Below are 115,343 nucleotides of genomic sequence, written 5' to 3'. Positions count from 1 at the left end.
GCGCTTCCAGCTCGCGCAGATCGTGCAGGAACATCACGCACAGGCGCTCTTCAGGTTCTGGCGGTGATTCACCGCGCGAGGTGGTGAGCCAGGTGCGCACATGCAGTCCGGTCGGGCTCTGCCCGGGGTGCAGCAGGTCCGCGTCGGCCGTGACGGGCTGGCCCCGGCGGAATGTGCGCTGCGCCAGCGATACCAGCGGCTCCCAGGCGGGGTTATTGTTCAGGGCAAAAGGAGGTTTCAGGGCGCCGGGGCCCCCCAGCAACAGCAATGCCGCAGGGTTGGCAATGCGCACCACATCCTGGTTGTCCAGCACCAGCACCCCGTCAGTGAGGTGCTCGATCACCAGCGCGTTCACCTGCGACTGCACTCGTGCTGCCATCTGGCTTTGCAGTGCCAGCTGCTGTTCGCGCGCCAGTCGCACGGACAGCTGGTGCACCAGGTAGGAGATGATGAAAAAGCCGGTGCCTGTGAGGGCGCTCTGGAGGTAGCGGGCTGCGTCATCCCCGCCGCTGAGCAGGCCCTGCCACCAGGCCCAGGCCAGCAGCAGCAAGGTGACACCCGCCGTCGTGCCGAGGGCCAGGGTCAGCGTGCCCAGCACCGCCGCCATCAGGATGGGCAGGCCGAACAGGGGGGTGTAATTCATGGTGCCGGCCTGCAGCAACTGCAAGGCGCACACTGCCGCCAGGTCCACTCCGATGAACGGGAGCCATCGGGCGCCCGCCGTGGGCGGTGGTGGGGCGCGGCCTGCCAGAGTGCGCTCGGCCAGGGTCGCGGCCAGGTAGGCCAGGCACACCGCCAGCACCGCCGGCTCCACAGCCAGGTTCATGAACTGGCCCAGGCCCTGCAAAAACAGCAGTGCCAGTGCCACCATCACGCGGCCTGTCAGGAACCCACGCCACAGGCGCACAAAAGGCGCATCGGCCGCGGCAGGGGCAAGGCCTGGCAGGAGATAGGGCATGGTGTCAGGCGCTGTGCTGGCGCCTGTGCTCGGCGCTGCAGTAGGCGTGATTGCCCAGCATCAGCGCCTCGGCGCGTGGCACATGCACGCCGCAGTGCTCGCAGGCCACCATGTCCTGCGGCAGAAGGGGAGCCCGGGGCGCTGCCCTGGTGGCGCCGGAGGTGGTGGGCCGGCGGCTGCGCCAGATGCCCACGGCCACCGCCAGAACAATCAGCAAGACGAGGTATTTCATGTGCTGCGGCCCAAGACCACCTCCATCACGAAGCGCGAACCCACATAGGCCAGCAGCAAAAGCCCGGCACCCGCATAAAGCATGCGCACGGCATTGCGTCCACGCCAGCCAAAGCGCGAGCGCCCCAGCAGCAGGGCGGCAAAGGTGATCCATGACAGGAGCGAGAAAACCGCCTTGTGGTCCCAGCGCCCGGCATGCCCGTAAAGCACTTCCCCAAACAGCCAGCCGGCCAGCAGGGTGGCCGACAAGAGGACAAAGCCGGCGGTCACGAAACGGAAGGTCAGCCGCTCCAGCGTGAGCAGCGGAATACCGTTCTGCGGGTCTTCGGCCTGGCGGATCTGGCGTTCGGCGCGCGTCATCAGCCAGGCGTGCACTACCGCTGCGGCAAAAAGCCCATAGCAGGCAATGCCCAGTGCGAGGTGCAGCGGCAGCCAGGCGGAAGCGGTCACATGCAGGGGCTGGCCAGGAAACAGCAGGGCCAGCAGGACCGCCACCGCGCCCAGCACCGCCAGCATCCAGCGCGCCCGCAATTGCGGAAAAAGCTGGTGTTCGACGGCATACACGGTGAGCACCAGCCATGCGGTCATCGACAGCGCGGGCGCAAAGCCGAAGCGGGGGGTGTCGCCCCACAGGCCCCACACCAGCACGGCGGCGTGCAGCACCCACGCCAGCAGCAGCGCATTGCGCGCGGCGGTGGCGCTCCGGCGCGAGAACGCAGCCGCCGGTACGGCATACGCGGCAGCGGCCGCCAGGGCCAATAGCCAGCTGACAGGGGAAGCACTGGGTAAAATCATGGGCACAGTTTAGCCTTTCGCCCCACCGCCAGCGCCCTGGCGGGCCCGCATACACAACGACAGCAAGGCTGGCGCGCGGGCAACACCGGAACTTCTCCTATGGCCTCCGCCCTTACCGACAAACTCACGCGCCTCGTCAAGGAGATGCGCGGCCAGGCCCGCATCACCGAATCCAACGTCACGGACATGCTGCGTGAAGTGCGCATGGCCTTGCTGGAGGCCGACGTGGCCCTGCCCGTGGTGCGCGATTTCATCGCCCGCGTCAAGGAAAAGGCCCTGGGCCAGGAGGTGCTGGGCTCGCTCAAGCCGGGGCAGACGCTGGTCAGCATCGTCAACCGCGAGCTGGCCGCCACCATGGGCGAGGGCGTGGCCGACATCAACCTGGCGGCCCAGCCACCCGCCGTCATCCTGATGGCGGGTCTGCAGGGCGCGGGCAAAACCACCACCACGGCCAAGCTGGCCAAGCACCTCATTGAAAAGCGCAAGAAAAAGGTGCTGACCGTGTCGGGCGACGTGTACCGCCCGGCGGCCATCGAGCAGCTCAAGACGGTGACCGCGCAGGCCGGTGCCGAGTGGTTCCCGAGCTCCTCCGCACAGAAGCCCCACGACATTGCCGTGGCCGCGCTGGACTATGCGAAGAAGCACTACTTCGACGTGCTGCTGGTCGATACGGCCGGCCGCCTAGCCATCGACGAGGCCCTGATGCAGGAAATCAAGGACCTGCATGCCACCCTGAATCCGGTTGAGACCCTGTTCGTGGTCGATGCCATGCAGGGCCAGGATGCCATCAATACGGCCAAGGCCTTCAAGGAGGCGCTGCCGCTCACCGGCATCATCCTGACCAAGCTCGACGGCGATTCGCGCGGCGGCGCGGCCCTGTCGGTGCGCCAGATCACCGGGGCGCCCATCAAGTTTGCCGGTGTGTCGGAAAAGATCGACGGCCTGGAAGTGTTCGACGCCGAGCGCCATGCCGGCCGCATCCTGGGCATGGGCGACATCGTGGCGCTGGTCGAGCAGGTCACTGCGGGTGTGGACATCGCAGCGGCGCAAAAGCTGGCGGCCAAGGTCAAGAGTGGCGACGGGTTCGACCTGAACGATTTTTTGTCGCAGATCCAGCAGATGAAGCAGATGGGCGGCCTCTCCAGCCTGATGGACAAGCTGCCGTCGCAACTCACGGCCAAGGCCGGCGCAGTGGACATGGACAAGGCCGAAAAAGACATCAAGCGCAAGGAAGGCATCATCCAGAGCATGACCCCGCTGGAGCGCCGCAAGCCCGAACTCATCAAGGCCACGCGCAAGAAACGCATTGCCAACGGCGCCGGCGTGCAGGTGCAGGAGGTCAACCGCCTGCTCAAGGAGTTCGAGCAGATGCAGGACATGATGAAGAAGATGAAGGGCGGCGGCCTGATGAAGATGATGAAGAAGATGGGGGGCATGAAGGGCATGGGTGGCATGCCCAAGATGCCATTCTGAGGTCTGGATATTCTTGGACTCTGGTGCTTGCAGCCATCAGCAACAAAGCAAAAAACCGGCGCAACGCCGGTTTTTTTGTCTGAATGCAGGGTTCATGCCCTCATATCAAGCGCCGATGGCGCTTGTCATTCCATGGTTCTGCAATAAAAACCACCTGCAACCCCATAAAACGGGCGCAAGGTGCTCGCTTTTTAAGCAGTCTCGTGGGTTAGCACATCGCCACGCAGCGTATAGGCCTTGGCTTCGGTGATGGTCACATCCACCATCTGGCCCACCAGGCGGGGCTGGCCTGCAAAGTTGACCACGCGGTTGCATTCGGTGCGGCCCATCAGCTCGCCCGCATCGCGCTTGGAGGCGCCCTCCACCAGAATGCGCTGCACCGTGCCCACGCGGCTTTCGCTGATGGACTTGATGTTGGCGTTGATCACGCCCTGCAGGTGCTGCAGGCGGCGCAGCTTCACGTCGTGCGGTGTGTCGTCGTGCAGGCCGGCGGCGGGCGTGCCGGGGCGCGGGCTGAAGATGAAGCTGAAGCTGTTGTCGAAGTGGATGTCGTCGATGAGCTTCATCATCTTGGCGAAGTCGTCTTCCGTCTCGCCGGGGAAGCCCACGATGAAGTCGCTGCTCATGGCCAGGTCGGGGCGGATGGCGCGCAGCTTGCGCACCGTGCTCTTGTATTCCATAGCTGTGTAGCCGCGCTTCATGGCCATCAGGATGCGGTCGCTGCCGTGCTGCACGGGCAGGTGCAGGTGGCTGGCGAGCTTGGGGATCTTGGCATAGGCCTCGATCAGCCGGGGCGTGAACTCGTTGGGGTGGCTGGTGGTGTAGCGGATGCGCTCGATGCCCGGGATGTCGGCCACGTATTCGAGCAGCAGCGCAAAGTCGGCCATCTCCGGCGTGCCGCCCATCTTGCCCAGGTAGGCGTTCACGTTCTGGCCCAGCAGGGTGATTTCCTTCACACCCTGGTCGGCCAGGCCTGCCACTTCCACCAGCACGTCGTCGAACGGGCGGCTCACCTCTTCGCCACGGGTGTAGGGCACCACGCAGTAGCTGCAGTATTTGCTGCAGCCTTCCATGATGGAGACAAAGGCGCTGGCGCCCTCGACCCGCGCGGGCGGCAGGTGGTCAAACTTTTCAATCTCGGGGAAGCTGATGTCCACCTGGGGCCGGTTCAGGCGATCGCGCTGGTTCAGCATGTCGGGCAGGCGGTGCAGGGTCTGGGGGCCGAACACCACATCCACGTAGGGGGCGCGCTTGATGATTTCTGCGCCTTCCTGGCTGGCCACGCAGCCGCCCACGCCAATGAGCACACCTTTCTCCTTGAGGTGCTTGATGCGCCCCAGGTCGCTGAACACCTTTTCCTGCGCCTTTTCGCGCACCGAACAGGTGTTGAACAGGATCAGGTCGGCCTCGTCCACGTTCTGGGTGGGCTCGTAACCCTGGGCCGCGCCCAGCACGTCGGCCATCTTGTCCGAGTCGTACTCGTTCATCTGGCAGCCGAAGGTTTTGATAAAGACTTTTTTGGACATGGCAATTTCACAAAAGGGAATGCACGCCACGGCGCGCAGGGACGCCATGGCGTGGACGGCGCACCACCGGGCGGCCGGTGGTCACGGTGGCTATTTCGGGTCCGAGTCGGCGCGGAAGTTGCGTTCGACGGTGTCGCTGCCCTTGCGGGGCTGGCTGGCCTCCGCCTTGGTGAGGATCCAGGCAGACAGCAGCATGCCCGTGCTGGGCTCGATGGTGTAGTTCACCTGGAAGCTCTGCCCCAGTACCGTGTGGGCCATGACCAGCGTGTTCTGGGGGCTCAGCAGCCGCATGCCCGGCGCCATGCGGATGGCGCGCCCGTTCAGGGTGGCGTCGGAGGTCCCATTGATCGTGAGATTGCCGCGCAGCGCAGCTTCAGGAAAGTTGCGCACCATGCCCATGCCCGCAGGCACCTGGGCCGTGGCAGGGGCCATGGCCAGCAGCCACGCAGCGCCCAGGGCGCCCGCGAGGGCGCGACCATGGCGGTATGACCTGACTGAGGTGGAAGGCGGATCGAAGCGGCAGCGGTTCATGGTGTGTATCCAGAGGCTGAATGGAAGAAGGAAGCTGATTCTAGGCGGCCACCCGTGTTCCGCGCGTACTCGGCAAAGAACCAGGCGCTGCACAGGGTCGGCGCAAAGACCGTATGCCATGGAAAAAGCCCGCAACAGATCACTGTTTGCGGGCTTTTGAATTGGTGGTGATAGGTGGATTTGAACCACCGACATCAGCATTATGAATGCTGCGCTCTAACCAACTGAGCTATATCACCGAAGATCGATATTATAGAACAAATTTACTGGTGGGTGAAGTTTGCCGTGCGTTTGTTCACGAAGGCATCCATGCCTTCCTTCTGGTCCTGGGTGGCAAACAAGGCATGGAACAGGCGGCGCTCGAACATCACACCGTCCGACAGCGAACCTTCGAAGGCCCGGTTCACCGACTCCTTGGCGGCCATCACCGCAATCTGCGAGAAGTTGGCAATGACCAGGGCCGCGCCCAGGGCTTCCTCCATCAGTTTGTCCAGGGCCACCACGCGGCTCACGAGGCCGGCGCGTTCTGCCTCCACGGCGTCCATCATGCGCCCGGTCAGGGCCATGTCCATGGCTTTGGACTTGCCTACCGCGCGTGGCAGGCGCTGCGTGCCGCCCGCGCCGGGAATCACGCCCAGCTTGATTTCGGGCTGGCCAAACCTGGCGTTGTCGGCGGCGATGATGAAGTCGCACATCATGGCCAGCTCGCAGCCGCCGCCCAGGGCAAAGCCGCTCACGGCCGCAATCACGGGTTTGCGGATGGCGCGGATTGCTTCCCAGTTGCGGGTGATGTAGTCGCCCTTGTAGGCGTCGGCAAAGCTGTACTTGGCCATGGCGCCAATGTCGGCGCCGGCGGCAAAGGCCTTTTCACTGCCCGTGAGGATGGTGCAGCCGATCTTTTCATCGGCATCAAAGGCCTTGAGCGCTGCGCCCAGCTCGTTCATGAGCTGGTCGTTCAGGGCATTGAGTTGCTTGGGGCGGTTGAGCGTGATGACGCCGACTTTGTCCGCTTCGGTGCGAACTTCAATGGTTTCGTAGGCCATGAAATCTCCTGGGTTGATGGGTTACTCAGACAACTCCGGGAACTATAACGAAGCTCGCCATCGGCCCATTTTTGCCTGGCAAGGGAGCGCGACCCCTCAGCCCAGCCAGCGTCCCAGTGCGGCGCTGTCGGTTGCGGTGAGGCTGATCGTGTCTGGCGTGGTGGCCGGTGCTTTTTTCCCACGCAGGCCGGCGGGCCCAGCCTTGGCAGATGCAGGGGCCGGCAGTGCCAGTGGCAGCTGCAGCAGGCGGCCATCGCGCGCCACCACGGCGGTGACCTGTGTCGCCGCACCCGCATAGAACGCCACATCTTCCAGCCGGGCGATGCGCCAGCCCTGGTCCTGCACCTCCAGGCCCAGCCATTCGTCGCCAGCGGCCAGGCCCGCCTTTTCTGCAGGCCCGCCACGCAGCACGGTCTTGACCTGCACGCTGTGGTTTTCCGTGACGCGCAGGCCCAGGCGTTGCGCCAGCTGGGGCTGTTCGGGCTTCAGCGCCACGCCGTGGGCAGCCAGCAGATCGGCGAGCGGCAGGTCGGCCGTGCCGTGCACCCACTGGTCGAGTTCCGGGTCCAAAGAGCGCCCGGCCAGCGTGGCCAGCGCGGTGCGCAGATCGGCCTCGGTCATGGGCCCCCCGGCGCAGCGCTGCCACAGGGCGCGCATCACATCGTCCAGCGTGGCCTTGCCTTCGCGGCGCAGCGTGAGGTCCAGGCACAGGGCGACCAGCGAGCCCTTGGTGTAGTAGCTCACGGTGGCGTTGGGGGTGTTTTCGTCCTGGCGGTAGTACTTGACCCAGGCGTCGAAGCTGGCCTGTGCCACCGTCTGCACGCTGCGGCCAGGCGTCTGCAGGACCTGGTTGGTGGCCTTGGCCAGCAGCTTGAGGTAGGTGGCATCGTCGATCAGGCCTGCCCGGCGCAGGAGCATGTCGTCGTAATAACTGGTGAAGCCCTCGAAGAACCACAGCAGCTGGGTGTAGTTCTCCTGGCTGTAGTCGTAGCGCGCAAACTCTGCCGGGCGCAGGCGCTTGACGTTCCAGGTGTGGAAATATTCGTGGCTGATGAGCCCGAGCAAGGTGGTGTAGCCCTCGCTGGCGCGTGCCTCGCCCGTGCGGGGCAGGTCGCGCCGGCCACAGATCAGGGCCGTGGAGTTGCGGTGTTCCAGGCCTCCGTAGCCGTCCTGCACGGCGTTGAGCATGAACAGGTAGCTCTTCATGGGCGGCTTGCCCTTGCCGTGCCAGAAGCGGATGGCGGTCTCGCAGATCTTCTGGGTGTCGGCCAGCAGGCGTTTGCCGTCGAACGACGGTGCGGCACCGGCCACCACGAAGCGGTGGGGCACACCACCGGCGGTGAAGCGTCCGCTCCAGAAGGTGCCCATTTCGACCGGGCAGTCCACCAGCTCGTCGTAGCCGCTGGCCACGTAAACGCCAAAGCCCTGCCTGTCGATGGTTTGCGGCGCGAGGCCCGTGGCCACGGACCAGTGGGTGGTGGCCGCATTGCTGGCGATGTCGAGCGCATGGAGCGCATCTTCCTGGCCGTGCACGCGTAGGCACAGGCTGGTGCCGTTGAAGAAGCCGCGTGCGGCATCCAGCCACGCCGTGCGCACCGAGGTGTCGTAGGCGCATACCTCGTAGGTCAGGACGAGGGGCCGGTCGGTGCGGCAGGTGGCTTGCCAGCGGTGCTTGTCGAGCTGGACCAGGGGCGCGGCGCGCCGGCCCTGTCGCGCATCGAGGCGCTGGAGATTCCTGGAGAATTCGCGCACCAGGTAGCTGCCCGGTATCCACACGGGGAGCGACAGCTCCTGCTGCGCCTGCGGCTGCGCCACGGTGAGCGTGACGGTGAACAGGCGGGCATGCAGGTCGGCGGCTTCCACGCGGTAATGAACGGGGGCCTGCATGGGGTGGGTGCGGGAGGTGGGCATGGGGGCGTCGCGGAAGGTGGGTGCCTGGCGTCGATGCGCGCGCCACCCGCTGGGGTCTCGGGGCTGGAGGGGCACAAGGGCGGCCCCTCGCGTGAACTCAGTTGCCGCTGGTGGCGCTGCCCGCCTCGGCCAGGCGCTTTTCCACATCCTGGGCGCTGATGGCTCCGGGAACGCGCGCACCGTTGGCAAAAATCAGCGTGGGGGTTCCGGTGATCTTGTACTTCTTGCCGAACGCGAGATTGCGTTGCAGGGCGCTGGTGTCGCAGCTGGCGGTGTTGGGTATCTTGTCGCGCAGCATCAGGTCATGCCAGGTGGCAGCCTTGTCTTTGGCGCACCAGATGTTGCGGGATTTTTCTGCCGAGTCGGGGCTCAGGATGGGGTAGAGAAACAGGTAGACCGTGATGTTGTCCACGTTCTGCAGATCCCGCTCGAAACGCTTGCAGTAGCCGCAGTTGGGGTCTTCGAACACCGCCAGCTTGCGTTTGCCATCGCCACGCACGATGGTGAAGGCGTCCTTCAGGGGCAGGGCCGCAAAATCCACTGCCGTGAGCTTGTTGATGCGGTCTTCGGTCAGGTTGCGGCGTGCCTTGGTGTCGATCAGCTCGCCCTGGATGACGTAGTTGCCCTTGGCGTCGGTATAGAAAAGGTCGGTACCGATGCGCACTTCGTACAGGCCTGGCATGGCCGTGGTGCGGACCTCGTCGATTTTTTCCATTTGGGGAATGCGTTCCGCCAGTGTTTTGCGGATGGTCGCTTCCTGGGCGGACGCTGTGAAACTCAGGGCGAAAGCGGCTGCGGCCAGCAGGGTGGGGATCAGTTGCATCGTGTTCTCGTTCGGTGTTGTCGCGGCGGCTGCACGCGCAGCCCCAGGTGTCAGTGGGTTCCCATGGCCTGGCGGGCCATCCATTCCTTCAGGGGGCCGCTGTGCTCGAAGCCCTTCATGCCCCAGTTGCGCAGTGCCTGCCAAGGCCCTTCGGTGCGCGCAAAAAGCTGCTGCAACCCGTCGGTGGCCAGCCCCATGGGCAGCATCGCTGCCTTGCGCTCGCGCTCGTAGCTGCGCAGCAAGCGCAGGTCGGCCACGCTGCGCCAGTAGTCGCGCCCATGCAGCACGCGGGCCAAGGCCTGCGCATCCGCCAGCCCCATATTCAGCCCCTGTCCTGCCAGTGGATGTACGTTGTGGGCCGCATCGCCGGCCAGCACCCAGCTGCGGGGCTGGCTGCCCTGGCCGGGCAATGCGCCGCACCAGCGGTTGGCATGCGCCTGCTGCAGGGGCCAGGCGGCCCGTTCGCCCTGCAATTGCAGCGTTCCCATTGCACCCTGGCTGGCGGTTTCGAGGCGTTGGGTGAATTCCTGCGGCGCCAGTGCCAGCAACTGGGGTGCCTGTTCCTTGAGGACAGACCACACCACCGCCACAGAGTTCCCCTGGGCGCCGTCCAGTGGCAAGAAAGCCAGGATGCCGTCCGGCAGAAACCACTGGCGGGCGATCTGTCCGTGGGGGCGCTCGCAGGTCAGCCGCGTGGCAATGGCGTGCTGCTCGTAGGCGGTGACCTCGAATGCCACACCAAACTCGCTGCGGGTGCGGCTGGCCCGGCCCTCGCACACCACGGTCAGGGTTGCGGGGACCGGCTCGGACACTACCTCGACCTGTGGCTGGTAGCGCACGGCTTCCGCCAGGCGGGCCTCCAGCGCCGGAACGTCCACGATCCAGGCCAGTGCCTCCACGCCCTGGGTCGCCGCGTCAAAGTGCACCGCGCCACCCTGGTCGCCAAATACCTGCATCTGCGCAATCGCCGTGGCATGGGCCGGATCGGGCCAGCTGCGCAGGGAATCGAGCAGCTGGCGCGATGCTGCATTCAGCGCGTAGGCCCGCACGTCGCCAGTGGGCGCCACCGAAGGAGAGGGCGCAGCCACCAGGGCGACGCGCAGCCTCTCGCGGGCCAGCAGCAAGGCCAGGGTGCGGCCCACCACGCCGGCGCCACGGATACAGATGTCAAAGGTTTTCGCCATGGGGGCATTGTAGGAGGGGGCCATGGGCCAGACGGCGCAGCACAATGGCCCATCCGGCCCTTGGTGCCGCCGACTGGAGCCTGCTCGCGTGACTTCTCTCCCTGAATCCGATCTCTCCGGCACGATCTCGCGCCTGTTCGTTTACCCGGTCAAATCCTGCGCGGGCATCGCGGTGCAGGAGGCCTTGCTCACCGAGACGGGCCTGGACCTGGACCGCGCCTGGATGGTGGTCGATGCGCAGGGCATGTTCCTGACCCAGCGCACCGTGCCCCGCATGGTGCTGGTTCATCCTCAGCTCAAGACCTTCGAACTGGTGCTGCGCGCTCCGGGCATGCTGGCGCTGCACCTGGCCCTGGATGCTGTGGATGGCCCCGCCACCGTCACGGTTTGGGACGACAGCGTGCCCGCCTGGGACATGGGCCCCGTGGCGGCCCAGTGGTTCAGCGATTTCCTGGGCCAACCCTGCCGTCTGGTGCGTTTCGACCCGGATCACCGCCGCCTGTCGGGCATGGACTGGACCCAGGGGGTGGAAGCGCCCAACCAGTTTGCCGATGCATTCCCTTTGCTGGTGACCAGCGAGGCATCGTTGGCCGAGCTCAATGCGCGGCTGGCGGTGGCCGGCGAGGCCAGCGTGGGCATGGAGCGCTTCCGGCCCAACGTGGTGCTGGCGGGGCTGGAGGCGCACGACGAAGACCGCGTGGACAGGGTGCGCGTGGCGGCGGAGCACGGCGAAGTGCATCTGCAGCCCGTCAAACCGTGCGCGCGCTGCCCCATACCCAACATCGATCCCGCCACCGCGCACAGCAGCCCGGCCGTGACCGACACCCTGCAGGCGTACCGGCAGGACGCGCGCATGGGCGGCGCCATCACCTTCGGCATGAATGCCATCGTGCGCCAGGGGGCGGGGCAGGTGCTGCGCGTGGGGCAGCGCGTTGCCGCAGATCTGCGCTTCGAATGAGTGGCGCAGGGTGTGCACAGGGTCTGTGCGCAGGGCTTGGCCCCAGGCCCGTAAAATCCGGGGTTTGTCTCCAGAACACCAGAAAGCCCTGCCATGAGCCTCCAATGCGGCATCGTGGGCCTGCCCAACGTCGGCAAGTCCACCCTCTTCAACGCGCTGACCAAGGCTGGCATCGCCGCCGAGAACTACCCCTTCTGCACCATCGAGCCCAATGTCGGCGTGGTGGAGGTGCCCGATCCGCGCCTGCAGCAGCTCGCCGAGATCATTCATCCTGAGCGCATCGTGCCGGCCATCGTCGAGTTTGTGGACATCGCCGGCCTGGTGGCAGGCGCCAGCCAGGGCGAGGGCCTGGGCAACCAGTTCCTGGCCCATATCCGTGAAACCGACGCCATCGTGAACGTGGTGCGCTGCTTCGAGGACGACAACGTGATCCACGTGGCGGGCCGCGTGGACCCGATCTCCGATATCGAAGTCATCCAGACCGAGCTGTGCCTGGCCGACCTGGGCACGGTCGAGAAAGCCCTCAACCGCTACACCAAGGCCGCCAAGTCGGGCAACGACAAGGACGCTGCCAAGCTGGTGGCGCTGCTCACGCGCATCCAGGCCGCACTCAACGAAGGCAAGCCCGCCCGCTCGGTCGAGATCACCAAGGAGGAGCAGCCCCTGCTCAAGTCCCTGTGCCTGATCACGGCCAAGCCCGCCATGTTCGTTGGCAATGTGAGTGAAGATGGTTTCGAGAACAACCCGTTCCTGGACCGCCTGAAGGAATACGCCGCCAGCCAGAACGCTCCCGTGGTGGCGATTTGCGCCAAGATGGAAGCCGAAATGGCTGAGATGAGCGACGAAGACCGCGACATGTTCCTGGCCGAAATGGGCCAGAGCGAGCCTGGTCTGGCCCGCCTGATCCGGGGTGCCTTCAAGCTGCTGGGTTTGCAGACCTATTTCACCGCCGGCGTGAAGGAGGTGCGCGCCTGGACCATCCACATCGGTGACACGGCACCGCAGGCCGCTGGCGTGATCCACGGCGACTTCGAGCGTGGCTTCATCCGTGCCCAAACCATCGCCTTTGACGATTTCATTGCCTACAAGGGCGAGCAAGGTGCCAAGGATGCAGGCAAGATGCGTGCAGAAGGCAAGGAATACGTAGTGAAAGACGGCGATGTGCTGAACTTCCTGTTCAACGTCTGACCTCGGTGCCTGGGGCCTCGCGGCCCTGTGCCACTTGCCCGTGTCCCTGCACTGCCTGGCGGTTGCAGGGATTTTTTATGGCGCCATGGGTGCGCCCATGCTGCCGGTCCCGCGCTTTTTTCGATCCTCGCCCATGACCCCAGGAATTGTCTATGCCGCCCTTGCCTATGTGGCCTGGGGCCTGTTTCCGCTGTATTTCCGGCAGGTGGCCCATGTGCCCGCGCTGGAGGTGGTGGTGCACCGCACCGTGTGGTCGCTGGTGTTCGTTTTCGCCGTGCTGGCCGTGCGCAGGCATTGGGGCTGGATGCGCGCCCTGTGGGGCCAGCCCAGGGTGCTGGGGGCGTTCGCGGTGTCGGCGCTGCTGCTGTCGGGCAACTGGCTCACCTATGTGTGGGCGGTGCAGAACCAGCATGTGGTGGATGCCAGCCTGGGCTATTTCATCCTGCCGCTGGTGAATGTGGCGCTGGGTTTTGTCTTCCTGCACGAACGGCCTCGCCCCGGGCAGTGGCTGGCCGTGGCGGTGGCGGCGGCCGGTGTGCTGTGGCTGGCGGTGCAGGCCGGGCGCGTGCCGTGGATTGCGCTGGTGCTGGCCCTGAGCTTTGGTTTTTATGGGCTGATGCGCAAGGTGGCCACGCTGGGCGCGCTGGAGGGCCTGGCGCTGGAGACGATGATGCTGGCGCCGGTGGCCGCGGCTGCGCTCGCCATCTGGTCTGCGCAGGGGCAGGGCGCGCTGGTGCAGGGGGATGTGCCCACCATGGCGTGGCTGCTGGTGGCCGGCCCCCTGACCGCTGTGCCGCTGCTGTTGTTTGCCGCGGGCGCGCGCCGGATTCCCCTGGCCACCATGGGCATCCTGCAGTACATCTCGCCGAGCCTGCAGTTTGCGCTGGGGGTCTGGCTGTTCAACGAGCCGTTCCAGCCGACGCGTCTGGTGGGTTTTGTGCTGATCTGGGCGGCCCTGCTGGTGTACAGCCTGGAAGGGGCTTGGACGCGCCGGGGCCGTGCCTCACCCTGAGCACGGAACCAAAGCATGGGATGGGCCCGAAATTCTGAATCGAATAAGCTTCTATCGCTTATGAAATAAGCGCTGGTAGCTGTTTTTTTCAGGAGTCAGGGTGCCGCCATCGCGGTGCTGTTGGCCATGGGCTGGTTGCGTGATGTTCGCTGTCCACAAGGCGGACCTGTGTGGCGGCTGCCGTTTTGTGCCCATCGCTTGACCCAGGGTGGTTGACACGCATCAAGCAGTGCCCACACTGTGCGGCATTGTCCTGATGCCCGGCGCGCAGCGCTGCCTTCCATGCCCGATGCCCTTGTCAATCCGCCCGTGGTGCCACCCGGTGCCGCCGTGGTGTTCCACGCGCGCAATCTGTGCAAGACCTACCAGACGGGGGAGGTGCAGGTGCGGGCGCTGCACGACGTCAATCTCGACATCGTGCGCGGCGAGTTCGTCGTGCTGCTGGGCGCCTCGGGCAGCGGCAAATCCACGCTGCTCAACATCCTGGGCGGGCTGGATGTGCCCACCAGCGGCGAGGTGCGGTTTGCCGACCACGCCCTGAGCGGCGCCAGCGAGAGCGAGCTCACCACCTACCGGCGCGAGCATGTGGGCTTCGTGTTCCAGTTCTACAACCTGATCCCCAGCCTGACGGTGCGCGAGAATGTGGCGCTGGTGACTGACATCGCACCGCACCCCATGCCCATCGACGAGGCCATTGCCCTCGTCGGGCTCACGCCGCGCCAGCACCACTTTCCGGCGCAGCTCTCGGGCGGCGAGCAGCAGCGCGTGGCCATTGCGCGCGCCATCGTCAAGCGCCCCGAGGTGCTGCTGTGCGACGAGCCCACCGGCGCGCTCGACTACCAGACCGGCAAGATGGTGCTGGAGGTGATCGCCCGCATCAACGCCGAGCTGGGCACCACGGCCGTGGTCATCACGCACAACGCCGCCATCGCCGCCATGGCCGACCGCGTGGTCTACCTGGTGGATGGCACCATTGCGCGCATCGATCGCAATGCGCACCGGCGCTCGCCTTCGGAGCTGTCGTGGTGAGGGCCCGGAAGCCGTCCCCACGCTCGCCCACTGTGTGTGCGTGGCACCCCCTCGGCGGCAACACAGCATGAAAGCCCTCGACCGCAAGCTGCTGCGCGACCTGCGCCGCATGTGGAGCCAGGCTCTCACCATTGCGCTGGTGGTGGCCAGCGGGCTGGGGGGCTTCATCACCACCTTGTCTGCGGTGGATTCGCTGGCGCTGGCGCGCGACCATTTCTATGCCCAGGGCCACTTTGCGGATGCGTTCGCCACCGTCAAGCGCGCGCCGCTGGCGCTGGCCGACGTGTTGCGCGGCGTGCCCGGCGTGGCCGATGTGCAGGTGACGGTGGAACAGGTGGTGCGCGTGGAGATCGCCGGACTGGTTGATCCCATCATCGGCCAGCTCATCGGCGTGGACCTGCGCCAGCCGCCGCGCATGAACCAGGTCACGGTGCGCAGTGGCCAGGCGCTGGCCCCGCCCGGCGCGGGGCAGGGCCGCAGCGACAGCACCATCGATGCGCTGGTGTCCGAAGGTTTTGCCCGCGTGCGCGGCCTGCGCCCGGGTGATGAGGTGACGGCGCTGGTCAATGGCAAGCGCCGCCAGCTGCGCATCGTGGGCACGGCGCTGTCGCCCGAATACATCTTCGCGGGCATGGCCGGCATGCCCGACCTGCGCGGCTTCGGTGTTTTCTGGGTGGACCGCGAGGCGCTGGCCGCCGCCTACGACATGCAGGGCGCCTTCAACCGCGTGGCCGTCAAGCTGGCGCCGCAGGCGTCGGAGCCCGCCGTGCTCGATGGCCTTTCGCGCCTGCTGGCGCCCTATGGTGGACGCGATGCCCGGGGCCGCGAGGACCAGGCATCGCACGCCATGCTCGACAACGAGATCAAGGAGCAGCGCGTGATGGGCACCCTGTTGCCTGCCATATTCCTGGCCGTTGCGGCCTTTTTGCTGCATGTGGTGCTCTCGCGCCTGGTGGCCACGCAGCGCGAGCAGATCGCCGCGCTCAAGGCGCTGGGCTATCCCAACAGCACCATTGCCGGGCACTACCTCCAGCTGGTGGGCGTGATCGTGGCGGTGGGGCTGGCGCTGGGCGTGGCCCTGGGCAACGGGCTGGGCACGATGCTGACGGGCCTGTATGCCGAGTTTTTTTTCTTCCCGGTGTTCGAGCACCGCATCGCGCCCTGGCTGATCCTGGTGGGCGCGGGTGTCACGGGCGGCACCGCGCTGCTGGGCACGCTCAGCGCCATCGGGGCCACCGTGCGCCTGGCCCCGGCCGAGGCCATGCGCCCGCCAGCCCCGGGCCAGTACCGCCGCACCACGCTGGAGCGCCTGGGGGTGCGGCGCATACCCGCCGGGCTGCGCATGATCCTGCGCAACATGGAGCGCAAGCCCCTGCGCACCACGCTCACCATCGGCGGCACGGCCGCTGCGGTGGCCATCGTGGTCATGGGCAATTTCTTTCGCGATGCCATCGACCACATCGTGGACACCACCTTCCACCTCGCGATGCGCAGCGATGTGAACGTCTGGATGACCGAACCGGTGGATGCGCTGGCCCGCCTGCAGCTGGCGCGCCTGCCGGGTGTGGCGGGCGTGGAGCCCGCCCGCAGCGTGGCGGTGCGCATGGCCTACGGCCACCGCAGCGAGCGGGTGGGGCTGCAGGGCGTGGCCCCGGACGCACAGCTGTTACGCATCGTCGATGTGGCGGGCCGCCAGAGCCCCGTGCCCGATGCCGGACTGCTGCTCACCGACCGCCTGGCCGACAAGCTGGGCGTGCGCGTGGGCGATACGGTGCAGGTGGAGGTGCTCGAAGGTCGCCAGCGCACGCTGTATGTGCCCGTGCAGGCCACCGTGCGCGAGATGATGGGACTCAACGCCTATGTGCAGCGCGACACCCTCAACCGCTGGCTGCAGGAAGGCGACGTGGCCTCGCAGTTCAATGTGGCGCTGGAACCCGGCTCCGAAGCGCGTTTCCTGGAGGCCACCAAGGCCCTGCCGCGCGTGGCGGGCGCCTTCAGCAAGGCCACGCTGCTGCGCAACATGCAGGACGTGAGCGCGCGCAATGTGCGCATCATGAGCACCATCCTCACGCTGTTCGCGGCCGTGATCGCCGTGGGCGTGGTCTACAACAATGCGCGCATTGCCCTGGCCGAACGCACCTGGGAGCTGGCCAGCCTGCGCGTGCTGGGTTTCACGCGCGGCGAGGTGTCGGCCTTGCTGCTGGGCGAGCTGGCGATCGGCATTGCGCTGGCGCTGCCGCTGGGCATGGCCATGGGCTGGGGGCTGGTGCACCTGCTGGTGGAACTGCTCAAGAACGACCAGTTCCTGTTTCCGGTGGTCATCAGTGCGCGCACCTATGCCTGGGCAGGGCTGTGCGTGGTGGCGGCGGGGGCGGCCAGCGCCCTGGTGGTGCGCCGGCAGATCGACCGGCTGGACATGGTGGGCGCGCTCAAGACGCGGGAATGACGCAGGCAACCAACAATACAGGCAAGGGAAGACGGCAATGCAGAAGAAAACGGTGATCTGGGGTGGCGGGGTGCTGGTGGTGCTGGGCGCCCTGCTGGCCTGGGCGTTTGTCCCCCGGCCGCTGCCGGTGGAGACGGCGGCCGTGGTGCGGGGCCGCTTCGAGGCCGGTGTCGATGAGGACGCGAAAACCCGCCTGCATGACCGCTACAGCATCTCGGCCCCGCTGGCCGGTCGGCTGGCGCGCATTGCCCTGCGCGAGGGCGATGCCGTGCGGGCGGGCGACGTGGTGGCGCGCATCACCCCCGGCCTGCCGGCACTGCTGGATGAGCGCAGCCTGCGCGAACAGCAGGCCCGCGTGACGGCCGGCCAGGCCGGTGTGCAGCGCGCCGCCGCGCGCATTGAGCGCAGCCGCGTGGCGCTGGAGCAGGCACGCCATGACCTGCGCCGCAGCGAGCAGCTGGCGCAGCAGGGCTTTGTGGCCCCCGCGCGGCTGGATACCGAACGCCTGGCGGTGCAGGCGGCCGAGAAAGATGCCGACGCCGCGGTGCAGGACCAGCAGGTGGCCCGCGCCGATCTGGCCCAGGCCCGTGCGGCGCTCGACGTGGTGCAGCGGCCCGGCGGCACGCAGGTGGGCAAGGCCTTCGAGGTGCAGACCCCTGTGGCCGGCCGCGTGCTGCGCGTGGCCCAGTCCAGCGAAGGCATTGTGGGGCTGGGCACGGTGCTCATCGAGGTGGGCGACACCGCGCAGCTCGAAGTGGTGGCGCCACTGCTGTCCACCGATGCGCTGCAGGTGCGCGCGGGCAGCCCCGTGCGCATCGAGCGCTGGGGCGGCCCGGGCGTGTTGCAGGGGCGCGTGCGCAGCGTGGAGCCGGCGGCGTTCACCAAGGTATCGGCGCTGGGGGTGGAGGAGCAGCGGGTCAACGTGCTCATCGACCTGACCAGCCCCCCCGCGCAGTGGGCCGCGCTGGGCGACGGCTACCGCGTGGTGGCGCGCGTGCTCACGCGCCAGGCCGAAGACGTCTTGCTGGTGCCGCTGAGCGCGCTGTTCCCCTGGCAGGACGCACAGGCTGCTGCCAGCGCGGCGGCGCCCACGGGTGACGCGCCGGGCATGGCCGTGTTCGTGGTGCGTGAGGGGCGCGCGCGCCGCCTGCCGGTGCTGCTGGAGGCCCGTGGCAGCACGCACGCCTGGGTCAAGGAGGGGCTGCAAGCCGGTGATCAGGTCGTGGTATACCCGCCAGCCACGCTGACCGATAGCGCGCGCGTCGCCATCCGTGCGCCCTGATGATTGCAGAGGCCGCTGGACGCGTGCCTATCGCGGGCGATTCAACCCGCCTCTGGCTCAGCGCCCGCGCATCCATGGGCGCCGGCTTCCGTTCCCACCCGTTCCTATCCGTTCTTTCGTATGCATCCGGCATGGCCTACGCCACCCTGGCCTACATCGCCGGGGGCTTTTTTCGCTGCATTTCCAGCTCCTCAAGGCCGTGTCGCCGGTGGAGATCATTGCGCACCGCACGCTGTGGTTGCTGGCGTTCCTGGCTGCGGCCGCTGGCGTGGCAGCCGCGCGTGCTGGGGGGCGCTGTCGGCGGCGCTGCCGTGCTACACCGCCGATTGCCTGTGGCGCCAGCGCATGGCGAGGCCTGTTGCCTGAAGAAAATGCGTGGTTAGGCACCTGTCTCAGTGCGTCGGCGTCTGCGCCTGACTCCCTCCCCCTCTGGGGGGGGGTTGGGGTGGGGCCAGAGGTGCAGATGCACATCAAGCGCGAGTCCTTTGCCAGCAGCTCCCATCCCTGCCTTCCCCCAGAGGGGGAAGGGGTCTGAGACATGTCGCTAATCAGGGGAAAATGCCACGTAACGCCCGTTGAACGGGCGCTGGCAGCTATCAAATTGGCATCATGTGCGCAGAAACGGTAGCGGCACGTCCGCAGGTATCGGGCATGCGTAGGGCTTGCCCTGGCGGCGCTCCAGCAGCTCTGCCTTGGCCTGGGCGATGAGTTCGGGGCGCTGCACCAGCTCGATGGCCGTGGCCGTGAGCACGCGCGCTGCGCGCACCATGCCGGCGTGGGCCAGGGCGGACTGGCCCTGCGACACCATCTGCCACGAGTGCATGGGCGTGCCGAAGGCGTAGCAGGCCACCCAGGCCTGGACCGTGGGCGTGATCCAGCTCACGTCGGCCACGTCGGTGGAGCCGAACAGGATGTCGTCAACGGTGGGGTCGTAGGGCGCCACGCCCTCGAACACTGCGGGCACCTGGCCGCGCAGCACGCTGGCCAGCGGGCGGCTGACGGCGTTGATGTCGTTCTCGCTCAGCGTGGCCTGGAATTGCCCGGCCTGGCCCTGCTCGCCGGTGCCCACCGTCAGTGCGCCCTCGGCCAGCAGCTTGGCGTAGAGCACCTCGTTGAGCGTGCGGTTCTGCAGCAGGTTGGAGCAGGCCTTGTCGAACACAATCTCGACCCGGCAGCCGGTCATCAGCGCGGCGCCGTGGGCCACGTTCTGCACGCGCTCGTAGAGCTCGGCGGCCTCGTGGTTGCGTGCCGCGCGGATCAGGTACAGCACCTCGGCGCGCGCCTGCACCACGTTGGGCGACAGGCCGCCCGAATCGGTGATGGCGTAGTGCACGCGCGCGTCGGACGGCATGTGCTCGCGCAGGTAGTTGGCGCCCACGTTCATGAGTTCGACCGCGTCGAGCGCGCTGCGCCCCAGGTGCGGCGAATGGGCCGCGTGTGAGGCCTTGCCCTGGAAGATGAACTTGGCCTGTATGTTGGCCAGCGTGGTCTGGCTGAACACGCCGGTGAAGCTGCCCGGGTGCCAGGTCAGGGCCGCGTCCACGTCGTCGAACACGCCAGCACGCGCCATGAAGGTCTTGCCCGAGCCGCCTTCCTCGGCCGGGCAGCCGTAGTAGCGCACGCGCGCCTGGCCGCCGCTGGCCTGCAGGTGCGCCTGCAGCGCGATAGCCGCGAAATGTGCCGAGGTGCCCAGCAGGTGGTGGCCGCAGCCGTGGCCCGCCAGGCCGGGACTGTCCACCGAGGGCGTGCACACCAGGGCGCCGCTTTGCTGGTTCAGGCCCGACAGCGCGTCGTATTCGCCCAGGAAGGCGATCACCGGGCCGGTATCACCCCATTCAGCCATGAAGGCCGTGGGGATCCCGGCCACATCGCGTGTGATGCGAAAGCCCGACCCGGCCAGCGCATCCATGTGCAGCTGGGCCGATGCCGTCTCGGCGTAGCGCAGCTCGGCCAGCGACCAGATCCGGTCGGCCAGCGCCGTCATGCGCGGCGTCTCGCGCGTGAAGAATTCCTGCAGTTGTTCCATGCCGTGCCCCACTTATTCGGGCTTGACCCCGGCCTTGTCCAGCAGCGCTTTGTTGCGCTGCGACTCCCGGGCGACCTGGGCCGGGAACTGGCTTTGGTCCATGCTGGAGGCGTTGGCGCCCACGGTTTTGAGGCGCTTCTGCACCTCGGGCAGGAGGGTGGCCTTCACGGCGGCCTCCTGCAGGCGCTTGATGATGGGCGCGGGCGTGTTCTTGGGCACGACGATGCCGAACCAGCTGATGCCCAGCTGGTTCAGGCCGTCGTAGCCCAGTTCCTTGAAGGTGGGCACGTTGAGCAGTTCGGGTGCGCGGCGTTCGGAGGCTTGCACGAAGGGGATCAGCTTGCCGCTCTTGATGTGCACCATGGCCGAGGGCAGCTGGTCGGGCATGAGCTGCACCATGCCCGCCAGCGCGTCGTTCAGGGCCGGGCCGGAGCCGCGGTAGGGAACGATCTGGATGTCGGTCTTGAGCGTCTCGTTGAACGAGGCCAGCATCAGGTGGCCCAGCGTGCCCAGGCCCGGCACGGCGCCGCTGATCTTGCCCGGCTCGGCCTTGGCTTTGGCCACGAAGGCCTCGAAGGTGGTCACGCCCAGGCTGGGGTGCACCATGTAGACGGCGGGCATGGTGACCAGGTTGGCCACGGGCGCGAGCTTGGCCGGTAGGCCCTCGGCGCGCGTGTACAGGTGTGGGTTGATGGTCATGGTGCTGACCGTGGCCATGCCGACGGTATAGCCGTCGGGGGCGGCCTGGGCCACGGCCTCGGTGCCGATCACGCCGCCCGCACCGGCCTTGTTGTCCACCACGACGGCCTGGCCCAGGGTGCTGCGCATGCCATCGGCCACGATACGGGCCACGATGTCGGTGGAGCCGCCGGCGGCAAACGGCACGACCAGCTTGATGGGCTTGTTCGGGTAGTTGTCGCTGCCCTGGGCCCGGGCTTGGGGCAGGGCGGAGCAGACGGCCAGGGCGGCGATGGCCAGGGTCTTCAGGCTCAGGCGGTGCGTGGGCATGGTGTGCATGGAATGTCTCCTTGGGAATGGCCGCCCTGTAGGGCGGTGCTGTGGATGGGGTTGGTGCACTCCACTGTAGAAAAAAAGCGCCGATCCGGGTGGTGTATTTTTCCTGTTGATATAAGTAAAACCAATGGATTCATACTTGTAGCCATGATCAATAAAAGAATTGGATCCAGCAAGCCATGAACAAACCCGATAGCTTGCCCGAGAGCCGGCAGCTCTATTCGCGCCTGATGCGGCATGTGCGCCTGCGTCAGTTGCAGCTGCTGCTGGCGCTGCAGCACAGTGGCTCGGTGGTGAAGGCCGCGCAGCACATGGACATGAGCCAGTCCGCAGCCACGCAGGCTCTGGCCGAGCTCGAACGCGTGCTGGACCTGCGCCTGTTCGAGCGCCACGCGCGCGGCATGCGTGCCACGCAGGCGGGCCAGGCATTGATCGATGCGACGCACGGCGTGATGAGCGAGCTGGAGGATGCTGCCGAGACACTGGCCGCCATCCGCCTGGGCGCCAGCGCCGCGCTGCGCCTGGGGGCGATACCGGCGGCGGCGCACACCATTCTGGCGCCGTTGCTGGCACGCTTTTATGCGCAGCGGCCCCTGGTGCATGTGGACGTGCAGGAGGGCGAGGGTGCGCGGCTGCTGCCGCTGCTGATTGCCGGCGCGCTGGATGCGGTGTTCTGCCGCCAGCCGGCGCTGCTGCCCGAAAGCCATGCCTTCGAGCCCCTGCTGGCCGACGAGGCGGTGTTCATCGCCGCGCCCACCCACCCCCTGGCCAGCGCCCGGCAGGTGCGATTGGTGCAGCTGGCCGATGCGCGCTGGGTGCTACCCACGTCCAGCATTGCCGTGCGTGACATCTTTGAGCGCGTGGTGCTGGCGCAGCTGCCCCAGGCGCAATGGTTTCACATATCCACCGTGTCGCTGCCGGTGCTGCAGGGGCTGCTGGCCCAGCCCGGGGCCGTGACCGTGGTGCCACGCAGCATCATGCCGGCACTGCACCATGCCGGGTCATTGGCCGGGGTCTGCATGCTGGACATGGCCTTGACACGCGAGGCGCTGGCGCTTGCGCCCCTGGGGGTGGTGTACCGCCGCGAGGCCAAGTCGGCGCTGCTGCGGGAAATGCTGGCGTTGTGGTGCGCGCCGTAGTGCGCGCCACCAGCTCATGGCTCCGTCCGGGGTGTTGCCTGCCGGGCCTCCAGGATGGCTGGCCAGAACAGTTCTGGGTTGAGCTTGATGAGGCCGAACACGGCCGCCGCGTGCAGCTGCGCGCGCTCTGATGGCCTGTTTATGATCTTTCCTTGCGTACCCCCATGGAAAAACAGGCCCTGAAAGCGTTGCCCATGTCCCTGCAAGACGATTACGCGAGCGCAGAACAACGCCTGCATGCGTTGCGGCAATGCCCTGAGGCCTTTGGCCACCCCACCGGTACCGTGGAGTGGATCGAAACACACATCTCCTGGCTGCTGCTGGCGGGTGACTTTGCCTATAAGTTCAAAAAGCCCCTGCAGCTGGATTTCCTGGACTTCAGCACCCCCGCGCTGCGGCGCGCCGCCTGCGAGGAAGAGCTGCGCATCAACCGCCGCACCGCGCCCGCCCTGTACCTGGGCCTGGTGGCGCTGAGTGGTGCCGCAGGCAGCCTGCGGTTGCACCCCGCCGAAGCAGCCCCGGCCGATGCCGAACCCGCCGTGCGCATGCGCCGCTTTGCGCAGGAGGCGCTGCTGAGCCACCTGCTGGAGCAGCAGCGCCTGTTGCCCGCCCATATCGACGCCCTGGCGCAGCAGGTGGCGCAATTCCACGCCAGTGCGGCGGTGGCCCTGCCGCCGCAGGGCTGGGGCACCGCCCGGGCCGTTACCGCGCCGGTGCACGACTGCCTGGCGGCGCTGCAGCCGCAGGTGGCGCAGTGGGCGCCCGACCTGGGCCCCGTGCTGGCGCAGGTGGCGCAGTGGTGTGCCACGCAGGGCGCCACGCTGGCGCCGGTGTTTGCGCAGCGCCTGCAGGCCGGGCGGGTGCGCGAATGCCATGGCGACCTGCACCTGGCCAACCTGGTGCTGATCGATGGGCAGCCGCAGCTGTTTGATGCGATCGAGTTCAACCCGGCGCTGCGCTGGATCGACTGCGTGGCCGACATTGCTTTCCTGGCCATGGACCTGGAGGCGCGCGGCCGCGCCGACCTGGCCTGGCGCTTTCTGAATGCCTGGCTGGAGCACACGGGCGACTATGCCGGTCTGCCGGTGCTGACGTATTACCGCGTGTACCGCGCCCTGGTGCGCGCCCGCGTGGCGGGCCTGCGGCTGGCGCAGGCGCAGGGCGAGGCGCGCGCCGCCAGCCTGCGGGAGGTGCAGCGCTATCTGGCGCTGGCGCAACGCTTCGTCCAGCCTCGCGCGCCCGCGCTGTGGCTGGCGCATGGTTTTTCAGGGGCGGGCAAGAGCACGCACTCGCAAGCACTCGTTGCCGAGCGCGGCGTGGTGCGCGTGCGCGCCGATGTCGAGCGCAAGCGCCTGTTCGGCCTGGCGCCCGAGGACTCCAGCGGCGCTGTGCCCGGCGGCATTTACACGGCCGAGGCCTCGCGGCGCACGCACGAGCGGCTGGCGCAGGCGGCGCGCTGGGCATTGGACGCGGGCCATACGGTGCTGGTGGATGCCACGTTCCTGAACCCGGCGATGCGCCAGCGCTTCATGGCGTTGGCGGCGCAGGCGCAGGTGCCTTGCCACATCCTGTCGTTCGAGGCGCCCCTGGCAGTGCTGCGCGAGCGGGTGCGCAGCCGCCAGCAGGCGGGTGGCGATGCCTCCGAGGCCTCGGTGCAGGTACTGGAGGCGCAATGGGCGGCGGCCCAGCCGCTCTCGCCCGCGGAGGAAGCGATCACGGTGCATGTGGACACCACCCGGCCGGTGGACTGGAATGCGCTGCTGCCGCCCGCTGGTGCTTGCGCGGGCGCTAGAACGCCAGGTGGCCCGGCATGAAATACAGCAGCACGCTGGTCATGACCAGGTAGCGAAAGAATTTGCCCACTGCCATGTAGGCCAGGCAGGGCCAGAACGGCAGCTTGAGCCAGCCCGCCACGGCGCACAGCGGGTCGCCCACCACGGGCAGCCAGCTCAGCAGGCAGGTCTTGGCCCCCCATTTGCGCAGCCAGATGCGCGCGCGGCGCTCGGTGCGGCTGAGCGCGCGCGCCGGTTGGGGATCGGCGCTGGGGGGCTGGCCGGCGCGCCGGTGGCGCCGCGCCGCATCCCAGGCGCGGTGCGCGCCCAGGCCCATCCACCAGCTCACGCCGCCGCCCAGGGTGTTTCCCAGCGTGGCCACGGCGATGGCGGGCCAGTACAGGTCGGGGTTGAGCTTGATCAGGCCGAACACCGCGGGCTCCGAGCCCATGGGCAGCAGCGTGGCCGATACGAACGAGACGACAAATACCGTGCCCAGCCCGAACTGCGGCAGAGCCAGCCATTGCAGCAGCTGGTGCATCCAGATTTCCATGGGGGCAAGTGTAGGGCGGCATTGCGCGCGCTGCAGGCCCTGGGGATTCCGTCCTACAAGGCGCTGCGCTGTTGGGCCACGGCGCGGGTGCGCCAGGGTTTGTATCGTGGGCTGACTCCCGCCCTTGGCAATCACCGGAAGGCTTGCGATGCATATCATCCCCCATACGCCACGATTTCCCTGCCGTACGTACTGGCTGTCACTGGCCGCCGGCATCTCACTGGCGGCCTGTGTGCAGAGCCCGCAGTCTGCGGTGTCTGGGCAGGCGCCACTCCCGGCGCCCATGGCCTGGAGCGTCGCGGAGGAGGGCTGCGCGGGGGGCGAGCGCCTGCGGGCTGCCTTGGCCAGTGCACGCAGCGAGTTGCAGGACCAGGGGCTGGTGCTGAAGACCGCGTGCCAGGCATCGCATGGCGCGCTGGCTGTTCAGGTGGAGGTGGCGAACGGCCTGCTGGCCAGCAAGGTGGTGCGCGGCCCGCTGGCCGAGGGCGAAGCGGTGGACATGGGTACTCCTGCCGGCGTTGGCAGCGCGGCGGCCGCGAGCCATAGCACTGATTTTTCACCCGATGTGCAGCACAACCGCCAGTGGCTGCGAGCGTTCATGGCGCGCCACCAGCTCGACAATCTGCCGGACGCCTGGTGGCGTTATGCCCAGAAAAAGGCGGCGCCATCGGCGGTGGCCGAAGTGGACCTGGCCGCGCGCTGAGTCCGCTGGTGCCAGAAGGCGCGGACGGAGGGTGGCACCGGCCATTGATTTCCGCTATCTGACGGGGCGCGCATTTCGTTTGCTGAAAATTTGAGCAGCTACAATGCTGCCTCCTTTTTCAGCATCCGCTGCGCGCCCATTCCTTTCCCTTCATGCAGATCGGCCACATCCCTTTGGCGAACCGCTTGTTCGTCGCCCCCATGGCGGGCGTCACGGACCGGCCGTTCCGCCAGCTGTGCAAGCAGCTCGGCGCGGGCTACGCGGTGAGCGAGATGGTGACCTCGCGCAAGGACCTGTGGAACAGCCTCAAGACCTCGCGCCGGGCCAACCATGAAGGCGAGCCCGGGCCGATTGCCGTGCAGATTGCCGGCACCGAGGCGCAGATGATGGCCGAGGCCGCGCTCTACAACGTGGACCGGGGCGCGCAGATCATCGACATCAACATGGGTTGCCCGGCCAAGAAGGTGTGCAACAAATGGGCGGGCTCGGCGCTGATGCAGGACGAGGCGCTGGCCGTGGAAATTGCCGCCGCCGTGGTGGAGGCCTGCGCTCCGCGCAAGGTGCCCGTCACGCTCAAGATGCGCACCGGCTGGTGCCAGCAGCACAAGAACGCCGTGGCGTTGGCGCGGCAGTTTGAACAGGTGGGCATCCAGATGCTCACCGTGCACGGCCGCACGCGCGAGCAGGGTTACAAGGGCCAGGCCGAATACGACACCATTGCCGCCGTGAAGGCCGCCGTGCGCGTGCCCGTGGTGGCCAACGGCGACATCACCACGCCCGAAAAAGCCCGCGCCGTGCTGGCCGCCACCGGGGCCGACGCCCTCATGATAGGCCGCGCAGCGCAAGGCCGGCCCTGGATCTTCCGCGAGGTGGGCCACTTCCTGGCCACGGGCGAGCACCTGGCGCCGCCGCTGGTGGCCGAGCTGCGGCGCCTGCTGCTGGAGCACCTGCAGGACCACTACCGCCTGTATGGCGAGCTGACCGGCGTGCGCAGCGCGCGCAAGCACATTGCCTGGTACCTGCGCGCGCTGCCGGGCGGTGAGGCCTTGCGGCAGCACATCAATACGATAGAAGACTGCACCACGCAGTGGCAGGCGGTGGCCGACTACCTGGATGCCCTGGCGCAACAGATGGACCGGCTGCCGGCCGCCACCGATGTGGATGCGAATACACAAGAACAAGAGGGAATGGCTGCATGAGCAAGAAAAACATTGAAGAATCCGTGCGCGAAAGCCTGCAAGGCTACTTTCGCGACCTGGGCGGTGAGACGCCCGATGGCATGTACGACATGGTGGTTCGCCTGGTCGAGCGCCCGCTGCTGGAGGTGGTGATGCTCCAGGCCGACAACAACCAGTCGCGGGCCGCCGAATGGCTGGGCCTGAACCGCAACACCCTGCGCAAGAAGCTGGTCGAGCACAAGATGCTCTGATGCCAGGGTGTCATTTGCTATTTAATTTATAGCTTTTGGCGCTTGTTGAATAAGCGCCAGGACCTGTTTTTATTCAAACTCTATCCATCCACACCATGAACGCACTTCTCTCCGTCTCCGACAAGACCGGTATCGTCGAATTCGCCCAGGCCTTGCACGCGCTCGGCATCAAGCTGTTGTCCACCGGCGGCACCGCCAAGCTGCTGGCCGACAAGGGCCTGCCCGTGACCGAAGTGGCCGAAGTCACCCAGTTCCCCGAGATGCTCGACGGTCGCGTCAAGACCCTGCACCCCAAGGTGCATGGCGGCCTGCTGGCCCGCCGCGAGTTGCCCGAGCACATGGCCGCGCTCAAGGAGTACGGCATCGACACCATCGACCTGCTGGTGGTCAACCTCTACCCCTTTGAAGCCACGGTGGCCAAAGCCGGTTGCACGCTGGCCGATGCCATCGAAAACATCGACATCGGCGGGCCTGCCATGGTGCGCAGCGCCGCCAAGAACTGGAAGGACGTGGGCGTGATCACCTCGGCCGACCAGTACGAGGCCGTGCTGGCCGAGCTCAAGGCCGGCGGCAAGCTCAGCGACAAGCTGCGCTTTGCGCTGTCGGTGGCCGCGTTCAACCGCATTGCCCAGTACGACGGTGCCATCAGCGACTACCTCTCGTCGGTCGCGTTCGAAGCCGAAAAACTGTCAGAAACCTACGTGCCCGCCCGCACCCAGTTCCCCGGCCAGAGCAACGGCATCTTCACCAAGATGCAGGACCTGCGCTACGGTGAAAACAGCCACCAGCAGGCCGCCCTGTACCGCGACCTCTACCCTGCACCGGGTTCGCTGGTCACCGGCGTGCAGCTGCAGGGAAAGGAGCTGAGCTACAACAACATCGCCGACGCCGACGCCGCCTGGGAATGCGTCAAGAGCTTCGAGGCCGCCGCCTGCGTGATCGTCAAGCACGCCAACCCCTGCGGCGTGGCCGTGGGCCTGGATGCCCTGAGCGCCTACAGCAAGGCTTTCCAGACCGACCCCACCAGCGCCTTTGGCGGCATCATCGCATTCAACCGGGTGGTCGATGGCGCGGCCGCAGCCCAGGTCAGCAAGCAGTTTGTCGAGGTGCTGATGGCGCCCGACTTCACGGCGGAAGCGCTGGAAATCTTCAAAGCCAAGGCCAATGTGCGCCTGATGAAAATCGCGCTGCCCGCCCCTGGCGGTCAAACCGACTGGGAACGCGGCCGCAACGCCATGGACGCCAAGCGCATCGGCTCGGGCCTGCTGCTGCAGACCGCCGACAACCACGAGCTGGCCCTGACCGACCTGAAGGTGGTGACCACGAAGCAGCCCTCGATCGAAGAAATGCAAGACCTGTTGTTTGCGTGGAAGGTGGCCAAGTACGTCAAGAGCAACGCCATCGTGTTCTGCAAGGGCGGCATGACCATGGGCGTGGGCGCCGGCCAGATGAGCCGCCTCGATTCGGCCCGCATCGCCAGCATCAAGGCGCAGCACGCCGGCCTGACCCTGCAGGGCACGGCGGTGGCGAGCGATGCGTTCTTCCCCTTCCGCGATGGCCTGGATGTGGTGGTGGATGCGGGCGCCACCTGCGTGATCCAGCCCGGTGGCAGCATGCGTGACCAGGAAGTGATTGACGCCGCCAACGAGCGCGGCGTGGCCATGGTGTTCAGCGGTGTGCGGCACTTCAGGCATTGAGAACAAACCCCTGGGGCGCTTCGCGCCTTCCCCCTTCTCTTGCAGCGCTACGCGCTGCGGAAGGTGGACGCCGCCGGCGCGGCGGCCACTGGCCTGGGCCACGCCGGTTTCAAGGGCATGGTGATATTCGAAAAAAAGCGGCCGAGGCCGCTTTTTTGTTGTTTGCGCTCCTGCTCGGAGCGCAGGGCGGTCAGGCCGCCACGATGTGCCCGCGCCCGCTGGCGCCGGCCAGCACCTTGAGTGACTTGTCGGTGCTGGCGGTGTAGTTGCGGCTGGTGATGGTGTTCACATACACCCAGTCGGCGCGGCACTCGGTGGCCGTGGCGGTGAGCAGCATGTAGCCGCGGCGCGCGGTGTCGCAGTATTTCAGCGTCTTGATCAGCTGCTGGAAGGCGCCCGCCAGCATGGCCGGGTTTTCCTTGGGCAGGTACTCCTCGAAGCCGGGGGACGACACCGACGAGGTGGCGAACTCCACGCCCACGGCGTTGCCGTTCATGTCGGCCAGTTCGTTGGCCCAGGCATTGTGCGTGTCGCCCGACAGCACCACCAGGTTCTTGCCCAGGCTGCGGGCCGTGCCCAGCACGGTTTCGCGCGCGGCCTGGTAGCCGTCCCAGGCGTCGAGGTTGTAGGGGATGCTGGGCTGGGCCAGGATGGCCTGCTCGGCGGGTGTCAGCGTGGCGGGCGCCGTCTGGGCCTTGGCCATGAGGGCCGAGTATTGCGACAGCGACACCCCCGTGGCGGGGTTGTTGAAATTGAGCAGCAGGGGGGCGGGCACGTTCATGCGCCCCATCAGCACCTGCTGGCCCAGCACCTGCCAGGTGGCTCGGGACGCGGCCATCTGCTGCCGCAGCCACTGGGTCTGTGTGCTGCCCAGGAGTTGGCGCGCCGGGTTGCCCACGGCGGCGGTGAAGCCTGCGGCATCGATGCCGCTGGCTGTGATGTAGTGGTTGTAGTCGAGCTGCTCTTCGCGTCCGATGGCGCGCGTGTCCAGCATGTGCAGCGCCACCAGGTCGCCAAATTGAAAACTGCGGTAGATCAGTTCGGGCTGCGCGTTGCGGGTGGGCATCCACTCGTGGTAGGCCTGCATGGCGGCGGCCTTGCGTGTGGCAAAACTGCCTTCGGTGCCCGCCTGGTGGTTTTCGGCGCCGTTGGCCCAGGTGTCGTTGGTGATCTCGTGGTCGTCCCAGATGGCGATCATGGGCGCCACGGCGTGCAGGGCCTGCAGGTCGGTGTCGGTTCGGTACTGCGCATGGCGCGCGCGGTAGTCTGCCAGCGAGAGGATTTCGCCCGCGGGCTGCACCAGGCGGCCCAGCTGTTCGGCATTCGCCGACGCATAGCCGCCGCGCGCGTATTCATACAGGTAGTCGCCCAGGTGCACGGTGGCGTCCAGGTCGTTGCGGCGTGCGGCCTCGGCATACACATTGAAGTAGCCCGCCGGGTAGTTGGCGCACGAGAACACGGCCAGCCTGACCTGTGCGACGCTGCCCGTGGGCAAGGTGCGCGTGCGTCCCAAGGGGGAGCTGGCCGCATGGGCGGTGAAGCGGTAGTGGTAGGCCGTGGCGGGCTGCAGGCCGGTGGCATCGATCTTGACAGTGAAGTCGCGGGCTGCGGTGGCGGTGGCCTGGCCCTTGGCCACCACGGTGGTGAAGGCGGCATCGCTGGCCAGTTCCCATTGCACGGGGATGTCTGCCGTGGCGCCCACAGCCGGCGTGACGCGCGTCCACAGGATCACGCGGTCGTTCAGCGGGTCGCCGCTGGCCACGCCGTGGACAAAGCGCACCTCCGGAACGTCGCTGCCACCGCAAGCCGCCAGCGGCAAGGTACCGAGCGCTGTGGCACCCCAGGCCATCTGGCGCACGAAGCGGCGCCGACCCGTGTCCGTGGCTGCCTCCGTGGCGATGGCAGGCTGCAACAAGTTGGTGAGGGGCTTCTTGTCGTGGGGGCTGTGCATGGCGGAACGCTCGGAGTAAAGCCACCAAGGCTGACAGGCGCTTGTGACGGGGCTGTGAACACTGGCGCCATGCAAAAACCCCGTGGCAACGGGGTGCGTTGCCACGGGGTTGGTGGTAGAAAGCCAATGGGCCGTTTTTGACTTGTAGCGCTTGTCTGGGAAGCGCTATGCGCTCTTATTTTGTGAGCGTTTTGAAGACCTCGCGCGCAATGGACACGGTGTCGGCAATGTCCTGTGCGGTATGGGCGGCGCTCACGAAGCCGGCTTCGTAGAGGGCGGGCGCGATGTACACGCCGCGGCCGAGCAGGCCATGGAACAGTTGGTTGAAGCGCGCACCGTCGGTCTTCAGCACTTGCGCGTAGTTCTGCGGCAACCCGGGCAGCAGGAAGAAGCCGAACATGCCGCCCTCGCAGTCGGCGCTGAAAGGCACGCCTTCGGCCGCTGCCGCTGCGGCCAGCCCATCGACCAGCGAGCGGGTACTGGCGCCCAGGGTGTCAAAGAAGCCGGGCTTCCTGATCTCGCGCAGCGTGGCCAGGCCACAGGCCGTGGCCACGGGGTTGCCCGAAAGGGTGCCGGCCTGGTACACCGCGCCCAGGGGGGCCAGGTGCTCCATGATGGCGCGCGAGGCACCGAAGGCCGCCAGCGGCATGCCGCCGCCGATCACCTTGCCCAGCACCGTGATGTCGGGCCGGAAGCCCGGGATGCTTTTGGCGTACACGCTTTGCGCGCTGCCCAGGGCCACGCGAAAGCCGGTCATCACTTCGTCCAGCACCAGCAATGCGCCATATTCGGTGCACAGCTCGCGGCAGCGGCGCATGAAGGGCACGCTGGCGCGCACGAAGTTCATGTTGCCAGCAATGGGCTCGATCATCAGACAGGCCAGGTCCTTGCCGTGCAGGGCGAAGGCCTCTTCGAGCTGGGCCACGTTGTTGTATTCGAGCACCAGCGTGTGCTGTACCACTTCGGGCGGCACGCCGGCGCTGGTGGCGTTGCCAAAGGTCGCCAGACCCGAGCCGGCCTTGACCAGCAGTGCATCGGCATGGCCGTGGTAGCAGCCCTCGAACTTGATGAGCTTGCTGCGCCCCGTGGCGCCGCGTGCCAGGCGGATGGCGCTCATGCCGGCTTCGGTGCCCGAGCTGACCAGGCGGATCATCTCCATGGAGGGCACCAGGCCCAGGATTTCTTCGGCCAGCTCGATCTCGCGCTCGGTGGGGGCGCCAAAGCTGAAGCCTTCCAGCGCGGCTTTCTGCACGGCCTCGAGCACGGCCGGGTGGCCGTGGCCCAGGATCATCGGGCCCCAGGAGCCGATGTAGTCGATGAAGCGCTGGTCGTTGGCGTCCCAGAAGTAGGCGCCCTGGGCACGCTTGACAAAGCGGGGCGTGCCGCCCACGGCCTTGAAGGCCCGCACGGGCGAGTTCACGCCGCCGGGGATGAGCGCCTTGGCGCGTTCGAACAGGGGGATGTTGAGGTCAGTGCTTGGTGTCATGGGGTGGCATCACAAAGCCTTCGAGGGCCTGTGTTTCGTCAAGGGGTTCGTCTTCATCGCCATCGTCCTCATCGGGCTGGGCCCAGAACATGCGATCGGGAATGATGTGCCCCATTCCGGGGCGAAATCCGGCGTCCAGGCAGCGGTCCAGGTAGCTCAGTGCCTCGCTGGTGGCTTCGCCCAGATCGTTGCCACTGGCTATCAGCGCTGTCAAGGCGGCCGAGAGGGTGTCGCCTGCACCGGCAAAGGTGGCGTCGAACAGTTCGAACTTGCCGCTGCCCAGCACGGTCTGGGGCGAGGCCAGCACGTTCTCGACGAACTGCTCGGGCAGCGGTATGCCCGTGACCAGGGTGTAAGGCACGCCCATTTCGGCGGCGGCCCGGGCGATGTCGCGGGCGGTGGGGCTGCGGTCGCTTCGCCACTCGGGCAGCAGCCAGCGCCACAGCGTGCTGTGGTTTCCGACCAATACGGATGTTTGCGGCAGCAGCAGTTCGCGAAAAGCATCCAGGTACTGGTCGATCAGGTCGTCCTGCCACCACGACAGGTTGGGCATGTAGGCGATGACGGGGACCTCGTCATAGTCCGTGGTGATCTCGGCAATGGCGCTGATGTTCTCGGGGCTGCCCACAAACCCGATCTTGATGGCCTGTACCGGCAAGTCTTCCAGCACGGTGCGCGCTTGCTCGGACACGGCCTCGTCGTCAAAGCTGAAGTGGTCGAAGATCTCGGCGGTGTCCCGGATGTAAGTGCATGTAACAACGGCAATGGGGTGTCCTCCCACCGAAGCAATGGTGCTGATATCGGCGGTAAGACCGCCCGCACCGCTGGGATCACTGGCGTTGAACACCAGAACGCAGGCAGGACTGGCAAGGTCCGCTGCCTGGTCGGAAATGTCCGCTATATCAGAAGAAGGGGGGGTATTTGTTGTCATGGGCCGGATTCGGCAGTGAGGGTGGCACAGAAGCAGCAACCCGGTGTGATGACTAGATACAATCGTTGCATTCTATGTGAAGGCCCAGTAAGCTGTGACTGACTTTAAAACTTGGATGTGTCTGATCTGTGGATGGATATATGACGAGGCACAAGGTTCACCCGAGCACGGCATTGCGCCCAACACGCCGTGGGATCAGGTCCCCATGAATTGGACTTGTCCCGAGTGTGGTGCCCGCAAAGAAGATTTCGAGTTGGTTCAGATTTGAGACGCTTCAGCACCATCTGCTGTGGCGTTGTTTTTTTCTCCATCGGGAGCAGTGACAATTGACTACAGCAGGCGCAACTTTCAAAGTGCTCGTGGTGGATGACAGCAATACCATTCGCCGAAGCGCCGAGATTTTTCTCAAGCAGGGAGGGCACGAGGTCTTGCTGGCAGACGATGGGTTCGATGCCTTGGCCAAGGTGAATGACTACCAGCCGCAACTCATTTTCTGCGACATTCTGATGCCCAAGCTTGATGGATATCAGACATGCGCCATCATCAAGCGCAATGCGCGTTTTGCAGATACTCCTGTGGTCATGCTTTCCTCCAAGGATGGCGTGTTTGACAAAGCGCGCGGCCGCATGGTCGGTTGCCAGGAATATCTCACCAAACCCTTTACCAAAGACCAGTTGTTGCAGGCGGTGCAGCAATTCGGTAATTCCCAACAAGGAGCCATGTAATGCCTATTCAGAAAGTGCTGGTCGTTGACGACTCGAAGACCGAGTTAATGTTTCTGACCGACTTGCTGCAGAAAAAAGGCATGCAAGTGCGTACCGCTGAAAATGCCGAAGAGGCGTTTCGCCGATTGGCGGAAGAAAAGCCCGATTTGATTTTGATGGACGTGGTGATGCCGGGGCAAAATGGTTTCCAGCTGACCCGTTCCATTACGCGTGATCCCCTCTATGCGGATGTGCCCATCATCATGTGCACCAGCAAAAACCAGGAAACGGATCGTGTCTGGGGAATGCGCCAGGGCGCACGCGGATACATCACGAAACCGGTAGATCCAGCCGAGCTGCAGGCCAAGATCGATGCGCTGAACTGAGGCGGTTCGCGTTCATGGCCAATCGCGAAGCACTGCGAGAACTCCAGACCCGTCTCGCCAGCCGTCTTCAGGCGGCAAGGGGTGAGGGAGTATCTGTTTCCTCCTGGCTGGCGGTCGAGGCTGCCGGGCAGGCTTATCTGTTGCCGCTGGGGCAATCGGGTGAAATTTTTCCCTGGATCGCGGTTCAGCGTGTCCCTTACACCCAGAAATGGTTTCTGGGTGTGGCCAATCTGCGGGGTGGTCTTGTGGGGGTGGTGGATCTGGCGGGGCTGCTGGGATCGACCGTCACGCGCAACGAGCAGGCACTGTCGGAGGCCAGTCTGCTTGCTTTCAATGCTGCACTGGAAGTCAATGCGGCCCTCTTGGTGGATCGGCTTGCCGGGCTGCGGGGCACGGATGCCTTTGTCTCGTCGGAGCCTCCGGCCCCGGACGCTCCCGCCTTTTTTGGCACCATCTATGTGGATTCGAATGGGACCCGCTGGCAGGAGATCAATCTTCAGATGCTGTCCCAAAATCCTGCTTTCCTGAGTATCAGTGCTTGAGTTTTTCTGTAAGGCTGCACCATGTCCGTCGTGAATCAATTTGGAAAACTGTTCAATCGCAAGCCCGAGGAGTCGGACAAGGTGCTGGGTGCCGGCATGGTGGATGGCCGGCACAATGCTTTGGAAGCGGGAACTGTCGAGGCCAGCGTGGTGCGGGAGTCTTACCAGACCGATGCCATGAACAGTGTGCAAGGTGATCCAGGTGGCGAGTCGCTGGAATCATCGGCGAACGAAACGGACGAAGACCTCATTTCCTTGCCGCTGCTGGGCCGTTCCACGGCGGCTGGCCACCAGCGGCGCTTGCTGGCGTTGTTGGCCATTGGCGTTGTGGCGCTGGCACTGATTGCGGGTTGGGTGCTGCGGCAGGCAGATCGCTCTGCCCAGCAGTTGGCTGCTACCGGTCAGTCGCTGATGCAGTCCCAGCGGCTTGCCAAATCTGTTTCGCAGGCGCTGGTGGGGAGTCCGCAGGCCTTCCCGGACGTGGTGGAAAGCTCTGGTGTTCTGGCCCGCAATGTGCGCGCGCTGGGCACTGGCGACAGTGAGCTGGGCGTGCAGTCCCTGGGCGAACAGCTCCGGCCGGATCTGGATGCTGTGACCCCGCTCATGGAGCGTGCAGAACGCAACGCCAGCGTGGTGATGGGGCAGCAGAAAATCCTGATGCAGGTGGGCGACGCACTGCGCACCATCAATCGCCAGTCGTCGGACCTGCTGGAAATCGCAGAAACCGTGTCGTCTCTCAAGCTGCAGCAAAACGCTCCGGCGGCCGAGATTTCCGCAGCCGGTCAATTGGTGATGTTGACCCAGCGTATCGGCAAGTCGGCCAATGAATTCCAGACCATGGAAGGCGTGAGCCCCGAGGCCGTGTTCCTGCTGGGCAAGGACTTGAATTCTTTCAAGGAAATTGCCCAGGGGCTGCTCAATGGAAGTCCGGAGCTGCGGCTGGCCGCAACCAAGGATGCGCAGACACGCGAACAGCTCCAAGCACTGATCAAGCTCTACGAAGAGACCCGTACGCAAGCCAGTGCCATTCTGGGCAACCTGCAAGGTCTGGTTTCTGCCCGGGAGGCCCAGTCGTCGATCATTGCCGATAGCGAGCCGCTGCGTCGCCAGCTGGAAGGCTTGCAGGACAAGCTTTCTTCGCAGACGGGCCTGGGGGCCGGGCAGTTTGCTGCCCTGGCGTTGGCGGGTTTGTTCGTGCTGCTTTGCGGTATCGGAATTTCCCGCGTTCAGCTGCTGGACAGCCGGGGTCGCCAGGTGGCCGCTGAAGTACAGCAAAAGGATGCAAAACGCCAGGAGCAGGAGGCCAAGCGCGTCAACGACGCCAACCAGGCCGCCATTTTGCGTTTGATGAACGAACTGCAATCCGTTGCGGAAGGTGATCTGACGCAGGAAGCCACGGTGACGGAAGACATCACCGGCGCTATCGCTGACTCTGTGAACTACACGGTGGAAGAGTTGCGCCAGCTGGTGGGCAGCGTGCAGAACACCGCCACCCGTGTGGCGCAGACGACGGCCCAGGTGGACAGCACCTCCACTGAGCTGCTGGCTGCTTCCACCGAGCAGCTGCGCGAAATTCGTGAAACCGGCCGGTCCGTTCTGGATATGGCGACCCGAATCAACGAAGTGTCCACCCAGGCGCAAGAGTCCGCTACGGTGGCGCGTCAGTCGCTGCAGGCGGCCGACTCGGGCTTGCAGGCTGTGCAGAACGCCATCGGTGGTATGAACTCGATTCGTGACCAGATCCAGGATACGTCCAAGCGGATCAAGCGTCTTGGTGAGTCGTCGCAGGAAATCGGTGAAATCACCGAGCTGATCTCGGACATTACGGAGCAGACGAACGTGCTGGCCCTGAACGCTGCCATCCAGGCCGCATCTGCGGGGGATGCCGGCCGAGGCTTCTCGGTGGTTGCCGAAGAAGTGCAACGACTGGCTGAACGGTCTGCCGATGCAACCCGGCAGATTTCGGCCCTGGTGAAAGCCATTCAGACCGATACCCAGGATGCGGTGGCCGCCATGGAGCGTTCCACGCAGGGTGTGGTGGAAGGGGCTCGCCTGTCTGACAGTGCAGGTACCGCACTGACTGAAATTGACCGTGTGTCGCGCCGCCTGGCGGAGCTGATCGAGCAAATTTCGTCGTCCACGTCCCGGGAAGCTGTTCTGGCCAATGAAGTGGCAGACAACATCCAGCACATTTTTGCGGTGACCGAGCAGACAGGTGAGGGCACACGCACCACGGCACAACAGGTGCGCGAACTTTCGCACATGGCTGAAGAACTGCGCCAGTCGGTAGCACGTTTCAAGATCACCTGAAGCAGCCATCCAGCAGTCATCAACCAGCGGCTCGCTGCAGCCGGGGACGAATTCATGCCATCTATTGATGTCAACAATGCACCGGCCGCGGATGAAATCCAGGGCGATCAGGATCTGGGCCCTCTGGCATGGGTGCTTGACGAACTGCGCAAATCACTGGATGGCGCTGTCAAGGCAATGCGCCGTTTTGTGCGGGACGCCGAGCTGGCGCGAGAGTCCGATCTGGCCTCGTTGGATGCTGGAGCCTTGCGTATTGCGCGCCAGCAGCTCCATCAGGCCAGCGGAGCGCTTGAAATGGTGGGCATGGGTTCGCCGGCCCTGGTTTTGCGAGCGATGGAGTCGGCCGTACAAAAGTTTGTGCAACGCCCTGAGCAATGCACAGATGATGCCGCTGCGGTGATCGAGCGTGCCAGCTTCGCACTCATCGAATATCTCGAAAACGTGCGGGGAGGCAAGGCTGTTTCTGCGGTCGCCCTTTTCCCTCAGTACCGAGACGCCCAGGCGCTGGCAGGGGCCGAGCGTGCGCACCCTGCAGATCTGTGGCCGGCGGAGCGTCGTTTCCGTGAGCCGGAAGATGCCGTGCCAGCCACGCCGTTGCCATACGGTCCCGAGGCACGGGCGCGCCTGGATTCTGCCGTATTGAAAATCGTCAAATCGGGCGATCGGTCGGCCGCGACGAGCGTGCGCGAAATCTGCCTGGGTTTTGTTGCGGCCCAGTCTGACCGCCAGTCGCGGGCTTTCTGGAAGATCTGTGCCGGCTTCTTCGAAGCCCTTGGCGGGGGACTGCTGGCACCCGACGTCTACGTGAAGCGGGTGGCGTCGCGCGTGCTGATGCAGTACGCCACCTTGGCCAAGGGCGACGATGCCATCGCTGACCGCTTGGTTCAGGATCTGCTTTTTTTCTGTTCGCAGGTGAATTTCGCGGGCGGTGGGGCGGATAAGGCGCCGGCTCTCGAAGCAGTCAGGAAATCCTTTGGCCTGGAGCGATTCAAGCCGGTGGATTATGAAATCGCGCGTTTTGGCCGGTTTGATCCGGCCTTGCTGGCGCAGGCGCGCAAGCGCATCGCATCTGCCACGGAAACCTGGTCCGCGCTGGCAGGCGGAGACCGCAACAAGCTCAAGCCAGCAGCGGATCAGTTCAGTCTGGTTTGCGATTCGCTGCGCAAGCTGCATCCGGGAAGCGAAAGTCTTGCCGCGGGCCTGACGCGGGCCCTGGAGTCCACAACCCGCTCGGGGGAGCCGCCGTCACCAGCGCTGGCAATGGAGGTGGCAACTTCAGTGCTTTACCTGCAGGCCGCATTTGAGGAGCTGGATGCGGATGACGGACTGATGGAGTCGCGTGCAGAGCGCCTGGCGCAGCGGCTGGACGCTGTGGTCGCGGGCGCTGAGCCCGAGCCGCTGGAACTCTGGATGGAAGAGCTGTACCGCCGGGTCAGCGACAACCAGACCATGGGCAGTGTGGTGGATGAATTGCGTTCCACACTGGGTGAAGCCGAGAAAGCGCTGGACCAATTTTTCCGGAATTCCCAGGATACGGAGGTGTTGGCGGCGGTGCCGGGCCACCTGGCGCAGATGCGTGGCGTCTTGTCCGTTCTGGGACTGGAGCAGGCATCGCTGGCGGTGGTGCGCATGCGTGACACCGTGGAGCACTTGCTCATCCATGAAATTCCTGAAGAAGATCGACAGTCAGCATTTGACAAGCTGGGTAACAGCCTGGGAGCGCTCGGATTTCTGATTGACATGCTGAGCTACCAGCGCACGATGGCGCGCAAGCTCTTTGTTTACGATGAAGAACTCGGGGAGTTGCGTATCCTGGTGGGCAAAACCCGCGCCCGTGCCACCGATGACGTTGCAGAAGCACCGGCCAAGATGGAGGAACGTGCGGCTCCGCCTCTGCCGGATGTGGTACCACGTTTCTCTGCGCAGGAGCAGGCTGCGGTCGCCTCGGCATTGGCCCAGATGCCTGATGCAGGTCCCCATCCCGAGACGGCAGCGGAAGTGCTGTCAGCGGATATTTTCTTTGATCTCCCGTTGCCGGAGGTTCTCCCTTCTGCTGCATCCTTCCCGCCCTCCGTCGCAACCCCTGCATCAGCGACCACGTCTGAGTCTGGTTTGGACGATGAGTTGCTGGGCGTTTTCCTGGAGGAGGCCCGTGAGGTGGTGGCTACAGGTCTGGCAGCCATCGAAGTGCTGTCTGAAGAGCCGGCCAACCTGAGCGAGCAAACCACCTTGCGTCGTGCGTTTCATACCCTCAAGGGCAGCTCGCGCATGGTGGGGCTCCAGGATTTCGGCGAGGCTGCCTGGTCCATGGAGCAATTGCTGAACGCCTGGCTGGCCGAGCAAAAACCCATGCAGCCCAATTTGCTGCAGTTGTCGTCGGATGGCTTGCGGGCATTTGGCCGCTGGGCCGATGATATCTCTGCAGGATCTGCATTGGTCTGGGGGGCTGAAGCATTCCGCCGTTCCGCCGATGCCATGCGCCTTGACGGCACTTTGCTGCCGCTCATGGCGCAGGGGGCGGCCGTGGCGCCCGTCGAAACAGACGCTGCCGCGACAGCCGTCCTGCCCGAACCGCAGGCTGGGGTGGACGCGGTGGAAGCAGAGCTTGCCGCCGCCGCTGTGCCTGAGCCCTTGATGGCGGATTGCGCCGAAGCGGAGACGGAAGCTGAATTGGCGGCAGAAGTTCCGGCGTTGGATGCTTCTGCGGCGACCGTGACGGAAGACATCGATTTCTCCGTATTCTCCGAGGCCCTGAACGAAACGCGGGCCACGGCGGAGGTGGTAAGTGATTCCATCCCGCTGGACCTGGAGTTGCCCGATTGGGTGCCAGAGTCTGTCGTGGCCATGGATGCCGCCTCCGACGATGTGCCGGCCAACGGTGTAAGCCCGGACGATGGGGGCGCATCTGCGTTGTCGTCCGGCGATGTGCCGGAGTTCTTTGCGGACGCTGCACAGGATGCTGGCCTCGCTGGTACGGGTGAGGAGGTGGGCTTTCCAGAGGCTGGGCTTGAGCCTTGCGTCGTGCCAGTCTCCGTGCCCGAGGAAGAAACGCCGACAGATGATGCGGTCAAGGTGATCGAGACCTTGCGCATCGGTATCCCCCTGTACAACGTATACCTCAATGAGGCTGACGAGTGGTCGCGGCGACTGGTTACCTGTATGCAAGAGTGGGCGCTCGAGTTGCATGAGCCTTTGCCGGACATGGCCGTGGCTCTGGCACATTCACTCGCTGGCAGTTCGTCGACCGTGGGGTTCTCGGCACTTTCGGACCTGGCCAGGGTGGTCGAGCATGCGTTGCAGCATGTTCAGCTGCAGTCTGGTGGCACCGTCGAACAGGCCGAAGCGTTCATGGCCGCCGCGGACGATATTCGCCGTCTTCTGCACCAGTTTGCGGCAGGATTCCTCAAGGAGCCGAACGAAGCAGTATTGCAGCAGCTGCGCCAGATCCTCGAAACCGAGGTGGCCAATACCCTGCCACCTCCGGAAGAGGAGTTCGATGACATCGCTCCCCCGGAGGATGGCGTACCGGCTGCCAGCATCGGTCCTGACTGCGTTGTACCGGAGCTGCCGGTTGCGAAGGCGGCGCAAGTGGTCGCTGCCGGGGATGTGGCCCCGGCGCTCTCCGTGGTGGGAAGTGAGCATGACCAGCCCATCGACGATGCCATGGCCCATGCCGTCTCCGAACGGCCGGATGTGGATGATGACATCGACGCCATTGACGTCATTGATCCCGATCTGTTCCCCATCTTTGAAGAAGAAGCCGCGGAACTGCTGCCCCAGCTGGGTGGCGCACTGCGACAGTGGGCATCCCGTCCGGACAATCTCGGCGCGCGCAACGAGGTACTGCGGGCCTTGCACACCCTCAAGGGCAGCTCCCGCCTTGCCGGGGCCATGCGCCTGGGAGAGATGTCCCACCGACTCGAATCGGCCATCGAACAGCTGGACATGGAGTCTGTCACGACAGACCAGATTGAGCCGTTGCTTGCGAGTTTTGATGGATTGCAGGCGAACCTCGAGTTCCTGCGCGTCGTCGGTGCGCATGGGGCAGCTGGCGCCGAAGGCTCTTCCCCTGCGGTTCCGAGCGATCTGGGGACCGCTGCGAATGGTTCAGGTGCCATCTTGGCAGCTGTGCCGCCTCCAAAGCCCTCGGTAAGGCTTCCAGGGCCCTCGCAGCTGGCCCCTGCGCGCGTGGCGGCCAACCAGTCGGTGCGTGTGCGTGCGCAATTGCTGGACCGCCTGGTGAATCAGGCGGGCGAGGTCATGATCAGCCGCTCGCGTCTGGATGCGCGTCTGGGCCAGTTCCGCAGTTCACTGGCGGATCTTTCGGGCAACCTGGACCGCCTGCGTCAGCAGCTGCGTGACATCGAGGTGCAGTCCGAGTCGCAGATGCAGTCGCGACTGGCCCTCTCGAAGGATTCCGCCGCCGGATTTGACCCGCTGGAGTTCGACCGTTTCACGCGGGTACAGGAACTCACGCGCATGATGGCCGAGTCGGTGAACGACGTCGCCACCGTGCAACGCAACCTGCAGCGTGCCATGGAAGGTGCCGAGGACGACCTGATCGCTCAGGGCCGCCAGGCGCGTGAGTTGCAACGCGATCTTTTGCGCACACGCATGGTGGAGTTCGAGGGCATCGCCGAGCGTCTGTATGCGGTGGTGCGCCAGGCATCCAAGGAAACCGGCAAGCAGATCAAACTCGACATCACGGGTGGTTCCATCGAAATGGACCGTGGCGTGCTCGATCGCATGACCCCCGCCTTCGAGCATTTGCTGCGCAATTGCGTGGTGCACGGCATTGAAGCGTCCGAGGTTCGTGTGGCTGCGGGCAAGCCCGCATCGGGCACTATCACCGTGGATTTGCGCCATGAAGGCAATGACGTATCGGTTGAATTCCGGGACGATGGTGCCGGTCTGGATCTGCAGCGCATCCGTGCCAAGGCTCTGGCCCAAGGGCTCGTGCAGGCCGACGCGGACATCGGTGATACCGAGGCTGCCAACCTGATCTTCATGCCAGGCTTTTCCACGGCATCCGAGGTCACAGGCCTGGCGGGACGCGGCATCGGCATGGACGTCGTGCGTTCGGAAATCAATGCCCTGGGTGGCCGGATTGAAACCTCGACCGAATCGGGCAAGGGTGCCGCCTTCCGCATGGTGCTGCCTTTGACCACTGCCGTGACGCAGGTGGTGATGTTGCGTGCGGGAGATCTAGTCATCGGCGTGCCGGCCAACGTGGTGGAGATCGTGCGGCGTACCTCCGCCGCGGATCTGGAAGAGGCGTATCGCACGGGCTTCTTTGATGATGGTTTCGAGCAGCTGCCTTTCTTCTGGGTGGGCGCATTGCTGCAAGCTTCGGCACGCAGCAACGAAGCCGCCGGCAAGACGCGGCCTGTGGTGATTTTCCGCAGTGCGTCACAGCGCATCGCCATGCATGTGGATGAAGTGCTGGGCAACCAGGAAGTCGTGGTGAAGAACCTGGGTGCCCAACTGTCGCGCCTGCCAGGCCTGGCCGGCATGTCGGTGCTGGTCTCTGGCGCCGTGGTGCTGATCTACAACCCGGTGGCGCTGTCCACGGTGTATGGCGACCAGGTTCGTGCAGCCAGTGCCGGCTTGCCCGCCATACTGGAAGCCGAAGGCCCTGACACCGGCAAACCGGCCGCCTCGATGCTCGCGGGCCCCACCCAGGTGCCTCTGGTGCTGGTGGTGGATGATTCCATTACCGTGCGCCGTGTCACGCAGCGATTGCTGCAACGTGAGGGTTATCGGGTGGCACTCGCTGCCGATGGCCTGCAGGCCCTGGAGCGCTTGCAGGAAGAGCGCCCGACGGTGGTGTTGTCCGACATTGAAATGCCGCGCATGGACGGATTTGACCTGGCACGCAACATCCGGGCAGACAGTGCATTGAGGGGGTTGCCGATCATCATGATCACATCCCGCATCGCAGAAAAGCACCGCGAGCATGCGATGGAACTGGGCGTCAACCACTATCTCGGCAAGCCGTATTCGGATGAAGAACTGCTCAGCCTCATCCAGCACTACGCCCGGCTGGAGGCGACTGCACAGGCGTGATCTGGGTGGACTGGCCCGCAAGGGCCGGCCAATCCATGCGGCCTTGCTGGCGGCGCCGGTAAGATGCCAGCATGATCGGGAGACCTCATGGATTCGGTAACACCGGAGGCTGACAGCCGTCTGTTGTCCTGCCTTGCGCTGATGGTGCGCGAAAGCGCTTCGGACCTGTTTCTTCTGGCGGGTGCGCCCCCCACACTCAAGCGGCAGGGGGCATTCCTGCCCATCACCAAAGGTTCGGTGACGGCAGAGGATGTCCAGGCGATGGTCTATTCGATCATGGGCAAGGCGCAGATCGGAGAATTTGAAGCGTCGAAGGAATGTGATTTCTCGTTCCAGACGCAGGACCAGGCCCGCTTTCGGGTGAATGTGCACCTGCAGCGCGGCAATGTGGGCGTGGTCGTGCGCCATGTCACGGCCAGGATTCCCAGCCTTGATGAGTTGGGCCTGCCCCCCGTGCTCAAACAGCTGGCGTTTCTGAAAAGCGGGCTGGTGCTTGCCGTGGGGGCGGCAGGGTCGGGCAAGACCACCACGCTGGCCGCCATGCTCGACTACCGCAATGAGCACACTGCGGGCCATATCCTCACGGTGGAAGACCCCATCGAATACTTGCATGCGCACAAGAAATCGCTGGTGACGCAGCGCGAGGTGGGGCTGGATACCGCGTCTTACGACGAGGCCTTGCGGCGTGCCATGCGGGAGGCGCCGAACGTGATCATGATCGGCGAGATCCGCGACCGGGCCACCATGCAGCATGCCCTGCACTACGCCGAGTCGGGGCATCTGTGCGTGTCCACCCTGCATGCCAGCAACGCCAACCAGGCGGTGCAGCGCATCCTGAATTTCTTTCCCGAACCAGCCCACCGCCAACTGCTGATGGATTTGTCCTTGAACCTGCAGGCGGTGGCGGCACAGCGGCTGGTCAAGAGCGTGCAGGGCTCGGTGGTGCCAGCCATGGAGGTGATGCTGCTCACCCCCTATGTGTCGGAGCTGATCCAGAAAGGCCAGGTGGACGAGCTCAAGACGGCCATCGTGCGCAGTGGTGAGCAGGGCATGTGCACCTTTGACCAGTCGCTGTTCGAGCTGTATGAACGCGGCATCATTTCGTCGGACGAAGCCGTGGCCCATGCCGACAACCGCACCGATGTGGCGCTGCGCCTGCGCCTGGCCTCGGGCACATCCCTGGAAATGGACGGAATGCGCATGAGCGAGCAGAACGTCGAGGAGGCGCACCAACGCACCCGGGGGCCACTGTGATGGCCCCGGCCACGGTGGGCCCACGATGGGCCATCATCCCGCTTTGACGACTGCATAGCGCTGCAGCGTGCGCTGTCTGGCGCCGTCATGATCCACCACAGGTTCCGGGTAGGTCTTGCCCAGCACCACGCCTGCTTCCGCCAGCTCCAGCGGGCGGGCCAGCCAAGGGGCATGCAAGGCCGCGTTCGGCAGCCGTGCCAGCTGCGGCAGGTAGCGGCGGATGAATTTGCCCTCCGGGTCGAACTTCTCGCTCTGGCTGACCGGGTTGAAGATGCGAAAGTAGGGCTGTGCGTCGCAGCCGCTGGAGCTGGCCCATTGCCAGCCGCCGTTGTTGGCGGCCAGGTCAAAGTCATTGAGGTGCCTGGCAAAGTAGGCCTCGCCCCGGCGCCAGTCCAGCCCCAAGTCCTTGACCAGAAAACTCGCCGCCACCATGCGCAGGCGGTTGTGCATGTAGCCGGTCTGGTTGATCTGGGCCATGGCCGCATCCACCAGCGGATACCCGGTGCGGCCCTCGCACCAGGCGGCAAACAGGGCGTCGGCCCCGGGGCCTGATTCCCACTGGATGGCGTCGTAGGCCGGCTTGAAGCTGTGGCCCACCACATGGGGGTGGTGGTGCAGGATCTGAAAGTAGAAGTCCCGCCAGATCAGCTCGCTGAGCCAGGTAGTGGCGCCCGGGCTGCCCTCCTGCATCAAGCGGTGCGCGGTGCGCGCCAGCAGGCGTGGCGAGAGGGTGCCAAAGCGCAGGTGCACGCTGAGATAGCTGGGGCCCTTGATGGCGGGAAAATTGCGCGTGTCGTCGTACCGACCGATGCGGCCAAGGAAATCGTCGAACAGCTGCTGCGCGCCGCTGGCACCCGGGGGCAGTTGGAGCTGCGACAGGGCCGTGGCCTCGAACCCCAGCGAGGCCAGCGCCGGGACGGGTTGGCAGTGTTCCAGCGGGCGCGGTGCCAGGCGGTGCGCATGGCGCTCCACGGGGTAGCTTTTCAGCTGGAACGCGTCGATTTTCTTGAGCCAGGCGTTCTTGTAGGGCGTGAACACGCTGTACGGCTTGCCGGTCTGCGCCAGCACCTCGCTGCGCTCCAGCAGGGTGTGGTCCTTGAAGGTGTGGAAAGCCCGTCCGGCAGCGGCCAGCCGCGTGCGTACGAGGCTGTCGCGTTCCAGGGCCTGGGGCTCGTCATCGTGGTTGGCAAACACGGCCTGCACGCCCAGGCTTTCGGCCAAGGCCGGAATGGCGTCACTGGCCACTGCGTGCAGCACGATCAGGCCACCCTGCGTGTGGCCAGAGAGCGCGCGCAGTGATGCATCGAGTTCGACCAGTGACGCGCGGATGAACGCGACCCGCCGGTCCGCCCGCGGGAGGGTATCCAGGATCTCGCGGTCAAAAACAAAGGTGCAATACACCTGCTGGCACTGCGTGAGTGCGCGGTACAGTGCCGCCTGGTCGTGCGCGCGCAGGTCGCGCCGGAACCAGACAAGACCGCTGGGGTAAGAAGGCTCGGAGGAGGGCGCCATGTTCGCCGTTAAAATTGGAATATGTCTTTCGATTCTGCGCCCATCAACCTGACGCATCACTTCCTGATCGCGATGCCCGGTCTGGAGGATGAGTCTTTCTCGCGCAGCGTCATTTACCTGTGCGAGCACAGCGAACGCGGTGCGCTGGGCCTCATCATCAACAAGCCCTCGGACATCACGCTCAAGAGCCTTTTTGACAAGGTGGATCTGTCGCTGCGGCGCGAAGATCTCACCCGGGAACCGGTGTTCCAGGGCGGGCCGGTGCAGACCGAGCGCGGCTTTGTGCTGCATGAGCCCATGCTCATGGACAAGGCCGAAACCGACGAGTCGGCCTATGCCTCCACCATGACCATTCCTGGCGGCCTGGAGATGACCACTTCCAAGGATGTGCTCGAAGCCCTGTCCACCGGCGCAGGCCCCCGCCGCGTGCTCATCACGCTCGGCTATTCGTCGTGGGGTGAGGGCCAGCTCGAATCGGAGTTGGCCGAAAACGCCTGGCTCACCGTGGCGGCCGATCTGTCGGTGATCTTCGACACCCCCGTGCCCGAGCGCTACGACCGGGCCCTGTCGCTGCTGGGCCTGCAGGCCTGGATGCTGTCGCCCGAGGCGGGGCACGCATGACCGGCTTGCCCGTTCAGCCCGCTGTTCCTGCGCATTTTCAGACCTTTCTTGCTTTCGATTTTGGCCTCAAGCGCACGGGCGTGGCCACGGGCAACCGGATGCTGCGCAGCGCCACGCCGCAGGCCACCATCAAGGCCGAGGGCGATGCCCGCTTCGTGCAGGTGGCGCAGCGCATCAAGGAATGGCAACCCGACGCCCTGGTGATCGGCGTGCCGTACCACCCTGATGGCGCGAGCCACGAAAACACCGAGCGTGCGCTCAAGTTCGGTCGCCAGTTGCGTGGCCGCTTTGGCCTCTCGGTGTTCGAGGTGGACGAACGCTACAGCACCACCGAGGCCATCGCGGGCGGTGCCAGGGACGCCGACGCAGCGTCGGCCTGCATCATCCTGGAACAGTTTTTGAGGAATCTTCCATGAACACTCCCTCCCACGCCAGCGGGGGCAGCCTCGTGCTCGACGCCGAGGCGCTGTACCGCGAACTGCTGCGCGGCGTGCGCAGCATGCTCACCCCCACCACGCGCCTGGCGGGCATTGCATCGGGCGGCGCCTGGCTGGCCGAGCGTCTGCAGAAAGACCTGGGCCTGGCCGGCCCGCCCGGCGTGCTGTCCTCGGTGATGCACCGCGACGACTTTGCCCAGCGCGGCCTGTCGGCCAGTGCGCAGACCGCGCTGCCCTTCGACGTGAACGGCTCGGATGTGCTGGTGCTCGACGACGTGCTCTACACCGGCCGCACCATCCGCGCTGTCCTCAATGAGCTGTTCGACTACGGCCGCCCTGCCAGCGTGCGCCTGGCCGTGCTGGTGGACCGGGGCGGGCGCGAGCTGCCCGTGCAGGCCGACTTTGCCGCCGCCCGCGTGGCGCTGCCCGCAGCGCAGTCGCTGGCCCTGGCGCGCGACGACAGCGGCACCTTCCAATTCCAAGTCAAAGAGGCCTGACCGTGCTGCACAAGCGCAATCCCCAACTCAACGACAACGGCGAACTCATCCACCTGCTGTCCATCGAAGGCCTGCCGCGCGACATCGTCACGCACATCCTCGATACGGCCGCCAACTTCGTCAGCGTCAACGACCGCGAGGTCAAGAAGGTGCCGCTACTGCGCGGCAAGAGCGTGTTCAACCTGTTCTTCGAGAACAGCACGCGCACGCGCACCACCTTCGAGATCGCGGCCAAGCGCCTGTCGGCCGATGTGCTCAACCTCGACATCGCGCGCAGCTCGGCAGCCAAGGGCGAGTCGCTGCTCGACACCATCGCCAACCTCTCGGCCATGGCGGCCGACCTGTTTGTGGTGCGGCACAGCGAATCGGGCGCGCCCTACCTCATTGCCCAGCATGTGGCGCCCCATGTGCATGTGATCAATGCGGGCGATGGCCGGCATGCCCACCCCACGCAGGGGCTGCTGGACATGTACACCATCCGCCACTACAAAAAAGATTTCAGCAACCTCACCGTGGCCATCGTCGGCGATGTGCTGCATTCGCGCGTGGCGCGCTCGGACATCCATGGCCTGACCACGCTGGGCTGCCCCGAGGTGCGCGTGGTGGGCCCGCGCACGCTGGTGCCGTCCGACATGGCGCAGATGGGCGTGCGCGTATGCCACACGCTGGAGGAGGGTATCAAGGATGCCGACGTGGTCATCATGCTGCGCCTGCAGAACGAGCGCATGAGCGGCGCGATGCTGCCGTCCAGCCAGGAGTACTTCAAGAGCTTCGGCCTCACGCCCGAAAAGCTGCAACTGGCCAAGCCCGATGCCATCGTGATGCACCCTGGCCCCATCAACCGTGGTGTCGAGATCGACTCCGCCGTGGTCGATGGCAAGCAGAGCGTGATCCTGCCGCAGGTCACTTTCGGTATTGCCGTGCGCATGGCCGTCATGTCCATCGTGGCCGGTAACGAAGCGTGACCCCTCTGAGCCGCTTCGCGTCATCCCCCCACGGGGGGACGCCACCCCTGGCCCGGCAAAGCCGGCTCCACGGTGGCACTCGCATGGCTCTTGCTGGGGTGCAGGCAGCGGCTGACGTGCATGTGGGTGAAGTAATTGCTACTTGTTTCATAGCTGCTAGCGCTTATCCATTAGGTGCTGGTGGCCAATTTGGCTTGAAATCATGAAAATCCTGATCCAGAATGGCCGTGTGATCGACCCCGCCTCGGGCTTCGACCAGACCTGCGACATCGCGCTGGCAGCGGGCCGCATCGTCGGGATGAACCGCGTGCCGCCCGACTTTGCGCCCAATCGCACCATCCATGCCGCAGGCTGCATCGTCTTGCCCGGCCTAGTGGACCTGGCCGCGCGCCTGCGCGAGCCCGGCCATGAGCACGAAGGCATGCTCGAATCCGAAATGGCGGCGGCCGTGGCTGGTGGCGTGACCAGCCTGGTCTGTCCGCCCGACACCGACCCCGTGCTCGACGAGCCCGGCCTGGTGGAAATGCTCAAGTTCCGCGCCGAGAAGCTGCACCAGTCGCGCCTGTTCCCCCTGGGCGCGCTCACGCGCGGCCTGGTGGGCGAGGTGCTGACCGAGATGGCCGAGCTCACCGAATCGGGCTGCGTGGGCTTTGGCCAGGCCGAGGTGCCCCTGGCCAGCACGCAGGTGCTGCAGCGCGCGCTGCAGTACGCAGCCACCTTTGGCTACACCGTGTGGCTGCGCCCGCAAGAGATGCACCTGGGCAAGGGCGTGGCCGCCAGCGGCCCGCTGGCCACGCGCCTGGGCCTGTCGGGTGTGCCCGTGGCGGCCGAGACCATTGCGCTGCACACCATCTTCGAGCTGCTCAAGACCACCGGCGCCCGCGTGCACCTGTGCCGCATCAGCAGCGCCGCCGGCGTGGAGCTGCTGCGCCGCGCCAAGGCCGAGGGCCTCAAGGTCACGGCCGATGTGAGCATCAACTCGCTGCACCTCACGGATGTGGACATCGGCTTCTTCGACAGCCGCGCCCGCCTGTCGCCTCCGCTGCGCCAGCAGCGCGACCGCGATGCGCTCCACGCCGCGCTGGCCGATGGCACCATCGATGCGCTGGTGTCCGACCACACGCCCGTCGATGAAGACGCCAAGACCCTGCCGTTTGCCGAGGCAGAGCCCGGCGCCACCGGGCTGGAGCTGCTGCTGTCGCTGGCGCTCAAGTGGTCGCAGGACAGCGGCGTGCCGCTCGTGCGCGCCCTGGCCACGGTCACTTCCGAGCCGGCGCGGGTGCTGGGCAGCGCTTTGGGCACCCTGCAGGCCAGCGTGGGCCAGATCGTCGAGGGCGGCGTGGGCGACCTGTGCATCCTCGACCCCCAGGCCGCGTGGACCGTGCAGGACGACGCGCTGCGCAGCCAGGGCAAGCACACGCCGTTTTCGGGCTACGAGCTGCCGGGCCAGGTGCGCGCCACGCTGGTGGGCGGCCAAGTCGCATTTGAACGGGGCTGAGGTGGCATGAGGGATCTGCGCGCCTGCTGGCGCCTGCTGCGTGTGCTGGGCCACATTCTCAAGGGCCTGGTGATCGTGGCGGTGCGCTTTCCCGCGCTGTCGCCCGACCAGCAGCATGCCCGCGTGCAAGCCTGGTCCATGCAGCTGCTGGTCCGTGCGGGCGTGTCGCTGCGCATTCTGGGCACACCGCCCGTGGGCGGGCCGGTGATGCTGGTGGCCAACCACCTCTCATGGCTCGACATCCCGGTCATGCACGCGGCGCGGCATTGCCGTTTTGTCTCCAAATCGGATGTGCAGGCCTGGCCGCTGGTCGGCACGCTGGCCACTGCTGCGGGCACCCTGTACATCGAACGCAACTCGCGCCGCGATGCGCTGCGCATGGTGCGCTCCATGCACGAGGCGCTGGAGCGCGGGGAGGTGCTGGCGGTGTTTCCGGAAGGCACGACGGGCGACGGGCGGGCCATGCTGCCGTTCCATGCCAATCTGCTGCAGGCGGCGGTGACGGCCAACGCCTTCGTGCAGCCGGTGGGCCTGCGCTTTGTCGACAAGGTGCGGGGTGTGACCAGCTTCGCGCCCAGCTACATCGGCGACGAAACCCTGGTGGGTTCCATCTGGCGCACCCTGCGCGCGCCCGCGATCGAGGCGGTGGTGCACTACGGCGTGCCCGAGCAGGCCGGCGGCCGGGACCGGCGCGAGTGGACGCAGCACCTGCACGACACCGTGGGCCGCCTGCGCCAGGCTTGAGGCGGATGCACTATCTGCGCGATCGCCGCGTTGCTTCGCTTGGGGTGGTCGCTTTGCTTACTTGAGAGCTGTGGGCGTTCTGCAGACAGGCGTTTTCGGCCGACCTGGTTTGAAACAACCGTCAGTCGCGCGCAAACGTGACCACGTGATCGACCTGCGCCCGGATGCCAATCCACTCGCCCACGGCGTGGTTGTGGTGGCTGGGCACATGGGCCATCAGGGTCTGGCCGCTGGCCAGGCGCAGCGTGTACAGGAACTCCGAGCCGCGAAACGACTTGCGCAGAATCTGCGCCTGCACGGGTGCGTGGTCGTCATGCACCACATCGTCGGCGCGCAGCAGCACATCGCATTCGCCGCCGGGGTAGCTGGCGGGCAGGGGGCATTCGGTCAGATCGGTCAGGTCGCCCAGCGGGGTGTGCGCCACCACGTTGTTGCCGCGCTGCACCAGCGTGGCGGGGGTGAAGACGCCGTGGCCGATGAAGTCGGCCACAAAGCGCGTGGCCGGCCGATGGTAGAGGGTGTACGCATCGTCCCACTGGTGCAGGTGGCCTTCGTGCATGACGCCAATCACATCGCCGATCGCAAAGGCTTCGAACTGGTCGTGCGTGACGAACAGCGCCGTGGCCCCGGCGGCCTTGAGGATGTCGCGCACCTCGTGCGCCAGGCGCTCGCGCAGATCGACATCGAGGTTGGAAAATGGTTCGTCCAAGAGCATGAGCTGCGGGCGCGGGGCCAGGGCCCGCGCCAGCGCCACGCGTTGCTGCTGACCGCCCGAAAGCTCGTGCGGAAAGCGCGCGCCGCTGCCTTCCAGCCCCACCAGTTGCAGGGCCTCGGCCACGCGCGCAGCCTGTTCGGCCCGGGGCAGCTGGTGGATGCCGAAGGCCACGTTGCGCTCCACGCTCAGGTGCGGGAACAGGGCGTAATCCTGGAACACCATGCCGATGCGCCGCGATTCGGGCGGCATGTTCAGGTGCGCGCTGCCCACCAGCTGGTGCTTCAGGCGGATCTCGCCGGCCGATACCGGCTCCAGTCCCGCCACGGCGCGCAGCAGCGTGGTCTTGCCGCAGCCCGAGGGGCCGATCAGCACGCCGATATCGCCCGCATGCAGCCCCAGCGTGACGCCCTGGACAGCCGCCTGGGAACGGCCTGCGTAACGCACTTCCAGTTGGGAAACCTCAAGAAACATGGCTTGATTCTAGTGGGGCGGGGCGAATGCTTAAAATTCGCATTTGCATTCCTGGACGCCCCTGTGGGCCGGTCGTGCCATTCCCTCATCTGCCGAGCTCCCTGCCGTGTCCCGCACCCGCTTTTCTTTATCGACCCTGCCGCTGATTCTGCTGGTGGGCCTGCTGGCCTTGCCCGTCTTGGCGCTGCTGGCGTCGTGGCTGCCCTGGGGCGTGGTGCAGGCCGATACCGGCACCATCCTGCGCGAGATGGCCAGCACCGTGCTGCCCCGCTACCTGTGGACCACGCTGTGGCTGGGTCTGTGGGTGGGGGTGGGCGCGGCCGTGGTGGGCACGGCGGCGGCGGCGGCGGTCACGCTGTTTGATTTTCCGGGTCGGCGCACGTTCGAGTGGCTGCTGCTGCTGCCGCTGGCCATGCCGGCCTATGTCACGGCCTATGCCTACACTGACTTTCTGCAGTTCAGCGGGCCGTTGCAGGTGGCGCTGCGCGAAACTTTCGGGCTGGAGGGGCGCCTGCTGCCCGAGGTGCGCAGCCTCTGGGGCGCCATCTGGGTCTTCACCTTCTCGCTCTATCCCTATGTCTATCTACTGGCGCGCACGGCGTTGGGCGAGCGCGCGGCGCACCTGATGGAGGCGGCACGCCTGCTGGGAGCGCCACTGTCCCGGCGCATCGCCACGATTGCGTTGCCGCTGGCCCGCCCGGCCGTGGCGGCTGGCGTGGCACTGGCCCTCATGGAAACCCTGGCCGACTTCGGCGTGACCAGCTACTTCGGCATCCAGACCTTCACCACCGGCATCATCAAGGCCTGGCTGTCCATGGACAACCGCATTGCCGCCGCGCAGTTGTCCACCATGCTGCTGGCCCTGGTGCTGCTGCTGCTGTGGCTGGAGCACCGCGCCGAGCGGCGCATGCGCTTCACCGCCAAGGGCACCGGCCACGCCGGCGCCACCGAGGCCCAGCCCGTGCCACTGCGCGGCCTGGCGCGCGGCCTGGCCTGGGGCGTGTGCACGCTGCCCGTGTTCATGGGCTTTGTGGCGCCGGTGGCCTTCATGCTGCGGCCGCTGGCGTCCGACTGGTCGGTGCTGCCCTGGGACCGTTTCCTCGAATGGGCCTGGAACAGCGTGTGGCTGGGGGGCATCACCGCCGGCCTGGCCGTGGCCGTGGCCTTGGCGCTGGCCTTTGCCGTGCGTCGCAAGTCCGACCTGCTGACACGCGGCGCGGTGCGGCTGGCCAGCGTGGGCTATGCCGTGCCGGGCGCGGTCATCGTGGTGGGCCTGCTGCTGCCGGTGGGCTGGCTGCAGGCGCGCGTGCCGCAGTGGGGTGTGGCGGCGCTGGTCACCACCACGGCGGTGGGTATTGTGTGGGCGTACCTGGTGCGCTTTTGCGCGGTGGCGCTGCAGTCGGTGCAAAGCGGCTATGCGCGCATTCCACCGAGCCTGGACGACTCGGCGCGCATGCTCGGCGCGGGCAGCGCCCGCCTGATGGCCCGCGTGCACTGGCCGTTGCTCAGGCGCTCCACCGCCGCTGCGGCGCTGCTGGTGTTCGTGGACGTGATGAAGGAGCTTCCCGCCACCATGGTGCTGCGCCCCTTCAACAGCGACACCCTGGCCGTGGTGGCCTACCAGCTGGCGCGCGATGAACGCCTGGGCGAGGCCGCTCTGCCTTCGCTGGCGCTGGTGGCCGTGGGGCTGGTGCCGGTGATCCTGCTCAGCCGCACGCTGCGCGCCCGCACCTGAAGCACGCCGGGGGCCGGGGCATGGCGCCCGCCCTGCGCGCCCGCTATGCTCGGGTGCCATGGGTTTGCTGGCATCCGATGATTTTCCGCAAGGCGTCGCAAGGGGCCATTGGCTGCGTTTTGCCTGCGCTGCCACATGGGCCCGCAGGCTCCTGGGGGCTGCATGACCGGCCTGGTGCTGCTGTCGGGCCTGGGGCACGCCATCGTGGTGGCGGCGGGCCTGCTGGTGTATGTGCTGCTGACCCGCATCGACCACCAGCGGCGCCATCCTTCGGCGGCGCTGGCGTGGGTGGTGGGCATCGTGGCTTTTCCCTATGTGGCGCTGCCCTTGTTCCTGCTGGTGGGTTCGCGCAAGTTTGCGCGGCCCTTGCGCCAGCCCCATCGGCCTGGCGATGGGGCGGTGGCCGGCCCTGCGGCGACGGGTGAGGGCCCGGCCTGGGCCACGCGCCTGCTGGCGGGCATGGACCTGGCGCCTGCGGTGCGCAATGCCCGTGTCCACTTCCACGAAGACGGCCCCGAGGCGCTGCAGGCCCTGCTGGCGCTCATCGATTCCGCCCAGCACAGCCTGGATGTGTGCACCTTTGTCTTCGGCCACGATGCGGTGGGCGCGCGCGTGGCCCAGGCCCTGGCGCGGTGCGCCCAGCGCGGCGTGGCCACGCGGCTGCTGCTGGATGCCGTGGGCAGCTGGCACACCCCGGCCGCCATGCTGCGCCAGCTCAGCCGCCAGGGCGTGCAGGTGCGCCGCTTCATGCCCATGCTGCACAACCCCATGCGGGGGCGCACCAATTTGCGCAACCACCGCAAGATGGCCGTGGCCGACGGGGCACGCCTGTGGAGCGGTGGGCGCAACCTGGCCAGCGAATACTTTGTGGACCGCCCGGACAGGCCCGCATGGCTGGACCTGAGCTTCGATGTCGAAGGCCCGCTGGCCGCGCTGGCCCAGGCGCAGTTCCGGGCCGACTGGCGCGCGGCCACGGGCCGCGTGCGCTTTACCCGCCATCTGCCGCCTCCGCGCCATGCGCTGGCCGGCCCGCCCGGCGGTGCGCTGGCCCAGTGGGTGCCCAGCGGCCCCGACCAGCCCGATGACACCGCCTATGCCCTGCTGCTCACGGCGGCCTACCACGCGCAGCGGCGCATCGTGGCGATCACCCCGTATTTCGTGCCCGACGAAGCCTTGCTCGACGCCTGGTGCATTGCCTGCCGGCGCGGGGTGCAGGTGCACCTGATCGTGCCCGCCCGCTCCAACCACCGCCTGGCCGACTGGGCCCGCGAACGCGCACTGCGCCAGCTGGCCGCCGCGGGCGCGCAGGTGTGGCTGGCTCCCGGCATGGTGCATGCCAAGGCGGTGCTCATCGACGACAGCATGGCGCTCACTGGTTCGCTGAACCTGGATGCGCGCAGCCTGTTCCTCAACTACGAAAGCATGACGGCCTTTTACGAGCGCGCGCAGGTGCAATGGCTGTCCGACTGGTGCGCTCGCCAGATCGCCACGGCCCAGCCGCACCCTGCGCGCCAGCCGTCGTGGTTGCGCGATATCGCCGAGGGCGTGGTGCGGGCGGTGGGGTTCCAGCTGTAGGGGGCGATCCGCGCGCAGGGAGTGTGCGCTGGAGGTGCCGTGGCCAGACTCGCCATGGGCGGCGATCGCTGTGATTCTGATCGCTGGATGCGCTAGTGGATTCAGCGCTTGGGGCCAATTCCATCGCGAAACTTTCGAAGCAAGCCTGGTCCCCTCGACAGGAATCGAACCTGTATCTAGCGCTTAGGAGGCACTCGTTCTATCCATTGAACTACGAGGAGCAAGCAGGCGCGGATTGTACGCGCTCTGGTGCTTCTGTATTGATAGCTGGTAGCGCTTTCTGCAAGAGCGTCAAGGCCGTATTTGACTTGTCAAGGTGCGCCCGGATCAGTCGTAGCGCACGGTGTAGATGATGTCCACCGCGCTTTTTTCGCCCGTCTGGCCGCGCAGCGTGAGGCGGCGCGAGAGGTCATAAAAGATGTAGAGCGTGCCCAGCGTGCCCGACAGGCTGCGCTCGTAGGTCACGTACATGTCCTTGGACAGGCGCTTGCCGAAGGTCAGCGCGGCGCTGGCGGCGTCTTCGCCCGCGCCGGGGCCCTTGAAGCCGATCTCGTCCAGCCCCAGGCGGCTGGCCACCTGGGCGGTGGGGTTGCCGCTACCGCCGCCGCGGCCCAGCAGGGCCAGGGCCGCCTGCTGCAGCACGGCGGCCTCGGCACCGCCGTTGGCCGTGTCGCGGCCCAGCACCACCCAGGAGAGCTTTTCGGCGTCGGGCAGTTCGGGGTCGGAATACAGCCGCACGCGCGGCGCCAGGGCCGTGCCGGTGACCTGCACCCCGGCGCGCATGCTGATGTTGGGGCGCAGCGCCAGGATGTCGAGCGCGGGGTTGTTGTAGGGGCCGTTGAAGCGGATCAGGCCCGTTTCCACGTCCAGCATCTGGCCCCAGGCGCGGTAGCGGCCTGCGTCGGTGCGCACCTCGCCGGTCACGCGGGGCGGGGCGCCGGGCACGGTGCTGCTGCGGATGTCCAGCTCGCCGGTGAGGCGGGTGGTGATGCCCTGGCCCTGCAGTGCGAAGTCGCGACCCAGGTTGAGGGTGATGGCCACGGCGGGCGGCCGGGTGGTTTCGGCCTGCGCCGCTTTCTGGTGGGCGCGGCCGGCCGCCTGGGCCCTGGCCTGGTCTTCGCGGTCTTTGGCGGCCGAGCGCACCACCACGTCCGAGCCCAAGCGGGGCGCCGATTCGTCGGGCAGGATGATGGTGGCGCGGTCGGTGGTGAGTTTGCCGCGCAGGCTGAACTGGCCTTGCTGCAACTGCGCCTGCACCTGGCCCGACACGCTGACCTGGCGGTCGGCGCGCACCAGCACCTGCAGTGCGCGGGCCTCGGCCGTGATGTCCATGGCCAGGCCCGACAGGCCTGCGCCGGGCTCGTCCCAGGTGAGGCGGCCCGAGCCGGTGAGGGTGCCGCCGTCTTGCGGCGCGGGTGTGCGGTTGCCGCTGAAACCCGCAATGCGTGCGTTGCTGCCGCGCCCGCCCTGCAGGCGCAATGTGGTCAGCTCCAGCTGGTTGTCCCGCAGCGTGGCGCGCAGCTGGCCGTTCTGCAGATCCACGCCATCGACGACGGAGCGCACGGCCAGGCCATCCGCGCCCAGCGTGCCAGCCCAGCGGGGGGCGTTGCGCGTGCCCGACAGGGTGGCGTTGGCATCGAGGGTGCCGCGCACGCGCCAGCCCGGCGGGGCCAGGGCAGACCACACACCCACGTCGGGCAGGCGGGCGCCCACGCTGGCGGCCAGCGGTGCGTCGGGCGCCCAGGTGGCATCCGCCAGTGACTCGCCCAGGGTGAGGCGGGTGCTGGCGCTGGCGTCGATCTCGCCGGCGCGCTCGCTGGCCCAGAGCAGGCGTGCGCGCAGGGCCTGGCCCTCGGCCTCCAGCGTCAGCTCGGCCTGGCGCACACCGGCGCGGCTGCCGCGCGGGGGAGCGGTGATGGCAGTGGGGCTGCCCGCGCCGGTGCCCTGGCCGCTGCTTTGCAGCACCGTGACCGGGGTGGCCTCGCCCGCGAGGATGTGCAGGTCGCCGCTGGTGCGCCGCAGGCTGGCCTGGGCGCGCAGGGTGGTGCCGGCATCCACGTTCCATTGGCCTTCCAGCAGCATGTCGCCGCCCAGGCCCAGGCGGGCCAGCAGCGGCTGCACCGGCTGGCCGGCCACGGCCGGCGCGCCTTCCAGCCCGAGGGCATCCAGCCAGGCAAAGGGCAGGCCTTGCAGGCGGCCCTGGCTTTGCAGGCGCATTGCCGGGCCGGGCCCTGACTGGTAACGCAGGGGCTGCCATTGCAGCGCCACGCTGCCGGGCAGCGGGCCGGTGAGGCGGGCCAGACCGGCCGCCGCCTGCAGTGCCACCCTGCCGGGTGCGCCGGCGACGGGGCCGAACTGCGCCGTCAGTTCCAGGGGCTCGGCAAGCGCCAGGGTCCAGGGGCCGGGGCGTCGGGTGTCTTGCACCTGCACCCGCAGCGTGTGCACCTGCACCTTCCATGGCCCGGCGGATGCCAGCCCGCCCGCCACGCGGGCGTGCAGTGTGGTCTGCAGCGGGCCCGTGCGCAGCTGGCCGTCCAGTGCCAGCGTGGCCTGCGCCAGCGAGCCCGACAGCTGCGCCTGCAGCGATTGCATCTGCACGGAGGTGGGCACTGCGGTGGTGCCGTTGCCCGGCGGCAGGGCCAGGTCGAATTGCGGGGCTGACAGCGTGGCCTGCAGCGTGAACGGGGCCTTGTCCGCAGGCGGCGACTTGCCCTCCCGGGCGGCCTGCAGTTGCTCTGCCAGGCTTTGCCAGCCGCCCGTCCAGCGGCTGGCCAGTTGCGCCTGGCCCTTGAGCGTTGCGCCTTGCAGGGCCTTGGACAGGCCCGGCAGCTGGGCCAGCCAGCGCTGGGTGCGGTCGGCGTCGGTCCACTGTACCTGCAGATCTCCGGCGCCGGAGCGGGGCGCTAGCGTCCCCTGGGCCTGGGCGCTGGCGCCGGGTACCGTGAGCTGCAGTTGCCCTTGCACGGCAATGGCGCCCAGCGCCACCTGCAGCCCGGTGGCCTGCAGCCGCGCCTGCATGGCATCGACCAGCAGGCGATCCAGCCGCACGGTTCCTCCGCCTTCCTGTGCCTGCCATTGCCCCCTGGCCTGCAGGGTGTTGATGCGCAGTGCAGGGCCACGCGGCGCGCGGGCCTGGCCGGCCCCGATGTCGGCCGTGAAGGCCATGCCGCCCTTGCCCTGGGTTTGCGCCACCACGCTGCCGGACAGGGGTGCGGCGGCCAGTGCCGAGTGCAGTGCCTCGGGGGGCAGTTGGCGCAGCTGGGCTTGCGCGTCGATGGCGCCGGTGGCGGGTGTGTAGTGGCCCTGCAGGGTGGCCGTGCCCTGGCCCACGCTGGCCGTGGCGCCGGGAACACTCCAGCGCGTGCCATCCCAGGTGGCGCTGGCCGCGAGGGCAGTGAGCGGCAGGCGCGATTGGTCCCACGGGCCTGCCAGCGCATTCTGGATCTGCGCTTGCACGGCCCAGCCCGAGGCCGCCGGCGCCACCGTGGGGCCGGCCTGCAGCGTGCCGTGCAGCCGCGTGGCGGGGGCCTGGGGCCACAGCGTGGCCAGGTTGACGGCACGCAGCGTGGCGCGCGCCTGTCGCACCGGCTGGGGCGCCCACGGGGCCAGGGTGGCCTGCAGGTCGGCCTGCATGGCTTCGGGCGTGGCGGCTTTGGCGGGCTGTGGCGTATTCTGGGCTGTCTGTGCGACAGGGCGCAAACGGGCCTCCAGCTGCAATTGCGCCGCCGGGCCGGACAGCGTGCCCTGGAGCGTGGCGTGGGCCTGCACCTGCACGCTGGTGCCGCTGCCGGGGACGGCTTGGTACACATTGCCATCCACCGTGGCGTCGAGCGCCATGGGGGCCTGGGCGTCCAGGGTGGCGCGGGCGGTGTAGCGGCCCTGGGCCAGCGCCACCTCGCCTATCGCCAGGTGGTGCTGGCGCCCGTCAAAGCGGTAGTCGCCCACCAGCCCCGTTGCTTCGACGGCCGGTGTGCCAGCCCACTGCAGGCGGTCAATGCGAAAGGGCAGGCCGATCTGCAGCGGCAGCAGCAGTGTGTCGAGCGGGGTCGGGGGTTCAGCGCTCGGCGGGCCCAGCGGGGTGATCGCCAGGTGGGCGGCATGCACCTCGCCCAGCTCCAGGCGGCGCTGCAGCAAGGGCGCCAGCTGCCAGCCCACCCGGGCATCGCTGACTTCCACGCGCAGTGCGGGGCTGCTCCAGCGCAGCCAGCCGATGCGGCCACCGCTGCGCAGCGAGCCGCTCACCTCGCGGCTTTCCAGCGTCTGGCCGGCGGGCAGGTACAGGGCTGCGCGTGCCAGCAGGGTCGCCAGGGAACTGTCGCGGCCCGACCACCACCAGGCCAGCGTGCCGGCTGCCAGCACCAGGGCGCACAGGCACACCAGCAGCCAGCCCGTGAGGCACAGTGCCTGGTGCGCCCACAGGCCACGCGCGGGCGCAGTGGATGGCGTGGCACCGCCCGCCGAAAAGTCTGCCGGGGGTGCGCGCCGGGCTGGTGGCTTGTGGCGCATCAGAAGCTGAACCCCAGGCGCAGATGCAGCCGCAGCTGCTTTGCCTGCACGCCATAGGCCAGGTCGGCCTGCAGCGGGCCCACCGGGCTGCGCCAGCGCACACCGGCGCCCACGCCGACGCGGGGGGCCATGTCGCCCACGCGATCGGCCACGGCGCCGGCATCGACGAACAGCGCGCTCTCCCAGTCGGTCATGGCGCCGTTGTAAACAATGGGGCGTTGCCATTCGGCGCTGGCCAGGGCCAGGTAGCGGCCGCCAAAGAGCTGTTTGTTCTCGGTGCGGGCGCCGATGGCGCGGTAGCCATAGCCGCGCACGGTGGTGTCGCCGCCGGTCAGGAAAAGCTGGGTCACCGGGATCTGCGCGGCCTGGCGTGCCAGCACGGTGCCGGCTTCGGCCCGCAGGGCAACGCGGGCATTGCGTGCGCCACCGGTTTCGGCCTGCACGCGGCCCGCTGCAAGGAACGCTTGCCAGCGCAGCAGCGTGCGCACAAAGGGGTCGCGCTCCGGGGTGAACGTGGTGCCCGCCCCCAGTTCCACCGCCAGCCCGTGCCCGCGCGTGGGCGCCACGGTGCTGTTGAAATAGCGGCCCGTCCAGCCATAGTTCAGGGTCAGCGCCGTGGCCGAGGACGGAGCGTTCAGGCCCTGGCTGTTGGCGTAGTCGTACTGCAGAAAATAGTTGCGGTCGATGCGCGTGCTGCTTTTGCTGCGGCCGGTGCGCAGGCGCGCGCTGTTGACCTCGTAGTCGCCCGTGGTTTCGCGTTGCCCCTGGGCCGAGACAAACCAGCGCCAGCCATTCTCGTCGGGCAGGTCGGTCCACTCGGTGCCCGCCAGCTTGGTCTCGCGGTCCAGCGACAGCTTGCTGACCGCACGCCAGCCCAGGCCGGGCAGCTGGTTGTGGATGTGGTCCATCGAAAGGCGCGGGCCGCTGTCGGTGGACAGGCCGGCGCCAAACACCAGTTTTTGCAGCCGCGCCTCGCGCACCTGCGCCACCACGGGGGCGGCTTGCGGGTCGGTGCCTTCGGTGTCGAGCGTGAGGAACACGGCGTCGTAATAACCGCTGCTGGCCAAGCGCAGCTGCGCATCCATCAGCGCGGCCTCGTCATAGAAGGCGCCGGTGGGCAGGCGGGCCAGGCGCCGTGCGCCATCGGGGTCGTAGCGTTCGCTGCCCTGCACCCTCAGGGGGCCGAAGCGGTAGGCGGGGCCGGTGTCGTAGGTCACGCTCAGCGCCGCCTGGTGGGCGTCGGCATCCACCTCGGCCCGGCTTTGTGCGATGTGGGCCGTGGGGTAGCGTCGCACCTGCAGCTGGCGCAGGCCGTCGGTCTTGGCGCTGTCCCAGGCCGACTGGGTGAAGGGCTCGCCGGGCTGGAGCGACCAGTTGCGCTGCAAGCTCTCTTGCCGGCGTGCGCGGTTGTCTGTGCCTTCGTCGGTGCGCTCGGCCACGGTGATGCGCGTGCTGGCAATGCGGGTTTGCGGTCCGGGCTCTACCGTCACCGCCACGGCGCGCAAGGCGGCGCTGCTGCCCGGGGTGTCGGTCATCACCACCGTGATGGTGGGGGCAAAGTAGCCCAGCGTGCCCAGCAGCTCACGCGCGTTGGCGTCGGCGGCGGCCAGCAGGCGCTGCAACTCGCCATCCTGCAGGTCGGTAAGGTTGCGAAAACGCTGCAGCTCCAGATGGCGCTCCAGGGTCTCGCGCACGCCATCGGGTGCATTCACCTCGAGCGTGAATGCGGGCAGGGCGGAACGGTCGGTGACGGGAGCGGAGGCGGCATCTGCGGCGGCACCTTGTTCGCCCAGTGGCAGGAGGCTGCAGCCTTGCAGGCATACCACGCAGAAAAACAGCAACGCCGGCCATCGGGCCGGCGTTGGAGGCGCAATGGGCATGCGCTTATTTTGACAGCAGCCGCATGGTTTCCTCCAGCCCCTTGAGTGACAAAGGGTACATGCGGTTGCCGATGAGCTGCTGGATGATGCTGATGCTCTGGCGGTACTGCCACACACCCTGTGGTTCGGGGTTGATCCAGGCGAACTTGGGGAAAGCGTGCGTGAGGCGCTGGATCCACTCGGCGCCGGCTTCCTCGTTGTTGTATTCCACGCTGCCGCCGGGCTGCAATATCTCGTAGGGGCTCATGGTCGCGTCGCCCACGAAGATCAGCTTGTAGTCCTTGTTGTACTTGCGGATGATGTCCCAGGTGGGGAACTTCTCGGCGAAGCGGCGGCGGTTGTTCTTCCACATGAAGTCATAGACGCAGTTGTGGAAGTAATAGAACTCCAGGTGCTTGAACTCGGTCTTCACGGCACTGAACAGCTCTTCCACGCGCTGGATATGCTCGTCCATGGTGCCGCCCACGTCCATCAGCAGCAGCACCTTCACGTTGTTGTGCCGCTCGGGCACCATCTTGATGTCCAGGTAGCCCGCATTGGCCGCCGTGCTGCGGATGGTGTCGGGCAGGTCCAGCTCCAGCTCATGCCCCTCGCGCGCGAACTTGCGCAGGCGGCGCAGTGCCACCTTGATGTTGCGCGTGCCCAGCTCCTGCTGGTCGTCGTAGTCCTTGTAGGCGCGCTGCTCCCATACCTTCACGGCGCTCTTGTTCTTGCCCGCGCCGCCAATCCGGATGCCCTGGGGGTTGTAGCCGCCGTGGCCAAAGGGCGAGGTGCCACCCGTGCCGATCCACTTGTTGCCGCCCTCGTGGCGCTCTTTCTGTTCTTCAAGGCGCTTCTTGAGCGTCTCCATGAGTTCGTCCCAGCCCATCTTTTCGATGGCTGCCTTTTGCTCGGGCGTGAGTTCGTTCTCCAGGATCTTGCGCAGCCAGTCGGCCGGGATCTCCTTGGTGAAGTCGGCCACCATCTCCACGCCCTTGAAGTAGGCGCCGAAGGCCCGGTCGAACTTGTCGTAGTGCTTCTCGTCCTTGACCAGCGTGAGGCGCGAGAGGCTGTAGAAGTCGTCCAGGCTCCAGGCGTCGTCCGACTTGGGACCCACCACGCCGGCCTGCAGGGCTTCGAGCAGGGTGAGGTATTCCTTGACCGAAACCGGCAGCTTGGCAGCGCGCAGGGTGTAGAAGAAGTCGATCAGCATGATTTCCCCATTATGGGTCCGGTGGACGGACCGCGCCTGTCATGCACAGGACTCCCCCTCAGGTGCTCATCCGTTGGTCCAGCCGCTGCGCGCCAAGACCGTGGTGCGCAAGGAATGCAGCAGGGCGTCCGCTGGCTGTTCGAGACTCGCAGCAAGCCAGGCTGCGGCTATGGGAGCGGTGAGCTCGCCATGGGCCTCGCAGTCGATCCATTTGGCCAGCAGGTCGGCATCGGAGACCGGATCCTGAAGAGAGCCAGGCGCCCAGTCCACAAGGATGAAATCGCTCCAGCCGGGACCGCTGATCGTCACCTGTACTGGCGCCGTTTCCAGTGGTGCGTGCGGGCCGGGCCGCTCGGTGACGCCCACCCGTTCCATTTGTGGCCGCAGTGCGGCGCGGTTTGCGGCGGCATCGCTGAAGCTGACCAGGCCGACGGGGCCGTCCACCCATGCCGCAGCGGCGCAGTAGGGGGCGCTGAATTTGGCCTGCAGGCCGGTGCGCGGTTGCGGATGCTTGAGCGGCGCCGTGCCGCCATGAGGAAACAACACGTCGATGGCCACGGGCGCGTCGCCCGCCCGCGGCGGGCGGCGTTCGCGCAGGCGCTGTATGCCCGCGATCATGCGGTGCGTCAGGTAGCAGCTGGGGTAGCGCTTGATCTCGAACCCGGGTGCCAGCACGGCCCAGGGTGTCTGTGCATCCCAGCGCGGCGGATCGAGCCGCGCCCCGCCGGAGAAAGCGTGCGCGAAGCCGGCCAGGGCGTCGTCGCTGGCCGTGGCGCCCGCCCGGGCCAGCGCCACCGCGCGCAGGGCGGCGCTGGCCGCGAAGCCCACGTGCAGCGGCTTGGTGTCGGTGCCGAAGTTGGCGCGCAGGCCGCCGGCCGAACTGGCGGCGATGGACAGCGCCGTGCGCATCTGTGCCACCGGCAGCCGCAGCAGGTGAGCCTGGGCGACCGTCGCGCCTACGGCGCCCAGCGTACTTGTGGCGTGAAAGCCCAGCGCGTAATGGCCGAAGCCCAGCCATGCGCCCAGGCGCAGCATGACCTCCGTGCCCACCAGATGGGCAGCCAGCAGATCGGCCAGCGGCACATCGCCGGGCTGCTCATCGAGCCCGGCAAGCAGCGCCGACACTACCGGCGCGCTGGGGTGGCAGGTGGCCAGCATGCAGACGTCGTCGTAGTCCAGCGCATGCGATGCGGTGCCCAGCACCAGCGCCCGGTGTTCAGCGCCCGCCGTGTCGGCGGCGCGCGCGGCGGCGCGGGTGGCGGGTTCGCCTGCGCCGCCCACCATGCAGGCCAGGGTGTCGAGCCAGGCGCGGCGCGCGTGCTCCAGCGCGGCTGGTTCGATGGCCGGTGCGCGGCGCGCGTAGATCGACTCCGCCAGGCCCCAGAAGTCGGGGCTCACCTTTGCGTCCATTGCGGCTCCCTCTTTTCGTTGAAGGCGCTGATGCCTTCGAGCCGGTCCGGCGAGCGCACCAGCATATTGTGGAAGGCCAGGTCCAGCGCGTAGCCGCTGCGGAAGTCGCAGTCCGCGCCCTGCTGCAGCGCGACCTTGGCCGTGCGGATGGCCATGGGCGCGGCGCGTGCGATCTCGCGCGCCAGCTCCAGCGCACGTGCCAGGTGCCCGCCGGTGGCGACGCACTCGTTCAGGATGCCCCATTCGTGCGCCTGCCGTGCGTTGATGCGGGCGCCGGAAAAAAGCATCTGCTTGGTCTTGCGCACGCCGATGGCGCGCGTCAGGTTCTGCAGGCCGCCGCCGCCGGGCAGGAAGCCGCGCTTGACCTCCGGCAGGGCGATGTCGCAGGTATCGTCGCCGATGATGAAGTCGCACATCAAGGCCAGCTCGATCCCGCCGCCGTGCGCGATGCCGTGCATGGCGGCGATCACCGGGCGCGGAAAGTCGCGGATCTGCAGCAGCACATCTTCGATGAGCTGGTGCTGCGCGGCCCAGTCCGCGTCGCTCATGCCGTTGCGCTCTTTCAGATCGCCGCCGGCGGAGAATGCGCGCGGGCCGGCGCCCTGGATGACCAGGCAGGACAGCGCCCGGTCGTAAGCCAGCTCGCGCAGCAGCGTCCACAGCTCGCGCCACATGGCGGTGTTGAAGGCATTGAGCACCTCGGGCCGGTTCAGGGTCAGCACCGAGACGCCGGGGCTGGCGTCCTTCTCGAACAGCAGGGTTTCCATGTTGGGTGTCTCCAGGTCAGTAAGAACGGGGCATGTCCAGCAGATGCTGGGCGACGTAGGCCAGCACCAGGTTGTTGGAGATCGGTGCGGTGCGGAACAATCGCGTTTCCTTCCACTTGCGCTCGATGTCGTATTCGGTGGCCACGCCGTAGCCGCCATAGGTGGTCATGGCCGCCTCGGCGGCCTCCCACGAGGCCTCCGAGCACAGGTACTTGGCCATGTTGGCCTCGCCGCCGCAGGGCTGGCCCTGGTCGAACAGCGCGGCGGCCTGGTTGCGCATGAGCTCGGCGGCGCTCAGGTTCATGTGCGCCCGCGCGATGGGGAAGGCCACGCCCTGGTTGGCGCCGATGGGTTTGTCGAACACCACGCGGCTGGTGGCATAGTTGCGCGCGCGCTCGACGAACCACTTGCCGTCGCCTATGCATTCGCTCGACACCAGCAGGCGCTCCGCGTTCAGCGAGGACAGCAGGTAGCGAAAGCCCTGGCCTTCCTCGCCCACGCGCCATTCATCGGCCACCTCCAGGTTGTCGATGAACACCTCGTTGGTGTGGTGGTTGAGCATGGTGGCTATGGTGCGCGGCTGCAGCGCCTTGCCCGCCTTGGCGATGTCCACCAGGAACAGGCTCAGGCCGTCGGTCTTGCGCGCCACTTCCTCATAGGGCGTGGTGCGGGCCAGCAGCAGGTACATGTCGGACTGCCGGAAGCGTGAGGTCCAGATCTTCTGGCCGTTGATGACGTAGCCGCCCGCTACCTTCTTGGCGAAGGTCTTGATGCGCAGGGTGTTGGAGCCCGCGTCCGGCTCGGTCACGCCGAAGGCCTGCAGGCGCAGATCGCCCGTGGCGATGCGCGGCAATATCGCCTGCTTTTGTGCGTCGCTGCCGTGCTGCAACACGCTGGCCATGGTGTACATCTGGGCATGGCAGGTGGCTGCATTGCCGCCCTGGCGGTTGATCTCTTCCAGGATCACACAGGCATCGAGCAGGCCCAGGCCCGAGCCGCCGTACTGCTCCGGGATCAGGGCCGCGAGCCAGCCGGCCTCGGTCATGGCGGCCACGAACGCATCGGGGTAGGCCTCGCGCGCATCGCAGTCGCGCCAGTAGGCGTCGCCGAAGCGGCGGGCCAGTTCAGCCACGGCGGCGCGGATCTCCTGCTGGGTGTTCGAATAGGCGAAATCCATCGTTGCTCCTTCTTCAGATCTGTACGGCGCCGCTGCTGACCAGCTGTGCGATGCGTTGCTCGCTCATGCCGGCGGCACGCAGCAGGGCCTGGGTATCGGCGCCCACGCGGGCGCTCAGGTGTTCTGCGAACTCGCGCGTTCCGTCGAATTTGATCGGCGTGACTATGGCGCTGAGCGGTTGGTCCGGGCCGCCCTCCCAGGCCAGCGGGCGCGCCATGTCCACGGCCTGGACCTGCGCGTCCTGCATCACCTGAGACAAGTCGTTCACCGGGCTGACCGGCACGCCCTGCGCCTCCAGCTGTGCTGTGACCTGGGCGACGTTCAACCGGCCCGTGATGGATTCGAGCGTGTCATGCACCAGCTCGCGGTGCTGCACGCGCTCGGCGTTGGTGGCAAAGCGCGTGTCCTCGGCCAGGTCGATGCGCTCCAGCCCCTGCAGCAGCTTGCGAAACAGGCGGTCGTTGCCGCAGCCGATGAACACCTGGCCGTCGGCGCACTGGAACACTTCGTAGGGCATGAGCATGGCGGTGGCCGAACCCATGCGGCCCGGCAGCCTGCCGCTGGCGCTGTAGTTGGCGATAGGGTTGGTCATCCATGCCACGCCGGTCTCCAGCAGCGAGGTGTCGATGCGGCAGCCGCGGCCGCTGTCCTTGCGCTGCGCCACGGCCGCGACGATGCCGAGCGCCGACCACAGGCCGGTGCCGATGTCGACCATGGACACGCCTACACGCGCCGGCGGCAGCCCCTCGTGGCCGTTGACGGACATGATGCCCGCGTAGGCCTGGATCAGCGGGTCGTAGCCGGGGAAGGCGGCACGCGGGCCGCTCGTTCCATAGGCGCTGATGGCGCAGTAGATCAGCCCGGTGCGACCGTCGGCCAAGGCTTCGTAGCCCAGCCCGCGCTGCTCGGCGCTGCCGGGTTTGAGCGAATGCACGAAGATGTCCTCGGGCCGCAGCAGGCTGGCCAACAGGGCCTGACCGTCCGGGCGGTCCAGGTCGATCGCCAGGCTCTGCTTGCCGCGGTTGAAGGTGGCGTAGGTGGGCGACATGGCCGTACCAATGTTGGGCGCCCAGTGGCGTGTGTCGTCGCCGCTGCCGGGGCGTTCGATCTTGATCACCTCGGCGCCAAGGTCGGCCAGCACCTGGGTGCAGTAAGGGCCGGCGACGTTCTGCGTGAGGTCGATGACGCGTTGTCCTGCCAAGGGTTTCATGGGGCTTTCATTCCGGGTGTGGTGGGGATTGCGTGATGCCGCTGCCAGACACATGGCGCAGCGTGACGGAGTACTGGAAGCGGTCCTGCGGATGCAGGGAATCGGTCACCTCCAGCAGGGTGCGCTGGCTGTCGTAATACCAGCGCTGGATGCGCAGCAGCGGCTCGCGTGTCTTGCAGCGCAGCCGCGCGGCCTGCTCGCGCGTGGCGATGCCGATGCCAATGACCTGGCGCACCTCGCTGACCATGTGGCCGTGCAGTCGCTGCACCTCGATGAACACCGGCAAACCGGATTGGCCCGACGCTTCGATCGCGCTTTTGCTTGCCAGCGGGACCCATACCGAGGACAGTACGATGGGGGCTTCCTGATCGACGGCCGTGCGCAGCGTGCGGGCAAGGCACCAGGTTTCGCCGGCGGCGGTGCCGATCCACTCGGTCGTTGGCTCGTCGAGCATGACCTCCTTAACGTCCAGGATGCGCACCGTGGTGTTGCGCGCGTACAAGGCCAGATCCGAAATGTTGTGCAGCGAGTGCGAGGGCGCCAGCTCAGGCTTGCGTCGCATCACGCGGGTGCCCACGCCTTGGTGTCCGACCACCAGACCCATAACCTGCATCTCTGCCAGTGCTGCGCGCACCGTGTGGCGGCTCACGCCCAATTCGGCGCACAGGGCTGCCTCTGTCGGTAGCAGCGTACCTACCGGCCAACGGCCGACTTCGAGGCCGCGCATGAGGTGCGCGTAGGCGAGGCTGCGTTTGCTTGTGGGGGAGGGTGGAGTCGAGGGAGGCATATGGAGCACTTGTACGGACAAGTTTCGCGATTCGATCGGTTTCTGACGCTCGGGATAACCCGATCTTGTCTGGTGGATGGCGTACAAATCGGGGTTGTCCCGCACGGTATGTGGGAGGCTGATTTCTATACTGCCTCAGGCCTTGATTGGTCCCAATTTCAGCCTGGGCGCGTTTGCCACACATCACAAGGGCAACGGCGATTGTTCGGCCCATCCCGTCTTTTCAGGAGCTTTCCATGTCCCTTGATCTCGAAAAAAACCACCTGAACCTGGGGCGCCGCCATTTGCTGGCTCTTGGCGGGGCATCGTTGGCAGCCTGCGCTTTGCCTGTGCGTGCCAGTGACGCATGGCCTGCCAAACCGATTCGCATCATTGCCGGGCAGGCGCCTGGCTCTTCTAACGATTCCACGGCGCGGGCGCTGGCTGACTACCTTGCGCAGAAACTGGGCGTGCCGGTGGTGGTGGAAAACAAGCCCGGGGGCTCGGGCATGATCGCTGCAGATGCGGTGGCGCGCTCGTCACCTGACGGCTATACATTGCTGTTGTCGCTGCACAGTCAGCTGGCGCAGGCCCCCGTACTTTTGAAGAAACCACCGGTCAACACCGACAAGGATCTGGTACCCATCGCGGCCATGGGCGTCGGTCCGGTGATTGGTGTGGTCAATAAGGACTTTCCTGCGCAAACGCTGGAGCAGGTCATCGCTTATTCCAAGAAGAAGCCGGTCAACGTCGGTAACTACTCCGTCGGCTCGGGTTGGCAGTTGATGTTGGCGCAGTTGGCCAAGGACACCGGCGGCCAGTTCAACGTGGTCAACTACAAGGGTACAGGCGCCATGCTGATGGATCTCTATGCCGGTACCATCGACATGGGGGCGGGATCGCTGGCGGGCATGGGCGCAGGACTTGACAAGGGAGCCACAAAGCCGGTGGTGATCACTGTGGGAGAGAAATCGCGCCGGTTGCCGGGTATTCCGCGCTGGGTCGATGCCGGATTCAAGGGGCCGGCCTACGAGGATCTGGCTGAATGCAACATGCTGTTTGCGCCTGCTGGAACCTCGCCCGATGTGGTGCGGCGCCTGGCGGACCTGGCCGCCTTGTCGGCGAATGATTCGCCACGCATCAAGGCGGTGCGTGAAACGCTGCACGAGGAAGGCCCTGTGCTGACAGGTGAAGAGCTGAAAAAGTTCATCGAGCGCACTTGGCCCAGCTATCGGCGTCTGACGCGCGAATTGAATCTGGTGGTGGACTGACATATCCTGGGAGCGGTTGATCGCATTCAAAGATCTCAAAATCCGCTTCCACGACGTTCGCCAGTGAGGTGCGCAGCGCCAACCTCTGCAGGCTCCAAGCTTGGCGCGCTATCGTCAGCGTTGCTCGTTGCGAAGCGCTGGCGCAGCTTGTCTGGCATGTCGAGAGCGACAGCGCAGAGGAATTCAACGGCCGTGTTCAGGTTCACCGGCGGGTCGTCAGACTGCTGTTTAGCGCTCCAGCAGGTATCGCAACTGCGCCTTGGCTTCCGGCCACTCGCCGGCGCGCATGCTGTACATCACCGTATCGCGGATGGTGCCGTCGCGGCGCAGCGCGTGGCCGCGCAGCACGCCGTCTTTTTTGGCGCCCAGGCGCTCGATGGCCCGCTGCGAGGCAAAGTTGTAGTTGTCGGTGCGCCAGCCCACCACATGGCAGCCCAGCGTGTCGAAGGCGTGGCCCATCATGAGAAGCTTGCAGGTGGTGTTGACGTGGGTGCGCTGCACGCTCTGGCAGTACCAGGTCCAGCCGATCTCCATGCGTTGCACGGCGGGCACGATGTCGTGGTAGCTGGTGGAGCCCAGCACCTTGCCTGTGGCATCTTCCACCACGGCAAAGGCAAAACGGTGACCGTCTTCGCGCATCTTCAGTGCTGCCTCGATGTAGGCGCGGGTGTCCTGGGGCTCGGGCACCGAGGTGATGCGCAGCTTCCACAGCTCGCCATCGGCCGCCGCGGCGGCCAGGCCTGCTTCGTGGGCGAGCGCCAGCGGCTCCAGGCGCACGCCACGGTTGCGCAGGATGACGGGTTCCACCAGCGCCATGGTCACTGTTCCGTTTTCGCGTGGCGGCTGGCGCGCCAGCGCCGCGCTGCATGCAGGCCCAGGCCTCCGCCCAGGCCCACCAGCACGATGCCCACCAGGCTGGCGGTGCCGTAGCCTGCGGCAAAGATGTCGAAACCCAGCCACTGGCCCAGCCAGAAGCCTGCCAGCGCGCCGCCGACAAAGCCCACGGCGTCGGACGTGCCTTCCATCAGGAGTCGTTTGGTATCGGTCATGCGAAATATGGAGTGGGGGAAGCCTGCGCTGCCAATCGGCCCATCCAGCGCGGTGCAGCGCCCACTGGGGCGTGGCAGGCAAGGTGGCGGCACTGCGCGGGGTTCATCGGTTCCTCTGGTTCATGAACACCAGCTTCTCGAACAGGCTCACGTCCTGCTCGTTCTTGAGCAGCGCGCCCACCAGCGGGGGCACAGCCACCTTGTTGTCGGCGCTTTGCAGGGCCGACAGCGGAATGTCTTCGGCCACCAGCAGCTTGAGCCAGTCGAGCAGTTCGCTGGTCGAGGGCTTCTTCTTCAGGCCGGGCAGATTGCGCACGTCGTAGAACGTTTTCATGGCCACGCCGAGCAATTCGCTCTTGAGCGTGGGGAAGTGCACGTTGACGATCTGGCGCATCGTGTCGGCTTCAGGGAACTTGATGAAGTGGAAGAAGCAGCGGCGCAAAAAGGCGTCGGGCAGCTCCTTTTCGTTGTTGGAGGTGATGAACACCAGCGGGCGGTGCTTGGCCTTGATGAGCTCGCGCGTTTCGTAGCAGTAGAACTCCATGCGGTCGATTTCGCGCAGCAGGTCGTTCGGAAACTCGATGTCGGCCTTGTCGATCTCGTCGATCAGCAGCGCCACGGGGCGGTCGGCCGTGAAGGCCTGCCACAGCACGCCCTGCACGATGTAGTTGCGGATGTTCTTCACGCGCTCGGCGCTATCGCCATCATTGAGCTGGCTGTCGCGCAGGCGGCTCACGGCGTCGTACTCATACAGGCCCTGCTGCGCCTTGGTAGTGGATTTGATGTGCCACTGCAGCAGCGGCATGTCGAGCGCTTGCGCCACCTCCTCGGCCAGCATGGTCTTGCCGGTGCCGGGCTCGCCCTTGATGAGCAGGGGGCGTTGCAGCGTGATAGCGGCGTTCACCGCGAGCATCAGGTCCTGGGTGGCGACGTAATTCTGGGAGCCTTGAAATTTCATGAATGAAACACCGGAATGTTGATGGATGGGCTTGACAAGCGCTGGCTATAATCGCCGACTGATCAGAGCCCCGAGCTGAACCTTCACACGATTGTGCGCGCAAAATGAACAAGACGTTGACCACGATATTCGCCCTGGCTGTCGCTTCCGTGACGGCGATTGCCCAAGCCCAGGAAACCAAAGGCGATGTCGAAGCCGGCAAGCAGAAAGTTGCGATGTGCATCGGGTGCCACGGCATTCCGGGTTACCAGTCCAGCTTTCCCGAAGTGCACAAGGTGCCCATGATCTCGGGCCAGAGCGGCAAGTACATCGCTGCCGCGCTCACCGCCTACAAGAAGGGCGAGCGCAAGCACCCCACCATGCGCGGCATTGCCGATTCGCTGACCGAGCAGGACATTGCCGATGTCTCGGCCTACTATGAGCAGCATGGCAAGACCGGCGCCGAAGTGGCCGCCAAGCCAGGCCGCGAACCCAGCGTGCAAGTGGCCGAGTTGTTGAAAAAGGGCGCCTGCGTGTCCTGCCACGGTGACAACTTCGCCAAGCCCATCGACCCGTCCTACCCCAAGATTGCAGGCCAGCACGCCGACTACCTGTTTGTGGCGCTCAAGTCGTACAAGGTGGAAAAGAACGCCAACGTGGGCCGCGGCAACGCCATCATGGGCGGCATTGCCAAGCAGTTCACCAACGCCGAACTGAAGGCGCTGGCAAGCTATGTGGGTTCGCTGGATGGCGACCTGCACACGGTGCCGCAGTCGCGCTTCCGTTGAGCTGACCACTGGCTGGGGTCTGGCACCGCCGACCCACGCCATGCGCCAAGAGCCCGCAGCGAGCGGGCTTTTTTGTTTCACGATGACTCCAGCCCGACATTTCGCTGGACTGCGCTGTAGCCCGATACAGTAGGTTTATCAATAACTTACGCGCTTCCATCATATGCCGGTGCTTTCTGAAACCTGACCCGGCTTCCCCTCGCGCCGCTCCTATCTGGCTCCTGGAATTCGGGTCATTCCGAGGAGTCATCATGGCAAAGATCAAGCTCACCAAGACCGCCGTCGAGACGGCGCAACCCCAGGCGCAAGCCATCGAACTGCGGGATACCGTGGTGCCTGGCTTCCTGTGCAAGATCACCCCGGCGGGCCGTCGGGTGTTCATGCTCCAGTACCGCACGAACGCAGGCGAGCGCCGCAAGCCCGCCCTGGGTCTGTTCGGCGAGCTGACTGTCGAACAGGCCCGCGTCATGGCACAGGACTGGCTGGCCGAGGTTCGCCGGGGTGGCGATCCTGGCGGCGCCAAGGCCGAGGCGCGCAAGGCGCCCACGATGGCCGAGTTGTGCAAGAAGTTCATGGAGGACTACTCCAAGAAGCGCAACAAGCCCAGCACCTGGCGCGGCTATCAGGCGGTCATCGACCGCTGCATTGTCCCGATGCTGGGCCGCAAGAAGGTGGCTGACGTGAAGCGCCCCGACATTGCCGGGTACATGGAAAAGCTCTCCTACAAGCCCACCGAGGCGAACAAGGGCTTCGCCATCCTGCGCAAGATGTTCAACCTGGCCGAAGTGTGGGGCTTCCGCCCGGACGGCACCAACCCGTGCCGCCATGTTCCGATGTATCCGCCCGGCAAGCAGACCCGCCTCATCGTGGACGATGAAATGGTGCTGATCTTTCGCCAGTTGGAGAAGCTGGAGGCAGAGGGGCTGGAGAACTACGTCATTCCGCTGGCGATCCGCCTGCAATTCGAGTTCGCAGGCCGCCGCTCCGAAATCTGCACGCTCGAATGGGACTGGATCGACCTCGCAAACCGGCGGGTGATGTGGCCTGACAGCAAGACCGGCGGCATGTCTAAGCCTATGAGCGCGGAAGCCTATCGGCTGCTTTCGACGGTGCCTCGCCGGGAGGGCTGCCCCTACGTCCTGCCGTCGCCCAACGACCCGACCCGGCACCTGACCTTCGGCGAACACTATGGCGGCTGGTGCCGGGTGCTCAAGGCCGCCGGCGTCCCGCACGTCGGAACGCATGGCATCCGCCACCGCTCGGCGACGGACATTGCCAATTCGGGTGTGCCCATCAAGGTCGGCATGGAGCTGACCCAGCACAAGACCGTCGCGCAGTTCATGCACTACGTCCATACCGAGGACAAGCCCGTGCGCGATGCGGCCGAGCTGGTGGCCAGCCGCCGCCAGGCCATCACGGGCGGGCGGCAACGCCAGCCCCAGGAGGCCGTGGCATGAACACCTGCTCGCTTCCTACAACGGTCGCCAAGTCAATTTCCCAGACACTGTCTGGCGAATCTTCCCCTGCGTGGGGTGGGCGGATCGCTGAACTGGCAAACTATGCCCGTTTCGGGTATAGTTCTCGGGAGTGCCAGCTATGACCGTCTTCAAACGCAAGGACTTTGCACGGTGGCAGGCTGGCGAGAAGTTGCCTGATGCCGCGTTGTGCAAAGCAGTTCAAGAGATGGAGGCCGGTCTGGTGGATGCTGACCTGGGCGGCTTTCTCTACAAGAAGCGGGTCGCGCGCCCTGGAGGCGGCAAAAGCGGCGGCTACCGGACGCTGCTGTCGGCGCGGATCGGCGATCGCTATGTGTTTCTGCATGGGTTCCCCAAGAGCGACAAGGCGAACATCACGCAGGACGAAAAGAAGGCGTTGCAGTTCGCAGGCAAAGTGTTTTTAGAACTGTCGGCAGAGAACTTGGCGAAGGCGCTGAAGTCCGGCGTTCTACTGGAGGTGTGTTGTGACGAGCAAGCTCATTGAATCCCTGCGCGGTGACTTGGCCGCGCTGCACGATGCTGGCGCAATCGGCAAGGTCACGATGCGCGAGTTCGATGCCATCTGCCCACCGCCGGTGCGGGAGTTCAGCGCTGCCGACATCAAGCATCTGCGCGAAGAACTGAAGTTCAGCCAGCCGGTGTTCGCGCTGCACTTGCACACCACCGCATCGACGGTGCGCAAGTGGGAGCAAGGCGATACCCACCCGGCCGGGCCGGCGCTCAAACTGCTGAACATCATCGCCGACAAGGGCTTGCAGGCCATCATCTGATGCCTCGCACTGGTGATTGCCACGCATGGATGAAGCCGTAGTCGTTTTCTCCCGCAAGGGCCTGTTTCAGACCCGGATTGTGGCGCGCGATGTTCGCAGCCGGGAACATGCGCGCAAGTTATGGCCGTTGGTGTCTCCCGATGCTTTGCGGCAAATGGTGACGTGGGTCAGCCCTACATTTGAAGATGGAAAGCTGCGCCGGCGTTCCCATTTCCGGCAGTTGCCCGTCGAGCGCACCTACGACCTCAAGACACACTTTGATGACGAAGAAGCCATCCGGCAACGGGCCGTACAGGAAAGCCAAGAGCATCTGCGCGCAAAAGAGTTGATCGCGGCAGAGCTTGCTCGGCGCCTGGATGCCCGGCTTGCCATGCCGTGGTGGTTCAAGGATGTGGATGCGTCGGACTACCCGTTGGAAGGCAATCTATTGCTCGGCGCTGATCGTGTGGCGACCGAGCATCCGTTGGATACGCCCTTCGGCAGTCGATTCCGGCTTGATGTTGCGGTGCTGGGGCCGCCCGTTCAAGCGGAGCCGATGGTTTTGGGTGGCGTGGAGATCGAACTTGGACATGCCTTCGATGGGCGCAAAGCACTGATCGGCAAGTCGCTGGGGTTCCCGCTCATCTCCATCGACATCACGGAAATGTCGATCGACGAGTTGACGTCGGAATGGGCGCAGCAGGCATTGACCGCCACCACGCGCAGCCACGAACAAGGGCGCCGACAAACGTACATCTATCTCCACGACCTGCTGTACCCCCTCTACGCCCAGTTGCCAGCATTCCTCGATGACGAGCAGCGTCACCAGTTCCTGGTGTTCGCAGATGATGCAACCTTGCAAAAGCTGGCGCACTGGATGAACTTGTTGGCGGAAAGGCTGGAATACCCGAAGGGAACTGTTGCGGTCGCGTTGGTCAACGGAAAAAGTGAACAATCACGCAAGATGCTGGAGCGCGCAGGGGAAGTCGCCGGGCCTGATTGGAAGGACTTCAATAGCCAGCGGTGCCTGCGTTTGACTCTTCCTCGCCCTCGAAACACTGCAGATCTTCAGGCCCATCGTTTTCATATGACGATGGCACGGCTACTGCTTTCTCATGCCGATGCACTTGTCGGCTACAAGTATTGCAACGGCGTGAACAACAACGATCCAGAGGAGGATGTCTGGATCGCCCATCGCTGGATTGCCGAGCAGGGTATCCATACCCAACACCGTGTGCTGCCCAAGCGATTGGCCGAGCCGATCAACCGGCTGATCGCAGTGGTGTCCGATTTACGCCGCGATCATGAAACGTCCGCCGCAGAGGCGTAGCCACGCGATGCCAAAAATCATCTTGCAGTCGAATACCCCGATTGAATTGAAGGCCCAGCTTGCCGAACTGGATATTGCCGTCCCTCCTCGCTCAGAGGGTCGCAGGAATCATCATGCAGAGCGCTATTGCATCGCGCATCTGCTGGCGACGCTGCCGATCAATCGGCTTTCTTTTCCGCTGACATTGACCCATACCGATAGGCCGGACTTCGTGCTGGACATGCCCGGTGGCAACGTCGGCATTGAGCATACGGAAGCGGTGCCGGAGAACGTAGCTCACGCCGATTGTTTGCGTGAAAGGGAAGGCTTGGGGCCAGATGTTTATTTCACACCGCATGTCATGCCTGGAGAGCCGCCCAAGACGGCAGTGCAACTCCGAAGCGAAATCATGGCCGATGCGCCTGGGTGCGGCTGGGAGGGGGACTCTCCAGAGCGCGAATGGGCTTCTGCAATGGCCCACTACGTCCGAGAAAAAATTCCAAAGGCAACGGCTGACGGCTTCGTTCGATACTCGCTCAACTGGCTGATCGTTTACGACAACTGGCCATTGCCAGCCGTGGACTACACCAAGGCAGCGGCCTATTTGATGCCATTGCTGGGTGAGATGGGAGCGTTTTCTGTGTTCGATGCGGTTTTCGTTCACGACGATTCTCGTCTGTGTGAGTTCAGCGCTGACCCCATCATTCATGCCTTGGTGAGGCCGGGCTCGATGCGATAGGCTCAATGCGCCGGCAGTATTTGCGTTCCGGCGTGCCGCCGTAGGGCTCGCGGGCTGCGCCCCGCGCTTCGTGCCTAATCGGGAGCATTCGGCTTTGATCCCTGACGCCTCCGGCCCTTGTGGGCCTGCGCGCTCCGCTTGTCCCAAAACCGAGTGTGTGCAATGGGTGGGTGTGGGCGGTCTTGCTGTTCCTTCACCGTATCACGGCGTTCTCGCCGTCAAGGGCGGCGCTCGCCATGCGCGCTTGCGTCCTGGCGGCCGTCTGCGACCCCTGACTGCTTGCGCTGCGCCGTGCTGGACACGGTTCCGGGCAATTCCGCCCGAGCAACCGGAGCACGATCATGTCGCAACTGTCCTTTTCCTCGTTCGATGCCGCGCTGATGGTGCGCGACTCCCAAGGTCACTACCTGCCGGCGACGGCCGACCAGATTCTGGAGGCTGCGCGCCAGGCCATCGAGCATAAGATGCAGCGCGGTGCGCCCTTCACCTCACCGGCGGTGGTCAAGGAATACCTGCGCGCCAAACTGGCCGGCTACGAGCACGAAGTGTTCGCGGTGCTGTTCCTCGATACGCGGCATTGCCTGATCGACTACGCCGAGATGTTCCACGGCACCATCGACGGCGCATCGGTGTATCCGCGCGAAGTGGTCAAGGAGGCGCTGCGGCACAACGCGGCGACGGTCATCGTTTAGCACAATCATCCGAGCGGCTATCCCGAGCCGAGCAGTGCCGACAAGGCGCTGACTCAGCGGCTCAAGGATGCGCTGGCGCTGGTCGATGTGCGCGTGCTCGATCACGTCATCGTCGGCGGCAGCAGTTCTACGTCCTTTGCCGAACATGGCCTGTTGTGACTTCCAGGGGCTTCGCCTCCTTTTTGCTGTGCCTGGTGGCACAGCTCTGGCCCTCGCGGGCCTGCGCGCGACGCTTGCCTATCCATGTCTTCGTTCCGATGTCAATGCTCAAGCAGTCACAACCTGAATCATTTCGTCGTAATGCTTCTTATCCACTTCTTCAAGCCACTGAAAGATGTGCCCGATGACACTATGGCTTTCGCCGGCCAAGTTTTCTGCCGACTCCTCAGTTATTTCAATTACATCGCTATGCGAATATTTGTTGATAAAACGGTAGATCTTCTCCTTGAGTTCCGGTGTTGTAGTGGTGCAGTCTTTCAGGCCAACATCCATCAATTGACTGATATCGCTTCTCCGCTTTGGATATTTGAAGGTAAAGAACGATTCAACGAGCTTGCGAGCGAGGTTGGCAGTCAAAAAGGCTTCATCTCTGTTAAGAGCCGTATGCGCCCTGTATTCATAGAGCTTTTTGAAGATGTAGTGATACTCGGAACCGTAATTTTTCAAAGAATCATCGGCGTCAACAAGCAACGAATGGCGGGGTGAGCCGGGCGGCGCATCTAGTCGATAGAAGAAGCAATTTTCCGGTTTTCCTTTAGCGGTCCTATTCCTGTTTGTTCCAGTAAACCAATCTCTCACTAGCTTGAAGTAGGTGAAGTTGTGAGTCAGCACAAAAAGTTGCTTGGCTTCAGTACATTGAGTTCTCAAGAACGAATAGGCATGAAACAAGTGATTCGAGTCAAAGCTTGAGACGGGATCATCAACAACGACAATCGTGTCCTTGATGTTGTTTCCGTTTTCTTTGAGCTTCGTGATGAAGTAGACAAATGCAATCGCAGTCTTCTCACCTTCGCTCAAATTCCCATCATGCTCACCCACCCCGTTTCTGATGATCTCATAGCCTTTTTTCTTCTGATTAAAGCTCAGGCAAAGCTCAGAGCGGCCGATGAAGCGATGTAAGGTGTCATTGAACTCCTTCGCCCCAACCGTCTCATTTGAGAGCAGTGCCTCTATTGCTCCGATTTCTTGACCAAGTTTTTCAATTTCCTTGTAGTCATTCTTTGCTTCAGCCTCAAGGTCATTGCACTTCTTCTCACTTCCAGCATAGTCAAATTCTTGCACCTCAGCCGCAGCAAAGTGAAGCTCCAGTGCCACCTTGCTCTTTGATGTTTCAGATTTGAAGTTTGAAGTCTTGTTGTTGTGTTTTCCGACGAGCGCAACGATCGACTTCAGGATCTCATTGAAATTCGTGACATCCTCTTCGATCACATCCGAAATCTGAATATCTGTCTTTGCAGGGTCTGTAATTTTTGCTTTCAGAGCTTCCCGCCATCCTTCGATTTGCTGGTCAATCTTCTCAGCCGCAGATGTGTATTCCTTCTGGAGCTTCTCTGCGTCGGCCGATAGCTCTTTATAAAACTCCGCCACTGCGGGCAACTGATTGGCTGGAGCGCCTTGGGATTCAATCCAATTTGCGGCACTTTGAAGCCGGTTTTGAAAATCCGTGAACTCTTTGCTGAAGTGGGCAGCGAGTGCCTCGGCACGAAGCTGGGTGAACGGGGAGCCGCAGAACTCGCAGGATTGCGAGTCATGATTTTTATGGATTTCCAAGCCGGCTTGAACCCAGTCGCGGATGTCCGGGTTATCAGTAAGCCGCTGGACAGCTTGATTGACTGCTGTAGTTCCAATCAAGTCCCTGATGCGACCTGCCGCCTTCCTAAAGTAGTCAGGTTCAATGTTTGTTGAGACGAAAGCAATACTTGGAAGCTGGTCTGGCTTCGCTGCATTCGTAAGGTCGATGACCTTCTCATCTGGAAGAACCGAGTCAGGCTTAATAATGGCATCGCCATTACTCTGAATGAAATTAGAGAGCTTGCGGCGGTCGTAATTCAAGTAGTAGCTATCGCTCGTATCAATCGCCTGAAGTCCTAGCTTCATTTTCTTGGCAGCATTGGTCAGAAATTTCTCCAATGCTTCACGCTGCTTTTTGATATCGCTTTGCTTTTCGTCGTGAGATTTCTTTTTCGACTGCAACTCGCCTTTCAGCTTCTCCAGCTTCTGCAAGTCATCAATCTTCTCTTTCGCAATGAGAAGGATGCTTTTTACGGATTTGTCCCAATCAATGTTCTCATGCACGAAGCGTTGATTGAAGACGTGGATATTTAATTGGGATGAAGGGAGTGTGGTTTCCGTGATCGTTGAAGCATCCTCCAAAACGACTGAAAACTGACCCGCACTGAAGCGAGGAACCATCGAGCGAAGCTCAAAGCAAGAGAATAGATTCGATAGGGTTGACTTGCCTGTTCCGTTCCAGCCATAGACAAGGTTGTACCGGCCAAACTTCTGGATTTTCGTTCCATTGAATTCGCTGAAGATGCCGAACTGCTTGAGACGGTTAATGCAGACGATCATTTTTAGGCCCCCGTATTCTTGCTTTAGCAACATTTGCTTGCAAAACAAATAATAAACGAAGAGTCCTCTTGCGTCTCCGCTCCGCGGACCGGGCTGCTCCAGGTTCGCTATTCGCTCATCCCTGAAGGGACTGGCTATCGCCAGCCTTCCACATCCCTGACGCCTCCGGCCCGGCTTCCAGCTTCGGGCCTGCGCGCTTCGCTTGCCGTGCGGTCGGCGTGTGGGAAGGCCGTTGCCTTGTCCAGCCGTCTCCCCTGACTTCATCACCTTGTCCGCGACTGTAGCCCGCTCCCGTGTGCCATCAAGGCGCGCAGGGCCGTGTCCTCGGCTGCGCCTGCGGGCCGCACCAACCCTGCGCTTGCTTCCTTGACGGCCCCCGTCCGCGCGCTCCTGACCGTCGCGGGCGATGAACTCAGGAAAGACGGTGGCAACAGGGCCAACCGGGTTCCTCGTGCCGACCGCACCGAACAGCCGGAAGGCTGGGCTCCGAATCTAGGAATCCGGTGTGCGGTGTGAACAGCAAACCTTCTTTGTCAGGAGAAAGACCATGCAACTCGCATCCCGCTTCGCTTCCCATTCCCCGGCACTGCGCAGCGACTACCCGCTGTCCGATGACCAGATTCGCAGGGTGGCCCCGTCCATCTTCGCGGACGCGCCGCATGAGAGCCGTTCCGAGCGGTACAGCTACATCCCCACCGCCGCCGTGCTGACCGAGCTTCGCAAGGAGGGGTTTCAGCCCTTCATGGTGTGCCAGACCCGCGTGCGCAACGAAGGCAAGCGCGAGCACACGAAACACATGCTGCGCCTGCGCCATGCCAGCCAGATCAACGGCGCGGAGGCCAATGAAATCGTGCTGCTGAATTCGCACGATGGCACCAGCAGCTATCAGATGCTGGCCGGAATGTTCCGGTTCGTGTGCAGCAATGGCCTTGTGTGCGGCGACACCGTGGCCGATGTGCGCGTGCCTCACAAGGGCGACGTGGCGGGCCAAGTCATCGAAGGCGCCTTCGAGGTGTTGAGCGGCTTCGAGCGCGTGAAGGAATCCCGCGACCTGATGCGCGGCATCACCTTGGACGATGGCGAATCGGAAGTGTTCGCCCGCGCCGCGCTGGCCCTCAAGTACGACGACCCGGACAAGCCCGCGCCTGTCACCGAGTCGCAAATCCTGATGCCGCGCCGGTTCGATGACCGCCGCCCCGACCTGTGGAGCGTGTTCAACCGCACGCAGGAAAACCTGACCAAGGGTGGCCTGTCCGGGCGCAGCGTCAACGGACGCCGCCAGCACACCCGCCCCGTGCAGGGCATTGATTCCGATGTGCGCCTGAACCGCGCCTTGTGGCTGCTGGCCGATGGCCTGCGCCAGCTCAAAGCCTGACCCGTCCCCCCCCCGCCGGAGGGGCGGTTTCCCCTCCATTCCTTGTTTCACTCGATTGGAGAACCACCATGAACGCCATCACTCAAGCCGAAGCCCGCGCCGTCAACACCGCCGCCGCTGTTCCGCTGGAAGCCGCCGACCCGACCAAGAACCTGATTCTGGTTCCGCTGTCGCGGCTGGTGCTGCGCCCCACGGGCCGCAACGTGCGCAAGACCGTCCCGCGCATGTCGATCCCCGAACTGGCCGCGAGCATCCAGCGCGTGGGCCTGCTGCAAAACCTGATCGTGATCGCATCCGCCGATGGCGAGCATTACGAGGTGGTCGCCGGTGGCCGTCGCCTCGCAGCCCTCAAGCTGCTGGCGAAGAAGCACCGCATCGCCAAGGATTGGGACGTGCCTTGCCTGCAAGTGGCCGATGGCACGGCCCGCACCGCCAGCCTGACAGAGAACGTGCAGCGCGAGGCCATGCACCCGGCAGACCAGTTTGAAGCCTTCGCGGCACTGGTGGCCGAAGGCCGACCGATTGAGGACATTGCGGCGGACTTCTCCGTCACGCCGCTGGTAGTGCAACGCCGCTTGAAGCTGGCGAACGTCTCCGCGCGCCTGATGGACGACTACCGCGCCGACGCTGTGAGCCTTGACCAGTTGATGGCCCTTGCCATCACCGACGACCACGCCGCGCAGGAAGCTGCGTTCTACGATGCCCCGCAGTGGCAGCGCCAGCCGTCCGCGCTGCGCGAACGCCTGACCGAGCGCGAAATCGACGCCTACCGGCATCCGCTGGTGCGCTTTGTCGGGCTGGACACCTACGAGGCCGCAGGCGGCGGCGTGCGCCGTGACCTGTTCGCGGAAGGCGACGCGGGCGTGTACCTCAACGACGCCGCGCTGCTGGAACGGCTGGCGCAAGACAAGCTGGCTGACATCGCCGCCACCATCCGCGCCGAGGGCTGGGCCTGGGTGGATGCCACGCCGGGCGTGACCCATGCCGACCTGCACGCTTTCCAGCGCGCCCCGAGGGAGCGGCGCACGCCGAACAAGCGCGAGGCGCAGCGCATCGAGCGGCTGCAAGCCAAGATGCAAGTCATCGGAGAGGCGGTGGATTCGGCGATGGAGGCCGACGACGAGGACAAGGCCGAAGCCCTGCAGACGGAAGGCGAGCAGTTGGGAGAACAGTTGCAGGCGCAGGAAGATGGCTTGCAGGGCTACAGCCCGAACACGAAGGCCGCAGCCGGTGCCATCGTCACCATCGACCGCAACGGCGAGGCCGTCGTTCATCGCGGGCTGCTGCGCGAGGCCAAGGCGCTGCGCACGCTGGAACGCCTGCGCTAAGGTTTCGGCGGCGAGGATGCCGAGGGCGACGAAGGCGAGGACGGGGACGACGACAGGCAGCCCAAGACCGCTGCCATGTCCGACCGGCTGGCGCAACGGTTGAGCGCCCACCGCACGGCAGCGCTGCAAATCGAAGTCGCCCGGCATCCGCAAGTGGCGCTGGCCGCGCTGGTACATGGCATGGTGCAGACCGTCTTGCAGAGCAGCCATTACGGCCACGATCTACCGCTGAGCGTTCGCCTGACGGTGCAAGACCGGCTGGAAGGCATGGCCCCGGACTGGCCGGAATCGCCCGCCGCCTTGGCGCTGCACGAACTGCAACAGGTGGCCGGTGAAGCCTTGCCGCAGGACAGCGCCAAACTGTTCGCCGTGCTGCTGGCAAAGCCGCAAGACGAACTGGTCAATCTGCTGGCCGTGTGTGTGGCTTCCACGGTGGACGTGGTGACGCCTCGCGCCACGCCGCACCAACCCGGCGCGGAACTGGCGCAGGCCGTGGGCCTCGACATGGCTGCATGGTGGCAGCCGACCGCAGAAGGCTACTTCAAGCACGTTCCCAAGGCGGCAGTCCTGCAAGCCGTTGGCGAGTACGCGCCCGAGCAGGTTTCCCGGCTGGCAAAGTTGAAGAAGGCCGACATTGCCAGCGAAGCCGAACGGCTGGCGAACGGTGCCGGGTGGATGCCCGCCATCTTCAAGGCCGAAACGCCGCAAGCCACGCAGGCGGAACCGCAGGAGCAGGACGACGCCCCGGAAGATGCCGAGGCAATGGCGGATGAACTCGCCGTGGCGCTGGCCGCTTGACTTGCGCCGACAGCAAGCGCCCCGGCATCGACCGGGGCGCTTCGCTTGAAGGAGGAACGCCCCATGACCCGCACCACCACCAGCCGCCCACGCATGGCGGCGATCTACGCCCCCGGCACGGTACGCGCCCGCCGCTGGCACGGCGATGGCGACGTGCGCGGCTACCGCCCGCCCTCGGGCTGGTCAGCCCGCGCCGACCTGACCGACATTCACCCCATCACGGGCCACGCCTTGCCGCGTGCCGTGTGGTGGCTCATCGAGACGAAGGAATAACCCGATCAGCACCGCGCCCAGGCCGTTCCGCCCTGGGCGCGGTGAAAAGCAAAATCCGGGCGCGGCAGTGGCCGCGCCAGGTGTTGAAGCCCTGCAGCCGAAACACCAGGCCGCCGCCTTCGCTGGGGCTCAGGCGGCGGCGTTGAAGGTAATCTTGCCAGCGAATCTCTCACAGACAGCACAATGCCGGTATGCCCACAGAACAGCCAATTTCCATCGACGTTATCCGCGATGCTCTTGAACGCTCGGGATATTTGATGAAATCTCGCGTTGTACGCGCGCTCGCGGAGGAAAATTTCTTTGTCGAGCCCAATGTCACGCATAAAGTCCCTCACGGGACATCGCGAGGAATTGACCTCACGGCGGAAGTCGCTGGTGGACTGAATCACCGTGGTGTTTGCGTGAAGACAACCTTCGTGATTCAAGCTCTCAACAATGCCTATCCCATTGTTCTTTTGACGGAACGGCCATCAACGCCCAACGCGGACTTCGAGAGTTACATCAAATTCGGCACAAGCCCGAATCCGTGTCCCTTCCATGATCAAGTGCACATCTACGACGAGCGCGCGGCAAACTGGCACAACCTGTTCGCAGAGATTTGTGCGCTGGACAAACCGCACGGACAGGATGAATTCACCGCGCGTCAATCAGATGAAATTTACTCGTCACTTCTCAACGCTAGCCGGTACACGGAAGATGAGTTGAGTTCGTTCAACGAGTGGGTTGCAGAGGAAACTGGAAGGTATTGGCGCTTGTTCTTCTGGCACCCCATTCTGGTTGTAAGCGGCCAACTCTTGACGGCAAAAGTGATGGAGGGCGGAGCGGTGCAATTGCACGAAGTGCCGCTCGCCAGACTGGAGTTCAATTGGCACGATGGTGAAGACCGGAAAACGACCGTCGTGGAGGTTGTTCGGGAGGATTTCCTACTGGAACGCCTTGATTCGATACGTGTGCAGGATGACGCCATAGAGGCACGCATTCACGCAATCAAGTTGGAGCGAGAGCCTGAATCTGACTGACCAGCAGGAGAAGTTCCAGCGAGCACTCCAGACGTGTCGGCGCGATGCGCCGCCGGGCTTTCGGGCTGCGCCCCGTGCCACCTTTGCCGTCACGGCCATTCGGCTTCAATCCCTCACGCCTTCGCACCTGCGGCGCTGCGCTTGCCTCCGGGGGAAAGCCCTACGGGCTATCCCCGCCGCGCACAGCTTGGCACCCCTCGATACCGCCGAACCGGCTGCGCCGGATCGGCACGGTCAGCGCCCCGCCGCGATGGACGGCGCGCTGGCGAACACGCTGGCGCTTGCTGCGGCAGGTTGTGCAAATGCGTACCGTCCTCAACGCTGGCGGTTCGTACCCATCACGTCACGAAGGACGGTTCACGGACAACCCGCCCGGCATCGCTATGGAGCTTCCACGCCACGCCGCAAGACCAGCGCCGCAAGGTGCGGCGGGGACGTTCTCGCTTGTCATTGGATGGTTGACCTAGCCTGCGTCAGTGGACGAGCCGGAGCAGCCTTCATGCGGGGATGCCGAGCCGGCCCGATCTCCTTGCGGTGCGGTTCGGCCCAAGGCGTCCTTGTGTTGTTGTGAATCCTGGCGGTGGCGCGGCTGCGCCTCGGGCTTCATGGCTGCAACCGTCCAACGAAAACAATTTCCCCTGCTTTGTCACTGCGTTCGGCGCATTCCTCGCGGGACAAATTCTTTTCGCCTCCCGGCTCTCCACTGCGTTGCGACCGCAAGCGGTGCAGCCAGCCCGTCCCCCGCCGGCCGGATCACAACAAGGACGCGATGGGCGCGAACCTTGTTCCACCAAAAGGAGTTTCATCATGGCCAACATCGGCACCTTCACCGCAGACAAAGACGGCTTCACCGGCACGCTTCGCACCCTGACGCTCAACGTCAAGGTCAAGCTGGTGCCCAACGACAAGGGCGACAACGAGAAGGCCCCTGACTTCCGCCTGCAGGCCGCCAGCCACGACATCGGCGCGGCGTGGAAGAAGACCAGCGAGGCCGGGCGGGAGTACATCTCCGTGACCCTCGACGATCCTTCGTTCCCGGCCACGGTCTACGCCCGCCTGATCGAAGGCGAGGATGGCACGCACGACCTGATCTGGTCGCGCAGCAAGCCCCAGGCGGCGTGACCGCCGCCCGCAGCGCCCCGCCACACGGCGGGGCGCTGCGCTGTTCGTTCGTCCCGAACGCAGCAGCCGCAGGCAGTGCCCCATATCGGGCTGCGTTTCCCTGTCTGGATATGGCGTCTACGGTTGCAGTCAGGACATGGCGTGTCGGTGCGATGCACCGCCGGGCTTTACGGGCTACGCCCCGTGCCGTCTTTGCCGTCACGGCCATCCGGCTCCAATCCCTCACGCCTTCACGCTTGCGGCGCTGCGCGCTTCGCTTGCCTCCGGGGAAAGCCCTGCAGGCTATCCCCGCCGCGCACAGCTTGGCGCCCCTCGATACCGCCGAACCGGCGGCGCCGGATCGACCCGGCCAGCGCCTACGGCTGCTGGGCCGCCGCTGCGAGCTGGCTTTCGGCCTCGCTCATCAGCACGGCGGTGCTGCATTCGAGCGCGCCGGCGATCTTGAAGATGATCGCCAGCGTGGGCATGTGCTCGCCACGCTCGACCTTGCCCATGTGCGAGCGCTCGATGCCAGCCAGGTGCGCCAGCGATTCCTGCGCTATGCCGCGTTCCGTCCGCAGCGCGCGCACCGCCGCGCCGAAGGCTTGCGCCAACTCGGCATCGTAGGTGGTGGCGCCGGCCGGTCGGCCGCGCTGAATGGATCGCTTCTGCATAGACAGAAGCGTCAAGTCGCAGCACAATTAAAACCACGTTATCTTTAACTCTTTCATTGAAGCCTTACTGTTTTGTGTTTTTACGGAAATCCGCATCTGTGCCTCTGCGGATTTCCACAAAAGCGCAAAGCCACGGAATCACAATCGTGCTTTTTCCCAAATCCGCCGATGCGGCTTTGCGTTTTCACGCTTGGGCGGATTTGTGAATTGGGAATAGACCGCCATGAAGCCACTCATCACCGAGGACGAGCGCCAGCGCCTGCTGGCCCACGGCCAAGCCCGTGCTGACGGTCAGGCCGGCGACCCGCTGCCCGTGGTGCGCCTGTTTACCCCGGACGCACACCTCACTTGGCTGATCGCTTCGCTTGACCCGGCCGACGGCGATACGGCCTACGGCCTGATCGACCTGGGCCTGGGGATGCCCGAGCTGGGCACCGTGAAGCTGTCCGATCTGGCATCCATCGTCGGGCCGCGCCAGCAGCCGGTCATGCGCGACCGTTATTTCCAGGCAGTGCGGCCCTTGTCGGAATACCTGCGGCTGATGCAGGAGAACGGCGGCATCGTCGATTAAGCCGTTCGTGTTCTGGCGCAGCCGAGCATATTGAGACTATTTCCGTCGCAATTCGGATTTATCCGGTCTCAATTCGCACTCTTGCACCGAAACAGGGCATTTGAGACGAAAACGGCCACGATCTTTGGCGCGGGTTACGGCACCTTGATTTCTGCCGCGTGACGTTTTTGGACTGCGCGGCCGTCGTATTCGGACGCATTGCGCAATACCCCGGAGCCAATCGGTCTTGACACTTGATGTTACAGCTTAAACAGGTTCGGATGATGTTTTGATGTGGACGCGGTAGCTCCGTTCTTGAACGCCCGTGACGACGTTCCTGCTGTTCGACGGGAGCTTGCGTCATGGTCAATCCCCACCATATCGCGCACTGGTATCCGACCGCCGCGTACCTCTACATCCTGTGCCTGGACACGCTCGCACTGGCCTGGGAATACCTGCGCCGCCACCCTGACTACCGGCTCGACTGGCTGCGCCACCAGCGGCGACCTCAAGCGGCGCTTCGCTGGGGCTTGCGTCTGCTGGAAGACCCGGCCCTGGATGCGCGCGACGCGCATCCGGCCTGGCTACCCGGCCACGATGCCGTGGTGCAACTCCATCCCGATGCCGATCCGCCGCCCGATGCAGCGGCTTTCGAGTTCTGGCACATCCCCGGTCACAAACAACTGCTGCATGACGGCAAAGGGCTGGCGCTGATCGCGCACAGCCCTGGCCATTGCGCGCGCTTCGCGCTGGCGCCCGGCCTGGAGGACGGCATGGCGGTCGCCTATGCCAATCGCGGAAGTGGCGGCGGCGTTGCTGCGCCCGCGCCTGCGCGCAGCGCGACGCAGGCCATCGCCAGGCCCCGGCCCACACCGGCCGCGATGCTGGAGCTGCACACCCTGCAAGCGCTCGACGCGACACTGGCGGGCGCGTCCTTGCGCGACGTGGCCGAAGGACTGTTCGGCGCCGACGCCGTGGCGGCCGACTGGCACGCCGACGGCGACTTGCGCGCCCGCGTGCGCCGCCTGGTGCGCCGGGGCAATGCGTTGATGCGCAGCGGCTATCGCCGGCTAGCACAACTGCCGCCGCTTGAGAAGGGACGTTTTGATGGGGACGCAAAACGTCCCTGAGCAGCGGAGCTTCGTTTTCTGAGACTGCCTCCATCCGGTTGCGCTGTGTGGCCGGAGCTTCACAACCGATGGAGGTTCACACCATGCGTCCTGCTCCCTTGCGGCCCTCTGCAACAGTTTCGGCCACTGTCCCGACCGCTGCCGCGCAGCCGCAGCGTTACCTCACCAACGACGAAGCCGCCGAGTACCTGCGCCTGTCGCCGCGCACGCTGGAGAAACAGCGCGTGATTGGCGGCGGCCCGCGCTTTCGCAAGTTCGGCCGGCGCGTCATGTACGCCGTGGCCGACCTCGATGCCTGGGCCGCCGACCGCAGCTTCGAGACGACTTCCGATCCCGAGTACGCCGAGCACCATGCGGCGGACAGCCGTGCGCGCTGATCGCTGGCACGCGCCAGGCTACCGCCATGTCCAGCCCCGCGCTGCCGTCCCGGCAGCGGCCTTCGCAAGAACGCGAACAGCTCGACCTGTTCCGCGCCTTGCCGGGCGACATGGCGCCGCGCGACAGCCAGGACTTGATGGCCTTTCCGTTCTTCTCACTGGCGAAGTCGCGGCGCACGGCGCCGATCGATTTCCAGGCCAGCGGCGTGACGATCCGCGTAGAGGGTACAGCCGAGCACGGCATCGCCACGATCTGGGATGCAGACGTGCTGATCTGGGCCGCCTCGCAGATCGTGGAAGCGCGCGATGCGGGCTTGCGCCCGTCGCGGCTGATGCAGGCCACGCCCTACGAGATCCTGCGCTTCATCGGGCGCGGTACGTCGCTGCGCGACTACCAGCGCCTCAAGGCGGCCCTGGATCGCCTGCAATCGACCACGGTGGCTACGTCCATCCGCGAGACGACCGGGCGGCGCCTGCATCGGTTTTCGTGGATCAACGAGTGGAAGGAGCTGGCCGATGCCAAGGGCACTCCGCTGGGCATCGAGCTGATCCTGCCGGACTGGTTCTATGCGGGCGTGATGGATGCGGCGCTGGCGCTGACCATCGACCCGGCGTATTTCTGCCTGACCGGGGGCATCGAGCGCTGGCTGTACCGCCTGGTGCGCAAGCACGGCGGGCGGCAGGCCCACGGCTGGCAGTTCGATTTCCGGCATCTGTGGCGCAAGTCGGGCAGCGCCACGCGGTTTTCGGACTTCGCCTACGACCTGCGTGCGCTCGTCGCGCGGCAGTCGCTGCCGGGCTACGTGCTGGGCATCGAGCGGATACCGGGCGATGGGGCCGAGCTGCTGACCTTCCGGCCCGTGCGTCCCGTGCCGTCCACGGCACGGGGATAAACGGTGCGTGGCCTGTGGACGGGCTCGTGCTATCAGGAGTACGGGGACTCGTGCTATCGGGAGTATGGCTATCGTGCTATCAGGAGTACGGATCGGCTGCCAAGCCAATGCTGGCGCGGGTTTCGGCCTGCCTTAACTTCCCTAACTTAAATGCTCTAACTTTTAGTAGAAGCGCCGCGCCACAGTGGACAACCGCCGCGCAGGCAGAAACGCAGCAGCAACAGCCGGGCTTTCCAACGCGGAGGGCCAGGTCATGATCGTCGCGCTGCTCAACCAGAAAGGCGGCGTGGGCAAGACCACGCTCGCCACCCACATCGCCGGCGAGCTGGCGATGCGCGGCCAGCATGTCGTGCTGCTGGATGCCGACCCGCAGGGCTCTGCGCTGGACTGGACGCAGCGCAGAAGCCAGCAAGGCTTGCCACGGCTGTTCAACGCCGTGGGCCTCGCTCGCGAAACCCTGCACCAGGAAGCGCCAGAACTCGCCAGGCGGGCCGATCACGTCGTCATCGACGGGCCACCCAGGATCGCAGCGCTGGCGCGCTCTGCGCTCTTGGCGGCCGAGCGGGTGCTGATCCCGGTGCAGCCCAGCCCCTACGACCTGTGGGCCTGCGCCGAGATGGTGGCGCTGATCCGCGAGGCGCAGGTGTTCCGGCCTGCGCTGCGCGCTGCCTTCGTCATCAACCGGCGCGTCAGCACCACCGTGATCGGGCGCGAAGCACGCGGTGCGCTGGCCGACCAGCCACTTCCTGCGCTGCGCGCGGAAGTGCATCAGCGCATCGTATTCGCCGACAGCGTGGCCGCTGGCCGGCTTGCACGCGAGACGGCGCCGGACAGCGCCGCCGCGCGAGAGATCACCGCACTGGTGGACGAACTGCTGCGGTGGACGCCATGACCGAGAAGCCGCCAGCCAGCAACAAACGCACGGCCAAGCGCGTCGGCATCGGCGTGCGTCCGCCCGCAAATCCGCACGCCGAGGCGTGGATTCGCCAGGGCAGCGCCGACGACCTCCAGAAAGGCGATGTCTACACGGCGCGCCTGACCCTCGACATCACGCCCGCCATGCGCTCGCGCATCAAGGTCTCGGCCTTCACGCAGGGCGTGACGGTGGCCGACCTGCTGCGCGGCCTGCTGGAGCGGGAGTTTCCTGAGCAACGCAGGGAGAACACACCATGACCGCATCCACTTCGTCGGCCTGCGAGCCTGCCGCTGACGCGGCCACGGCTGCGCCACAGCCTTCCTTCATCGCGCCTTCAGGCCAGCCCACCAGCACGCCGCTGACGCGCGTGGCGCTGGCCTACATCGAGGCCCGCTTCAAGCTCTACCTGCGCTTTGGCGAACCCGCGCGCACGCACCAGCTCGACCGCTGGCGGCGCAGCACGGTGTTCCTGCCAGGCGCGCTGTTCTGCCGCATCCGCTGGCAAGCCAACGACTACGGCACCGTGCGCTGGCAGCTCATGGTGATGCAAGCCAGCACGTCGCTGGACGACGCGCAGCGCATCCCCGGCGTGCAGCCAGGCGCGCGCCTGCTGCTGCACGCCGAGGGCGAGGGGCAAGTGCGTGCTGTGCTGGAGCGCATCGACGCCATTGACGCGCTGGGCATCGCACCGGCCGGTGCCTCGCCCGCGTACTGGCGCACGCTCGCCAACCGGCTCGCCGCGCGCCTGCCGCTGCCCGAATACACCGCCGAGCGGCACGCCGCTCGGCTGACCGGGAGGGCACTGCCATGACGGCCGTTTCCACCACTGGCACCACGCCGCGTCCTCGCTCGCACGCTCGCTCACGCTTGAGTGCTCGCATCGTGCTCGCAGGCTTCGCCGCCTGCGGCCTCGGTGCGCTGGCCTGGGCATCCTTCGTGCATCCGCTGCCACGCCTGACCTACAACCCGTCAGACAGCGTGGCGGTCGGCTGGTATCGCGTCGATCCGCTCGATCCGCGCACCGGCTCGCTGCCACCGTCATTGCACGTTGGCAGCATCGTCCTGACCCGCTTGCCGGCAGACGCCGCCGCGCTCGCCGCGCAGCGCGGCTACCTGCCGACGCGTGTGCCGTTGCTTAAGCGCGTGGGTGCCGTCGCGCCGCAGGAGGTGTGCATCTCGGGCGGCAGTGTCCGCATCGACGGCGTGCCTTCGGCCGCCGTGCTGCCCGCCGACCGGTTGGGCCGTCCGCTGCTGTCCTGGCCGCAGTGCCGGCAGCTTCGGCCGGGCGAGCTGTTCCTCCTCAGCGTCACCAATCCGGCGTCGTTCGACAGCCGGTATTTCGGGCCGATCGGCGCATCCGCCGTGATTGGCGTTGCGCACCCGGTCTGGCTGGAGAAACGCCCGTGATGGCCGCCGACTCGCTGCACGTCGCCGTGCATCGTGTCGTGCCATCGGGCGTGTCGTTCCGTTGGCAGACATTGCAGTGCTGGCCATGTCGTCGCGCTTGCAGTGCGGGTGCCAATCCTGCGCATTGGGCACCGCACTTCGCGCTGCCTTCGGCGCAGCCGTCCAACGTGCAGGCGTCTTGCCTCGAACGCACTGGGCCGATGGCCCTGGCCGCGTTCGCCGGGGCGCTGGCTGCCAGCAGCACAGCGCTATCGGGCCGCCGCTGCCGGGAGCGCGAGCGGGAGGCGAAGGCGGAAGGCAAGACAAAAGGGCGCGGCACCCGGCCGCCCGCAAAGCCAGTCTGCACGTGGGGTCGGCGCGGCACGGCGCGGCTTCGCCGCCGTGCCGCATGGGGCGCGAAGCACGCGCCGATGTTGGCATGTCCGCGTGCTTCGCACGACGGGACGCGCTGAAGCTTTACGGGAGGACAGCCATGAGCGACCGCAGCGACGACGATTTCCGCATCCGCCCCAGCGCCCCGAAGAACCGGGGCCAGAGCTTTGTCTCCAAGGTGCTGAAGCAGGCGGGCAAGGCCAGCAGCGGCAAGTCCTCAGTGCGCCGTCCAGGGGTGGCTGGTAGCGCCGGCAAGGGCACCGGCCAGCGCCCCGGCTCACGCTTGGGGCGCGGCCACACGGCGGCGCGCTTCGCGGGTGCGAAGCTGACGCCCCTGTCGCGGCGCGTGACCATCAAGACGCTGCTGGTCAACCAGCGTCAGGCCAGCCCGCAGTCGCTCGCCAAACACCTGCGCTACATCGAGCGCGATGGCGTGGGCCGCGACGGCGAGCCGGGCCAAGCCTACGGGCCGCAGACCGATACCGCCGACCTCGACGCCTTCAAGGAACGCTGCGCCGACGACAGGCACCATTTCCGCTTCATCCTCTCGCCCGAGGATGGCGCGGAGCTGGAAGACCTGCGCACCTATACGCGGCACCTCATGGGACGCATGGAGGCCGACCTGGGCACGGGCCTCGATTGGGTGGCCGTCAACCACTGGAACACCGACAACCCGCACACGCACATCGTCGTGCGCGGGCGCGACGACACCGGCAAAGACCTCATCATCGCGGGCGACTACATCGCCGATGGCTTCCGCCACCGGGCCGCCGAGCTGGCAACCGAATGGCTGGGGCCGCGCACCGACCTGGAGATTCAGCAGACCTTGCGGCGCGAGGTTGAGCAGGAGCGGTGGACGAGCCTGGATCGCACGCTCAAGCGCGAGGCCGGCGACGACTACCTGGTGCATGTCGAACGGCTCAACGAACCACGGCTGCAACGCCAGCGCCTGCTGCTGATCGGCCGCCTGCAACGCTTGCAGCGCCTGGGCCTGGCCGACGAAACGCAGCCGGGCACCTGGGCCGTCCATGCCGACGCGGAAAAGACCCTGCGCGCCCTGGGCGAGCGCGGCGACATCATCCGCACCCTACAGCGAGCCATGCGTGGCGAGCCGCGCGAGCTGGCGGTGTTCGAGCCGGGAGAGGAGGGGAGAGGCATCCTCGGGCGCGTGGCCGCGAAAGGGCTGGCCGATGAACTGCGCGACCGGGGCTATCTGGTCATCGACGGCGTGGACGGCAAGGCCCACTACGTCGCACTCAGCGCCCGCGACGAGCTGGCGAACTATCCCACCGGGGCCGTGGTGGAGGTGAAGGGATCGGCTGACGTGCGCGCCGCGGACAGGAACATCGCCGCGCTGGCGAGCGGTGGCCTGTACCGCACCGACCACCATCTCGCCATCGCGCAGGGACAGGCCGTGCCTGGCCGTGATTCGCAGGAAGTCGTGGCCGCCCACGTCCGACGCTTGGAAGCCCTGCGCCGGGCCGGCATTGTGGAGCGTGTCGCCGAGGGTCTATGGAAGGTGCCGGGCGACCTGCCCGAGCAGGGCCGCCGCTACGACGCCCAGCGCCTGGGCGGCGTGGTCGTGGAGCTGAAATCGCACCTGCCCATTGAGCGGCAGGCGCGCGTGATCGGCGCCACCTGGCTGGATCAGCAGTTGATCGGCGGCGGCTCGGGCCTGGGTGACTTGGGCTTTGGTGCGGAGGCCAAGCAGGCGATGCAGCAGCGCGCCGACTTCCTGGCCGAACAGGGGCTGGCCGAGCGGCGCGGGCAGCGCGTGATCCTCGCCCGCAACCTGCTCGGCACGCTGCTTAATCGGGAACTGGCCCAGGCCGCGAAGGACATTTCCGCCGACACCGGCCTGGAGCATCGCCCGGTGGCCGATGGTCAGCGCGTGGCGGGCATTTACCGGCGCTCCGTCATGCTTGCCAGCGGGCGCTACGCGATGCTCGATGACGGCATGGGCTTCAGCTTGGTGCCGTGGAAGCCGGTCATTGAGCCGCGGCTGGGACAGCAGATGGCTGCGACGGTGCGTGCTGGCGGCGCGTCTTGGGAGATTGAGCGGGCGCGTGGACCATCTGTGGGTTGTGCCTGAACAGTGCCTGCTTCCTCCTGTCGCGCCTCGATTTACCCGCGATTTCCACCCTCTTGTTTCGACCACGAAGCGACGGATTCGACAATGTGCTTATGCATGGCCTTTGCCGCCGGCGCTAGCCCCTCATAACTCAAGGATGCCAACACGATGGCCCGGCTTTCCGCTGGATAGAACGGGAAGACCTGGACCGAACTCCGATAGTTGAGTAAGGCGAGTTGTGGCACGACACTGATGCCCAGGCCGCTCTCGACGATGGCGATGATGGCGGCGTCGTCGATCGCCCGCGCGCTTGATTTAATGGCGATCTTGTGGGTCGTCATCAACTGCTGGGTTTCCTTGCCATAGCCCTCTCCTTGGAGCACCACGTTGTGCTCTGCCAACTCCGCGGCCGTCATATAGGCCTTGTTTTTCGGCTCGAAGCTGGGCGGCGCTATGCAGACCAGTGGGTCGGCGTACAGCGGCGTTACATCCAACCCAGGTGCGGCAGGCAAGGTGACGAAACCCAGGTCAACCCGGCTCTTGATGATCCATTCAATGACATCGTCATACCCGCCTTGCTCGATGACCACTTGGATGTTCGGATAGAGGTCGGAAAACGAACGGATGATCTTCGGCATCCAGGCCACGCTTACGCTGCTAAATGCGCCGATGCGCACCGTTCCAGCCTCCAGGCCGAGCAGCTTAGACGCTTGCTGCTCCAGTTTTTCGTTGCTTTGCAGCACCTCTCTGACGGTGGGCAACAACGCTTCGCCTCCCGAGGTCAGGCGAACGCCGCTGCGGTTTCTCACGAAGAGCGCGAAGCCCAGTTCCTGCTCGAAGGAGGCCAAGGCATGGCTCACCGCCGACGGAGACAAGTTCAGTTGGTGCGCAGCGGCTGCAAAGCTGCCGCGCTCTGCAATGGCGACGAAAACCTCGTATGCACTGAGAGACATGGCTGAATTTTAGATGAATTCTATGCATCTATTGTTCTATAAACACCAATCATCTCATGATGCACGGTATCCCTGCAATGCACGTCGAGTACATCACATGGACTCGTTGATCCTTTCCTGAATTAGTTATAAGCCTGTCTCTGCGTAATCTAGGGTTTCTATCTAGTTTTTTTAATACATGCATCTATTGCATCTATTGAAGAAAATAAATCGCTTTTCTGATTCTATCTGGCTTCCTACCATTTCATCGCATGCGCAGTGATGTCGGCGCGACAGAAACCCTGGCGAAAGAGATGAAATGACCACAAATACGGAAAGTGCGAAGACCTATGACTATGTGATCGTAGGCGCTGGCTCAGCGGGATCCATCTTGGCGGCCCGGCTGTCCGAAAACCCCAATGTGACGGTGTGCGTCCTGGAGGCGGGGCCCAGCGATCTGCGGCCTTATGTCCGCGTGCCGGCCGGCTTCGTCAAGACCCTGACCCAACCCCAGATCACCTGGCAGTTCAAGACCGAGCCTTCGGAGGGAAGCGGCGGGCGAAAAATCTCCACTACCCAGGGACGGGTGCTCGGTGGATCAAGTTCCATCAACGGCATGATGATCGTCCGGGGCCAGCCGGGTGACTTCGATCACTGGGCATCGCTCGGCAACCAGGGGTGGGGCTACCAAGACGTGCTGCCCTACTTCTCCCGCTCGGAGCGTTACACCGGCCGCAGCAGCGACGGCATCCGGGGGCGCTCGGGCGAGATCCCGGTGACGCCGATGGACTGGTTCCATCCCATCTCCGAAACCTTCATCGAAGCGGCGGTCGCTGCGGGTCACAAGCGCAACCCCGACTACAACTCAGGCGACCAGGAGGGTGTGGGCTACTTCCAGCGCACCATCGAGAACGGTCTGCGTGTCAGCGCCGCAGTGGGCTTCCTGGCTCCGGCCCTCAAGCGCGGCAACGTGGAACTGCTGTCCAGCGTGCGGGCACAGCGCATCCTGTTCGAGGGTAAGCGTGCAGTGGGCGTGGAATTCATCCGCAGCCAAGGCGGCGAGGAAACCATCGTCAAGGCGCGCCGCGAGGTGATCGTGTCCGCAGGCACAGCCAACACGGCGCGGCTGTTGCAGATTTCGGGCGTTGGCCCCGGCAGCCTGCTGGCCAAGCTGGGAGTCAAGGTCGTTCATGAACTGCCGGGCGTTGGCGAGAACCTGAGTGACCACTATTCGGCGCGCCTGGTCATGCGCGCCAAGCCGGGTGTCACCACCCTGAACGAAATGGCTCGTGGCCCGCGGCTGCTCTGGCAGATCATGCGCTGGGTGGCGAAGAAGCCGGGTGTGCTGACGCTGACACCTTCCCAAGCGCACTTGTTCTGCAAGTCGAATCCGGGGGTAGAGACGCCGGACCTTCAATGCGTGTTCGTTCCGGGCAGCTACAAGGAAGGCAAGCACTACGTGCTCGACGACTATCCGGGCGTGACTGGCGGGTGGTGGCAGCACCGGCCTCTGAGCCGTGGCTATGTGCGTGCACGCTCGACCAACGTTTTCGAGGACCCGGCGATCCAGCCGAACTATCTGGCCCACAGCCTGGACCAGGAGGTCATGGTCGCAGGCATGAAGATCATTCGCGGCCTGCTGCACTCGCCGACCCTGGCGAAGTACCTGGTGGAGGAAACGGTGCCGGGCACCCAGGTCAGCACCGACGAGCAGTTGCTCGACTTCTGCAAGCACAACGGCTCGACCGGCTACCACCTCGTGGGCACGGCCCGCATGGGGCCGAAGTCCGATCCGATGTCAGTCGTGGACGACTCGCTGCGCGTCCATGGACTGGAAAACCTGCGGGTGATCGACGCCTCGGTCATGCCGACGATCACCTCGGGAAACACCTATGCGGCCACGCTGATGATCGCCGAGAAGGGCGCAGATCTCGTTCGTGGCAAGCGCAGCTTTGGCTGATTCATCAACCCTCTGTTCCTAGGAGACGGCCATGGCCGAACAGAATATCGACGCGCACCTCTTCATCAATGGGCAATGGCAGGAAGGTCAAGCCGGTTCCCAGCCCAACATCGACCCGGCCACTGGCGAGGAAGTCGGCATCGTGACGCGGGCTGATCCCAGCCAGGTACAGGCAGCGCTGGATGCGGCAAGCAAGGCATTCCCCGCGTGGAGTGCGCTCACCGGCCAGGCACGCGGCGCAATCCTGAAGAAGGCTTCGGCCCTGCTGGCTGAACGCATCGAGGAGATCGCCAATGGCCTGATCCTGGAGTCCGGCAAGACACAGGCCGACGCGGTTGGCGAGCTTCGCCGCACAATCGAGACGCTGGCCTGGAACGGTGAAGAAGCGAGCCGTATCAGCGGCAAAGCGCATCAGGGCATCGTTGCCGGCAGCACGCGCCTGTCGCTACCGACGCCCTTGGGTGTTGCAGTAGCCATCACTTCCTGGAACTTCCCGGCCGTGCTGGTCGGGCGCAAGCTGGGCGCTGCACTTGCCGCCGGCTGCACCGTGATCCTGAAGGCGTCCGAATTCACGCCCTACACCGCGAGCACCATTGTGCAAGCCCTCGCCGATGCCGGATTGCCCGAAGGCGTCGTCAACCTGATCTTCGGCGACTCGCGTGCGATCAGCAAGCAACTGTTGGCATCGCCGGTGGTGAAGGTCGTGTCCTTCACCGGCTCTACGAACGTGGGCAAGGAATTGGCAGCACTGGCCGCACCGAACCTGATCCGTTGCGTCTTCGAGCTGGGCGGCCACGCCCCGGTCGTCGTGTGGAGCGATGCCGATATCGACAAGGTGGTACAGGTGACCGCGCCTGCGAAGTTCGGCTCGGCGGGGCAATCGTGTGTCGCGCCGACGCGCTACCTGGCGCATGCCTCGGTTCACGACGCACTGGTCAAGGCCTTGGTGACGCGGGCCGAAGCCTACAAGCTCGGGCATGGCCAGGACGACGGCACCACGCTGGGCGCCATCGCGCATGGCGGTCGAGTTTCGACGTTCCTGCACTTGGTCGAAGATGCCGTTTCCAAGGGCGCGGCGGTTGAAACGGGCGGCAAGCGAGTGGAGCGCCCCGGCTTCTTTGTCGAGCCGACCGTGCTGTCGTCGGTTCCCAAGAATGCGGAAATCCTGGTCGAAGAGCCGTTCAGCCCCATCGCCACCGTTCAGTCCGTCAACACGGTCGACGAGGCTGTGGAGCTGGCGAACGCAACGCCGTATTCGTTCGCGGCCTACGTCTTCACCGACTCGCTGCGCGTGCGCGACGAAATGGTGCGCCGCTTGAACGCCTCGAACATCGGCATCAACCAGACCGCCCCCTCGCTGCCCGACGTGGCCCTTGGTGGCCTGGGTAACAGCGGCTACGGCTACGAAGGCGGCACCGAGGGCGTGCTGGCCTACATGCAACTGCGCCTAGTCAGCCAGACCGCCATCTAACCCTCAAGGAACTGCAATGAGTCAAGCGATCAAGATCGTCAAAGTTCTCGCCGCCCCTGGGGTCGGTTCGTTCTTCTTCGATGACCAGGCGGCCATCAAGGCCGGGGCCGTCCGCGATGGCGCTGCCTACCAGGGAAAGGTCATTACGCCAGGCTATGAAGTCATTCGCGAGCCCTCCGAGTCTGTCTCGGTCATGCTGGTGCTCAGTGATGGCTATGTGGCCATCGGCGACTGCGCCAGCGTGCAGTATTCCGGCGTGGGCGGGCGCGAGCCGCGCTTCCATGCCAAGCTGTTGGCGCAGCAGATCGAACAGGACCTTGCACCCCGCCTGCTGGGGCTGGATGTCAGCCACTTTCGGAACGCGGCGGTGCAGGCCGAGGCCTGGATCTCCGAGTCAATCGAGGCCAAGCGCGCCGCAGCTTACGGCGTATCCCAGGCCCTGCTGAATGCCGCCGCTCACGTGGCCGGCCATCACGTCATGGCACGGGTCATCAAGGATGAGTGGGAGCTGTCTGGCCCGCTGGCGGCGGTCCCGATCTACGCGCAATCTGGCGACGATCGGTACACCAACGTCGACAAGATGATCTTGAAGAGTGTGCCGATCCTGCCGCATGGCCTGATCAACACCGTGGAACTGGTCGGCCCCGATGGCGCCGAGCTGGAGCGCTATGTGCACTGGATCGTCGCCCGCATCGAACAGCTCAAGACGCAGCGCGACTACTGCCCGCGCATCCATCTGGACGTCTACGGTATGGTCGGCGCTTCGGTGCAAGGTTCGCCAGAGCGCACGGCCGACATCCTCCAGCGCCTGGAAGCCGCGGCGGGCCCACACCCGCTGACCATCGAGCATCCGCTGGACGCCGGTAGCCGGGATGCACAGATCGAGGCGCTGGCGCACCTGCGCCAGATCCTCAAGACGCGCGGCAGCCAAGTGAAGATCGTTGCCGACGAATGGGCCAACACCGCCGAGGACATCCACCTGTTCGCCGTCAATCAGTCCGTGGACTTGATCCAGGTAAAGACGCCGGATCTGGGTTCCATCCACAACACCATCGATGCCGTCCTCGATTGCCATCACAACGGCGTGGGCCCGGTGCTGGGCGGCACCTGTGCGGAAACGGACCAGTCGGCCCGCACGACCACCCATATCGGCATCGCTACCCAGGTCGCCCAGATGCTGGCCAAGCCCGGCATGGGCTTCGACGAGGGCTACACCATCGTGCTGAACGAGATGAACCGCGCGTTGCGCATCGACGGGTATCTCAGTCAGCTCTCTATGCAAGCACCGCGGGGAATGGGACCGACTTAGACCGCCTTTTATTTACAGCTAATGAAACCAACGGAGAGAGACATGACCGCCACCATGCGTTCACACAATGAGAGAAGCAATTCCATGAAAAGCTCAAGAAAGAAATCTGCGCCGCGCTGGTTGCAAATAACCGCCGCTATTGTAGGTAATGCGCTCGAATGGTATGACTTCGCGGTTTTTGCCACCATGGCCGTCTTCATTTCCAAGGTATTCTTCCCTACAGCTGGGGAATACGTAGGGCTGCTCCTGACATTGGCTACTTTTGGCGTAGGTTTTGTCACAAGGCCGCTGGGTGGTATTGCCCTTGGAATTTATGCTGATCGTCGAGGTAGAAAATCGGCTTTACAGCTGATTATTGCCTTAATGGGATTGTCCTTGATGATAATGGTGCTTACGCCATCATACAACTCCATTGGTATTGCGGCACCACTATTGATCGTCTTGGCTCGACTCATACAAGGGCTCGCCACAGGTGGGGAGTTTGCATCCGCTACTGCCTATCTGGTAGAGGCTGCCCCGGTAGAGCGGCGAGGTTTTTATGGCTCTTGGCAAATGGTCGGTCAAGGCTTGTCAATACTTGGTGGTGCGGCCACTGGATTCGCATTGACATCCATTTTCACAGAGCAGGAGCTTCTTGACGGCATGTGGAGAATTCCTTTTGTGATTGGCTTGATCATTGTTCCTTTGGGCTGGTGGATTCGCCGTCATCTTGAGGAACCGGAGGAGTCCTTGGAGGCGCGGGCAACCGGTAAAAAGGTAAAGCTGGCGAGCACCCTTGCCAAGTATCCAAGAGCGCTTGTGGCAAGTTTGTGCCTGACGACTGGTGCGACTGCATCGGTATACGTGTTCTTTTATTACATGCCGACGTTTCTCGCTCGTCAATTCCATTTTGCACTGCACGACGCGTTCCAGGCTCAGGTGATTGGAATCATTGCAATGATCATCAGCATACCAATCTCCGGGATGTTGTCTGATAGGTATGGCCGCAAGGTTGTGATGCTCGTATTTTTGCTGCCGTATGCCATCCTCATCTATCCGCTGTTTTCCTGGGTGCAGACAGCCCCGACGCTTGCCAATCTGATTGTTGTATACGCCGCACTCAGTTTTCTACTCGGCGGCTATTTCGGGCCGTTATCGACGGCGATGGGCGAGCAATTTCCAGCCGCTGTGCGTTCTTCTGGCTTGGCCATTTGCTACAACCTGGCGGTAATGGTTTTTGGTGGATTTGCCCAATTTATCGTCACTTGGCTAATCCATTCAACCGGCGTGACGCTGGCACCCGTTCTTTATTCATTGGCTGGTGGTGCGGTTGGGGTAATCGGATGTTTTCTTATCCTTTCGCCGAAAGAACTCAAATTGAATAAGGCGTTGTCGATTGAAAGAGCGCTGGCTAACTAGATCAAACCGGCGCGGCTTGTCTGCGCCACAAGCTCACTTGTAGAATTCGTGTGGAGCGTGCGAAGAGCACGCCAATCATCAATAATTGGAGACTGTTATGGGCAGGTTGAATACGCGCAGCTGGCTGGAAAAACTGGTGTCTTTTGATACTACGAGCCGTAACTCCAATCTCGCGATGATCGAAACGATCCGCGATGCGCTGATGGCACAGGGACTCAAGCCCGAGTTGATTTATTCGCCAGACGGTAACAAAGCCAATTTGTTTGCGACGCTTCCCGCACATGATGGAACTATGCAAGGTGGAATTATCCTTTCGGGGCATAGCGACGTGGTGCCGGTAGATGGGCAAAATTGGAGCTCGGATCCATTTGTGCTTACTGAAAGGGGGGGCAAGCTCTACGGGCGTGGAACTGCGGATATGAAGGGATTTATCGCGGCATCGCTGACCCTGGTACCAGAATTCTTAGCGTTGAAACGCAAGAAACCCCTGCACTTGGCATTTTCATACGATGAGGAGCTTGGTTGCATTGGGGCCCCATTCATGCTCGCAGCACTCAAGCAGCGAGGCGTTCATGCCGATGGCTGTGTGATTGGCGAGCCTACTGGGATGCGAGTGATTGTGGCGCACAAGGGAATTAATTTTTACCATTGTCGCGTGCATGGAAAGGCCGCTCACTCTTCGCTCACTCCGCATGGTTGCAATTCCATCGAATATGCCGCGCGCCTGATTTGCCGTATACGGGATTTGGCCGATCAATTCAAGGCCGATGGTCCATATGACAAATTTTACGACGTTCCCTTTACTACCATGACCACTAATAAAATTTCAGGTGGTATTGCGGCGAACACCATCCCCGAGTTGTGCGAATTTGTGTACGAGTTTCGCAATTTGCCCGGAATGTCTCCGGATGGAATCCATGCCAAAATTGAATCCTATATTCATGATGAATTGTTGCCAAAAATGCGCCAAGACTATGCAGATGCTCGCATAGAGATTGAAGCTGGGGCGGCAGGTCCTGCGTTGGAAGCTTCTGAGCAAGAGATCATTACCAAACTGGTTCGAGCACTCACCAACGACAGCGCAATTGCCAAGGTTTCCTACGGAACAGAAGGCGGGCAATTTCAAAATGCTGGATTTCCAGCAGTGGTTTGCGGCCCAGGTTCTATTGAGCAAGCTCATAAGCCAGATGAGTTCATTGAAACTTCGCAATTGGACGCTTGTGAGGAATTTCTACGCAAATTGGCTGGATCGCTTCAGTGAGCGTGGTCGATTTAACCCCCTCCTTGTTTACAGGGGTATGAATCTGGGAGTTTTCGCTGAACCTCAGTCGAGGTTTAAAAAAGCTGCAAGGCAGGCCTGTCGTGACGACGATTCATTCGCTTTGATTTTAAAAAATCTTGAGGAGATGACGCCATGAGCGTTATTGTGAGCGGCTCGCGTCGAGCCACGCAGGCGCCAACCGGTCACGACAGGCGGGTATCGTTCTGAATGCCAGTGCGGGGGGCAATGCGGGGTCGCCGGACGCTCACGAACCAGCTGCTCGCCTGGGCATTCATGCGCTGGCGCAGCGTGGGGCTCGATGGCACGGCATCCAAGGTCAGGGCTCGGGTAAAAAAGCATCGCCCCGGTAGGCCTCGATGGCGTCAAATTCGCTCTTGCCCTGGCACAACAAAGCCAGGTCGCTCTTGAGGATGGCGCTATTGGCCACGCTCGAGCGCACGGGGAAGGCAGCATCAGATAGATGCCGTAATGGCCGCTGAATTTGCTAATTTTCAGTTAATCTATTGTTCAACTGAAATCAGATGCTCCATTAGTGCAGCTATTGCCTGCTGAGTGATTCGCTCCGGGCGTACGCAAACAAGCATGCTACGCTCAGCCCAAGACTCCTCCAACGAATAAACTCTCAAATCCATTCCGGGCGCCAGCGCATCCGCAGCTTGCCGTGGCAGGAGGCCGACACCCAAGCCAGCTTGAACCATACGGCACACTGCCTCAAAGCTACGCACTTGAGCACGTAGCCGTAAAGTTTTTTCATAAACCACTGCCTGTGATGCGACTAACTTCATCATAGAAGAGTCGCCTTCCAATGCGGCTACGTCATAATCCATCACGTCTGTGAACCGGATAGATTCAGAAGCCGCGAGTGGATGACTTGGTGGCACAACTACGGCGAGCCTGTCAATGCGGTAGGGGTAGAAGCTAAGGCTGTCAGTAGCCACTCCATCCAACACAATCCCTATGTCTGCATCGCCCGCGAGAACAGAATTGACGATACTTTGGCTCCACATCTCGCGGATGGTCAGTCTGATTCCTGGATGCATCGCAGAAAATTCCGCGAGATCGGAGGGCAAATAAGCTGTCATCGCCGAAGTATTGGCGAAGATTCGCAACGAACCTTGGCGACCACTGGCATGATCGCCCATATCGGCTTGCATGTGATTGACGTGCATTAGCAGTGTCTTTGCATGTGCAAGCAGCGCTTGGCCAGCAGGGGTTAGTTCTACTCCTTTGGGAGAGCGTTCAAACAACGGAGCTTTGAAGCGATGCTCAAGGAGCGAAATTCGACGACTAGCTGCGGCCAGTCCGATATGGGAAACTTCTGCGGCTTTTGTAAGGCTATGAAGTTCCGCAGCTCTAACAAACAAAGCCAGAGAGTCCATGTCCGGGAGCATTAGACCTCCTGTGCAGATCTGGATAGGTCAATGTAAGATCCATCCAAACATCGTAAGTATGCGTGAGAAGCCAATGCTCCCGACGCTCAACTCAACGCTCACGCTCGACGAGAGGATGGAAATGACGATAGTCAGTGCAAAAGCCACTTCATGAGAAGCGTGTGATCCTAATCGCAGGCAAAACGAGAGTGGTTGACGGAGCAGTACGCGACATCATGCCTCTTGCCAATTGTAGGGCCCAACCCTATGGGCTAGGGCCAGATTTGCTGATATTCGTGGCTGATGATGGGGTAGATCGATTGCGTGAAGTTGGGTAGATCGGCGAGCAGTATCTTGCCCTCCGGACTAGCGAAGGATGCGTTCATCACTTCCTCGGATTCATACCAGAGTTCTGAAAATCCGTGGTAGCCGAATTCCGGAAAGCGCTGCCGGTCCACCAGGTTGACCGAGTAGCGCAGCAGGTTGGGAAGCTTCTTGCACAGCGGTGCGTGCACGTTGAGCCAGTGGTTGACGAAATCGTCATAGGACATGTCGACCCTCTTGACGACCTGGCCCAGGCGCTTGACGGCATTGGGAGTCATGGATGGTTCCTTTCAGGTGTGGTGGGAGTGGTGCGTAGCGACGAAGGACGCGATTTGCCGGGCAAGCGCTGGCACCGTTTTCTTGCCACGGCATCCGATTACTTGCGATTGAACCAGACGGCTCGGGTGTTCATAAACTCGTACACGCCCAGGTCCGACAGCTCGCGGCCATAGCCGCTTTTCTTGATGCCGCCGATGGGAATGCGCGGATCTGATACCGGATAGCTGTTGATGAAGAACCCGCCCGTTTCGACGCGGGCCGCGATGCGGTTGCCCAGTTCGCGGTTGCGGGTCCAGACGGAGCCGCTCAAGCCGTACTCGCTCTGGTTGGCCAGGCGGATGGCGTGTTCGACGTCATCGGCGATGCACAGCGCCGCCACCGGGCCAAAGGTTTCCTGGTCGAACGCCGGCATGCCGGGCGCGACGGCGCCCAGCACGGTGGGCTCGTAGTAGCTGCCGGCATGGTCCGGAACCTGGCCGCCCAGCAGGACCTCGGCGCCAAGGCGCACGCTTTCCTGCACCTGCTGGTGCAGCTCGTCGCGCAGGTCGGCGCGTGCCATGGGGCCGATGTAGACGTCGTCCCGCTCCGGGTCGCCCATCTTCAGCGCGCGCACGGCACGCACGAAGCGCTCGGTGAATTCCTGCGCAATGGGCCGCTCCAGGATGATGCGCTTGGCCGCAACGCAGATCTGGCCGCTGTTCTGAAAGCGCCCGACCACCGCGGCCTCGACGGCGGCGTCCAGATCCGCATCCGCCAGCACGATGAAGGGGTCGGAGCCGCCCAGCTCCAGCACCGTCTTCTTCAGTGCGGCGCCGGCCTGCTGGGCAATGGCCCCGCCGGCGCGCACGCTGCCCGTCACCGCGACGCCGGCGATGCTCGGGTCGGTGATGACGCGCGACACCTGGGCGTTGTCGAGGTTGACCGACAGGAACGCACCGGCCGGAAAACCCGCTTCCTCGAACAGCGCCTGCGTCTTCCCGGCGCATCCCATCACGTTCGGGGCGTGCTTGAGAAAGTAGGCGTTCCCACCCAGCAGGATGGGGATAGCGCCGCGAACGATTTGCCAGTAGGGGAAGTTCCAGGGCATCACGGCCAGGATCACGCCCATCGGTTGGTGGATCACCGTGGCGTCGGCGCCGATGGGGGTGGGTTTGGGCGCCAGGATGGGGCCGCCGTGATCGGCATACCAGTCGCACAGCACGGCGCATTTCTCGACTTCGGCGCGCGCCTGCGTGATCGGCTTGCCCATCTCGCGCGTCGCCAGCAGTGCCAGGCTGTCCTTGTCGCGGCGCAGCAGTGCGCCCAGTTGCCGGATGGCGTCCAGCCGCTGCTCGACGGGGGTTGCCGACCAAGCCGAATAACCATCGTGGGCCAGCGCCAGTGCGGCCTCCAGTTGCTCGGGTGTGTCGAAGGGGTATTCGCCCACCGTGTGGCCGGTGGCCGGGTTGATGGATCGGGTAACAGGTGTCGTGGGCTTGGACGGCATGGGTTTTCTCAGTGAGTGCAGCTTGTGGGCATTCAGTGCGGGCGCGGGCGCAGCACATCGACGAGTTCGGGAACGAAGCGGTCGGGACCGGAGCGCTCGACCGCTTCGGCAAAAGTCTGCTGGACGGCGTTGGCAATGCCATGCGTCGATCCGCTGTCCTTGGCCATGGTGGTGAAGTAGCCGATATCCTTGAGCGCGTTGCTCATGGCAAAACGCAGCGCGGACGGGTCGTGCTGCGTCAGGTAGGGCCGCAGGCGTTCGAGCGCGGAGCCGGCGCCGCCGCCCTTTGCGAGCACTTCGACGAACACGGCGGGGTCGATGTCTGCATTGAGCGCCGCCGCCGCGGCTTCGGCGATCAGCGCGATGGAGCCCAGCGAAACGTAGTTGTGCAGCAGCTTCATCCGGTGGCCGGCGCCCGTGCCGCCCACAAGCGTCACGTTTTCCGCAAAGCAGCGCAGCACCGGCAGGCATTCCTGGAACAAGCCAGTATCACCACCGACGAGCAGGTTGAGCCTGCCCTCGGCGGCTTCCTTCGGCGTGCGGGTCATGGGCGAATCGAGAAAGCGTCCGCCACGCTCGGCAACGGCCTGGGCGACTTTCTCGGTGGACGAAGGAATCGCGGTAGAGCAGTCGATGACCACGCTGCCCGTGGCCAGGCCAGAGAGTACGCCGTCTGGACCGTGGAGCACGGCCTCCACCTGCGGTGTGCCGGTGACGCACAGCAGCACCATCTGCGAGCGGCGCGCCACCTCGGCGGGCGTGTCCGCCTGCCCAGCCCCGGCCGCCACCAGTCCATCGACGGGTTGATTGCCAGAATGTCTGAGCAAGGTGAGCTGATGACCGTGCTTTTGCAGGTTGGTGGCGATTCCGTGGCCCATCAGGCCAATGCCGATCATGCCGATATTCATCTCAATGTCTCCTGTATAGGGGATAGTTCAACGATTCACCGTGCGTGCCGGCACGAACGCCATGATCAGAATGGCGCTAAGCACCAGGCAGGCCGCTAGCACATACATGCCGCTGGCCGTGCTTTGCGTCATGTCCTTGACGAATCCGACCATATAGGGGCTAACGAATCCCGCCAGGTTGCCCAGCGAATTGATCAATGCAATGCCGCCCGCGGCAGCGGCGCCCCCGAGGAAGGCGGTCGGGCAACTCCAGAACACCGGCAGTCCGCCCATGATGCCCGCGCAGGCGACCGACAGGGCCACCAGTGCCAGTGTGGTGTTGTCGGCGTAAATCGTGCTGAGAACCAGGCCAACCGCTCCCAACAGGCAGGGAATGGCAAAGTGGATTCGCCGCTCGCGGTACCGGTCGGCACTGCGGCTGACAAAAATCATGCAAACCGTGGCCGCCGCGTACGGAATGGCGGTGAGCAGGCCAATGTGTGTTGCATGCTGTACGCCGGTTGCCTTGATCAGGGAAGGCAGCCAGAATCCGATGCCGTACAGCCCCATGACCACGCCGAAGTACACGGCGCTGAGCACCCAGACCCGGATGTCGCCCAACGCGCCGCGGAACGAATGCGACGAAGCGGATTGCTGGTCTTTTGCGATATTGGCGCTGAGGAGCGACTTTTCGTCGGCCGTCAGCCACTTCGCCTTGGCAATGTCGTCGTCCAGATAAAACAACACCACCAGACCGACCAGTGCCGTAGGCACGCCTTCGAGCAGGAACAGCCATTGCCAGCCGGCCCAGCCATTCAATCCGGCAAAAGTCTCCATGATCCACCCCGAGAGCGGACTGCCCAATACCCCGGAAATGGGAATGGCTGTCATGAACATGGCCGTCATTCGACCGCGGCGATCCGACGGAAACCAGTAAGTCAGATAAAGAATGATCCCGGGAAAGAATCCGGCCTCGGCGATACCAAGCAGAAACCGAAGGACATAAAACATGGTCGGGGTGGTGACGAACATCATGGCCGCCGATACCAGGCCCCAGGTAATCATGATGCGTGCAATCCAGCGGCGCGCGCCAAAACGATGCAAAAACAGATTGCTGGGGACTTCAAAGAGGAAATAACCGATAAAAAATATACCTGCGCCCAGGCCGTAAACCGCTTCGCTGAGCTGCAAATCGTTGAGCATCTGCAGTTTTGCGAAACTGACGTTCACGCGATCCAGGTACGCCAGAACGTAGCAGAAAAACATGAAGGGGATGATGCGCAGCGCGACCTTGGCGTAAGTGAGCCGTTCAAAGTCTGTTGATGCTGCGTTCAATGCGGCGGTATTCATGGCTGTCTCCAGTCGGCCTGTTGTATTCGTGACTCAACCATGCCGTGAGAACATGGCTGCAGAACAGAGGGCAATTGTTGTGCAGTTGGGCGTTGACGGGGAAGCCGAATCTCGTCAACGCAGGGTATTCAAAAAATCGAAGTCGGTATAAACCCTAATTAATTTGGCTGCATGAATACTCCTGTATTTTCTCTAGCGCGCGACACCTTCGAAATTTTCGAACCCCGCCATTAGATATTTCAGATTCCCCCTGGGACGCATGCAATGTCATCATTCAGTGGCGTCTATTGCAGACCCTCGATGAGACGGTGCATGAAATGCTATGGTGATTTGTGATCGCCGCGTTATTTGAAAATAATGTCATCCATTTTTCAATTTGAATTGAAGTGGTGGCCATCAATATTGCTGCGGCGTAACGGTCGTCGTGCTGGCCGATAAAATCAACTGGAGTAATGCCATGGATCGGGACCACCCGCTACCGGCCGTTCTTGACGGGTATGGCGCGGTGCGCCCGTACTGCGGTGCAGTCCTGTGGCCAGAGGCCCGGCTTGCCGGAGAAGGTACCGAGGCGGCGAGTCCGGGCCGCTCCAAGTGCCTGGCATCGATCGATGTGGCGCTGCTGGCGTGCGCGGTACGCGATGGTGCCACTCTGTCTTTCCACCACCACCTGCGCAATGGCGATCAGGTGCTCAACCAGGTGATGGAGGCCTGCGCGGCGCGCGGGCTCAAGGGGCTGACCGTTGCCGCCAGTTCGCTGTTTCCGGTCCATGCGCCGCTGGTTGAACACATGCGCAGCGGCGTGGTCACGCGCATCGTGACCGCCTATATGTCGGGACCGGTCGCCGATGCCGTATCCGACGGCGTTCTGCAAGCACCTGTGGTGATGCAGACCCACGGCGGACGCGCCCGCGCAATCGAGACGGGCGAACTGAAGATCGACGTCGCCTTCATCGCCGCGCCCACGGCCGACGACTACGGCAACATCAATGGCGCCCAGGGGCCCGCGGCCTGTGGCCCTCTGGGCTATGCCATGGTCGACGCCCGCTACGCGGCGCGCGTCGTTGCCGTGACCGATCACCTGGTGCCCTATCCGGCCTGTCCCATCGACATCGCCCAGGACAAGGTGGATTTCGTCGTCCGGGTGGATTCGATCGGTGATCCGAAAGGCATTCTGTCCGGTACGACGCGCCCGACGAGTGATCCGGTGGGCCTGGAGATCGCACGCTTGGCGGCCCAGGTGATCGGTGCCTCGGGTCTGCTGGTAGATGGCTTCTCGTTTCAGACCGGTGCGGGTGGCATTTCGCTCGCTGTGGCCCAGGAGTTGCGAGACCTAATGCGGGCACGAGGTGTCAGGGGCAGCTTTGCTGCCGGCGGTATCACGGGCTACCTCTGCAAGATGCTGGAGGAAGGGCTGTTCCGAACTCTGTTCGACGTGCAGTGCTTCGATCTAGTGTCTGTCCATTCGTACCAGACCAATCCTCGACACCAGGCCATGTCGGCATCGCTCTACGCCAGTCCGGCGAACCGGGGGGCCGTGGTGAACCGGCTGGACGCGATGATTCTCGGAGCGGCGGAAGTGGACGTCGATTTCAACGTCAACGTGACCACAGGGTCGTCCGGCCGAATTCTGGGTGGGTCCGGCGGGCATGCCGATACGGCCGCAGGCTCCAAGCTGGCCATCGTGACCACGCGCCTGGCGTCTTCGGCCGGACCCAAAATCGTGCAGCGGGTGAACTGTGTCACGACCCCCGGGGAAACCGTGGACGTGGTTGTCACCGAGGGAGGCATTGCGGTCAATCCACGCCGCGAGCAGTTGTCGCGGGATCTGGTCGCCGCAGGCCTGCCGGTGAAGTCCATCGAAGAGCTTCGCACCATCGCAGGCGCATACCACCAGCCCCGCGAAGTTCGCCGCGGCGAGTCGCGCATCGTCGGCGTGGTTGAGTACCGCGACGGCAGCGTCATTGATCTCATTCGTGCGGAGGCCAAGTAGCGTCGATCGCGTAACCGTCAACCCAACTTTGAACTTGCAAGGCATCACCATGACAAGACCTCTGGACGGGATCACCGTCATTTCCCTGGAGCACGCTATCGCGGCTCCGTTCTGTACCCGCCAACTTGCGGATCTCGGGGCGCGCGTCATCAAGATCGAGCGGCCCGGCGCGGGAGATTTCGCCCGCGCCTACGACCAGCGTGTCAACGGAGAGGCTTCGCACTTCGTGTGGGTCAATCGTTCCAAGGAGAGTCTGACCCTGGATCTCAAGCAGCCCGCGGCCCAGGCTGTCCTGATGGAACTGATCGCCGGTGCCGATGTACTGGTGCAGAACCTCGCACCGGGCGCTGCCGCGCGCATGGGCCTGGGCGCTGAAGCGCTGCAAGCAAAGCATCCCTCCCTCATCGTTTGCGACATTTCAGGCTACGGCGAGGATGGGCCATACCGCGACAAGAAGGCGTATGACCTGCTGATCCAGAGCGAGGCAGGTTTCCTGTCGATCACTGGAACACCGGACGAACCCTGCAAGTCCGGCGTCTCGATCGCGGACATTGCCGCTGGCATGTACGCCTACACCTCGGTGCTGGCAGCGCTCATGCAGCGGGACAAGACGGGCAAGGGCTCGCACATCGACGTCTCGATGCTGGAAGCCCTGGGCGAGTGGATGGGCTTCCCGATGTACTACGCCTTCCAGGGCGCCGCGCAGCCAGTGCGTAGCGCTGCCTCGCACGCCACGATCTACCCCTATGGGCCGTTCCCTGCGGGCGATGGCGGTACGGTGATGCTGGGTTTGCAGAATGAGCGCGAATGGCGCGTGTTCTGCGAGCGCGTGCTGGAAATGCCGATGCTCGCCACGACGCCCCGGTTTGACAGCAATGCGCACCGCAATGAAAACCGCGAAGCGCTGCGCGAAATCATCGTGGAGGTCTTCCGTTCGCTCAGCACGCAGCAAGTGCTGGAGCGTCTCGATGCGGCGCAGATCGCCAACGCACGCATGAACGACATGGCTGGCTTGTGGAACCACGAACAACTCCAGGTACGCAAGCGCTGGCGCCAGGTCGCGTCACCGGCCGGCGAGATTCCAGCGCTGCTGCCACCGGGCCGGCACAGCGCCTTCGAGTACCGGATGGATGCAATTCCTGCCGTTGGCGAGCACACCGAACCCATTCTTCGCGCGCTGGGCAAGGGCGATGCAGACATTGCGGCTATGCGTGAATCGGGAGCCATCTGATGACTGCGAATCTGCAAGCCCCGTTGGCGCTGGCGCGCACGTTTCTATTCGTTCCGGCTGATCGCCCCGAGCGATATGCCCGTGCACTCGCTGCCGGCCCGGGCGCGGTGATCATCGACCTCGAAGATGCCGTCGCACCTGACAGCAAGGTGCAGGCGAGGACGACCCTGGCCGAAGGCTTCGCCGGGCTCGCCGCCGAGGACAGAAGCCGCATCCTGGTTCGGGTCAACTCCTTCACCACGCAGTGGCACGAAGCGGATCGGGCGCTTGTGGCGCAGTTGTCGTCGCAGGGCCTGGGCGGTGTGGTTTTCCCGAAAGCGGAGAACGCAGCGGATCTGGCCCCCATGGCCGAGGCAGTGGGGAGCAACGGCGTCCTGATTCCGCTGATCGAGTCGGTCAAGGGCTTGGATGCCGTCGATGCAATCGCGAATGCCCCCCGAGTGCTTCGCCTTGCCTTCGGGCATCTCGATTTCCAGGTCGATCTGGGGTTGTCCTGTGATCCCGACGAGTCGGAGCTGACTTCGGTGCGTCTGGCCCTGGTGATGGCCAGCCGGCGCGCCAATCTGGCGCTGCCCATCGATGGCGTCACTGTGGAATGGAAAGACACAGCGCGCATGGAAACCGATACGCGCCGCGCCCGGCGTGGCGGCTTCGGCGGCAAGCTCTGCATTCACCCTTCGCAGGTATCCATCGTTCAGCAGGCGCTGGGGCCGACCCCTGATGAGTTGGCTTGGGCAACGCGAGTGCTTGACGCAGCGCAAGCCGCTGCCGGCGGCGTCGTAAGTCTGGACGGCCGCATGGTCGACATGCCTGTTGTGCTGCATGCGCAGCGTCTATTGGCACTTGGAAATCAAAAGGGTTGAGTTCGACTGCTGCGAAGGTCTATTTCAGTCGCCCCCGGAAGGCGCTTCCCCTCTTCCGACTGCCGATCACGATCTCAAACGAGACGAAAACGGTGTCTTGCGCTAGCGGCTGACGTACTGCCGCTGCGTTGCCACCTTCTATTAGGCCACATTGATCACCGAGATACCGATGTCACGACCCCATACCCACTCTTCCCGGAAGATCAAGTCCGTCCTGATCGCCAACCGTTCCGAGATCGCCATCCGCGTGATGCGCGCCGCCTCGGAGATGGACATCCGCACCGTGGCGATCTACTCGCGCGAGGACCGGCTGGCGCTGCACCGCTTCAAGGCCGATGAAAGCTACCTCGTGGGCGAGGGCAAGAAGCCCCTGCAGGCCTACCTGGACATCGCCGACATCCTGCGCATTGCCCGCGCCGCCCAGGTCGATGCCATCCACCCCGGCTATGGCTTCCTGTCCGAGAACCCTGAGTTCGCCGAGGCGGTGATCGCCGCCGGCATCGAATGGGTCGGCCCGCGCCCCGAGGTGATGCGCACCTTGGGCAACAAGGTCGCTGCGCGCAACGCCGCCGTGGCGGCGGGCGTGCCGGTGATGCCGGCCACACCGCCGCTGCCGCTGGACCTGGAAGAGTGCAAGAAGCTGGCCGCCGGCATCGGCTACCCCGTCATGCTCAAGGCCAGCTGGGGCGGGGGAGGGCGCGGCATGCGTGTCATCCGCAGCGAAACGGAACTGCCCGATGCACTGGCGGCCGCTCGGCGCGAGGCCCTGGCCGCTTTCGGCAACGACGAGGTCTATTTCGAGAAGCTGGTGCAGCGCGCCCGCCACGTCGAGGTGCAGATCCTCGGCGACCGCCACGGCAACGTGGTCCACCTGTTCGAGCGCGACTGCACCGTGCAGCGCCGCAACCAGAAGGTGGTGGAGCGCGCCCCCGCGCCTTACCTCGATGATGCCCAGCGCCAGGCCCTGTGCGACAGCGCCATTAAGCTGATGGCTGCGGTGAACTACACCCATGCCGGCACGGTGGAGTTCCTAATGGACGCCGACAGCGGCCAGTTCTACTTCATCGAGGTCAACCCGCGCATCCAGGTCGAACACACTGTCACCGAACTCATCACCGGCGTGGACATCGTCAAAGCCCAGTTACGCATCAGCGAGGGCGGGCGGATTGGTGTCACCGAGGACAACGAAGACGGCGTTCCCGCCAGCGGCGTGCCGGCGCAGGAGCTGATCCGCTTCAACGGCACAGCGGTGCAATGCCGCATCACGACCGAAGACCCGGAGAACGGATTTCTGCCCGACTATGGGCGGCTCTCGGTCTTTCGCAGCGCCTCGGGCTTCGGCATCCGGCTCGATGCCGGGACGGCCTACAGCGGTGCCGTCATCACGCCGTACTACGACTCGCTGCTGGTCAAGGTCACGGCCTGGGCACCCACGGCCAAGGAATCGGTGCAGCGCATGGATCGCGCACTGCGCGAGTTCCGCATCCGCGGTGTGGCCTCGAACCTGCAGTTCCTGGAGAACGTGATCAACCACCCGGACTTTGCGTCCGGTGCCGTGACTACGCGCTTTATTGACACCACGTCCGAGCTGCTGGAGTTTGCCAAGCGACGCGACCGCGGTAGCAAGCTGTTGGGCTTCATGGCCGGCGTCACTGTCAATGGCAACCCCGAGATGGCGGGCCGCAAGATGCCCGACTTGCCATTCCCTAAGCCCGTGCTGTCCCGCGTGGACTTGAGCACGCCCATCCTGCCCGGCACCCGTGACCGGCTCAAGGAACTGGGGCCGAAGAAGTTTGCCCAGTGGATGCTGGACAGTAAGCCGGTCCTGATGACCGACACCACGCTGCGTGACGCGCACCAGTCGCTGTTCGCCACCCGCATGCGCACGGCCGACATGCTGCCCATCGCGCCGTTCTATGCACGCGAGCTGCCGCAGCTGTTCTCCATGGAGTGCTGGGGCGGTGCCACCTTCGACGTGGCCATGCGCTTCCTCAAGGAAGACCCCTGGCAGCGCTTGGCCCAACTGCGCGAGCGCGTGCCCAACATCCTGTTCCAGATGCTGCTGCGCGGCGCCAACGGCGTGGGCTACACCAGCTATGCCGACAACGTAGTGCAGTTCTTCGTCAAACAGGCAGCCGCGGCCGGCGTGGACCTGTTCCGCGTGTTCGATGCGCTGAACTGGGTGCGCAACATGCGCGTGTCTATTGACGCCGTGCTGGAAGCCGGTGCGCTGTGCGAGGGGGCTATCTGCTACACCGGTGACCTGTTCGACGCCGGCCGCAGCAAGTACGACCTCAATTACTACGTCGGCATCGCCAAGGAACTACAGCAGGCCGGCGTGCATATCCTGGCCATCAAGGACATGGCGGGTATCTGCCGGCCGCGCGCTGCCGGTACCTTGGTCAGGGCGTTGAAGGAGGAAACCGGCCTGCCGGTGCACTTCCACACCCACGACACCAGCGGCATCGCCGCCGCCTCGGTGCTGGCGGCCGTGGAGGCGGGCTGCGACGCGGTGGACGGTGCGCTCGACGCCATGAGCGGCCTCACGGCCCAGCCCAACCTATCGGCTATGGCTGCTGCGCTGGCGGGCACCGACCGGGATCCTGGCCTGTCGCAGCACGCACTGCATGCGGCTTCCACCTACTTTGAAGGTGTACGGCGTTTCTACGCGCCGTTCGAGAGCGACATCCGCTCCGGCACGGCCGACGTCTACCGCCACGAGATGCCCGGTGGCCAGTACACCAACCTGCGCGAGCAGGCGCGCGCCATGGGGCTGGAGCACCGCTGGACCGAGGTCTCGCAGGCCTATGCCGACGTCAACCGCCTGTTCGGCGATATCGTCAAGGTCACGCCCACCTCCAAAGTGGTGGGTGATATGGCCCTGATGATGGTGGCCAACGATCTCACGCCGGCCCAGGTGGCCGACCCGGCGCACGAGGTGGCTTTCCCCGAATCGGTGGTCTCACTGTTCAAGGGCGAGCTGGGCTTCCCGCCCGATGGCTTCCCGCGGGACTTGTCGCGCAAGGTGCTGAAATCCGAACCGCGCGTTGCCTACCGCCCCGGCGACCACCTGCCGCCCGTGGATCTGGAGGCCGCACGCACCCAGGCTTCGCACGCAGGTGGCATGGCCAGAGATGAGATGGACGACCGGCAACTGGCCAGCGCGCTGATGTACCCCAAGGTGGCGGCCGATTTCCACCGCCACCTGCAGCAGCATGGTGATGTCTCGGTGCTGCCCACGCCGACCTTCTTCTACGGCATGAAGCCCGGCGACGAAGTGGCGTTAGAGATCCAG

General features: G+C 64.9%; 94 protein-coding genes, 2 tRNA genes and 2 pseudogenes (1 of these 98 running past the window's edge). 59 read left to right on the top strand and 39 right to left on the bottom strand.

Annotation, left to right across the window (positions count from 1 at the left end; translation table 11 throughout):
* The 3 genes in view from K225_RS0119645 to K225_RS0119635 are tightly spaced (at most 4 nt apart) and all read right to left on the bottom strand, a layout consistent with a single transcriptional unit that may run on beyond the window.
* Positions 1-958, bottom strand: the 5' portion of a protein-coding gene (locus K225_RS0119645; RefSeq protein ID WP_051249106.1) for a HAMP domain-containing sensor histidine kinase. The gene continues 746 nt to the left of window position 1, outside the view; the window shows 958 of its 1,704 coding nt (coding positions 1-958); its start codon is at positions 956-958; the stop codon falls past the left edge of the window.
* Positions 959-962: 4 nt separating this feature from the next.
* On the bottom strand, positions 963-1,190 hold the full coding sequence (locus K225_RS0119640) for a PP0621 family protein (protein ID WP_026437905.1): 228 nt from the start codon (positions 1,188-1,190) through the stop codon (positions 963-965).
* Positions 1,187-1,984, bottom strand: a complete 798-nt coding sequence (locus tag K225_RS0119635) for an inner membrane protein YpjD (protein ID WP_026437904.1) — start codon at positions 1,982-1,984, stop codon at positions 1,187-1,189. The genes K225_RS0119640 and K225_RS0119635 overlap by 4 nt, the downstream gene beginning before the upstream one ends.
* 99 nt (positions 1,985-2,083) lie before the next feature.
* On the opposite strand from K225_RS0119635, the gene ffh reads away from it, so the two are divergent.
* On the top strand, positions 2,084-3,457 hold the full coding sequence (ffh, locus tag K225_RS0119630; RefSeq protein WP_026437903.1) for a signal recognition particle protein: 1,374 nt from the start codon (positions 2,084-2,086) through the stop codon (positions 3,455-3,457).
* Between the two features lie 191 nt (positions 3,458-3,648).
* Here the strand turns inward: ffh and miaB are convergent, their stop codons facing one another.
* From miaB to K225_RS0119595, 7 genes are all read right to left on the bottom strand, one after another.
* Entirely contained in the window at positions 3,649-4,983 is a 1,335-nt protein-coding gene (miaB, locus tag K225_RS0119625; RefSeq protein WP_026437902.1) for a tRNA (N6-isopentenyl adenosine(37)-C2)-methylthiotransferase MiaB, read from the bottom strand.
* Positions 4,984-5,073: 90 nt separating this feature from the next.
* A complete protein-coding gene (locus K225_RS0119620) occupies positions 5,074-5,514 on the bottom strand; it encodes a hypothetical protein (protein ID WP_202900066.1) in 441 nt (146 codons plus the stop codon).
* A gap of 162 nt (positions 5,515-5,676) precedes the next feature.
* A tRNA-Met gene (locus tag K225_RS0119615) sits at positions 5,677-5,753 on the bottom strand.
* 24 nt (positions 5,754-5,777) lie between these two features.
* The gene (locus tag K225_RS0119610; RefSeq protein ID WP_026437900.1) at positions 5,778-6,557 is read right to left on the bottom strand and encodes an enoyl-CoA hydratase; all 780 of its coding nucleotides are present in this window, start codon (positions 6,555-6,557) and stop codon (positions 5,778-5,780) included.
* A 96-nt stretch (positions 6,558-6,653) separates the two neighbouring features.
* Complete coding sequence (locus K225_RS0119605; protein WP_026437899.1) at positions 6,654-8,468, bottom strand: M61 family metallopeptidase; 1,815 nt, start codon at positions 8,466-8,468, stop codon at positions 6,654-6,656.
* 97 nt (positions 8,469-8,565) lie between these two features.
* Complete coding sequence (locus K225_RS0119600) at positions 8,566-9,291, bottom strand: DsbC family protein (protein WP_026437898.1); 726 nt, start codon at positions 9,289-9,291, stop codon at positions 8,566-8,568.
* Positions 9,292-9,341: 50 nt separating this feature from the next.
* Positions 9,342-10,475: an FAD-dependent monooxygenase gene (locus tag K225_RS0119595; protein ID WP_026437897.1), complete on the bottom strand. Its 1,134-nt coding sequence runs from the start codon at positions 10,473-10,475 to the stop codon at positions 9,342-9,344.
* Positions 10,476-10,563: 88 nt separating this feature from the next.
* On the opposite strand from K225_RS0119595, the gene K225_RS0119590 reads away from it, so the two are divergent.
* The 6 genes from K225_RS0119590 to K225_RS0119565 all read left to right on the top strand — a co-directional run bounded on the left by K225_RS0119590 (position 10,564) and on the right by K225_RS0119565 (position 18,390).
* Positions 10,564-11,433 carry an MOSC domain-containing protein gene (locus K225_RS0119590; RefSeq protein WP_026437896.1) on the top strand — a complete coding sequence of 290 codons (870 nt, stop codon included), beginning with the start codon at positions 10,564-10,566 and terminating at the stop codon, positions 11,431-11,433.
* 93 nt (positions 11,434-11,526) lie between these two features.
* Positions 11,527-12,621 (top strand): redox-regulated ATPase YchF, encoded by a 1,095-nt coding sequence (ychF, locus tag K225_RS0119585; protein ID WP_026437895.1) that lies wholly within the window; start codon positions 11,527-11,529, stop codon positions 12,619-12,621.
* Between the two features lie 133 nt (positions 12,622-12,754).
* Positions 12,755-13,633 carry an EamA family transporter RarD gene (rarD, locus tag K225_RS0119580; RefSeq protein WP_026437894.1) on the top strand — a complete coding sequence of 293 codons (879 nt, stop codon included), beginning with the start codon at positions 12,755-12,757 and terminating at the stop codon, positions 13,631-13,633.
* A gap of 282 nt (positions 13,634-13,915) precedes the next feature.
* Complete coding sequence (locus tag K225_RS0119575; protein WP_026437893.1) at positions 13,916-14,662, top strand: ABC transporter ATP-binding protein; 747 nt, start codon at positions 13,916-13,918, stop codon at positions 14,660-14,662.
* A 67-nt stretch (positions 14,663-14,729) separates the two neighbouring features.
* Entirely contained in the window at positions 14,730-17,108 is a 2,379-nt protein-coding gene (locus K225_RS0119570; RefSeq protein WP_026437892.1) for an FtsX-like permease family protein, read from the top strand.
* Positions 17,109-17,145: 37 nt separating this feature from the next.
* On the top strand, positions 17,146-18,390 hold the full coding sequence (locus tag K225_RS0119565; RefSeq protein WP_026437891.1) for an efflux RND transporter periplasmic adaptor subunit: 1,245 nt from the start codon (positions 17,146-17,148) through the stop codon (positions 18,388-18,390).
* A 607-nt stretch (positions 18,391-18,997) separates the two neighbouring features.
* On the opposite strand, the gene K225_RS0119560 is transcribed toward K225_RS0119565, so the two are convergent.
* A complete protein-coding gene (locus tag K225_RS0119560) occupies positions 18,998-20,416 on the bottom strand; it encodes a M20 family metallopeptidase (protein ID WP_034713554.1) in 1,419 nt (472 codons plus the stop codon).
* Between the two features lie 12 nt (positions 20,417-20,428).
* Entirely contained in the window at positions 20,429-21,433 is a 1,005-nt protein-coding gene (locus K225_RS0119555) for a tripartite tricarboxylate transporter substrate-binding protein (protein WP_026437889.1), read from the bottom strand.
* Between the two features lie 176 nt (positions 21,434-21,609).
* Here K225_RS0119555 and K225_RS0119550 point away from each other — a divergent pair, with 176 nt between their 5' ends.
* Together K225_RS0119550 and K225_RS21380 are read left to right on the top strand one after the other, a co-directional pair.
* Positions 21,610-22,569 carry a LysR substrate-binding domain-containing protein gene (locus K225_RS0119550; protein ID WP_026437888.1) on the top strand — a complete coding sequence of 320 codons (960 nt, stop codon included), beginning with the start codon at positions 21,610-21,612 and terminating at the stop codon, positions 22,567-22,569.
* Between the two features lie 194 nt (positions 22,570-22,763).
* Positions 22,764-24,383 (top strand): bifunctional aminoglycoside phosphotransferase/ATP-binding protein, encoded by a 1,620-nt coding sequence (locus K225_RS21380; RefSeq protein WP_238323293.1) that lies wholly within the window; start codon positions 22,764-22,766, stop codon positions 24,381-24,383.
* On the opposite strand, the gene K225_RS0119540 is transcribed toward K225_RS21380, so the two are convergent.
* Positions 24,358-24,882: a YqaA family protein gene (locus tag K225_RS0119540; RefSeq protein ID WP_026437887.1), complete on the bottom strand. Its 525-nt coding sequence runs from the start codon at positions 24,880-24,882 to the stop codon at positions 24,358-24,360. The genes K225_RS21380 and K225_RS0119540 overlap by 26 nt on opposite strands.
* 160 nt (positions 24,883-25,042) lie before the next feature.
* Here K225_RS0119540 and K225_RS0119535 point away from each other — a divergent pair, with 160 nt between their 5' ends.
* The 4 genes from K225_RS0119535 to purH all read left to right on the top strand — a co-directional run bounded on the left by K225_RS0119535 (position 25,043) and on the right by purH (position 28,723).
* Positions 25,043-25,597: a M15 family metallopeptidase gene (locus K225_RS0119535; RefSeq protein ID WP_026437886.1), complete on the top strand. Its 555-nt coding sequence runs from the start codon at positions 25,043-25,045 to the stop codon at positions 25,595-25,597.
* A gap of 152 nt (positions 25,598-25,749) precedes the next feature.
* Positions 25,750-26,796 carry a tRNA dihydrouridine synthase DusB gene (gene dusB, locus K225_RS0119530; RefSeq protein WP_026437885.1) on the top strand — a complete coding sequence of 349 codons (1,047 nt, stop codon included), beginning with the start codon at positions 25,750-25,752 and terminating at the stop codon, positions 26,794-26,796.
* On the top strand, positions 26,793-27,026 hold the full coding sequence (locus K225_RS0119525) for a Fis family transcriptional regulator (protein WP_026437884.1): 234 nt from the start codon (positions 26,793-26,795) through the stop codon (positions 27,024-27,026). Before dusB ends, K225_RS0119525 begins: the two co-directional genes overlap by 4 nt.
* Positions 27,027-27,121: 95 nt before the next feature.
* Positions 27,122-28,723: a bifunctional phosphoribosylaminoimidazolecarboxamide formyltransferase/IMP cyclohydrolase gene (gene purH, locus K225_RS0119520; RefSeq protein WP_026437883.1), complete on the top strand. Its 1,602-nt coding sequence runs from the start codon at positions 27,122-27,124 to the stop codon at positions 28,721-28,723.
* Between the two features lie 190 nt (positions 28,724-28,913).
* On the opposite strand, the gene K225_RS0119515 is transcribed toward purH, so the two are convergent.
* The 3 genes from K225_RS0119515 to K225_RS0119505 all read right to left on the bottom strand — a co-directional run bounded on the left by K225_RS0119515 (position 28,914) and on the right by K225_RS0119505 (position 33,091).
* Positions 28,914-30,674 carry an alkaline phosphatase gene (locus K225_RS0119515; protein ID WP_026437882.1) on the bottom strand — a complete coding sequence of 587 codons (1,761 nt, stop codon included), beginning with the start codon at positions 30,672-30,674 and terminating at the stop codon, positions 28,914-28,916.
* Positions 30,675-30,849: 175 nt separating this feature from the next.
* Positions 30,850-32,160: a glutamate-1-semialdehyde 2,1-aminomutase gene (hemL, locus tag K225_RS0119510; protein WP_026437881.1), complete on the bottom strand. Its 1,311-nt coding sequence runs from the start codon at positions 32,158-32,160 to the stop codon at positions 30,850-30,852.
* The gene (locus tag K225_RS0119505; protein WP_026437880.1) at positions 32,144-33,091 is read right to left on the bottom strand and encodes a bifunctional hydroxymethylpyrimidine kinase/phosphomethylpyrimidine kinase; all 948 of its coding nucleotides are present in this window, start codon (positions 33,089-33,091) and stop codon (positions 32,144-32,146) included. The genes hemL and K225_RS0119505 overlap by 17 nt, the downstream gene beginning before the upstream one ends.
* 94 nt (positions 33,092-33,185) lie before the next feature.
* Here K225_RS0119505 and K225_RS22045 point away from each other — a divergent pair, with 94 nt between their 5' ends.
* The 7 genes from K225_RS22045 to K225_RS0119475 all read left to right on the top strand — a co-directional run bounded on the left by K225_RS22045 (position 33,186) and on the right by K225_RS0119475 (position 44,353).
* A complete protein-coding gene (locus K225_RS22045) occupies positions 33,186-33,359 on the top strand; it encodes a rubredoxin (RefSeq protein WP_081679752.1) in 174 nt (57 codons plus the stop codon).
* Positions 33,360-33,417: 58 nt separating this feature from the next.
* Positions 33,418-33,816 carry a PleD family two-component system response regulator gene (locus K225_RS0119500; protein ID WP_026437879.1) on the top strand — a complete coding sequence of 133 codons (399 nt, stop codon included), beginning with the start codon at positions 33,418-33,420 and terminating at the stop codon, positions 33,814-33,816.
* A complete protein-coding gene (locus tag K225_RS0119495) occupies positions 33,816-34,181 on the top strand; it encodes a PleD family two-component system response regulator (RefSeq protein ID WP_026437878.1) in 366 nt (121 codons plus the stop codon). The genes K225_RS0119500 and K225_RS0119495 overlap by 1 nt, the downstream gene beginning before the upstream one ends.
* A gap of 14 nt (positions 34,182-34,195) precedes the next feature.
* The gene (locus tag K225_RS0119490; protein ID WP_026437877.1) at positions 34,196-34,723 is read left to right on the top strand and encodes a chemotaxis protein CheW; all 528 of its coding nucleotides are present in this window, start codon (positions 34,196-34,198) and stop codon (positions 34,721-34,723) included.
* A 96-nt stretch (positions 34,724-34,819) separates the two neighbouring features.
* Positions 34,820-37,033: a methyl-accepting chemotaxis protein gene (locus K225_RS0119485; RefSeq protein WP_369794894.1), complete on the top strand. Its 2,214-nt coding sequence runs from the start codon at positions 34,820-34,822 to the stop codon at positions 37,031-37,033.
* Between the two features lie 54 nt (positions 37,034-37,087).
* The gene (locus K225_RS0119480; protein WP_026437875.1) at positions 37,088-43,099 is read left to right on the top strand and encodes an Hpt domain-containing protein; all 6,012 of its coding nucleotides are present in this window, start codon (positions 37,088-37,090) and stop codon (positions 43,097-43,099) included.
* An 87-nt stretch (positions 43,100-43,186) separates the two neighbouring features.
* Positions 43,187-44,353, top strand: a complete 1,167-nt coding sequence (locus tag K225_RS0119475; RefSeq protein ID WP_026437874.1) for a PilT/PilU family type 4a pilus ATPase — start codon at positions 43,187-43,189, stop codon at positions 44,351-44,353.
* Positions 44,354-44,386: 33 nt separating this feature from the next.
* Here K225_RS0119475 and K225_RS0119470 read toward each other — a convergent pair whose 3' ends face one another.
* Complete coding sequence (locus K225_RS0119470; protein ID WP_026437873.1) at positions 44,387-45,865, bottom strand: deoxyribodipyrimidine photo-lyase; 1,479 nt, start codon at positions 45,863-45,865, stop codon at positions 44,387-44,389.
* Positions 45,866-45,886: 21 nt separating this feature from the next.
* Between K225_RS0119470 and K225_RS0119465 the strand changes: the two genes are divergently transcribed.
* The 6 genes from K225_RS0119465 (at position 45,887) to K225_RS0119440 (ending at position 50,627) form a co-directional block, all read left to right on the top strand.
* On the top strand, positions 45,887-46,486 hold the full coding sequence (locus tag K225_RS0119465; RefSeq protein ID WP_026437872.1) for a YqgE/AlgH family protein: 600 nt from the start codon (positions 45,887-45,889) through the stop codon (positions 46,484-46,486).
* Positions 46,483-46,902, top strand: a complete 420-nt coding sequence (gene ruvX / locus K225_RS0119460; protein ID WP_026437871.1) for a Holliday junction resolvase RuvX — start codon at positions 46,483-46,485, stop codon at positions 46,900-46,902. Before K225_RS0119465 ends, ruvX begins: the two co-directional genes overlap by 4 nt.
* On the top strand, positions 46,899-47,420 hold the full coding sequence (pyrR, locus tag K225_RS0119455; protein WP_026437870.1) for a bifunctional pyr operon transcriptional regulator/uracil phosphoribosyltransferase PyrR: 522 nt from the start codon (positions 46,899-46,901) through the stop codon (positions 47,418-47,420). The genes ruvX and pyrR overlap by 4 nt, the downstream gene beginning before the upstream one ends.
* A 2-nt stretch (positions 47,421-47,422) precedes the next feature.
* On the top strand, positions 47,423-48,385 hold the full coding sequence (locus K225_RS0119450) for an aspartate carbamoyltransferase catalytic subunit (protein WP_026437869.1): 963 nt from the start codon (positions 47,423-47,425) through the stop codon (positions 48,383-48,385).
* Positions 48,386-48,587: 202 nt separating this feature from the next.
* Complete coding sequence (locus K225_RS0119445; protein ID WP_026437868.1) at positions 48,588-49,883, top strand: dihydroorotase; 1,296 nt, start codon at positions 48,588-48,590, stop codon at positions 49,881-49,883.
* A gap of 6 nt (positions 49,884-49,889) precedes the next feature.
* A complete protein-coding gene (locus K225_RS0119440; RefSeq protein ID WP_026437867.1) occupies positions 49,890-50,627 on the top strand; it encodes a 1-acyl-sn-glycerol-3-phosphate acyltransferase in 738 nt (245 codons plus the stop codon).
* A gap of 121 nt (positions 50,628-50,748) precedes the next feature.
* Here K225_RS0119440 and K225_RS0119435 read toward each other — a convergent pair whose 3' ends face one another.
* Positions 50,749-51,813, bottom strand: a complete 1,065-nt coding sequence (locus K225_RS0119435; protein WP_026437866.1) for an ABC transporter ATP-binding protein — start codon at positions 51,811-51,813, stop codon at positions 50,749-50,751.
* A 106-nt stretch (positions 51,814-51,919) separates the two neighbouring features.
* Between K225_RS0119435 and K225_RS0119430 the strand changes: the two genes are divergently transcribed.
* On the top strand, positions 51,920-53,548 hold the full coding sequence (locus tag K225_RS0119430; protein WP_026437865.1) for an iron ABC transporter permease: 1,629 nt from the start codon (positions 51,920-51,922) through the stop codon (positions 53,546-53,548).
* Between the two features lie 162 nt (positions 53,549-53,710).
* The gene (locus tag K225_RS0119425) at positions 53,711-55,123 is read left to right on the top strand and encodes a phosphatidylserine/phosphatidylglycerophosphate/cardiolipin synthase family protein (protein WP_026437864.1); all 1,413 of its coding nucleotides are present in this window, start codon (positions 53,711-53,713) and stop codon (positions 55,121-55,123) included.
* Between the two features lie 146 nt (positions 55,124-55,269).
* On the opposite strand, the gene K225_RS0119420 is transcribed toward K225_RS0119425, so the two are convergent.
* The 9 genes from K225_RS0119420 to K225_RS0119380 all read right to left on the bottom strand — a co-directional run bounded on the left by K225_RS0119420 (position 55,270) and on the right by K225_RS0119380 (position 68,052).
* Positions 55,270-55,344, bottom strand: a tRNA-Arg gene (locus tag K225_RS0119420).
* A 106-nt stretch (positions 55,345-55,450) separates the two neighbouring features.
* Positions 55,451-59,629 (bottom strand): translocation/assembly module TamB domain-containing protein, encoded by a 4,179-nt coding sequence (locus K225_RS0119415; protein WP_026437863.1) that lies wholly within the window; start codon positions 59,627-59,629, stop codon positions 55,451-55,453.
* Positions 59,629-61,509 carry an autotransporter assembly complex family protein gene (locus K225_RS0119410; RefSeq protein ID WP_026437862.1) on the bottom strand — a complete coding sequence of 627 codons (1,881 nt, stop codon included), beginning with the start codon at positions 61,507-61,509 and terminating at the stop codon, positions 59,629-59,631. The genes K225_RS0119415 and K225_RS0119410 overlap by 1 nt, the downstream gene beginning before the upstream one ends.
* A gap of 4 nt (positions 61,510-61,513) precedes the next feature.
* The gene (locus tag K225_RS0119405) at positions 61,514-62,701 is read right to left on the bottom strand and encodes a VWA domain-containing protein (RefSeq protein ID WP_026437861.1); all 1,188 of its coding nucleotides are present in this window, start codon (positions 62,699-62,701) and stop codon (positions 61,514-61,516) included.
* A gap of 66 nt (positions 62,702-62,767) precedes the next feature.
* Positions 62,768-64,111 (bottom strand): MmgE/PrpD family protein, encoded by a 1,344-nt coding sequence (locus K225_RS0119400; RefSeq protein ID WP_026437860.1) that lies wholly within the window; start codon positions 64,109-64,111, stop codon positions 62,768-62,770.
* Entirely contained in the window at positions 64,096-64,878 is a 783-nt protein-coding gene (locus K225_RS0119395) for an enoyl-CoA hydratase/isomerase family protein (RefSeq protein WP_026437859.1), read from the bottom strand. Before K225_RS0119395 ends, K225_RS0119400 begins: the two co-directional genes overlap by 16 nt.
* A gap of 16 nt (positions 64,879-64,894) precedes the next feature.
* Positions 64,895-66,055 carry an acyl-CoA dehydrogenase family protein gene (locus tag K225_RS0119390; protein ID WP_026437858.1) on the bottom strand — a complete coding sequence of 387 codons (1,161 nt, stop codon included), beginning with the start codon at positions 66,053-66,055 and terminating at the stop codon, positions 64,895-64,897.
* A gap of 13 nt (positions 66,056-66,068) precedes the next feature.
* Entirely contained in the window at positions 66,069-67,265 is a 1,197-nt protein-coding gene (locus tag K225_RS0119385; protein WP_026437857.1) for a CaiB/BaiF CoA-transferase family protein, read from the bottom strand.
* Positions 67,266-67,272: 7 nt separating this feature from the next.
* Positions 67,273-68,052, bottom strand: coding sequence for a GntR family transcriptional regulator (locus K225_RS0119380; protein ID WP_026437856.1), 780 nt, complete (start codon positions 68,050-68,052; stop codon positions 67,273-67,275).
* Positions 68,053-68,288: 236 nt separating this feature from the next.
* Between K225_RS0119380 and K225_RS0119375 the strand changes: the two genes are divergently transcribed.
* Entirely contained in the window at positions 68,289-69,302 is a 1,014-nt protein-coding gene (locus tag K225_RS0119375; protein ID WP_026437855.1) for a tripartite tricarboxylate transporter substrate binding protein, read from the top strand.
* A gap of 228 nt (positions 69,303-69,530) precedes the next feature.
* Here K225_RS0119375 and K225_RS0119370 read toward each other — a convergent pair whose 3' ends face one another.
* From K225_RS0119370 to K225_RS0119360, 3 genes are all read right to left on the bottom strand, one after another.
* A complete protein-coding gene (locus K225_RS0119370) occupies positions 69,531-70,118 on the bottom strand; it encodes a GNAT family N-acetyltransferase (protein ID WP_026437854.1) in 588 nt (195 codons plus the stop codon).
* A gap of 2 nt (positions 70,119-70,120) precedes the next feature.
* Positions 70,121-70,351, bottom strand: a complete 231-nt coding sequence (locus K225_RS0119365) for a hypothetical protein (protein ID WP_026437853.1) — start codon at positions 70,349-70,351, stop codon at positions 70,121-70,123.
* A gap of 103 nt (positions 70,352-70,454) precedes the next feature.
* A complete protein-coding gene (locus K225_RS0119360) occupies positions 70,455-71,309 on the bottom strand; it encodes a MoxR family ATPase (RefSeq protein ID WP_026437852.1) in 855 nt (284 codons plus the stop codon).
* 104 nt (positions 71,310-71,413) lie between these two features.
* Here K225_RS0119360 and K225_RS0119355 point away from each other — a divergent pair, with 104 nt between their 5' ends.
* The 7 genes and pseudogenes from K225_RS0119355 (at position 71,414) to radC (ending at position 77,220) form a co-directional block, all read left to right on the top strand.
* Entirely contained in the window at positions 71,414-72,076 is a 663-nt protein-coding gene (locus K225_RS0119355; RefSeq protein WP_026437851.1) for a cytochrome c, read from the top strand.
* A gap of 251 nt (positions 72,077-72,327) precedes the next feature.
* Positions 72,328-73,533 carry a site-specific integrase gene (locus tag K225_RS0119350; RefSeq protein ID WP_026437850.1) on the top strand — a complete coding sequence of 402 codons (1,206 nt, stop codon included), beginning with the start codon at positions 72,328-72,330 and terminating at the stop codon, positions 73,531-73,533.
* Between the two features lie 139 nt (positions 73,534-73,672).
* A complete protein-coding gene (locus tag K225_RS0119345) occupies positions 73,673-74,056 on the top strand; it encodes a type II toxin-antitoxin system RelE/ParE family toxin (RefSeq protein WP_026437849.1) in 384 nt (127 codons plus the stop codon).
* Complete coding sequence (locus K225_RS0119340) at positions 74,037-74,342, top strand: DNA-binding transcriptional regulator (RefSeq protein WP_012479502.1); 306 nt, start codon at positions 74,037-74,039, stop codon at positions 74,340-74,342. Before K225_RS0119345 ends, K225_RS0119340 begins: the two co-directional genes overlap by 20 nt.
* Before the next feature lie 25 nt (positions 74,343-74,367).
* The gene (locus K225_RS0119335) at positions 74,368-75,651 is read left to right on the top strand and encodes a hypothetical protein (protein ID WP_026437848.1); all 1,284 of its coding nucleotides are present in this window, start codon (positions 74,368-74,370) and stop codon (positions 75,649-75,651) included.
* Positions 75,626-76,369, top strand: a complete 744-nt coding sequence (locus K225_RS0119330; RefSeq protein WP_026437847.1) for a hypothetical protein — start codon at positions 75,626-75,628, stop codon at positions 76,367-76,369. The genes K225_RS0119335 and K225_RS0119330 overlap by 26 nt, the downstream gene beginning before the upstream one ends.
* A gap of 341 nt (positions 76,370-76,710) precedes the next feature.
* A pseudogene (gene radC, locus K225_RS21375) lies at positions 76,711-77,220 on the top strand (DNA repair protein RadC).
* A 108-nt stretch (positions 77,221-77,328) separates the two neighbouring features.
* On the opposite strand, the gene K225_RS0119320 reads toward radC, so the two are convergent.
* Positions 77,329-79,896 (bottom strand): AAA family ATPase, encoded by a 2,568-nt coding sequence (locus tag K225_RS0119320; RefSeq protein WP_238323291.1) that lies wholly within the window; start codon positions 79,894-79,896, stop codon positions 77,329-77,331.
* 283 nt (positions 79,897-80,179) lie between these two features.
* Between K225_RS0119320 and K225_RS0119315 the strand changes: the two genes are divergently transcribed.
* From K225_RS0119315 to K225_RS0119295, 5 genes and pseudogenes are all read left to right on the top strand, one after another.
* Positions 80,180-81,007, top strand: coding sequence for a DUF932 domain-containing protein (locus tag K225_RS0119315; protein ID WP_026437845.1), 828 nt, complete (start codon positions 80,180-80,182; stop codon positions 81,005-81,007).
* 68 nt (positions 81,008-81,075) lie between these two features.
* Positions 81,076-83,133 (top strand): annotated as a pseudogene (locus K225_RS21370) (ParB N-terminal domain-containing protein).
* Positions 83,134-83,196: 63 nt separating this feature from the next.
* Positions 83,197-83,406: a hypothetical protein gene (locus K225_RS0119305; RefSeq protein ID WP_026437844.1), complete on the top strand. Its 210-nt coding sequence runs from the start codon at positions 83,197-83,199 to the stop codon at positions 83,404-83,406.
* 191 nt (positions 83,407-83,597) lie between these two features.
* On the top strand, positions 83,598-84,425 hold the full coding sequence (locus tag K225_RS21365) for a hypothetical protein (RefSeq protein WP_034713551.1): 828 nt from the start codon (positions 83,598-83,600) through the stop codon (positions 84,423-84,425).
* An 807-nt stretch (positions 84,426-85,232) separates the two neighbouring features.
* Positions 85,233-85,547, top strand: a complete 315-nt coding sequence (locus K225_RS0119295; protein WP_019726278.1) for a DUF736 domain-containing protein — start codon at positions 85,233-85,235, stop codon at positions 85,545-85,547.
* A gap of 356 nt (positions 85,548-85,903) precedes the next feature.
* On the opposite strand, the gene K225_RS0119290 is transcribed toward K225_RS0119295, so the two are convergent.
* On the bottom strand, positions 85,904-86,200 hold the full coding sequence (locus tag K225_RS0119290) for a helix-turn-helix domain-containing protein (protein WP_026437842.1): 297 nt from the start codon (positions 86,198-86,200) through the stop codon (positions 85,904-85,906).
* Positions 86,201-86,423: 223 nt separating this feature from the next.
* Between K225_RS0119290 and K225_RS0119285 the strand changes: the two genes are divergently transcribed.
* The 9 genes from K225_RS0119285 to K225_RS0119245 all read left to right on the top strand — a co-directional run bounded on the left by K225_RS0119285 (position 86,424) and on the right by K225_RS0119245 (position 93,937).
* A complete protein-coding gene (locus K225_RS0119285; protein WP_026437841.1) occupies positions 86,424-86,771 on the top strand; it encodes a DUF2958 domain-containing protein in 348 nt (115 codons plus the stop codon).
* Positions 86,772-87,112: 341 nt separating this feature from the next.
* Complete coding sequence (locus tag K225_RS0119280; RefSeq protein ID WP_026437840.1) at positions 87,113-87,880, top strand: DUF2285 domain-containing protein; 768 nt, start codon at positions 87,113-87,115, stop codon at positions 87,878-87,880.
* Positions 87,881-87,963: 83 nt separating this feature from the next.
* A complete protein-coding gene (locus K225_RS0119275; protein WP_026437839.1) occupies positions 87,964-88,257 on the top strand; it encodes an AlpA family transcriptional regulator in 294 nt (97 codons plus the stop codon).
* Between the two features lie 26 nt (positions 88,258-88,283).
* Entirely contained in the window at positions 88,284-89,150 is an 867-nt protein-coding gene (locus K225_RS0119270) for a replication initiator protein A (RefSeq protein WP_026437838.1), read from the top strand.
* Between the two features lie 253 nt (positions 89,151-89,403).
* Positions 89,404-90,042 carry a ParA family partition ATPase gene (parA, locus tag K225_RS0119265; RefSeq protein WP_026437837.1) on the top strand — a complete coding sequence of 213 codons (639 nt, stop codon included), beginning with the start codon at positions 89,404-89,406 and terminating at the stop codon, positions 90,040-90,042.
* The gene (locus K225_RS0119260; protein ID WP_026437836.1) at positions 90,039-90,323 is read left to right on the top strand and encodes a hypothetical protein; all 285 of its coding nucleotides are present in this window, start codon (positions 90,039-90,041) and stop codon (positions 90,321-90,323) included. The genes parA and K225_RS0119260 overlap by 4 nt, the downstream gene beginning before the upstream one ends.
* The gene (locus K225_RS0119255; protein WP_026437835.1) at positions 90,320-90,877 is read left to right on the top strand and encodes a DUF2840 domain-containing protein; all 558 of its coding nucleotides are present in this window, start codon (positions 90,320-90,322) and stop codon (positions 90,875-90,877) included. The genes K225_RS0119260 and K225_RS0119255 overlap by 4 nt, the downstream gene beginning before the upstream one ends.
* Positions 90,874-91,473, top strand: coding sequence for a S26 family signal peptidase (locus K225_RS0119250; protein ID WP_026437834.1), 600 nt, complete (start codon positions 90,874-90,876; stop codon positions 91,471-91,473). Before K225_RS0119255 ends, K225_RS0119250 begins: the two co-directional genes overlap by 4 nt.
* Before the next feature lie 472 nt (positions 91,474-91,945).
* The gene (locus K225_RS0119245; RefSeq protein ID WP_026437833.1) at positions 91,946-93,937 is read left to right on the top strand and encodes a relaxase/mobilization nuclease and DUF3363 domain-containing protein; all 1,992 of its coding nucleotides are present in this window, start codon (positions 91,946-91,948) and stop codon (positions 93,935-93,937) included.
* 32 nt (positions 93,938-93,969) lie between these two features.
* On the opposite strand, the gene K225_RS0119240 is transcribed toward K225_RS0119245, so the two are convergent.
* Positions 93,970-94,869, bottom strand: a complete 900-nt coding sequence (locus K225_RS0119240; RefSeq protein ID WP_026437832.1) for a LysR family transcriptional regulator — start codon at positions 94,867-94,869, stop codon at positions 93,970-93,972.
* A 298-nt stretch (positions 94,870-95,167) separates the two neighbouring features.
* Between K225_RS0119240 and K225_RS0119235 the strand changes: the two genes are divergently transcribed.
* From K225_RS0119235 to argE, 5 genes are all read left to right on the top strand, one after another.
* Complete coding sequence (locus tag K225_RS0119235; protein ID WP_026437831.1) at positions 95,168-96,808, top strand: GMC family oxidoreductase; 1,641 nt, start codon at positions 95,168-95,170, stop codon at positions 96,806-96,808.
* Between the two features lie 31 nt (positions 96,809-96,839).
* The gene (locus K225_RS0119230; protein WP_026437830.1) at positions 96,840-98,279 is read left to right on the top strand and encodes an aldehyde dehydrogenase family protein; all 1,440 of its coding nucleotides are present in this window, start codon (positions 96,840-96,842) and stop codon (positions 98,277-98,279) included.
* 16 nt (positions 98,280-98,295) lie between these two features.
* Positions 98,296-99,588: a methylaspartate ammonia-lyase gene (locus K225_RS21360; RefSeq protein ID WP_051249103.1), complete on the top strand. Its 1,293-nt coding sequence runs from the start codon at positions 98,296-98,298 to the stop codon at positions 99,586-99,588.
* Between the two features lie 42 nt (positions 99,589-99,630).
* Positions 99,631-100,986: an MFS transporter gene (locus K225_RS21355; RefSeq protein ID WP_238323290.1), complete on the top strand. Its 1,356-nt coding sequence runs from the start codon at positions 99,631-99,633 to the stop codon at positions 100,984-100,986.
* A 106-nt stretch (positions 100,987-101,092) separates the two neighbouring features.
* Entirely contained in the window at positions 101,093-102,247 is a 1,155-nt protein-coding gene (argE, locus tag K225_RS22025) for an acetylornithine deacetylase (RefSeq protein WP_081679754.1), read from the top strand.
* 337 nt (positions 102,248-102,584) lie between these two features.
* Here argE and K225_RS22735 read toward each other — a convergent pair whose 3' ends face one another.
* From K225_RS22735 to K225_RS0119180, 6 genes are all read right to left on the bottom strand, one after another.
* Complete coding sequence (locus K225_RS22735; RefSeq protein ID WP_255346487.1) at positions 102,585-102,707, bottom strand: hypothetical protein; 123 nt, start codon at positions 102,705-102,707, stop codon at positions 102,585-102,587.
* A 61-nt stretch (positions 102,708-102,768) separates the two neighbouring features.
* Entirely contained in the window at positions 102,769-103,659 is an 891-nt protein-coding gene (locus K225_RS0119200; protein ID WP_026437828.1) for a LysR family transcriptional regulator, read from the bottom strand.
* A gap of 251 nt (positions 103,660-103,910) precedes the next feature.
* Positions 103,911-104,240, bottom strand: coding sequence for an EthD family reductase (locus tag K225_RS0119195; RefSeq protein ID WP_026437827.1), 330 nt, complete (start codon positions 104,238-104,240; stop codon positions 103,911-103,913).
* Between the two features lie 98 nt (positions 104,241-104,338).
* Positions 104,339-105,727, bottom strand: coding sequence for an NAD-dependent succinate-semialdehyde dehydrogenase (locus K225_RS0119190; RefSeq protein WP_026437826.1), 1,389 nt, complete (start codon positions 105,725-105,727; stop codon positions 104,339-104,341).
* 32 nt (positions 105,728-105,759) lie between these two features.
* A complete protein-coding gene (locus K225_RS0119185; protein ID WP_026437825.1) occupies positions 105,760-106,635 on the bottom strand; it encodes an NAD(P)-dependent oxidoreductase in 876 nt (291 codons plus the stop codon).
* Between the two features lie 27 nt (positions 106,636-106,662).
* The gene (locus K225_RS0119180) at positions 106,663-107,964 is read right to left on the bottom strand and encodes an MFS transporter (protein ID WP_026437824.1); all 1,302 of its coding nucleotides are present in this window, start codon (positions 107,962-107,964) and stop codon (positions 106,663-106,665) included.
* A gap of 457 nt (positions 107,965-108,421) precedes the next feature.
* On the opposite strand from K225_RS0119180, the gene citF reads away from it, so the two are divergent.
* The 4 genes from citF to K225_RS0119160 all read left to right on the top strand — a co-directional run.
* Positions 108,422-109,954, top strand: coding sequence for a citrate lyase subunit alpha (gene citF, locus K225_RS0119175; RefSeq protein WP_026437823.1), 1,533 nt, complete (start codon positions 108,422-108,424; stop codon positions 109,952-109,954).
* Positions 109,955-110,003: 49 nt separating this feature from the next.
* The gene (locus K225_RS0119170) at positions 110,004-111,185 is read left to right on the top strand and encodes a CaiB/BaiF CoA-transferase family protein (RefSeq protein WP_026437822.1); all 1,182 of its coding nucleotides are present in this window, start codon (positions 110,004-110,006) and stop codon (positions 111,183-111,185) included.
* On the top strand, positions 111,185-112,048 hold the full coding sequence (locus tag K225_RS0119165; protein ID WP_026437821.1) for a CoA ester lyase: 864 nt from the start codon (positions 111,185-111,187) through the stop codon (positions 112,046-112,048). The genes K225_RS0119170 and K225_RS0119165 overlap by 1 nt, the downstream gene beginning before the upstream one ends.
* Before the next feature lie 169 nt (positions 112,049-112,217).
* A partial coding sequence (locus tag K225_RS0119160; protein ID WP_026437820.1) for a pyruvate carboxylase occupies positions 112,218-115,343 on the top strand: 3,126 nt, incomplete at its 3' end.

This window comes from Acidovorax sp. JHL-9 (assembly GCF_000426205.1).
Taxonomy (GTDB): domain Bacteria; phylum Pseudomonadota; class Gammaproteobacteria; order Burkholderiales; family Burkholderiaceae_C; genus Acidovorax; species Acidovorax soli.
Note: the sequence above shows the minus strand (reverse complement) of the source record. Positions and strands in the feature narration are given on the sequence as shown.

Excerpts from the sequence above, each read along its gene's own strand:
- K225_RS0119640 (WP_026437905.1), bottom strand. The coding sequence starts at position 1,190 with ATGAAATACCTCGTCTTGCTGATTGTTCTGGCGGTGGCCGTGGGCATC.
- K225_RS0119635 (WP_026437904.1), bottom strand. The coding sequence starts at position 1,984 with ATGATTTTACCCAGTGCTTCCCCTGTCAGCTGGCTATTGGCCCTGGCG.
- ffh (WP_026437903.1), top strand. The coding sequence starts at position 2,084 with ATGGCCTCCGCCCTTACCGACAAACTCACGCGCCTCGTCAAGGAGATG.
- miaB (WP_026437902.1), bottom strand. The coding sequence starts at position 4,983 with ATGTCCAAAAAAGTCTTTATCAAAACCTTCGGCTGCCAGATGAACGAG.
- K225_RS0119620 (WP_202900066.1), bottom strand. The coding sequence starts at position 5,514 with ATGAACCGCTGCCGCTTCGATCCGCCTTCCACCTCAGTCAGGTCATAC.
- K225_RS0119610 (WP_026437900.1), bottom strand. The coding sequence starts at position 6,557 with ATGGCCTACGAAACCATTGAAGTTCGCACCGAAGCGGACAAAGTCGGC.
- K225_RS0119605 (WP_026437899.1), bottom strand. The coding sequence starts at position 8,468 with ATGCCCACCTCCCGCACCCACCCCATGCAGGCCCCCGTTCATTACCGC.
- K225_RS0119600 (WP_026437898.1), bottom strand. The coding sequence starts at position 9,291 with ATGCAACTGATCCCCACCCTGCTGGCCGCAGCCGCTTTCGCCCTGAGT.
- K225_RS0119595 (WP_026437897.1), bottom strand. The coding sequence starts at position 10,475 with ATGGCGAAAACCTTTGACATCTGTATCCGTGGCGCCGGCGTGGTGGGC.
- ychF (WP_026437895.1), top strand. The coding sequence starts at position 11,527 with ATGAGCCTCCAATGCGGCATCGTGGGCCTGCCCAACGTCGGCAAGTCC.
- rarD (WP_026437894.1), top strand. The coding sequence starts at position 12,755 with ATGACCCCAGGAATTGTCTATGCCGCCCTTGCCTATGTGGCCTGGGGC.
- K225_RS0119575 (WP_026437893.1), top strand. The coding sequence starts at position 13,916 with ATGCCCGATGCCCTTGTCAATCCGCCCGTGGTGCCACCCGGTGCCGCC.
- K225_RS0119570 (WP_026437892.1), top strand. The coding sequence starts at position 14,730 with ATGAAAGCCCTCGACCGCAAGCTGCTGCGCGACCTGCGCCGCATGTGG.
- K225_RS0119565 (WP_026437891.1), top strand. The coding sequence starts at position 17,146 with ATGCAGAAGAAAACGGTGATCTGGGGTGGCGGGGTGCTGGTGGTGCTG.
- K225_RS0119560 (WP_034713554.1), bottom strand. The coding sequence starts at position 20,416 with ATGGAACAACTGCAGGAATTCTTCACGCGCGAGACGCCGCGCATGACG.
- K225_RS0119555 (WP_026437889.1), bottom strand. The coding sequence starts at position 21,433 with ATGCACACCATGCCCACGCACCGCCTGAGCCTGAAGACCCTGGCCATC.
- K225_RS0119550 (WP_026437888.1), top strand. The coding sequence starts at position 21,610 with ATGAACAAACCCGATAGCTTGCCCGAGAGCCGGCAGCTCTATTCGCGC.
- K225_RS21380 (WP_238323293.1), top strand. The coding sequence starts at position 22,764 with ATGTCCCTGCAAGACGATTACGCGAGCGCAGAACAACGCCTGCATGCG.
- K225_RS0119540 (WP_026437887.1), bottom strand. The coding sequence starts at position 24,882 with ATGCACCAGCTGCTGCAATGGCTGGCTCTGCCGCAGTTCGGGCTGGGC.
- K225_RS0119535 (WP_026437886.1), top strand. The coding sequence starts at position 25,043 with ATGCATATCATCCCCCATACGCCACGATTTCCCTGCCGTACGTACTGG.
- dusB (WP_026437885.1), top strand. The coding sequence starts at position 25,750 with ATGCAGATCGGCCACATCCCTTTGGCGAACCGCTTGTTCGTCGCCCCC.
- K225_RS0119525 (WP_026437884.1), top strand. The coding sequence starts at position 26,793 with ATGAGCAAGAAAAACATTGAAGAATCCGTGCGCGAAAGCCTGCAAGGC.
- purH (WP_026437883.1), top strand. The coding sequence starts at position 27,122 with ATGAACGCACTTCTCTCCGTCTCCGACAAGACCGGTATCGTCGAATTC.
- K225_RS0119515 (WP_026437882.1), bottom strand. The coding sequence starts at position 30,674 with ATGCACAGCCCCCACGACAAGAAGCCCCTCACCAACTTGTTGCAGCCT.
- hemL (WP_026437881.1), bottom strand. The coding sequence starts at position 32,160 with ATGACACCAAGCACTGACCTCAACATCCCCCTGTTCGAACGCGCCAAG.
- K225_RS0119505 (WP_026437880.1), bottom strand. The coding sequence starts at position 33,091 with ATGACAACAAATACCCCCCCTTCTTCTGATATAGCGGACATTTCCGAC.
- K225_RS0119495 (WP_026437878.1), top strand. The coding sequence starts at position 33,816 with ATGCCTATTCAGAAAGTGCTGGTCGTTGACGACTCGAAGACCGAGTTA.
- K225_RS0119490 (WP_026437877.1), top strand. The coding sequence starts at position 34,196 with ATGGCCAATCGCGAAGCACTGCGAGAACTCCAGACCCGTCTCGCCAGC.
- K225_RS0119485 (WP_369794894.1), top strand. The coding sequence starts at position 34,820 with ATGGTGGATGGCCGGCACAATGCTTTGGAAGCGGGAACTGTCGAGGCC.
- K225_RS0119480 (WP_026437875.1), top strand. The coding sequence starts at position 37,088 with ATGCCATCTATTGATGTCAACAATGCACCGGCCGCGGATGAAATCCAG.
- K225_RS0119475 (WP_026437874.1), top strand. The coding sequence starts at position 43,187 with ATGGATTCGGTAACACCGGAGGCTGACAGCCGTCTGTTGTCCTGCCTT.
- K225_RS0119470 (WP_026437873.1), bottom strand. The coding sequence starts at position 45,865 with ATGGCGCCCTCCTCCGAGCCTTCTTACCCCAGCGGTCTTGTCTGGTTC.
- K225_RS0119465 (WP_026437872.1), top strand. The coding sequence starts at position 45,887 with ATGTCTTTCGATTCTGCGCCCATCAACCTGACGCATCACTTCCTGATC.
- ruvX (WP_026437871.1), top strand. The coding sequence starts at position 46,483 with ATGACCGGCTTGCCCGTTCAGCCCGCTGTTCCTGCGCATTTTCAGACC.
- pyrR (WP_026437870.1), top strand. The coding sequence starts at position 46,899 with ATGAACACTCCCTCCCACGCCAGCGGGGGCAGCCTCGTGCTCGACGCC.
- K225_RS0119445 (WP_026437868.1), top strand. The coding sequence starts at position 48,588 with ATGAAAATCCTGATCCAGAATGGCCGTGTGATCGACCCCGCCTCGGGC.
- K225_RS0119440 (WP_026437867.1), top strand. The coding sequence starts at position 49,890 with ATGAGGGATCTGCGCGCCTGCTGGCGCCTGCTGCGTGTGCTGGGCCAC.
- K225_RS0119435 (WP_026437866.1), bottom strand. The coding sequence starts at position 51,813 with ATGTTTCTTGAGGTTTCCCAACTGGAAGTGCGTTACGCAGGCCGTTCC.
- K225_RS0119425 (WP_026437864.1), top strand. The coding sequence starts at position 53,711 with ATGACCGGCCTGGTGCTGCTGTCGGGCCTGGGGCACGCCATCGTGGTG.
- K225_RS0119415 (WP_026437863.1), bottom strand. The coding sequence starts at position 59,629 with ATGCGCCACAAGCCACCAGCCCGGCGCGCACCCCCGGCAGACTTTTCG.
- K225_RS0119410 (WP_026437862.1), bottom strand. The coding sequence starts at position 61,509 with ATGCCCATTGCGCCTCCAACGCCGGCCCGATGGCCGGCGTTGCTGTTT.
- K225_RS0119405 (WP_026437861.1), bottom strand. The coding sequence starts at position 62,701 with ATGCTGATCGACTTCTTCTACACCCTGCGCGCTGCCAAGCTGCCGGTT.
- K225_RS0119400 (WP_026437860.1), bottom strand. The coding sequence starts at position 64,111 with ATGGACGCAAAGGTGAGCCCCGACTTCTGGGGCCTGGCGGAGTCGATC.
- K225_RS0119395 (WP_026437859.1), bottom strand. The coding sequence starts at position 64,878 with ATGGAAACCCTGCTGTTCGAGAAGGACGCCAGCCCCGGCGTCTCGGTG.
- K225_RS0119390 (WP_026437858.1), bottom strand. The coding sequence starts at position 66,055 with ATGGATTTCGCCTATTCGAACACCCAGCAGGAGATCCGCGCCGCCGTG.
- K225_RS0119385 (WP_026437857.1), bottom strand. The coding sequence starts at position 67,265 with ATGAAACCCTTGGCAGGACAACGCGTCATCGACCTCACGCAGAACGTC.
- K225_RS0119380 (WP_026437856.1), bottom strand. The coding sequence starts at position 68,052 with ATGCCTCCCTCGACTCCACCCTCCCCCACAAGCAAACGCAGCCTCGCC.
- K225_RS0119375 (WP_026437855.1), top strand. The coding sequence starts at position 68,289 with ATGTCCCTTGATCTCGAAAAAAACCACCTGAACCTGGGGCGCCGCCAT.
- K225_RS0119370 (WP_026437854.1), bottom strand. The coding sequence starts at position 70,118 with ATGGCGCTGGTGGAACCCGTCATCCTGCGCAACCGTGGCGTGCGCCTG.
- K225_RS0119365 (WP_026437853.1), bottom strand. The coding sequence starts at position 70,351 with ATGACCGATACCAAACGACTCCTGATGGAAGGCACGTCCGACGCCGTG.
- K225_RS0119360 (WP_026437852.1), bottom strand. The coding sequence starts at position 71,309 with ATGAAATTTCAAGGCTCCCAGAATTACGTCGCCACCCAGGACCTGATG.
- K225_RS0119355 (WP_026437851.1), top strand. The coding sequence starts at position 71,414 with ATGAACAAGACGTTGACCACGATATTCGCCCTGGCTGTCGCTTCCGTG.
- K225_RS0119350 (WP_026437850.1), top strand. The coding sequence starts at position 72,328 with ATGGCAAAGATCAAGCTCACCAAGACCGCCGTCGAGACGGCGCAACCC.
- K225_RS0119345 (WP_026437849.1), top strand. The coding sequence starts at position 73,673 with ATGACCGTCTTCAAACGCAAGGACTTTGCACGGTGGCAGGCTGGCGAG.
- K225_RS0119335 (WP_026437848.1), top strand. The coding sequence starts at position 74,368 with ATGGATGAAGCCGTAGTCGTTTTCTCCCGCAAGGGCCTGTTTCAGACC.
- K225_RS0119330 (WP_026437847.1), top strand. The coding sequence starts at position 75,626 with ATGAAACGTCCGCCGCAGAGGCGTAGCCACGCGATGCCAAAAATCATC.
- K225_RS0119320 (WP_238323291.1), bottom strand. The coding sequence starts at position 79,896 with ATGAAGTCAGGGGAGACGGCTGGACAAGGCAACGGCCTTCCCACACGC.
- K225_RS0119315 (WP_026437845.1), top strand. The coding sequence starts at position 80,180 with ATGCAACTCGCATCCCGCTTCGCTTCCCATTCCCCGGCACTGCGCAGC.
- K225_RS0119305 (WP_026437844.1), top strand. The coding sequence starts at position 83,197 with ATGACCCGCACCACCACCAGCCGCCCACGCATGGCGGCGATCTACGCC.
- K225_RS21365 (WP_034713551.1), top strand. The coding sequence starts at position 83,598 with ATGCCCACAGAACAGCCAATTTCCATCGACGTTATCCGCGATGCTCTT.
- K225_RS0119295 (WP_019726278.1), top strand. The coding sequence starts at position 85,233 with ATGGCCAACATCGGCACCTTCACCGCAGACAAAGACGGCTTCACCGGC.
- K225_RS0119290 (WP_026437842.1), bottom strand. The coding sequence starts at position 86,200 with ATGCAGAAGCGATCCATTCAGCGCGGCCGACCGGCCGGCGCCACCACC.
- K225_RS0119285 (WP_026437841.1), top strand. The coding sequence starts at position 86,424 with ATGAAGCCACTCATCACCGAGGACGAGCGCCAGCGCCTGCTGGCCCAC.
- K225_RS0119280 (WP_026437840.1), top strand. The coding sequence starts at position 87,113 with ATGGTCAATCCCCACCATATCGCGCACTGGTATCCGACCGCCGCGTAC.
- K225_RS0119275 (WP_026437839.1), top strand. The coding sequence starts at position 87,964 with ATGCGTCCTGCTCCCTTGCGGCCCTCTGCAACAGTTTCGGCCACTGTC.
- K225_RS0119270 (WP_026437838.1), top strand. The coding sequence starts at position 88,284 with ATGTCCAGCCCCGCGCTGCCGTCCCGGCAGCGGCCTTCGCAAGAACGC.
- parA (WP_026437837.1), top strand. The coding sequence starts at position 89,404 with ATGATCGTCGCGCTGCTCAACCAGAAAGGCGGCGTGGGCAAGACCACG.
- K225_RS0119260 (WP_026437836.1), top strand. The coding sequence starts at position 90,039 with ATGACCGAGAAGCCGCCAGCCAGCAACAAACGCACGGCCAAGCGCGTC.
- K225_RS0119255 (WP_026437835.1), top strand. The coding sequence starts at position 90,320 with ATGACCGCATCCACTTCGTCGGCCTGCGAGCCTGCCGCTGACGCGGCC.
- K225_RS0119250 (WP_026437834.1), top strand. The coding sequence starts at position 90,874 with ATGACGGCCGTTTCCACCACTGGCACCACGCCGCGTCCTCGCTCGCAC.
- K225_RS0119245 (WP_026437833.1), top strand. The coding sequence starts at position 91,946 with ATGAGCGACCGCAGCGACGACGATTTCCGCATCCGCCCCAGCGCCCCG.
- K225_RS0119240 (WP_026437832.1), bottom strand. The coding sequence starts at position 94,869 with ATGTCTCTCAGTGCATACGAGGTTTTCGTCGCCATTGCAGAGCGCGGC.
- K225_RS0119235 (WP_026437831.1), top strand. The coding sequence starts at position 95,168 with ATGACCACAAATACGGAAAGTGCGAAGACCTATGACTATGTGATCGTA.
- K225_RS0119230 (WP_026437830.1), top strand. The coding sequence starts at position 96,840 with ATGGCCGAACAGAATATCGACGCGCACCTCTTCATCAATGGGCAATGG.
- K225_RS21360 (WP_051249103.1), top strand. The coding sequence starts at position 98,296 with ATGAGTCAAGCGATCAAGATCGTCAAAGTTCTCGCCGCCCCTGGGGTC.
- K225_RS21355 (WP_238323290.1), top strand. The coding sequence starts at position 99,631 with ATGACCGCCACCATGCGTTCACACAATGAGAGAAGCAATTCCATGAAA.
- K225_RS0119200 (WP_026437828.1), bottom strand. The coding sequence starts at position 103,659 with ATGCTCCCGGACATGGACTCTCTGGCTTTGTTTGTTAGAGCTGCGGAA.
- K225_RS0119195 (WP_026437827.1), bottom strand. The coding sequence starts at position 104,240 with ATGACTCCCAATGCCGTCAAGCGCCTGGGCCAGGTCGTCAAGAGGGTC.
- K225_RS0119190 (WP_026437826.1), bottom strand. The coding sequence starts at position 105,727 with ATGCCGTCCAAGCCCACGACACCTGTTACCCGATCCATCAACCCGGCC.
- K225_RS0119185 (WP_026437825.1), bottom strand. The coding sequence starts at position 106,635 with ATGAATATCGGCATGATCGGCATTGGCCTGATGGGCCACGGAATCGCC.
- K225_RS0119180 (WP_026437824.1), bottom strand. The coding sequence starts at position 107,964 with ATGAATACCGCCGCATTGAACGCAGCATCAACAGACTTTGAACGGCTC.
- citF (WP_026437823.1), top strand. The coding sequence starts at position 108,422 with ATGGATCGGGACCACCCGCTACCGGCCGTTCTTGACGGGTATGGCGCG.
- K225_RS0119170 (WP_026437822.1), top strand. The coding sequence starts at position 110,004 with ATGACAAGACCTCTGGACGGGATCACCGTCATTTCCCTGGAGCACGCT.
- K225_RS0119165 (WP_026437821.1), top strand. The coding sequence starts at position 111,185 with ATGACTGCGAATCTGCAAGCCCCGTTGGCGCTGGCGCGCACGTTTCTA.